The organism is Polyangium sp. y55x31 (assembly GCF_029946505.1).
Taxonomy (GTDB): Bacteria; Myxococcota_A; Polyangia; order Polyangiales; family Polyangiaceae; genus Polyangium.
In genome coordinates this window covers 57,672-173,014 of sequence record NZ_JARZHG010000024.1, presented here as the reverse complement: position 1 = coordinate 173,014, position 115,343 = coordinate 57,672, and the positions used below count along the sequence as shown (strand labels likewise).

The following is a 115,343-nucleotide window of genomic DNA, read 5'->3' as shown; positions in this document are numbered from 1 at the left end:
CCGCCGCACGCAGTCGTCCATCGCGCGCAATGCCTTGCCCTGCGCCCGCGTGAGCGGCCCGAGCTCCTCGTCGAGCAAGAGCTTCACGTAGCCGACGATCGGCGTCATCGGCGTCGCCAGCTCGTGCGAGATGTTCCGGTAGAACTCGGTGCGCGCGGCATCGAGCTCACGCAGGCGCGCGTTCGCGCGGCTCAGCTCGGCGACCTTCTCTTCGAGGTGCTGCACGATGCGCTGGCTCTGCTGGCGCAGCCGCACCGCGCCGGCCGAGACGGGCATGTTTTCGCGCGTGCCTTGCTGGATGTAGCGCTCGATCACGCTCGCGAACGAGCGGGCGTCGATGGGCTTCTGCAAGAAGCCGTCGCAGCCGACGGCGAGGCTCGTCTCGCGATCGCCCTCGGCCGTGATCGCGACGATGGGCACGCCCGCGAGTTGCGGCTCGCCGCGCAGGCGCAGGGTCACCTCGAACCCATCGAGCCCAGGGATGTTGAGGTCGACCAGGATGAGGTCGGGCGCCATGCCGCTGACCGCCAGCCGGACGCCCTCGAGCCCGTCGGCAGCGTCGATCACCTCGTGGCCTGCCTTCTGAAGAAGCTTGCGCACGAGCAGGCGGTTCGCGGGATCGTCCTCGATGTGCAGGATTCGGGGCATTCTCGGGGTCATCGTACCCCGAGCCGGGCGACCTTTCGCAGCAAACGCGCAGGTTGACGGCCGGCCGGACGTCGGCAATACGTGCCGGCCATGCGCCTGCGTCTCCTCCCGAACATCGTGCTCCTCTTCGTAGCCACCGGCTGCTGCAACGCGGGCTCGGATTCGAGCCAGAACGCAGCGTCGACCGAAAGCGCCGCGGCCCCCCTGTCCTCGGCCGCCGCCCCGAGCGCGCCGTCCGCCGCCGAAACGCCCGCGGCCGCGCCCACGCCTGCGCCCACGGCGGAGCGCCAGATCGCCGGCGCCGCGCACATCCTCGTCGCCTGGAAGGGCGCCGAGCGCGCGCCGAAGACGGTGACGCGCTCCAAGGACGAGGCGAAGAAGCGCGCGCAGGAAGTGCACAAGCTCGTGAAGGACGGCAAGCAGACCTTCGAGGAGCTCGTCGCGAAGTACACCGACGACGAGATCTCGAAGGCCGCGAACGGCGCCATCGGCAACTTCGAACGCAACGCGATGCCGCCGGCCTTCGCAGACGCGACCTTCGCCATGGAGGTCGGCACGATCTCGGACGTCGTCGAGACGCCCCAGGGCTTCCACATCATCAAGCGGACCAGGTGACCATGTCTGAAGGGGAGGCGACGCAGGACCCGAGCGCCGAGGACGTCGCGAAAGGTGACGAGGCCGAGGAGGCGAAAGCCCCGGCCGAGGAAGCCAAAGGCGCGACCACGAAGGCGAAGTCCAAGGCGAAGGTGAAGGCGAAGGACGACGCCAAGGCGTGGAACCCCGTGGGCGCGCTGCCGGCGAAGCAGGCGTACGCGCTCGCGACGTTGAGCGGCGTGCTCTACTTCCTCGGCTTCCCGGGCATCGACATCTGGCCGATCTCTCTGGTCGCGCTCGTGCCGCTGATCGTGGCGATGCGCGGACAACCCGTGCGACGCGCCGCGGGGCTCGGGTGGATGGCCGGCTTCACGATGACGATGACCGGCTTCTACTGGCTGCTGGAGATGCTGAAGGTCTTCAGTGGCTTCCCGGTGCCGCTGTGCATGGTCTTCATGGCGATCCTGTGCGCCTACCAGGGCGGGCGCATCGCGCTCGCCGGCTGGCTCTACGGACGCGCCGAGGCGCGCGGCTGGCCCGCGCCGCTCGTCTTCGCGCTCGCCTTCGCCGCGAGCGAGCTCGTCTTCCCGCTGCTCTTCCCCTGGTACTTCGGCGCCTCGGTGCACAACGCACCCGTGCTGATGCAAATCGCCGATCTCGGCGGCCCGATCCTCGTCGGCCTCGTGCTCGTCTGCGCGAACCTCGGCCTCGCCGAGATCATCCTCGCCTGGCGCAGGAAGGAGAAAGCAGACAACCGCGTCGTCGCGATCGGCATCGCTATCCCGCTGCTCGCAGCCGGTTACGGATTCCTACGGGTCCGTACGATCGGCCAGACGATGGCCGAAGCGAAGAAGGTGCGAATCGGCATCGTGCAGGGGAACCTGGGCCTCTTCGATCGGAAGAACGCCTACCAGGTCTACGTGAACCGCACGAAGGAGCTCGCGAAGTCGAAGGAGGTCGACCTCGTCGTGTGGAGCGAGGGCGCCGTCCCCGCCCCGCGCGCCGTGACCGAGGCGAGCTACAAGGACGAGATCCAGAAGAGCCTCACGAAGCAGCTCGGCGTGCCGACGATCGTGGGCTCGGTGCTGCGCACGCCGCCGAACACGCCAGGCGGCCGGATGACGTACTTCAACACGGCGCTCATGGCCGGCGACGAGGGCAAGATCCTCGGCCGCTACGACAAGCAGTACCTGCTCGCATTCGGCGAGTACCTGCCGTTCGGCGACATCTTCCCGGTGCTCTACAAGTGGTCGCCGAACTCGGGCCACTTCACGCCGGGAACGTCGCTCGACGCGCTGCCCTGGGGCGAACACAAGATCGGCGCGCTCATCTGCTACGAGGACATCCTGCCCTCGTTCGTGCAAAAGCTCGTGAAACACGGCGATCCCGATCTGCTCGTGAACCTCACGAACGACGCATGGTTCGGCGACTCGACCGAGCCGTGGATCCACCTCGCGCTTGCAAAGCTGCGCGCCGTCGAGCATCGGCGCTTCCTCGTGCGCGCGACGAACAGCGGCGTGAGCGCGATCGTCGATGCAACGGGCCGCGTGGTCGCACACGGCGGCACGTTCCGCGAGGAGACGATCCTCGGCGAAGGCCGCTTCATGCGGGCATGGACGCTCTACGGCGCCATCGGCGACGTGCCGTGGTACCTCGTGACCGCGGCGATCGTGGCGATGGGGATCTGGAGCCGGCCGAAGCGCTCGGCAACAGCGAAGGCAGCGTAGCGCCGGGGCGCTGCCCCGGGCCCCGCGGGGGCTGTCCGCCCCTCGACCCGGACCAGGGCAAGCCCTGGACCTTTGGTGGAAGAACTGCGCTCCGCGCAGTTCTTCCAACGGCCGGTGGCAAGACCATCAACGTGCGTTTCAAGCTGACGACGGGCACGTTGCCCGTTGAAACGTCAGCGCTGCCGTCTTGATTGGCAGGGTCGTCGCCGTTCTCGACCTGACCCGTTCGATGAACTGCGCGTCGCGCAGTTCATCGACCCCGAGTCCAGCGCTTGCGCTGGTCCGGGTGCAGGGGCGGACAGCCCCTGCTGGGGCCTGGGGCAACGCCCCAGCGAAACGCCTTCCAGGCTAGCCTTTCTTACGCGGAGCCTTCGCAGGCGCAGGCTCGGGTGGCGGCGTGGCCTGGCGGCTCCCGTAGGGGAGCGTCGTTCGTAGGACGTCGCGCGGGATGTGCGGCTCCGGCACGTGGGGCCCCGACACCGCTACTTCCTTCTCGATTGCGTCGATCGTGTCCGAACCGAGCCTGCGCGCGGGCTCGACGGCGATGTCTGGCGACGTGTCCCGCCCGCGCCGCGGCTTCTTGCTCGACGCGGCGGGCGCCGCCTCGCCCGCCCGTCCGACCATCGCTGCTGCGCGGTTGATCATCGGCTCGATCGCGCGGAGGCCGATCCGGAGTGCGTTCGTTACCCGCCGCGCCTCCGTGCCGCCTCGCACGACGAGACAGAGCACGGCCCGGTTTGCTGCGACCCCGACGTGACAGTCGAGTGCCAGCGTGCCGGCGCGGGGCACGAGCTCGCCGTGTGCGAGCCGGACCAGGACGACCCGATCCGTGCCTGCCACGACGTCTGCGGCCGACGAGAGCGTCTTCCGCGCTCCCTCGGGGATCTCCCGCGGCCCACCTTTCGTGACGAGATCGCCACGACGGGAGAGCACGAACGCATAGAGCGCATCCGCGTCGACCCGGACACGCTCCACGACGTCATCGAGTTGAGACATTGCCCCCGAGTCTACCAGGGGCGGGCGCTTCCGCGTCGGACAACCTCAGTACGACTTCGCGAACACCACCCGCTGCCGGCTCGGCTTGCCGGAGACGATGCAGCGCCCTTCTTCCTGAAGGTCCTTCGCGTCGGCCACGCCGTCGATGCCCGTGTGCGGGATGCAGCGGATCGTGACCTTGAACTTGTCCTTCAAATGCGCCTCGACTTCGGGCTCGCCCGACCAGTGCGCGAGCGCGAAGCCGCCGTGGATCTCGGGCTTGTCCTCGTTCTTCGCCGTGAAGAACTTTTCGAAGTCCTTCATGTCGTCGATGCGCTTCGTGTTCGCGGCGCGGTGCTGCTTGGCCTTCGCGAGCAGGCCGCTCTGGATGTCGGCCAGGATCTCGGGGATCTTCGCCACGAGCTCGGCGCGCCCGAGCGTCGCCTTGTCCTTCGGCCCGCGATCGCGGCGCGCCACCATCACCACGTTCCCGTCGACGTCGCGCGGACCGATCTCGATGCGGATCGGCGCGCCCTTCTTGATCCACTCCCACTGCTTGTCGCCGCCGCGGATGTCGCGCTTGTCGACCTCGACCTCGATCGGCCGGCCCCCATAACTCGTGCTCCTGAGCTCCGCCGCGACCGCGTCGACGTACTCCATCACCTTCGCCTTCGTGTCGTCGCCACGCAGCACGGGCAGGATCACCACGTGCGCAGGCGCGAGCCGCGGCGGCAGGATGAGCCCGTCGTCATCCGCGTGCGTCATCACGAGACCGCCGACGAGCCGCGTCGACACGCCCCACGACGTCGTCCACGCGTACTCCTCGGTCTCCTTCGCCGTCTGGAACTTGATGCCGCTCGCCTTCGCGAAGTTCTGCCCGAGGAAGTGCGACGTCCCGGCCTGCAGCGCCTTGCGGTCCTGCATCATCGCCTCGATCGCGTACGTGTCGACCGCGCCGGGGAACCGCTCGCTCGCCGTCTTCGGCCCCTTGATCACGGGCATCGCCATGAACTCTTCGGCGAACGTCGCGTACACGTCGAGCATCTGCTTCGTCTCGGCGCGCGCCTCCTCCTCGGTCGCGTGCGCAGTGTGCCCCTCTTGCCAGAGGAACTCCGCCGTCCGCAGGAAGAGCCGCGTCCGGAGCTCCCAGCGCACCACGTTCGCCCACTGGTTGATGAGCAGCGGCAGATCCCGGTAGCTCTGCACCCAGCTCGCGAACGCCGCGCCGATGATCGTCTCCGACGTCGGCCGCACGATCAGCGGCTCTTCGAGCTTCGCCTCGGGATCCGGCACGAGCCCGCCCTCGGGCCCGGCGACGAGGCGGTGGTGCGTCACGATCGCGCACTCCTTCGCGAACCCCTCGACGTGCTCGGCTTCCTTCTCGAGGAAGGACTTCGGGATGAAGAGCGGGAAGTACGCGTTCTTGTGGCCCGTGGCCTTGAACATCCGGTCGAGCTCGCGCTGGATGTTCTCCCAGAGCGCGTAGCCCCACGGCTTGATCACCATGCAGCCGCGCACGGGCGAGCTCTCGGCGAGATCGGCGGCGCGCACGACCTGCTGGTACCACTCGGCGTAGTCCTCGGCGCGGGTCGGGCTGATGGCAGTCTTCGGGGCGTCGTTCTTGGCCACGGTCTTTCCTCCGCGGCCGCCTCTATCACTTTTCCGGCGAGAGGGCGAACAAGCGAACGCGGGCCGCCCCAAACCCCTCCGCGAAAAACGGGAACCGTGATAACCGTGGCGCGCCTTGGCCCACGACAAGCCCGAAGCGAGCGCGCCCGGCGCGCACGGTAGAGATGGCCATCTCCAGCGCGGACCCCTCATCGCCATCGGCGGTGCAGAGGACAAAGTCGGCGCGCGGAACGTCCTGCGTGAAGTCGTCCGTCACGCGGGCGGCCCGAAGCAGGCCCGGATCGCCGTCTTCCCCACGGCCTCCAGCATCCCCGCCGAGATGGCGGGGACCTACGAGGCGATCTTTCGCGAGCTCGGCGCCGACGTGCACGTCGTCCGGATCGAGACGCGCGCCGACGGCGAGGATCCGCGCACGCTCGCGCTCATCCAGGAGATGACCGGCGTCTTCTTCACGGGCGGCGATCAAGGCCGCATCGTGACGATGCTCGGCGGCACCGAGCTCGCGCGCACCATCCGACGCGCGCACCGGGGCGGCTGCGTCGTCGCCGGCACCTCCGCGGGCGCGAGCGTCCTCTGCGACCACATGATCGCGCAGGGCAAGAAGGGGTACGCCCCGCGCCGTGAGCTCGTCATGCTCGCGCCGGGCCTCGGCCTCACGCGCAAGCTCGTCATCGACCAGCACTTCGCGCAGCGCCATCGCATCGGCCGGCTCTTCTCCGCGGTCGCGATGAACCCCTTCTTGATCGGCGTCGGCATCGACGAGGACACGGCGATCGTCCTGCGCTCCGACAAGAAGATGGACGTCATCGGCCGCGGCACGGTCACCGTCATCGACGGCTCGAAGATCCAGCACACCGACATCCACGAGGTCCCGCGAAACTCGTCCGCGGCGCTGCTCGGTTTGTCCGTCCACGTCCTCACGCAGGGCTGCGGCTACGACATCGACGGCCGCCTGCCCTCGTGGCCATCTCGCAGCAAAGAGGCACCGTGAAACTGCTCGAAACGCGCGTCTACCGCGGCCCCAACCTCTACGGCTACCGCCCCGTCATTCGCCTGACCCTCGACCTCGAGGAGCTCGAGCAATACCCGAGCAACAAGATCCCCGGCTTCGTGGATCGGCTGCTCGCCGACGTGCCGACGCTGCACGAGCACGGCTGCTCTTACGGCGAGCCCGGCGGCTTCATCCGCAGGCTCCACGACGGCACGTGGTTCGGCCACATCACCGAGCACATCGCGCTCGAGCTCCAGTGCCTCGCGGGCACGCCCGTCACGTACGGCAAGACGCGCACGGCGCACCGCGAGGGCGTCTACCACGTCGTCTACAGCTTCGAGGAGGAGTCGGTCGGTCGTAAGGCGGGCGAGCTCGCGCTGCGTTACTTGCAGGGCCTCCTGCCCGCTCACTTCCCCGATCACCTCCCGCCCGTCCCCGACCTCAACGCCGAGATCGAGGACCTCGCGCGGCTCGCGGAGCGCATGGCGCTCGGCCCCTCGACGCGAAGCCTCGTCGACGAAGCGAAGCGCCGCGGCATCCCGACGATGCGCCTCAACAAGCACAGCCTCGTGCAGTTCGGCTGGGGCACGCACCAGAAGCGCATCCAGGCCACGGTCACGAGCGAGACGCGGCACATCGCCGTGGAGATCGCGCAGGACAAGGAGCTCACGAACTCGCTGCTCGAACGCGCGGGCCTGCCCGTGCCGCACCAGGACCGCGTCTACTCCGCCGACGAGGCCGCCCTTGCCGCCGAGCGCATCGGCTACCCCGTCGTCGTCAAGCCCATGGACCTCTCGCACGGACGCGGCGTCGCGTTGAACCTCACGACGCCCGAGGCCGTGCGCGACGCCTACAACAAGGCCTACGACCTCTCGAGCTACGTCCTCGTCGAGACCTACCAGCCCGGCAAGGATCATCGCGTGCTCGTGGTGAACGGCGAGGTCGTCGCCGTCTCCGAGCGCGTGCCCGGCCATGTCGTCGGCGACGGCAAGAGCACGATCAAGGAGCTCGTCGACGTCGTGAACAGCGACCCGCGCCGCGGCGTCGGCCACGAAAAAGTCCTCACGCGGATCGAGATCGACGATCAGGCAAACCGCCTCATGGGCCAGGCCGGCGTCACGCTGGAGACCGTGCTCCCCGAGGGCCAGGTCTTCGCGCTGCGCTCGACGGGCAACCTCTCCACGGGCGGCACCGCGATCGATCGCACCGACGTGATCCATCCGGACAACATCGACGTCAGCGTGCGCGCGGCGAAGGTCGTCGGCCTCGACGTCGCGGGCATCGATCTCATCTGCCCCGACATCTCGAAGAGCGTGCGCGAGCACGGCGGCGTCATCGTCGAGGTCAACGCGGCGCCCGGCTTCCGCATGCACGTCTCGCCGACCGTGGGCACGCCGCGCAATGTCGCCGCGCCCGTGCTCGACATGCTCTTTCCGAACGGCGCGCCGGCGCGCATCCCGCTCGCGGCGATCACCGGCACGAACGGCAAGACCACGACGAGCCGCATGGTCGCGCACATCCTCAAGATGAGCGGCAAGCGCACGGGCCTCACCACGACGGACGGCATCTACATCGACGGCGAGCGCATCCTGAAGGGCGACATGACGGGCCCGTGGAGCGCGCGCGTCGTGCTCACGGATCCGACCGTGGAAGCCGCGGTGCTGGAGACCGCGCGTGGCGGCATTCTTCGCGAAGGTCTCGGCTGGGATCGGTGCGACGTCGGCGCGGTGCTCAACGTCTCGGCCGATCACCTCGGCCTCGCGGGCGTCGAGACGGTCGAGGATCTCGCGTTCGTGAAGCGGCTCGTGGTCGAGGTCGTGCGGGACGGCGGAACGAGCGTGCTCAACGCGGACGACGAGCTCGTGCGCGAGATGGCGGACAAGGCGGGCGGCCGCATCATGTGGTTCTCGCGCTCGCCTTCGAACGAGACCGTCCGCAAGCACGTGCGCGCGGGCGGCCGCGCGGTCGTGATCGAGCAGGGCGTCAACGGCGACATGATCACGATCTACGACGGCGATCGGCATGTCCCGGTCACGTGGACGCACCTCGTCCCTGCGACGTTCGAGGGCAAGGCGAAGTTCAACGTCGAGAACGCGCTCGCGGCCGCGGCGATCGCCTTCTCGATGGGCGTGTCGCTCGAGCACATCCGCCAGGGCCTGCGCACGTTCACGACCTCGTTCTTCCAGGCGCCCGGCCGCTGCAACGTCTTCGACGAGCACCCGTTCCGCGTGATCGTCGACTACGGCCACAACGCGGCGGCGATGGCGAAGATGGCCGAGCTCGTCCTCGGCCTCCGTCGCGAGCGCGCGATCGGCGTGCTCATGGCCGCGGGAGATCGGCGCGACGACGACATCCGGGCGGTCGGCCGCGAGGCGGCGCGCGCGTTCGACGTCGTCATCGCGAAGGAGGACGCGGCGCGCAGGGGTCGCAAGCCTGGCGAGATCGCGTCGCTGCTCGCGGAGGGCGCGCGCGAGGCGGGCAAGAGCGAGGAGCACATCCTGAAGAAGCTCGACGAGAAGGAGGCCGTGGACACGGCGCTCTCGATGGCGCGGCCCGGCGATCTCGTGGTGGTGTTCGCGGACGACGTCACGGCCTGCTGGAAGCAGGTCATTTACTGGGGGAAGGAGCGCACCTCGCACCTGCCTTCCTTGCCGGACGAGGCCTGAACGTGAAATACGCCATTCTGACGCACGGGGGCGCGGCCTCGCCGCATGCATTCTCGGACGGCTGCGTGAAGGCCGCGGAGTCGGCGCGCTCGGTGCTCGAGCGCGGCGGCGACGCGCTCGAAGCGGCGCTCGCGGCGACGGTCATTCTGGAGGACGATCCGCGCTTCAATGCGGGGACGGGCTCGAACCTGCGTTTCGATGGAAGAACCATTGAAATGGACGCATCCGTGATGACGAGCGACGCGAGGTTTGGCGCGGTCGCCTGCATTCAGCGGGTGAAGAATCCGATCCTCGTCGCGGCGAAGGTCATGGAAACGCCGCATTTGCTGCTCGTGGGGGACGGCGCCACGCAGTTCGCCCGTGCGCACAGGTTCCCGGAGTACGATCCGCTCACGGAAAAGGCGCAGGCCAAGCATGCGCGGGCGATGGCGGAGCTCCGGGGCCAGGGCGACGGCGATTATGCGGCGGACGCGGCGCCGTGGCTCACGATCGACTGGAAATCGCTGTGGAACTTCGGCGGAGAGGCGCCCTTCCAGGACACGGTGGGCGCCGTCGTGCGAGACAGCCAGGGCAGATTCGCGGCGACCGCGTCGACGGGCGGGACGGTGTACATGCTGAAGGGCCGCGTGGGCGACTCGCCGCTCATGGGCTGCGGCGTGTACGCGGGCCCGGCGGGCGCGGTGGCCGCGACGGGCGTGGGCGAGGAGATCGTGCGGCGATTCCTCTCGAAGACGGTCTACGACTGGCTCGAAGAAGGCATCCCCGCCGCGCGCGCGGCCCAGCGGGGCATTGCGAAGTTCCCCGAGATCGTCGACGTGGGCCTGCTCGTGGCCTCGCGCGACGGGCAGGCGATTGCTTCCAATCGAAACATGGCGAGCGCGCTGCTCGTTGGATAGACCATGCGCAACCAGCCTCCGTTCTCCTGTCCGCAATGCGGTGACACGGGCCTGGGCGGAGACAAGTGCCTCCGCTGCAAGCTCGAGCTCGTGGACAAGGCCGGCGTCCCGGCCCTCTCTCCGCCCGCGGTGTTCCTGGGCCACCCGACGTTCGCGGGATTCATGGATCCGTGGGCCCGGTGGGCCGCGATCATTGCATTCATCCTGACGTTCTTCACGTCGCACGAGTACGGGGCCGGCACCGTCGAATTGGTCGTGCTCTTGATCGGCGTGCAGGTCGTGCTCTGGGGTGCGATTTACGCGGCCTATCGATCCTTCATCGGCGCGCGCATCAAGAGCCTTCGCGCGCGCCTGCGCGCCCTGCAAGCGCGCATTGCTTCTGCGCCCGCGGCGGCCCCGATCGGGTCGGCGAGCGGGGTCTGTCGAGTGCGCGGCCGGGTGCGCGTGATCACGCCGGTCAAGGGTCCGCTCGGCCAACCGGTGGCGGCATTCCTGGAGCGCCGCAAGCGGCAGACGGTGGGCATGGTCTCGACGGGGCGGACGCCGGTCGAAGCGGTGACGGCCGTGACCGTGGAGGAAATGAGCGCGGCGGGCGTGTTCCTGGTGGAGGACGAGTCCGGCACGGCACTCGTGGACGACGACGCATTCGTGGTCGCGCAGCTCGGCGGGACGGCGAAGGACTGGAACGAACCACTATCCATCGTGGTGAACGACGGCGACGAGATCGAGGTCTTCGGGCCAGCCGAGCGGAAGTCGGCGGCGGAGCTGTCGGTGCCTGCGAGGCAGGGCGGGGGCGGATATCGCGACGCAGGGAACGTGCTCGTGTTCGACGGGAAGCCGACGGAGCGGGTGATGATCCTGGCGAAGAGCGCGGCCGTGTTCTTGAATGGGTGAACGTCCGTAGAAGACCGGGGGGCCCGACCCCCGACGAGTCCACCGCCACCCATCCGACCTGACGGACGCCCCGCCGCCCCTCACTGGCCCCCCGTCCGCGCTGACGGGTGCCTCCCCGACCCACGCGAGCACCACCGTCAGCTTTACCAGTCGATACCCTGCTCTCCGTCGCAACGCTCGCAAACGCCGGATACAGTCTGCTTTCATGGGGTCCACGGACGACGACGCCAGCGGTCGGCGGAGCATCGGGCCGCATCTCGCGTGGGTCGAGCCGCCGGACGTGCTGCACACGCGCATCGATGGGGACATCACACGCGAGCACGTAAAAGAGCTCCTCGACGCGCTCGCCACCTTCCCGCGGGCACGGGGCATCTACATCCTGCGTGATGCGCGGGGGAGCGGGATGCCCACGCGTGAAGCCCGCGAGGCCCTCGTCAAAGGCCTACCCCTCGACCGAATCGCCGCCGTCATCAGCTACGGCGCCTCCTTCCAGGCCCGCACCCTCCTGACGATGCTCGACCACGCCATGCGCGTGCTCCGTCCCCGCGCAGCCCGCTTCGTCTTCGTCGAATCCGAAGCCGAAGCACGCGCCTTCATCGCAGCGGATCGCGCCCGCCGCGCGTGAATCGGAGATTTCAGCAGGCAGCCGTCGCGCCGGGGCGCCGCCCCGGGCCCCGCGGGGGCTGTCCGCCCCTCGACCCGGACCAGCGCAAGCGCTGGACCTTTGGTGGAAGAACTGCGCGATGCGCAGTTCTTCCAACGGCCGGTGGCAAGACCAGGAAGGACGTTGCCCGTTGAAGTGTCAGCGTGGCGGTCTTGGTTGGCAGGGGCATTGCCGGTCTTGACCGGGCCTGTTCGATGAACTGCGCATTGCGCAGTTCATCGTCACGAGTCCGGTAGTGGCCGGTTTTGAGCGATTGTGGCCGGGTTCGATCGCATGACGATCGCGGCGCCGTAGGATGCGGCTTGCCTGAAGAAGGCGAGGCCCCGAAGGGTTTGCCGACCCCCGGAGCCTCTCGACCGCAACCTCTCGAACGGAGGTCACGATCGTGACGCTCACCCTTATTCGTCCCTCGCACGAGGGGCAAGAACGCATCCGTCTACCCAAGCGAACCCGTAAAGCCCACTTCCCGCCCGCCGAGCAGAGCCGCATCCGCGCGGCGCTCCGGAACCTGCGCCGAGCGTTCGGTTCCTGGTCCTGCCTCGGGGCCGTCACCGGATACGCCTCGGAGACCCTCGTCGGCGCCGCGTGCCAACCGAACCGGGCGACGCCGACGCTCGTGTACCGCGTCGCTCGCGCAGTCGGCCTCACGGTCGACGAGCTGCTCCGGCCCGGTCTCCGCGACGCCGACGCCTGCCCGACGTGCGGGCGGAAGGGGGCGGCGTGATGACCGGATCGAAGTACCGCGTCCGCCCGCTCCGCGGCTCAGACCTCATCGAGATCCAGCGGGCGAACCTCCGCGCCTTGCTCCGCCACCTCTTCCGGGAGCACGGGACCTGGATCGCCGTGGCGCACGCCGTGAGCCACCGGCGCTCGGTCGTGCTCGCGTTCCTGGACGGCACCGAGCCGGGCAACATGGCGCTCGCGCGGAGCATCGCGCGCGCCGTTGGGCTCTCGCTCGACGATGCCCTCGCCGGGAAGGCCCCGCCGAAGAAGGCGCCGTCCCTCGTGCTGGTCGCGTCGCCGCGCCGGAAAGGCGGTGCGTCATGAGCGAGCACGACCAGGACCGCGAGCCGCCGAGCATCCCCGCGGTGCTCACAGACGAGCAGGCCGCCCGCGTCCGCGCGAGGCTCGATCGATTCGCCAAGGGGACCAGCGTTCGCGGCTGCGCGAAAGCGCTGGGTTACGCGCGAAAGTACGTGCGTGCGGTGCGCGACGGGGCGATCCGCCCGTCGGTCCACTTCGCTTCCCGCGTCGCGCACGTTGCCGGGATGGATCTGGCCACCCTGCTCGGGATCTCCGGAGGTGCGCTGTGATCCGGTATCGCCACGATCCCGATCGTCCTGGCGAGCCGATCGTCGAGGCCACGCCGCGCGACCTCGACGCCTACCGCGGGTTCGCTCGCTCTTACCTCCACGCGAAATGGCCAGTGCTCGGCGAGGCCGACGTCGACGAGGTGATGCAAGACTCGCTGTTCGTGCTCTGGCGCATGGTGGACGAGGGGCGTGTCCGCGGCACGTACACCGATCCGCCCGACGTTGTGATCCGCTCGCTGCTCGTCACCATCGCGTGGCGCGTGGCCGGCAACCACGCCGCCGGGCTGCGCCGGAGGGACGCCCGTCACGACCCGATCGACGAAGAGCACGATCTTCCCGATCCCTCCGCGCGTCCGGAGGACATCGCGGAAGCCCGGCGCATCCTGCGCACCCTTGTTCGATCGAAGGCTCGGCCGATGCGGGTCCTTCTGCTCGTCGTGCAGGGGGAGAGCGCGGAGGACATCGCCGCGCAGCTCGGGATCGATCTGCACACGGTCTACAACGCGACCGCGACCGCCCGACGGCAGCTCGCCGCGAGATACGGGCGGCCCCGCTGGTCCCGAAAACGGACGCGCTGAAAAGGCAACGGGCGCCGCGAGCCGAAGCTCGCGGCGCCCGTTGCTCCCCTCTACCAGTCCCTACCGCCGTCCTCGCGCTGTCGGCGCCGTGCGCACCTTCGTGGGGGCACGCGGCGGGCGGGTTGCCTTCGGCGGGAACAGCACCTCCACCGGGAACAGAGCGAGTTGCTCCGGTGGCGGGGGATGGTACCGGCGACGCCTCTGGCCGATCGGGATCGGGAAGGGTCGCCCGTGCCTCGGATATACGGTCTGCCCCGTGCGGGGGTGGCGGTAAGACCAGCGAAACGCGAAGCCCGACGAACGGGCCTTATCTTTGCCTGCCAACGGATCTTCTCCTCGGCGAGCGAGGCGAAGAACACACCAACCCCCTTGACGAAGCACCACGTCGTGCTATTCGCCACATATCCGGCAACCCAAACGGATAAGGGCGAGTCGCGGAGGCGGTAACGTCTTCGTTACTCGCCCTACGCTTTTTAGGCGTAGCTAAAGGTTCGTCTTGACGTTTTGATTCGTGTACGTATATCTAGGTCAACTTGCCCAGGGCACGATGCCCCATCGTGCTCGCCGCGTCCTTTTGCTTGGGCGTGGTGACCGCGCCTGTCCGGACCAGTCCGAGACGAACGCGTACAGCTCCATAGCGCACGCTCGCCCGCTCGTCACATAAATCCTGTATGCCGGCTTCGTTCGAAGCGTGACACACTAACCTGTCACGCTGGCTAGTCGAACAAGTCCATTTGCCGCGGCTTCGGGCGCCAATCGAATTCCAACTGCGTTCCACGTGGCGGTAGCTCCTCGCGCGGAGGCTCCCCCGTCGCGACCCTCGCTGGGGGCGCGGCGGGCGGTGTAGGTGCCCGCGGTGCGTCGCTCGGCTTGGCCTTCCCACCGTCGACCACGCGGAGGAACCCGCGCCCGTTCGGAAGCTCGCGCGCCGTCGTCTCTGGCACGCGCGGCGCGAGTAGTTGCTTCTCCGGAGGCGCGCACGGCGCCGCCGCGAGCAGAGCGTCCAGCAGCTCGGGGAGATCCCACACGTGATCCGTGATCCCCGCGGCCATTGCAGGCGTGACGCGCAGCGACGAGACCACGTGGCAGAAGTTGTAGTGGACGTAGGCCAACGCGATCGCCGCGCGATGGTTCGCAAGCTTCTTTGAGAACGCGAGGCAGAGCCGACGCATGCGGCCGATGAAGTGCCGCATCGTGCAGTTCTGTCGCTCGATGTACGCCGTGCTCGCGCGATCGAGGTTCGGTGCGCCGAAGACGGGCTTCTTCGTAATGAAGGGATCACGGGGCGGCTCGTACCGATGATCCGCCGGCCCCTCGCGGCGCCCACGCTTCGTGTAGTTCTTGACCGTCTGCGCGTAGTCGACGCCGGGCCCGAAGCTCGCGCCCACGGCGGCGATGTACGGGGCGAAGCCGTCCGAGGTCATCGCCGGCATCACCACGAGCCGGGCGCGCACGTCGGCCATGAAGGTGCGAGCGCTGTCCTCGTCGCGGCGCCCGACGTGCCACGAGATCGCGAGGCGGCTCGACGTGTCGAGCGCGACGAACGTGTACGCCTCGCCGACGCCGGGCGCGTCCTCCGCGGTCACGCGCGCCTGCTTCTTCCCGACGAACGACCAGATTTCGTCTACCTGCACGAGCGAGCACGAGAGGTCACGCACGAGGCGGTTGTGCAGGTTCGTCGCGCCCTGTCCGAAGGCGAGCGCGAGGCGACCGACCGTCTCTCGGTTGATCCCCGTCATCCGCTCGACCGCGCGCTCGCTGTTGCCGTCGACGAGCGCCGCGAGCACGCGCAAGCGCTTCTCGTCCGGGAGCACGTTCGCCATGGTGCCCTCGTCCCCGCCGCTCGCGTGGGACCGCGCCCGCGCACCCTCGCGCGTTGCTGCGGTCTACCTGTCCAAGCGGCTCAACTTATGAGCACATACTATCACGAACGGCCCTTGTTTTGAGGCCTTTCCGCGACGAACTAGGACATTACGTGTCCTACCGATCGCGAGGATCGGACAGCGCGATCGGGTGTCTCGGGGTGGGGCGTGGGGATGAGGTTCAAAACCGGCCAGTTGGGGACGCCTGGCCGGATCCGGCCACTACCACGAGTCCAGCGCTTGCGCTGGTCCGGGTGCAGGGGCGGACAGCCCCTGCTCGGGTCCGGGGTGAAACCCCGGCGCCACGCTCCCGAGCAACACCCCCGCCGCAGGCCGCACCACCTCCGTCATGGCCCGCGCCGTCGCCTCGGCAAGCGCCGCCCCTGCGAGGCGCCCGTGCGCTGCGAGCCGCGGATCCGCGGCGCTGCCTGCGTCCACCACGGCGCCCTGCCCGAGCCCCGCGAAGACCTCCTCCACCGCTGCCCGCACGCGCTCGCCGCCCACGCGGATTGCCCACGCCACGGTGCGCCAGGCCAGCTCCGCGTGTTGCGCCTCGTCGGCTGCGATCCCGGCGAGCACCTCGGCGACCGCGGGATCCTCGGCCCTCGCGCATTGCTCTGCCGCGATCACGGCTGCGATCGTCTCGCCGATGCATCCTTCTTTTGCGGTGCGCGCTGCGATCGACGCGAGGTCTGCCACGACCTCCGCTGCTCCGCCGAAGGGGAATGCCCCTGGCGCGACGGGCTCGCCTGCGTAAGCGCTCGCCAGGGCAAAGCAGAGACGCGCGTGCCGCACTTCATCGAGCGCCGCCCGGTGCGCCTCTTCCACGAGCTCGGCCGGCGCGCCCACGGCGAGAAGCTCCATTGCGAAACGCCCGAAGGATGCCACGGACGCGTGCTCGAAGAGCGCGTCGCGCGTCCATTCTGCTGCGAGTGCCGCGCGGAGGTCGGGCTCGATTCCCGCCACATCGGGGCCGCTCGAGGTCTCGGCGCCCCAGCCGCCATCCCCGCGGCTGCGGATCGCGGGCGCCGTGCGGGCCACTTCGTCGACGAGGTACGGCCGCCCCTCGCAATAGGGAATGAACTCGGTGGCATAGCAACATTCACCGTTCTTCAGCGTCCCGTCGCTTTTGACCGTGTGAGATGCGAAGAACTGGTCATTGAGCCGCGTCGTCGCTTCCTCTCGCGAGGGGCACACGAGCGGATCGACGCTCCCGCCGCCGGCGCCGCCGGCGCCTGCGTCTTCCGGCGGCCAGGTGAAGCATCGCTCGCCGGCGATGGGCTCGTCATTGTCGGGACAACTCGTGCCGACGAAGCATCCGCCCACGGCCGGGAGCGCGAGCAGGGCGAAAAGACGATGGGCGAGCGAGCGGCGGAATACGTGCGCAGGATTCATCGAGGCCTCCGTGGGGGGTTTCCCGGTGGTGCCGGGGCCGAATGCACGGCGCGTGCCCTCCGCACGGAGGCCCGAATTCGAGGCGCCGCCGCTCGCGGCCCCCTGACAATCACGTCACGGAAAGGCTCACAGCAGCCCGTCCGCGGTCTTCCGTGCCAAACGCAGGTTCTTCTCCCACGCCGCGTCGATATCGTGCTGCCCGATCCTTCCATGGGCGCGCCAGGCCGAAGGCTCCGCCTCCGGCACCTCCTCCCGCGCCGGCCCCTCCGGCGACGCCGCCACGGCCTCGCCCAGCGCCTCCCGCACCGGTCTCCCGCCCTCCGACAGGCACCACGCCACGATCCGCCACCCGAGCTCCGCGTGCCGCGCCTCGTCCTCCGCAATCGCCCCGAGCGCCGCGCCGATGCCCGGCTCTTTCGCTCCCCTCGCCTGCCTTCGCGCCCGCTCCGCCGCGGCGCCCTCGCCGAGGCAGCCGTCTTCCCAGGACTCGACGCACAAGCGCGCGAGCTCCCGCCCTCGATCGAGCCCCGACGGCCGCGGCGACGGCAAACGCTCGGGCACGAGCGTCATCGACGCGAAATCCCCTGCAATCGATGCGCATGACTCCGTGTGCCGCACCTCGTCGGCCGCCGCGGCGAGCGCCCGATCGACGAGGTCCCGCGGCGCGCCCACCGCCGCGAGATCCCGCGCCAGGGCGAGAAATGCCGGAATCGACGCGCATTCCCCGCGCGCGTCGTCCTGAAAGGCCCGCGCGAGCGCGCCCCGCGTGGTCTCGTCGATCCTCGCCCGGCGCGCGCTCCCGCGACGCGGTTTTCCGGCGACGCCTGGCAAGACGTATCGGCCGTTCACGCGCAAAGGCCGCCCGATGACGCACACGCCCGGTTCCCCGTACATGGGCGGAAAATGGGCGCCCAAGGCGACCGTGAATTCCGGCTTCCTCTCGTCGCCTGGCATGGGAATCGTGCCGCGGAAGGCCAGGTCGACGATCTCGGCGCCGATGGCTCCGAGGCCCACGTGGATCCCGTGGCCGCCCGGGTGCTCTCCCGCGAGCGCCGTGCGATAGGTCCAGCCGACCTCGGCATTCGCGCCGATCGGAGTCCGCCGGAGATCCACGCCGCCATGAAGGCCCGCCGCGAACCGGCCCGCGGCCGAGAAGTTCAGCCAGGACGCCTGCGCGAATGCGCCGATGCCGGCGCGGGGGCCGGCGAAGCAGCTGGTATCTCCGAGGAAGACGAGCGAATACCGGGCGTCGAGGCCGAGACCGAAGTTGATCTTGTCGCCGAAGCTCAGCGAGAGCATGAGCCCGGGCGAGAACCAGTGGATGTCATCGTCGGCGCGCGCCTCGCCGGGGGCCATGAGGACGGCGGCCGCGCCGAGCGCGCAAAGCGTGGGACCAAGACGAGAAGGCAAGGATACCATGAAGACCTCCGAGGCCCCATGGTAACCGAGATGGCCCACCTTGCCCAATCGGCGGCGTGCCGTGCACCTTGACACCGCCTTACGCGCAGGATTCCATCACGAGACCCGACGCCGGTTGGAATGCCCCTGCGTCGGGAAAACCCTTGCCTTGGATTGGAATCGACATGCATCGACGAACCCCGCTCACGGGAAAGATCCCTCGTTCGCTTCGTTCCCTCGCCTTCGTGCTCACCCTTGCCGCGCCCGTGGGGTGTGGCGGCGGGTATGCCGCCGGGGGCGATTTCCTCGGGGCCACGCCCGGCGGCGCCCAGGACATCGGGCTCGCGCGCAGCATCATCGAATCCGGCGGCGTCCCCACGCTCGACGATTTCACCCCGGAGGGCCTCTATTCCGAGCACGACCTCGCCCTCGCGGCCCCCGCGCCTTGCGCAAAACCCCTCTGCATCGATACGGCGGCGGGGCTCGACGTCGGCCTCGACGACGACGCGCGCGACATCTTCGTCCAGCTCGGCATGCAATCGAACATCCGCGAGGACGAATTCGTCCGCAAGCCCTTGAACCTCGGCATCGTCATCGACACGAGCGGCTCGATGGAGGGAAACCTCTCGCACGTGCAAGATGCGCTGCACGCGCTCGTCGACCACCTCCGTCCCGACGATCGCGTGGCCATCGTGGAGTTTGCCTCGGACGCGAACACGATCCTGGAATCGACGCCCGTCTCCGACAAGGAATCCTTGCACGAGGCGATCGACGAGATCGAGACCGGCGGCTCGACGTCGATGGAAGAGGGCATGAAACTCGGCTATGCCGTGATCGACGAGCACGTGCGCAGCGACACACTTTCGCGGCTGATGGTGTTCACCGACGCGATGCCGAACGTCGGCGCGACCGACGCCTCGAGCTTCCAGGCCATGGTCAACGCGGCCTCGGCCATCGACATCGGTTTCACGTTCTTCGGCTTCGGCTCGAACTTCGACGCCTCGTTCGTCGACCAGATCGCCCACCTGCGCGGCGGAAATTATCGATTCGTGGGCGCCGAGGACGTGAAGCCGATCTTCGAGGAGGAGCTCGATTTCCTGGTGACGCCCATTGCGTACGACCTCGAGGTGTCCATGGCGGCGGCCGAGGGGACGGAGGTCTCCGCCGTGTACGGCGTGCCGCAGATCGGCGAGCACGGCAGCGGCGAGCTTTTCAGCGTCAGCACGGTGTTCCTGAGCAAACGCAAAGGTGGGATCGTGCTCCGGCTGGATGGGGCGAACCTCGAGCCGCTCGTCTCCGGCGAGGCGATCGAGGCGGGCTCGGTGACGATCGCGTACCAGACGCCCGAGGGCGTCCTCGAAAAGGACACGCTCCCGGTGCGCCTGCCCTTCCAGACGCTGCCGGGGCCGACGGACGCGCTCCTCCCGACCCCGCACATCGCGCGGACGCTCGCCGTGACGAACGAATACCTCGTGCTGAAGCGTCTCTGCGGCGATTACTACGCCAGCAGCCTCGACGCCGAGGACGCGACCACGCGGCTCGAAGGGGCGATCGCGCGGCTCACGAGCGCGGACGCGGCCCTGCCGGACGAGAACCTGAAGCGGGAAATCGCCCTGCTCCAGAAGCTCGGGCAAAACCTCGGACTTGCCGTGGGGACGCCATGAAGACACGCATTTTGCGGGCTCTCTTCGGCGCGCTCGTGCTCGCGTGCGTGGCGATGGCCGGATGCTCCGACGAGGGCCAGAGGGATTGCCCGAGCGATTTCACCTGCGCGGACCTCGTGACGAACACGTGCGGCGAGAGCGGCGCCTGCGCGAGCTCGCAGAGCTGCGTGGCCGCGAAGAAGCTCGAACAGGGCGGCGATCGGGCGTCCTGCGAGGCCGCCTGGTGCTCGCTCGGCGAGTCGTACAAGGAATGCGAGTGATTCACGCCTTTCGCGGGCGGAACGTCGGGATCAGACATACCGCCGAGAACACGGCCAGCACGACGAAGACGTAAAACAGTTTGTCCCACCCGTAGCGCTCGCTCACGCCCCGCGTGACGTACTCCTGAAGGATCGCCCCGATCGAGCCGACGCCATTCACCACGCCCAATGCGGTGCCGGCCGCGTACTTCCCGCCCGCGTCCTGCGCCGCGGCGCCGCTGATCAGCGAATCCGGCCCGAAGAGCAGCGCGCCGACGAGCGCCATCACGACGAAATTGGTGACGGTGCCCGCGGCGCCGAGGCGCGCATACAGGAAAATCGCGCCGGCGAGCAGCACGAGCCACACCGCGGAGAACAACGAGCGCGAGATGTGGCGATATCGATCGGACATCGCCCCCATGGCGATCGTGCCGAGCACGCCCCCGACCTCGAACGAGATCGACATGTACCCGGCGCCCGTCTTCGAATAATGCAGCGCCGTCGTCAGGTAAAACGGTAGCCAGAACAGGATGCTATAGCGGATGAGCTTCATCCCGAAGTACGAGGCGCCGTAAAACCAGACCGTCGGGCTCCGGAGCACGCGGCTCCGCTCCGCCCGCTGGGCCGCCGCGACCGCCTGCGCCTCCGCCTCCGCTTCCGCCCCCCGAGCCGCGCCCGCGACCGGGACCACCACCGCGCCCGGACCCGGCTTCAGGAACAGGAGCACGAGCACGCCGACGAGCGCGACGGCGATCGCCGGGCCCCAAAAGCTCGCGCGCCAGCCGTAGAGGCTCAGCATGAACGTGGCGAACCACGTCGCGACGATGCCGCCCACCTGATAACACGTCGCCCACACGCCCATCACGCGGCCACGATTCTGGGGCGTGGTCCACTCGGCCATCGCCTTCACGTTGCCCGGCCAGCCCGACGATTGCGCAAAGCCGTTCACCAGGAACGCGACGAGAAACGCGACCCCCACGCTCGACGCCCCGAACACGAGGCACGCGCCCGCCGAGACGAGCATGCCGACGCCCACGAGCCGACGCGCGCCCACGCGATCGCCGAGCATGCCGTTCACGTACTGCCCGACCATGTACGCCGCGAGGTACGCCGTCTCGACGTTGCGCAAGACGTCCTTGCCGAGGCTCTCCATCATCGGCGCCTTCGCGACGCTGATCCCTTTGCGCCCCAAGTAATACGTCGCGTACGACACCCACGTGAGCGCCCACGCGGTCCACCGTCCGCGGCGCGTGGCAGCGTCCTCGACGAGGGCAGCAGGCTCACCTCGCTCGATCGGAAGGGACGTGGAGGGCAGAGCAGGGCCTTGGCTCATCGTTTGCCGAGGTTACGCGCGGCGGCGCCCCGGCCGCTAGGGATCACAAGCGGACGAACCCAGGGCCCTTCCTACCGTGCTACACAAAACTCCATGATCACCCCCGACGCGATCGTGATCGGCGCAGGTCCGAACGGACTCGTCGCTGCCAACTACCTCGCCCAGGCCGGGTGGTCCGTGCTCGTGCTGGAGGCCCAGCGCCGGCCCGGCGGCGCCGTCTGGACCGAGGAGAGCACCCTGCCCGGCTTCCTCCACGACGTGGGCGCCGCCTTCTTCCCCTTCGGCCCCACAAGCCCCGCCCTGCTCCCCCTCGACCTGCCCGACGTCGGCCTCGTCTGGCGCCACGCGCCCCTCGACAGCGCCCATCCCGCCAAGGACGGCACCTGCGCCGCCATCGGACGCGACCTCGAAGCGAGCAAGCGGATCCTCGGCGAGGACGGACCCGCATGGGAAAAACTCGCGCGCTGGCACGCGCGAACGCGCGACGAGCTACTCGACGCACTCCTGTCCACGCTGCCAGCCGTCGGGCCCATGCTGCGCTTCGGTCCGGCAAACCTGCTCCGGCTCGCAGCCGTGGCCGCATCGAGCGGCCGAGGCTACGCAGAAAGGACATTTCGGACCGAAGCCGCACGCCGCATCATCCCGGCACTCGCGCTGCACACCGACGTCGGACCGGACGATCCCTTCGGCGCGATCGTGGGCTTCATGCTGGCGATGCTCGCGTCGAGCGGAGGCTTCGCCATCCCGGAGGGCGGCGCAGCCTCGATCACGCGGGCCTTGCTCGAACGGCTCGCAGAGCTCGGCGGCGTGGTGCGGACGGGGACGCGCGTCAAACGCATCGTGGTGCGCGAGGGCCGCGCCGCAGCCGTGGTGACGGAGCAAGGCGAGGAGATCGAGGCCGATCGCGCGATCATCGCCGACACCTCAGCGCCCGCGCTGTACCTGCGCTTGCTCGATCCGGACCTCGTGCCAACGCCCCTCGTGGAGTCGATGCGCAACTTCAAGTACGGCTTCGGCACGTTCAAGATGGACTGGGCCCTCTCGGGCCCCGTGCCATGGTCGAGCGAGGACGCCGCGCGCTCGGCCGTCGTGCACACAGGCGACAGCCTCGACGATCTCGCGCGCTTCACAGCCGAGGTGCGCCGCGGCGAGCTGCCGCAGGATCCATACCTCGTCATCGGGCAGCAATCCGTCGCAGATCCGACACGCGCACCCGCCGGCAAGCACACGCTCTGGGCTTACTCGCGCGTTCCACCGGCAGTGCCAGGCGGCTGGGAGCGAGTGAAGCAATCATTCGCCGATCGAATCGAGACGCGCATCGAGGAGCTCGCGCCAGGCTTCAAGAAGCGCATCCTCGCGCGCGTGATCGTCACGCCGCCGGATCTCGAAGCGATGGACGAGAACCTCGTCGGCGGAGATCTCGGCGGCGGCTCGGCGCAAATCCAGCACCAGCTCTTCTTCCGCCCCGTGTTCCCATACTTCCGCTATCGCACGCCGATCCGCGCCCTCTACCTCGGCTCCTCATACACACACCCAGGCGCCGGCGTGCACGGCGCCTGCGGCAAAAACGCGGCAGAGGCAGCGCTGCGGGACGAGGGGTAGAGCCCTCAGGCCGACGCCGCGCCGGGGCGCTGCCCCGGGCCCCGCGGGGGCTGTTCGCCCCTCGACCCGAACCAGGGCAAGCCCTGGACCTCAGGTGGAAAAACTGCGCTCCGCGCAGTTTTTCCAACGGGCCGGTGGCAAGACCATGAAGGTCGTCGCACGCGGCGGCACGTTGCCGGCTGAAACGTCAGCGCTGCCGTCTGGCAGGGTCGTCGTTGGTCTTGACCTGACCTGTGCGATGAACTGCGCATCGCGCAGTTCATCGTCCTGGGTCCAGCGCTTGCGCTGGTCCGGGTCCAGGGGCGGATAGCCCCGGTGGGGCCTGGGGCAACGCCCCAGCGCAGCGGCCCCCGGATGAGACGCAGGCTCGGCCCTGCCGACGCCAGTACTCGACGAGCGCAGGGAGCACGGTCGATGACATCTGCGCGAGGTGCGCGATGTGGTCGTCTTCCTTGAAGCCGCGATACCCTGCGATGCGTAGATCGCCGCGCTGCGCCTCGCTGCGTTGCTCGAGCCAGCGCTCGGTCGACATGACGGCGCGTGCCAGGGGAAAACTTGGGCGGTCGGGCCAGCCGATTGTGCGGGATCGGTCGAGCCCGAGGGTGCGGAGGATTGCGTCTGAGGTCTCGGTCGTGGTTGCGTACCGGAACTCGCCGACCTCCGAGTGCGTCATCACGAAGAGTTTTTCTCCTCCCGCGGCGCTGCGAGCGAAACGCACGAACGGCGCGATGCGCTCCATGTCGACTTCGCGGCTGCCTTTGTCCGCGAAGTTCGAGTGGAGTGCGTCGCAGAGCAGCACGGCCGACACGCGTGAAAACGCCTCCTCTCGCGCGAGGATCCGCCCGATCGCGCCGTAGCCGGCGCTCCATGCCGAGAGTGCGAGCCGACCGAGGCGTGCTCCGCGGAGCCCTCGTGCGGCCGCTGTCTCGACGACCCGCCCGAGGTCGAAATCGAGCATTCCGGGTGCCGCGTATCGCGTGTCGTATGCGCCCGAACCCACGCCGACGTTCACCACGAGCACGAGCGCCGAGAGCCCTGCTGCGGCCACGCTCTCCGCGACGAGCTCGGCGTTGCCGTGGAAATGGATCACGAGATCGAACGTGCCATCGGCCGACGCGAACGACGACGGCACGAAAAGCGCGCCTGCGGAGACGAGCGTGTAGCCTTCGCGCGAGAGATTGCGATCGGCCCGCTCCTCGGGCTCTGCGGCCGCCGCCGGCGCAGCGTTTGGTGCCTCCGGGGGCCGGACCGAGGAGAGTGCGGGGAGATGCGCGGCGGCTGTGATCGCGGGCCCGCTGAAATCGTGCAGGGCCACGAACGACATTGCCCCGATGGACAGCGCGCCGAACACGGCGAGTGCCCATCGGCCGACGATCGTTTCAGCTCGCTTGCTCAGCCGTCGGGGCTTCACGTAGCGATCGAATGTACTCCGCCGGCGACTTCACGCAGACCAGGATCGCCGTGATGTTGTCGTGCCCGCCCTTCTCGTTGGCGCGGGCGATCAGCTTGTCGATCGCCTGCTGCGGATGCTTGGTCTCGACCAGGATTTGCCGCAGTTCCTCGTCGGGCACCATCTTCGAAAGCCCGTCCGAGCAAAGCAGGTAGGCATCGTCGGGGCGTGGGCGCCCGATGATGAGATCAATCTCCACGGATGGCTGCGTGCCCACGGCGCGGTTCAGGCGATGTGCAAACGCGGGGCCGGTGAAGCCGAGCGCGGCCATCGTGTGATCCGTGGTGATCTGCTCGAGCTTCCCCTCGCGCAGCCGATAGCAGCGGCTGTCACCCACGTGCCCAAGGTAGAGGCGCTGCTTGTTCAGTGAGAAGCGCGCGGCCACCACCGTCGTGCCCATGCCCTTCAGCATCGGATCCCCGGCGGCCTTCTCGAAGACGGCCTTGTTCGCCATCTGGATGCTGCGCGCGAGCTCCTGGCCCCTTCGCGGCACGTTGTCGTAGGCCGGGCCCTCGAATTTCTGCGTCTTGAACGCCTTCTCGATCACCTCGACCGTGAGCGCGCTGGCGATCTCGCCGCCTGCGTACCCGCCCATGCCGTCGGCCACCACGAACAGGCCGTGCTCGTCGACGACGACGTAGCTGTCCTCGTTGTTCTTGCGCTTCTGGCCCTTGTCCGTCTGCCCCGCGGCGCTCACGAGGATGAACGGCGAGGCGCGCGTCGGCTCGTCCGCGGCTGCGTCGTCGTCCACGACGATGGCCTTCGCCGGTGCGTCCGGGTGCTCCTCCACCTCGCGATCGTCGTCCTTCGAGAGGTCCGACAGGCGCGGCATGCTCAACGTGATGACCGTGAGCTCGCTGTCGTCCTCGTCCTCGTTCGGCTCGGCGATCTTCGGCAAGAGTCTCTCCGAGGAGGGCCTGCTCGTGCGCTCCGGCGCGGGCCTGCTCGTGCGCTCCGGCGCGGGCTTGCTCGTGCGCTCCGGCGCGGGCTTGCTCGTGCGCTCCGACGCAGGCTTGCTCGTGCGCTCTGGCGCGGGCTTGCTCGTGCGCTCGGACGCAGGGCTGCTCAGGCGGGCGCCGGCGCTCGGTTCGGGCGCGTCGTCCGCCTTGCCGCCTTCCCCTTTGCCTTCTCCTTTGCCGCCCGAGGGCAAGGCTTTGGGCCGCGCGAGCTGGAAACCGGCGGCTCCGACGAGGACGACACCGAGGGCGAGTGCGATCGCGGTCCAAAGCTGCATGGGCGGAGATCCCCGGGCGGCGCGCGACGTACCGGACGCCCCCTCGGTTTTTCTACTACGAACCGCCCGCGGGTTGTGTGGAAAAACCGGCCCCGACTCCGCGATCACGCGGGGTCAGTCGCGTATCGCCTCGGCGAGGTGCCGCGCCAGCCGCTTGCCGATCACGTTCGGGATCTGCCGCGACAACGCGAGCGCGCGTTCGAGGTGACGCGCCGCTTCGCGCCGCCTCCCACGCCGCAATGCGGAGAGGCCTCGCGCCTCGACCACCTCGATGCGCTCCTGGCCAATCGAGTACCGCTCCGAGCGCGCCTCGAGCGCCTCCCACGCCTCGTCGCCCGCGTCCTCCGCCGCGAGCTCGATCATCGAGCACAGCACGTCGTCCGAGGGCACCACGAGCGGCGCGGACGTCCCGCCGCGGGCCCGAGATGCGAGCGCGCGCGCGGTCTCGATGTCGCCGCGGTAGAGCAGCATCCGCGCCTGGAGCAGGATGCTCGCCGGGGGCCGCTCGTCGATGGCGCACGCCTGCGCCACGTGCGGCTCGGCCGCTTCGAGCTCGGCCATCAGGTAGAGGCATTCGCCCAAATTGAAGTGGCCGGTCCACTCGAGGTAGTCCTGCCCGAGCTCGCGCCCGAGCGAGATGACACGCTCGAGATCGGAGATCATGCCCTGCCGATCGCCCTGGAAGCCATGCAGGACGCCGCGCATGTTGATCGACGCCGCGAGGTGCAGCGCGTCGCCGTGCGTGTCGCACAAGGTCACGGCCTGATCGAGGGCGCGCTCGGCCTCCGCGTGCCGGCCGATGCCTTGCTCGAGGTAGCCGAGCATGAGCAGCGCGATGACCTGCGTCTCGTAGCCCTGTTCGCCGAGCGCTGCCGCCTCGGACGCCGCGCGCGCGAGCGCGGAGAGCGCCTCGCCGTTGAGCGAGAATCGGTAATGGGAGCGGCCGATGCCGAGCAGGAGGCGCGCCGAGAGCAGCGGCGTCGCGCGGCCCGCGACGAGCGCCTCGGCGGCGCGGACCTTCTCGCGTGAGGCGACGTGATCGCCCATCCAGTCGAGCGCCGTGGCCTCGTCGAGCAGGATCTCGACGATCTCCATGTCGTCGCCCGCCGCGCTCGCCGCCGCGCGCGCCTCGGCGAAATCGACGAGGGCGTCGTGATAACGGCTGACGCGGTAACGCATGAGGCCGCGACCGCGGTAGGCGTTTCCGCGCCGCGTCCCCGTGCTCGCCTGCTGCTCGAGGGCCAGCGTGTAGAAGCGTTCGGCATCGACGTACGCGTGCCTCGCGCGCGCCGCCTCGGCGAGCGCCATGTAGGCCGCCTCCGCCACATCGAAGAGCCCCGCGCAGGCCGCGTGGTAGGCGAGCTGCGGCAGCCTCTGCTCCTCGGGCGGGCCCTCCGGCGGCCCCGGCGCGTCGCGGTAATACTCGGCGCACGTGAGGTGAATTTTGCGGCGCAGCGCCTCGGGCACGCCGCGGGCGATCGCCTCGCGGACGAGCGCGTGCCGGAAGCCGACGCGGCCGTGACGCTGCCGGCGAAGCACGCCCGTGTTGAGCAGCCGTTCGATGCCGATCCGCGCGTCGAGCGGGAACTCGCTCGACTCGCCGCTCTGATCGAGGCGGCGCAGGATCCCGCGCAGGATGCCGGAGATCTCCTCCGGCGTGACCTCGGCGCCGACCGTCGCCACGAGCCTCGCGTGCGCCCGCTCCGCCGGTGACAGCGCGTCGATCTCGCGGTGCGCGAGCCACTCGATGAGCGGCAGATCGGGCACCCGATCGAGCTCGTCCGTCGCCACGTAAAACCCGCGGCCGCCCTCGTGCCGCCGCACGATTCCGGCGCCCTTGAGCCCACGCACGAGCTCGACGAGCAAAAGCGGGATGCCCTGCGTCCGCTCCACGAGCCTGCGCACCGCGAGCTCCGGCACGTTCTCCGCGGGCGCGAGCAGCGCGCGCACGAGCGAGGCCGCGCTCTGCGGATCGAGCGGGCCGAGATCGAAGACGTCCCGGTGCGCGGCGCGCTCGGCCCAGGACGGGTGGTTCTCGCGGAACACGGGCCGGCCGAGCGCGCACACGAAGATCGGCGCCCGCGCCTCGGCGAGCGTCGCGTACTCCAGGATGCCGAGCGTCGCTTCGTCCGCGAACTGCGCGTCATCGAGCACCACGCAAAGCGGCGTCCGTTCCGCGCGCCTTCGCAGCGCCTCGCCGCCGGCCACGCGCAAGGTCGCGCCGAGCGCGAAGGGCGCGGCTTCGAGGGCGCGCAGACCCGGGAAGTCCGTGGTCTCGTCGCCGCGCGGCGGACCCACCCAGCCGAGGGCGAGCGCAAGCGCCGCCTCGGCCTCGGGGCTGCTCGCCGGCCCGAGCCGCTCGCGCAGCGCGAGCTTGCGCCCCTCCACGGGCATCGACGCGGGCAGGCCGAGCGCCGCCGACAGCAGGTCGCGCACGCTGTCGCCGCCGCCGACGATCGGCTCGGGCGCGCGAAGATCCACCACCGCCCCGAGCGGGACGAGCGTGCGCAGGCGCTCGACCAACAGCCTTCGCAGATGGCTCTTGCCGTGCCCCGGATCGCCGACGATCACCGCGACCGACGGCACGCCCTCGCGGACCGAACGCAGCGCCGAGAGCGCGAGCGTCTCCAGCAGATCGTCGCGACCCACGAGCGGCGGCCCCACGTGCCCGAGCCGCGTCGTCGGATCCTCCGCGCCCGAGAGCTCGCTCTCCTCGACGGCCTTCGCCCCGAACAGCGACAAGAGCTCCGAGAGATCGGCCTCCGTCAGCACCGCGCGCGCCGCCGGCGAGAGCAGGATCGGCGCCGTCGACGCCGGCAGCGGCGCTTGCCCGATCCGCGCGAGGTGCGGCGAGAGCAGCCGCTTCGACCCGTCGGGCCGCGTGGTCACGGACACGTTCGCGAGATCGATCCACACCCGCTCGCAGATCCCGCGCGCGACGAGATCCTGCGCGGCGCGGATCGCCAGCCGCACCGGGTTTTCGTCCGCCTCGTGCCCGAACGCCACCACGTACCTGCCGCTCGACGCGCGCATCACGTGCCCGCCGATCGGCTCGATGCGCCCCTGCAGCGCGATCGGATCGAGCTGCGACGTGAAGTGCAGCAAGGCCACCGTGCGCCGCTCGGTCGCCGACGCGTCGGACGACCTCGTTCGCGCGTCGGCCGAGGAGCCCCGATCCGGGGGTTGGGACTTACCGATCCCGTTCGTCGCGGGATCCCGGGCGACATCCGGGGTTTTCCGCACCTCGGGCTCCGTCCCGAGGGGGATCGCCGCGAGCGCCTCGTCGAGCGCCGCCGCGTTCGTGTATCGCGCGGCCGGATCCTTCTCCAGGCACCGCAGCACGATGTCCTCGAGCGCCGCCGGGATCGGCGCGCCGGCCGCACGTTCGAGCCGCGCGGGCCTGCGGGAAAGGTGCCCTTCTCGCACCGCCGCCGGCGGCCCCCAGAACGGCGGATGCCCGGCGAGCATTTCGTAGAGGATCACGCCCACTGCGTACACGTCGGCGCGCGCGTCGAGCTCGGCGCGGCCCTCGCATTGCTCGGGCGCCATGTACTCGATCGTGCCGACCATCGCGCCCTCCTCGGGCGGGGTCGCGCGCGCCGGCATCACGCCTTCGCGCCGCGCGAGCCCCAGATCGAGCACGGTCGCCCGGCCCGGCGGCTCCGTGACGAGCACGTTTTCCGGCTTGATGTCGCGGTGAACCAGGCCCTCGTCGTGCACGGCGCGCAGCGATCCGAGCAGCGCGCGGGTGATCACGCACGCCTCCGCCGGCGGCAGAGGCCCGCCGCGGGCGACGAGGATCTCCGCGAGCGTCCTCGCCTCGATGAGCTCCATCACGATGTAGGGCGAACCCGAGGCGAGCACGCCTGCGTCGAGCACCTCGGGCACGTGCGGCGGGCCCACGAGCCGCAGCGCCACGAGCTCGTGCGCGAGGCGTTGCGCGGCGCCGGCCCGATCGTCTCGGGCCAGCTTGATCGCCACGCGCCGCCCTGCGTTTGGCAGCGGCGCCGTCGACACGGCGGCGTACACCATGCCAAACCCGCCGCGGCCGAGCATTCGTTCGGTGCGGTAGCCGCGGAACTCGGGCAGCGGCGCCTCGGGCTCGGACGAGAGCTCGGGCGCCGTGTCCCATTCGAGTGGACGACCATGCTCCGGACACCCGGAGGCCCCCACCCGCCTCCCGCACGAAGCGCAACGCGAACCTTTCCGTCCCTGACGGATGGTTGCGTCGTGCTCCGGCGGCGGCGGTGGCGAGATCATCTCTACGGCAGGAAAACGGTGATCACATACTCCGTTTTCCCTCCGGAAGGAACCCCAGATTCGGGTGCGGCGCAGCCTGGATGGTACAGGCCATCGCCGAGCGGCTCGCATTGGCTCCCGCAGGGCCCCATGATCTCCATGATACCGCAGTCCTCGTCGCCCCCGCCGGCGAGGCCTGCCGCGCAATCACGCCCCGTGCTCCGGGCGAGGTCCACGTTCGCCGGGTTGTAACAGGTGCGCAGATAGGGCTCGGGCAGGAAGACGTTTCCCCAGAACGCCCCCTCCTCGTACGGGTATTCATTGAGTTCGGCGTCGTCCGCCTCCGCAAGCACATCCTCGGACCCATGCATCGAGATCATCACGCGCCGGCCGTAGCGATTCGTGCGCGCGCCGAGGCAGGCCGACACCCACTGCTGGCCCACCGCGTCGAGCGGCGCGTCCTGCCACGACGGAGCGAGGCCCGCGAGACCCCGATACGATTCGTAGCGGATACGGCCGTCCACGTCCGTCCAGGCGAACGAGAGCGACTGCTCCGGCCCGAGAGCGCATCCCACGGCGTACTTCAGGAACAACCGCGTGAGGTGGCCCTGCTTCGACGGCGACTCGATAGCAGCGCGCATGTTCGGAGACATGGCTTTGAGCAAAAGCGGCGCCTTCGCGAGCTCCCCTCCCGCGGTCAGCGCCTCGGGAACGAGCGCGTTGGGAACCGAGATGGCGTCATGCACCTCCCCCACAACTTCGGTGTCGTCCCCCTGTTCTTCTGGCTCCCCCATGCATCCGACCAGCGGCACGACCGTTACGAGCACGAACGGAAAAAACGCGACCATTGATTTCCGAGACATGTACCCCCCCGTCTCAGAGATTCCCCTCACGATAGCGCGAAACACGGAGCCGGCACAGGACACGACGAACTTGGAGTACGGGCGTCCTGCGAACGGGAGACCCTCGACGAGGCCATCGGGAATTACCCTGATGTCGCACTCGGGTACGGGGGATCGGGGGCCGCCCCATCAGGGCCGTGCGTACCCTGATTCCATCGCGCATCGCGGCGATCATTCGGCTCCCGGACAAGCGCGGATAGCGCGGAAATCGGTTGCCGACGCGCCACATTTCGGGTCATACCCGTGGCGTGGGATCGCGATCGCACCGGGGGAGGGCATGATGGGTCGATCTGGGCTGCTTGGCGGAAGCGTGATGAGCGGCGGCGAGGAACACGACGTCCCCCTTGCCGTCGGGACGTCCGTGGGTGGTTACGTGATCGACCGGCTCGTCGCGCGCGGCGGGTGTGGCTCGGTGTATCGCGCGCATCCGGCGGGCCGCGCCGAGCCCGTGGCAATCAAGGTCCTGCATCCGACGCTCGCGCCGCTACCGAAGATGATCGAACGGTTCGTCCGGGAGGTCGAGCTCCTGCGGCGCATCCGCCACCCGAACATCGTCGAGATCAAAGAGGTCGGCGCGCTCTCCTGCGGAACGCCGTTCTTCGTGATGGAGTATCTGCCCGGCGTCACGCTCGACGTGCTGCTCTCGATGCGTGGTCGCCTCGGCCCCGAGGAGGCGCTCGAGATCCTCGAGCCCGTGTGCGCGGCGCTCGGCGCGGCGCACGCGGCGGGCATCGTCCATCGCGACGTGAAGGCGAGCAACGTGATGGCGACGGGCGGGCTCGGCGGCGTGAAGCTCCTCGATTTCGGCATCGCGAAGCTCGTCGATCCGGGCACGTCGAGCGCGGGCCTGACCTCGGTGAACCGGCAGATCGGCACCCTCACGATCATGGCGCCCGAGCAGCTCCTCTGCGCGCCGGTCGACGCGCGCACGGACGTCTACGCGCTCGGCGCGCTCCTGTATCGCCTGCTCACGGGCCGCTTGCCATTCGAGTCCTCGTTCCCCGGCGAGCTCGTGCGCAAGCACCTGGAAGAGCCTGCGCCGCGCCCGAGCGAGCGTGTCCCCGTCTCGCGCGAGATCGACGCGGTGGTCTTGAAGTGCCTCGAAAAGCGGCCCGAGCGCCGTTACGAGTCGGTCCACGCGCTCGTGCGGGCCCTCCGCCATGCGACCTCGGCGGGCACGCTGCGCTCGTCCTCGCACCAGCTCCCGCGCTTCGCGGTGGGCATCTTCATCGAGATCCGGCTGCGCGCCGACGCCGAGGACGCGCCGGATCTTTTCGCGGCCGAGATCGAGCGGATCCTCGCGAGCGCCGAGGATCGGATGCGGGGCGCGGGCTACACGCTTTGCACGAGCACGAGCGCGGAGGTCCTCGGCCTGCGGCTCTTGCAGCGGGATCCTGCGCGCTGGCAGGACGAGCGGCAGGCGGCGCTCGATTTCGCGCTCGACCTGCACGCGGCGCTCGCGTCGCGCTCCGGCTCGGATCCGCGGGTGCACGTGAACGTCTCGGCGCACGCGGGCGAGGTCGTGGTGCGCGAGCGAATCGACGCGGATCCGGAGATCGTCGGCGGGCCGCTCGCGCGCACGGGCGACTGGGCATCGTCGGAGGAGACGCCGAATCTCTGCGCGACGTGGGAGCTGCTCGACGGCCTCGGCGGCTTCGAGGCAGCGCCCGGCCCGGATCCGCTCGTGCTCGTGAGCCGCAGCGCGGCCTGAAAAAGCAATCCGAGGGGCGCCCTGCCCCTCGTTGATTCAATTTCCCCCTACATTTCAGACCTACCTATCGCGACCACGGGGCGCCAGCTCGGCGCAATGGTGGCGCATGCCATTCATTTCACCCGCACACAATTTCCGCGACAAACCTTTTACGCCACACCGTTTCGCGCAAACATGGTTTTACAGGAAACACGTTTTACATGACAATAATATTTGTAATAACACAAAACACGACGCGACGCGTCGCAACCGAGGTCGGTTCATGACGCAAAAACCAACAAAAACCGGCCCAAAAACCCTCGGCAGACCGGAAAAGCCCCGGCGGACCTCCAAGCGCCCCGCGCAGACCCCTCACCGATAAGGAAAAAACGGCCCCAAAGTACTGGTAGCAAGATGTTGGTGCGACAACGTTATGCAAATTCCGTTGTCACCAGAAGCGCACAGCGAAAACATGTGGCTCGAACTACAGTTCATCAAGACAAACTGGCACGAAAGGACTGGTAGCAACATGTACGAGATTCAACACAACATGAGTATTGTTAGATTTCGTACTCATATACAGAATTGTATCCACAACATTAGTTCGTCTGGACAAACCACCCCTCACCCCCCCCACCGTCGTTGCCGGACGCGAGGGCCGGGGGATACGATGGGCGCCGGTCGACATCCCCCGGGAGCCCCTACATGGCCGGACTCGGCTGGCTGCACCTCACCGATCTACACGTCGGGACCACCGGAACCCTGTGGCAACGGCCCCGCTACCGCGAGGAGATGGAGCGAGACCTCGCGTGGCTCCACGAACGGGTGGGGTCGTTCGACCTCATCCTCGTGACCGGCGACCTCGCTTCGACTGGAACCGAGACCGAATACGGACTCGTCACGCAGGGGCTCGCCTCACTCCAGCACTTCTTGGCTCGCTTTGGTTCACGACCCGCCCTGCTCGCGGTCCCCGGTAACAACGACCTAGTCCGCACGCTGGCGAGCGCAGCCCCCGACCCCACCACCTGGGAGTTGGATCCTGACGCCCGCGAGACCTTCTTCAAGAACCCGACCCATCCGTCCCGGCGAGCAGTCGCAGCTGCGTTCGCCCCGTTTGCTCAGTGGATGGCTCGGTGGCGCAAGCTCGAACGACCGACCTCTGTCGACATCGCCCTCGAAAACGGGCTGCTCCCTGGCGACTTCGTGGCAACTGTGACGAAGGAAGGACGCCGCTTCGGAATTGCAGGCCTGAACACGGCGTTCCTGGAGCTCTCCATGGCGGGCGCTTTTGGTGCTCTCGACGTGGATCCGCGACAGATCGAAGCGACGGTGGGGGACCTCGATGCCTGGGCCCGCTCGCACGACGCCTGCCTGCTGCTTACGCACCACCCGCCGTCCGGGCTGTCCCCACGGGCCCTCGTGAGATTCTCGGATGCCCTCGCCCCTCGCGGCCGGTTCGTGCTCCATCTCGTGGGCAGCGTCGACGACGGCGAGCCCCTCGTCGACGACGTACACACGCCGCTGTTTTCGGGACTCCCATTCACACCCGGCATAGGCGGTGATAGACGCCACGGTTATACTGCCGGTCGCCTCGATACCGACACCGGCGAGATTACGTTGTGGCCGCGGATCCTCGGTTTCTCTCCAAGCATGGATCCGCGTTTCGAGGGCCCCGCCTACCCCGCCCCGGGCGAGCCTCTCCGTGTGTTCGTCCGAAAGCCCCCCTCCGAATCGGCGAGAGTCGACGAACTGGCAGACGACGTCCTCGAATTGCCGACCGCCGCCGAATTCGCCCCGGAGCTCGAAGCAAAGCCCATCGTATTGCCCGCGCCCGAGCCACTCGAATCCAAAAAGAAAGCCGCTCCCGCGCCACCCCCGCGCCCGCCGCCGCCCATGGCCGCGCCGGCCGCCTTCGCCGCCTCCCCGGCCCCCGAGCGCGCTCCCGGAGCCACGCGTGGCCTCGCTCTCGGTCCCGCCTCCGCGCCCGCCTCCGCTTCCGCCTCCGCGCGCGCTGCCACTCCCGCGCCGGCTTCCGCGCCCGCCTCCGCGGACGTCCCCTCCGAATTCACCCTCGTCCGCTCCTTGCCGATCGATCGCGGCCCGCTCGCCCGCGTCCGTTTCTCGCCCACCGGCGACACCCTCGCCGCCATTTCATTCTGGGGCAAGATCCACGTCTGGGACGCGGACACGCAATCGAACCGCTGGATCGCGCGCGCCGGCTCCGACGCGATGGACCTCTGCTACGCCCCCGACGGGCGCCGCATCGCCACGCGTTCCGGGACGAACCTATCCATCTGGGATACCTCGAACGGCGAATGCCTCCGCACGCTCCACGAGGTCTCCGGCACGAGCCTCGCCTGGTCACCCGAAAACATCCTCGCCGTGGGCCAGCCCGACGGAAAGATCCTCTTCCTCGACGCCGACGAGCTCTCGGTTCTCGGCCACCTCGATCACGGCTTCTGCCCCGGAGGCATCTTCGGCCTCGCCTTCTCGCCCGACGCCGAGTTCCTCGTCTCCGGCGGCAAGGGCGACGGATTCGTCGCCATTTCCACGATCCCCGCCGGCAGCTTGCCGCAAAATGGCTTCACCCGCGCCGCCCATTTCCACCGCGGCTCTGTCTTCGATTTCGCGTTCCGGCCTCGCACGCCCCACGTCGCCTCCGCCGCCGACGACGGCACCATTGCCGTCTGGAGCCTGGTCGACGGCGCCTTCCTCGCCAAGCTCGAAGGCCATCCCGCCGCCGTCACGAGCCTCTCCTTCTCGCATGACGGCCGCCTCCTCGCCTCCCGCTCCCGCGACGGCCTCGTCCTGCTCTGGCGCACGGATACCTGGGAGCCCGTCGCTCGATTGCGCTCGGCCACCAATTACCTCGCGGGCGCCGCCTTCTCCCCCACCGAACCCTCGCTCGCCATTCCCTCGCCGACCGGCGCCCTCGCCCTCTTCACCGTCGACATCGACGCCCTCCGCGGCCGCGCCCCCTCCTCCACCACGCTCCATACCACCACCGCCAAGGTCGTCCTCCTCGGCGAAGGCCGCGCCGGAAAGAGCTGCCTCGCCCTCCGCCTCGCCGAGGATCGTTACGAGGAGCAACCTTCCACCCATGGAATGCGATTCTGGTCGATCGCGGACACGCGCCTGCCGCGCGAGGCGCCTGTCCCGAAAAACCATCGCCGCGAGCTCGTCGTCTGGGACCTCGGCGGCCAGGACGAATATCGCCTCGTCCATCCGCTCTTTTTGCAGGACACCTCCCTCGCCCTGCTCGTCTTCGAGCCCGGCCGCGGCAAGGCCGCTGAAAATGAAATCGCCTCCTGGAACGATCACCTCGGCGACGGAGGCGAGCACGACGGTGCGCCGCGCCGATTGCTCGTCGGCACGAAGCTCGACGACGCCGAGCGCGCCCCCGAGGATCGCGCCGCGAGCGAGCGCCTCCGCGCCCGCGTCGGCGCCCTCGCGTACGTGCCCACGAGCGCCCGCACGGGCCGCGGCACCTCCGAATTGAAGAGCGCGATCCTCGGCGCCATCGATTGGTCCTCGCTCGGCCCGACGAGCCGCCCCGTCCTCTTCGAGCGCATTCGCGCGCACGTCGAGCGTGCCCGCAGGGCCGGCCGCGCCGTGCTCACGCTCCTCGAGCTCGAAGCGAGCGTCGCGCAAGACGAGACCGACGCCGAGCTCGCGGTCGCGATCCCCGCCGTCGCCTCCCAGCTCGCCCGCCAGGGCCTCGTCGCCGACATACGTTTGTCCGATGGAACCCGCGCCCTCGTCCTCGAAGTCGAGCAGATATCCAGGTATGCCGGCTCCTTGATCCTGCTCGCCCGCGACAACCCCCACGGCGTCCCCGCGCTGGCGATCGCCACGCTGCTCGGCCCCGCCGCGCGATTCCCGCGCATCCCGCCCGGCGAGCGCCTGCGAAAAGACCAGGAGCTCGGCGTCCTCGACGGCGTCATCGCGCTCCTGCTCGAACAAGGCACGTGTTTCCTGCACGAGGGATTGCTCGTCTTCCCCGCCCTCTTCCCGGCCCTCGCGCCCGCCGCCGATCCGGCCGATCCCGCGGCCGCGCCGCTCCCGGCCGCGATCCGTTACGAAATGAGCCGCCCTGCCTCGGAGGTGTATGCCTCGGCCGTCACGGCCCTCGCCCTCGGCCGGCGCTTCGGCCCCGCGCGCCTCGGCCCCGGCCGCGCGGATTTCGGCCTCCCGGGCGAAGGATTGTCGCGGCTATCCATTTCGCAGGCTCCGGGCGGAAAGGCGCGCGGGGGGCTCGAAGTCGCCTTCTCCCCGGACACGCCCGACGAGGTCCGGCGGCTCTTCGCGGGGTTTCTGGAGGATCACCTCCAGCAGCGCGGCGTCCATTTCGTCGAGCGCGCCTCCGTCCGCTGCGCGTGCGGATACGTCTTACCCGAGGACACCGTCAAGAGCCGCCTCGTCGGCGGCCATTCCGACATCGGCTGCCCCGAATGCGACGCCCGCACCCCGCTCGTCCCGCGGACCGAAGGGAAAGACGCGCTCGCCGCCCCCATCTTCGCCCTGCGCCGCGAAGCAGAACGCCGGCGCGAAGAGAGCGTCGAGGCCGCGCGCATGGCCATGGCCGTCGCGCGTGTCACCTCGGACAAACCCCCCGCGCCCATTCGAATCCTCCACCTCAGCGACCTGCACCTCCACGAGGGCGACGATCCCGACGTCCTGCTCCAGCCGTTGCTCACCGATCTACGCGACCGCGTGGAGGGCCTCGCCCTGGAAAAGCTCGATTTCGTGGTCGTGTCGGGCGACCTCTCGAACCGCGCGAGCCCCGGCGAGCTCGAGGCCGCGCGCCATTTCCTCTCGCGCCTCGCCGAGGCGATGGGCCTCACCGCCGATCGCTGCATCGTCGTGCCCGGCAACCACGATCTCGACTGGGACACCGAGGTCTACGATTTCAAGAAGCGGCGCGCCGTCGATCCGAAACGCCTCGCGCCCGGCAGCTTCGTCGAGCAGGAGAGCGGCTACCTCGTGCGCGACGACGCACGTTACCCCGATCGTTTCCGCAATTTTTCGCGCCACCTCTACCACCCGCTTTGCTTGCGCGAGTACCCGCTCACGCCCGAGGAGCAAGGGCTCGCCCTGCTCTTCCCGGCCGAGCGGATCCAGTTCGTCTCCCTGAACTCGGCCTTCGAGATCGACGAATACCACCGCGGTCGCTCGGCCATTCACCCCGGCGCGCTCTCCCGCGCCCTCGCCGAGGCCGAGCGGCAAATCGAGGAGGCCCGCCGTCGCGGTGATCTCGACGCAAACGCCTCCGTCCTGCGGTTCGCCGTCTTCCACCACCCGGTGACGGGCAATGAAAAGATGGCGGACGACGCCTTCCTCGAACGATTGCGCCGCGCCGACGTCCGCGCCGTCCTGCATGGGCACGTCCACGAGGATCGCGCCGATCTCGTGGGATACCTGCACCCCGCGCGTCGGCTCCACGTCGTCGGCGCGGGCAGCTTCGGCGCACCCGCGGATCACCGCCCCGCGTCGGTGCCGCGCCTCTACAACCTGATCACGATTCCGCGGGATCTCGGACGAATGCGTGTGGATACGCGCTCGCTGCGCAAGGACGAGGGCATCTGGGAGCCCTGGTACACGTGGCCAGGCGAAAAACCCGGCGAACGGCGTGCCCATTACGAGGTGCGGTGGGGCTGATCAGAGCTCGTCGGCGCCGATGTCGACGGGGCCGTTCTTCCGATTGTCTCCATCGATGTCCACCGCGCCCACGTCGAGCGCGCCGTTCCCTTTGTCCTTCGCGGGAGAGCTCGGCGTGAGGTGCAGGTCGCCGTTCAATGAATCCGCGAGCTTCGGGTCCAACGTGAGCGAGTTCGCGCCGCCCGAGGTGCCGTCGAGGCCCCCGTTGAAGTAGACGTTGAAATCCAACACGTTCCCCGTGTTGCCGCTGCCTGCGACGACGACTGCGCTCGTGCCCATCGTCGCGACCACGATGTTGTTCTGATACACGTTGCCCTCGTTGCGGTTCTGCAAGAGGATCGCCGCGTCGGCCCAGCCGTCGCGCGAGCAGTTGAACAGCGTGTTGTTCACGATCACGTTGTTCTTCGCGGCCCCGCCCCCGCCGCCATTGCCGCTGCTGTATCCGCCGGTCGCGATGCAGGTGACGTCGTTGTCGTGGAGGAAGTTGTTCCGCACCACGATGGCGCGCGTGGATTTGCCGAACCATTCGCTCGCGAGCTCCACGCCGAGATCACAGTCGTGCGCGGTGTTCCGCTCGATCACGAGATCCGCGCCGCCGTCCACGTAGAAGCAGCCCGCGGCCTTCTCGTTGCCATAGGCGGGGTTGCCGGCGCTCGTGACGTCGTGCGCCAGGTTGCCCACGATGAGGCCTTTGCGGACGCGGTTCACGTCGTCCGCGTCGATCACGTCGTCTTGCGAGCAGGCGCCGCAGACGTCGCCCTCGAACCCGATGAAATCGAAGGCGATGTTGTTCACGTGGTGCACGTGGTTGTCGCGCACCTCGAAATCGCGCACGTTTCCGTTCACCACGAGCGCCTCGCTCCAGCCGAGGACGAGGTCGCGTAGCTCGTTGCCGATGATCGAGATTCGCTCGGCCGGCGTGGTCTCGGTACCGTACACCGCGATGCCGTGCGCGCCTGCGCCGTCGCCGCCGTTTTCGGCCGTGATGTCGTGAATGACGTTGTCGCGGATCACGATGTCGTGCGCGGCGCCGCGCACCCAGATGCCTGCGGGGAAATTGCCATTCACGCCCGCGAGGTTTTGGATCTCGAACCCCTCGACCACGATGTGCGCCTGATCGAAGATGTTGAACATTCCCACCTCGCCCGCGCCAATGAGGTTCATTCCATCGAGGATCGGCCGCGCGCCGCAGGCCGCGCGCACCGTGATCGGCGCCCCGGCCGCGCCCGATCGCGGAAACGTGACGCGCTCGTCGTACGTGCCCTGGCGGACGACCACGATGTCCCCCGGCTGGGCGACCTCCACGGCGCGGGCGATGTGCCGGAACGGTTCGGCCGACGTGCCCGGCCCATCGTCGTCGCCCGTATTCTCGACGAAATAGGTCCCCGCCGCCGGATCACACGCGCCACCGCCGCTCCCGCCGCCGCCGCCGTTCCCGCCTCCGCCGCCGCTCCCGCCACCGCCGCCGCTCCCGCCGCCGCCTCCGCTTCCGCTCGCGCTTGCGCTTCCGCTCGCGCCCGTTTCATTCGACGAGCACGCGAGGAGCCCGATCCCGAGGAGCGCCACCAAAAAACCTCGATGCATCACACCACCCTGCCTTTCCGCATTACGCGGGCCGGAGCATACCCCTTTTTCTGGACGAGCGTCGCGCCCTCGTGGTTCAGTGCATCCCCATACAACAAGCGCGCGGCGCCACGTCCGCGCCACGGAGGCATGCATGTCCGAATCCCGTGCGACGGGCCGAGGAGGGTCCCCCTGCGGCAAGGAGCACTTCCCGCTCGCCTCGCCCATGCTCGACGATCCACGGCCTTTTTATACACGCGCTCGCCGCGACGAGCCCGTCTTCTGGAGTGATTCCCTCGGCCTCTGGGTCGTGACCCGGTACGAGGATGTCTGCGCCGTCGCGAAGGACGCCGCGCGATTCTCGTCCCTCGATTCGATCACGCCCAAGGCCGCCGCCGCGCCTCCCCCGCCGGAGCTCCTCGCCGAGCTCATGAAGGGGTTTCCGCTCCTCCCGAGCCTCGTCGACAGCGATCCGCCCATTCACACGCGCGGGCGCGCCCTCGTCACGAAGGCCCTCTCGCTCCGTCGCCTCACCGCGTTCGAGCCGATCCTCCGCGACATCGCCGACCGACTCGTGGATTCCTTCGTCGCGAAGGGTCACGTCGAGCTCGTGCACGCCTTCGCCATCGCATTGCCGGGCAACTTCATCGTCGACCTGCTCGGGCTGCCGCGCGAGCACCTCGATCAGGTCGATCGCTGGACCACGAACAGCACCGCGATCTTCGCCGGGCAGGACCCGCTCCCGGTCCTCGTCGAGCACGCGCGCGGCTTCGTCGCATTCCAGCATTACCTCGCCGACGCGATCGAGGATCGCCGGCAGAACCCCCGCGACGACGCCCTCTCCGATATCGTCACCGGCGCTGCGGCCCTGGATCCGCCCTTCGGCGTGGCCGAGCTCGTCAACATGCTCCTGCAGATCCTCTTCGCCGGCTACGAGACCACGGCCGGCCTGATCGCGGCCGCGGCGCTCGAGCTCGCCCGAGATCCGGAGCTCTTCGCCGCCGCTCGCAGGGACCCCGGCCTCATTCCCTCAATCGTCGAGGAGGTCCTGCGGACGGCCTCCCCCATTCACGCGATGTACCGCACGGCGCTCGAAGACGTGGAGATCGGCGGCGTGCCCATCAAGAAAGGCGAGCGCCTGCAGATCGCGTACATCTCGGCGAACCACGACGAAGAGCGCTTCGAGCATCCAGCGCGGTTCGACATTCGCCGCACGGCGCCGCACCTCGCCTTCGGGCACGGACCTCATTATTGCATCGGCGCGCCGCTCGCGCGCCTCGAAGGCCGCATCGCGCTCGAGGTCTTGACCCAGCGCCTGCCGGGCTTGCGCCTCGTCCCGGGCCAGAAGCTCACCTATTTCCCGAGCGCCACCGCCCGCCGCCTCGAATCGCTGGAGCTCGCCTGGGATCCGCCGACCTGAGCCCGCTTCTCAGAGTAACCCCTCGCCCTTCAGGATCTCGTAGCTGATCTTCGCGGCCTCGGGGCCGATCTTCTTCTCGTCGTTCGATCGGATACGGCAAGCGAAGACCCACGTGCGGCCTTCCTTCTCCAGCGCGCCCACGAACCAACCGATCGCGTCGAGCGGACCCAGCGGGCCATCATTGGGGAGATAGCTGCCCGTCTTGCCGCTCAAGACCACGTTCGCGGGGATCGCGTCGACGAACGGGAGCCGATCCCGCACGTGCTCCACGGCGTCGCCCCGCAATTCGAGGATTCGCTTGACGATGGCCGTGGCGCGCGGCGAGACGGGCAGCTTGTTTTCGTAGAAAGCGGTGAGGAACCTTCGGTTTTCGCGGGGCGAGATCCGGAGCGTGCTATTGAGCCAGAACATGGTCACGTCGCCCGAAGGGTCGGCGTTGCCGTAACGAAATGCCGAGAGGTACGTGCGATACCGGGGCTCGCCGACCTGCTCGGCGATTCGCTGGAAGTACCAGACCGTGGAGTACCACATCGAGGTGGCCAGCGAATGATCGCGGTTCCACGAGGCCTTCCAGTACTCCTTGCCGTTCCAGCGAAAGACGGTGTTTTCGTCCTGCACGACGCCGGTATCGAGCCCGATGAGCGCGTTCGGGATCTTGAACGTCGAGGCGGGCGAGGTCTGCACGTCGCACTCGTCCCCGCCGTACTCGACCGTCTCCCCCGTTCCGAGCTCGACCATCGTGAAGCAGCCGACGAGCCCGGAAAACTGGGGCGGGGCCGCCTTGGGGGTCCGGGGCACGCCGGGGTCCGGGATCGTGGTCGCGCTCGTCGTGCAGCCCGCGGCAGCGAGGAGGAGCAAAGGCGCGGCGAGGAGGCGCGCGGCGGCGGCGAGGGGGCGCGTGCGTACGGTCATGACGCTCGAACGCCCCTGCCCGCGGGCGCATTTCCGGCCGAGGCAGTTTTCGCGGGCGCATCGATGGTTGACACGAAGCGACCGTCGCGGCTAGGACAAGCCCGATGGTCGATTCCGGACGGCTCGACGTCGCCGTGCTCGGCGCCGGCGTGATGGGGCTCGTCGCCGCCGTCACGCTCGCGCGCGCAGGCTTCCGGGTCGCGGTCCACGAGCGCGCCGCCGATATCACGGCGAGCGCCGCGTGGCGCTCCGGCGGCATGCTCGCGCCCGACTGCGAGGCCGAGATCGCCGAGCCGCTCGTGGTCGCCCTCGGCCGCCGCTCGCTCGCGCTCTGGCCGTCGCTCGTCCCAGGCGTCGAGACGAACGGGACGCTGGTCGTCGCCCCGCCGCGCGAGTCGGGCGTGCTCACCCGATTCGAGCGGCTGACGCAGAACCACCAGAGCCTCGACGAAGAGGCCCTCGGCGCGCTCGAGCCCGCCCTCGCGGGCCGCTACCGGCGCGGGCTCTTCTTCCCGAACGAAGGGCACCTCGACCCGCGATGCACGCTGCGCGCGCTGGAAACGTGGCTGCGCGACGCCGGCGTGCCGATCGAATTCGGTTTTTCCGGGGATCCCGAGTCGGTCCACGCCGATTGTGTCGTCGATGCGCGGGGGCTCGGCGCCCGCGACAGGTTTCCCACGTTGCGCGGCGTCAAAGGGGAAATGGCCCTCGTCCGGAGCCGCGACGTTTTGCTCTCGCGGCCCGTGCGCCTGCTCCACCACCGGCATCCGCTCTACGTGGTGCCGCGCGAGGGCGGCGTCTTCATGATCGGGGCGACGACGATCGAATCGGAGTCGCCCGATCCGAGCGAGGAGACACGCGTCACGTTGCGCTCGGCCGGCGAGCTCCTCACGCAGGCGTACGCGCTGCACCCCGCGTTCGCCGAGGCCGAGATCCTGGAGCTCAATGCGGGGCTCCGGCCCGCCTTCCCCGACAACGCGCCGCGGATCGAGGTCTCGGGGCGCACGATCGCCGTGAATGGATTGTATCGCCACGGCTGGCTCCTCGCGCCGGCGCTCGCCGCGCGGGTCCTCGACGTTCTCCGCGGAAAGGTCCACCCGAACGAGGTCATGCATGCGGATCCGGCTGAATGGTGAACTGATCGATACGACGGCGGAGGATCTCGCCGCGCTGATCGAGGACCGAGGGTTCGACGTCTCGGTGGTCGCGACCGCGCTCAATGGCGAGTTCGTGCCGCGCACGCTCCGGGCCGAGACGAAGCTCGCCGAGGGCGACGCCGTCGAGGTGCTCCGGCCCATGCAGGGAGGATGAGCATGGTCGATTTTTATGGGCGCAGGTTCGAGAGCAGGCTCCTCCTCGGGACGGCGCGGTATCCCTCGCCCGAGGCGCTCGGCCAGTCGGTGAAGCGCTCGGGCGCGCAGATCGTGACCGTGTCGCTGCGGCGCGAATCCGCGTCCGGCGCGAAGGCGGGGCAAGCGTTCTGGGAGCTCGTGAAGGCGCTCGGCGTGGCGGTCTTGCCGAACACGGCCGGCTGCCATTCCGTGCGGGAGGCCGTGACCACGGCGCGGATGGCGCGCGAGGTCTTCGGGACGCCGTGGATCAAGCTCGAAGTCATCGGCGACGACGTGACGCTCCAGCCCGATCCGTTCGCGCTCGTGGACGCGACGCGCGCGCTCGTCGCGGAGGGGTTCGAGGTTTTTCCTTACATGACCGATGATCTCGTGCTCGCCGAGAAGCTCGTCGAGGCGGGCTGCCGCGTGCTCATGCCGTGGGGCGCGCCGATCGGGACGGGCCGGGGGCTCAACAATCCGTACGCGCTCCGGCTTTTGCGAAAACATTTCCCGGGGATCACGCTGGTCGTGGACGCGGGCATCGGCGCGCCGAGCCACGCCGCGGCGGCCATGGAAATGGGCTACGACGCCATCCTGATCAACACGGCCGTCGCGATTGCGGGAGATCCGCCGGCCATGGCAGAGGCGTTCGCCGAGGCCATTCGCGCGGGGCGGAGGGCCCACGAGGCGGGGCTCATGGAGCCGACGGACCTCGCCACGGCGTCGACGCCGACGTTCGGCGCGCCGTTCTCGCCTTTCGCAGGCTGATTCGAGGAGCGTACGATGCTCGTCCTGGATCGTTTTTACCTCATCGTCGACAGCGCCCGGTGGCTCGATCGCCTCCTGCCGCTGGGTTTGAAATTCGTACAGCTCCGCATGAAGGGGCTCGACCCTTCGGCGCGGCGGGCGGAGATCGCCGCGTCGATCGAAAAGTGCCGGGCGCACGGGGCGACGCTCGTGGTGAACGATTTCTGGCAAGACGCGATCGACCTCGGCGCGGAATGGGTGCACCTCGGGCAGGAGGATCTCGCGGGGGCCGACGCCGCGGCGATCCGGCGGGCCGGGCTCAAGCTCGGCGTCTCGACGCACAGCCACGAAGAGCTCGACACGGCGCTCGCGGTCGATCCCGATTACGTGGCCCTCGGCCCGGTGTATCCGACGACGCTCAAGGTGATGCCCTGGGCTCCGCAGGGGCTCGATCGAATCGGCGAATGGAAGCGCATCGCGCGGCGGCCGCTCGTCGCGATCGGCGGAATCACGCTGGAGCGCGCCGAGGCCGTGGCGCGGGCGGGCGCAGACTCGATCGCCGTCATCTCGGACGTGCTCTCGAATCCGGATCCCGAAGCCCGCTGCAAGGCCTGGCTCGACGCGCGTGCGACGTGGACTGGCGTCGAAAGGAGCGGATCATGAAGGAGCTCAGCTACGAGGTCACGGTGAACGAGCCGGGCGAGCTTCCGCTTTCGCGGACCGAGGTATGGCGGGGGCTCGAAATGAAGGCGGAGAACGCGCTGCCGTTCGTGCCGGGAATGACACGATGTGACGTCCTGGAGAAAGGCGACGGCTGGCTTTTGCGCGAGATCGAGTTCGGCGGCCAGCCGATCCGGGAGCGGATCACGTTCGAGCCCGAGACGCTCGTGCATTTCGAGCGGGTCGCGGGGGCGCCAGGGTGGGTCGACAACGTCATCGACGAGCGGCCCGACGGCTCGCTCGTGCTCCGTTTCGTGTTCGGCGTTCCCGACGAGGACGAGGCAAAGGCACGGGAGCTCGAACCCGTGTACCGGAGAGCCGTGGCCGCGACGCTCGCGACCGTGCGGCGAATGGTCTCCGAAGGGACGATCCCGCGGCGCTGACGTCTATCCGCGCTTCTTCGAGGCGACGTACGCGAGCCCCTGCGCATTGAGCGCAAGATCGAGCTCCAGGAGCTCGCGATCACCGGCGTCGAGCGAGATCCCCGCCTCCGCCGCCGCACGCTCCATTTCCTTTTCGAGCGCCCCCCGAATCATCACCTCGGCCTCGGCCGGCGCGAGCGGCACGGCCGCATCCACAAGCGACGCGGAGAGGTCGATCCACCGATGAAGCTGCCCGGCCACGACGTCGAGGTCCTCAACCTCGCCAAAATGCGTGAGCGCCGCGCGCCGCGCCCCCGACGTCCGCACGACCTCGATGCTCGCATGCGCCGCTTCCGCGTCGAAATCGGTCGGGCTCGTGGACGGAAACGCAAGGCGCCCGCCACGCTGGAGCCGCGGATAAACGAGGCCGAACGTATCGCCGGTGAACACGCCCTCCCGAGCCGGATCCAGCACGATGAAATGGTGGTTCGCATGCCCGCGCGTGTGCACGAACGTGAGCGTCGCGCCGCCAAGCGGCGCCGTCTCCCGGTCGTCGAGCGACCGCACACGCGCCGCGTCGATCGGCCGAATCGTCCCGTAAAGCTCAGCGAACCGCGCGGCACCGTAGACAGCCTCGGCGCTCTTGACGAGCTTCGACGGATCGACGAGGTGGCGCGCGGCGCGTGGATGCGCGAGCACGGTCGCGTTCGGCAGCGCGGCGAGCAGCGCCGAGGCACCGCCCGCGTGGTCGAGGTGGACGTGCGTGACGATCACCCACCGCACGGCCTCCCGCCGAATCCCCTCGCGATCGAGCGCCGCGAGCAGCCGAGGAACCGCGTGCGTGGTGTTCGTCTCCACGAATGCCGCTTCGTCGCCCTCCACGCGGAGATACGCGGCGGCGACGCCGGGCCCGAGGTAATCGCAGTCGATCGTGACGAGGCGCGAGGAGCTCATCCCCCGAGCTTAGCACGGCCGCGCGCCCAGGCTTCCGCTCCGTCATGGAGGCTGGCCAACTGGCACAGTGCCAACGAAATGACTCCGACAAACCCCGGGCAAGCAAGCGCTGCTTTTCTCGTTGACGCGTCCCGAGAGGCTCGTGTAAGCCGTAGCCTCGTGCGCGCGGGGGTGGGTCTTCCGTCCTCGAACACGAAAACGTAGGTAGGGAGGAAAGAGACGATGAGCAACGTCGACGGGCACGACGCGGGTACACCCACGTGGTTCGACCTCATGACGCCGGACCTTGCGGGGGCGCAGAAGTTTTACGGGGAGCTCTTCGGCTGGACGTTCATCCAGGGTAGCCCCGAGATGGGCTACTACACGATGTGCCAGAAGAATGGCCGTAATGCCGCGGGCATGGGCAAGCGCCCCGAAGATGCGCCCTACCCCACGTCGTGGAGCGTCTATTTCGACAGCAAGGATGCCGACGCCACCGCCGCCAAGATCCGCGAGTTCGGCGGCACGTTGATGATGGAGCCGATGGACGTGATGGATCAGGGTCGGATGCTCGTCTGCGTCGACCCGACGGGCGCCGTCTTCGGATTCTGGCAGGGCCGCTCGCACAAGGGCGCGCAGATCGTGGACGAGCACGGCGCGATGACCTGGTGCGAGGTGAACACGCGGGACGGCGCGAAGGCCGCGGCATTTTACGAAAAGGTGCTCGACGTCAAGCCGCAGAGCATCCCGATGGAGATGCCGGGCCTCGTGTATTACACGCTGAACAAAGGTGAAAAGGCCGTCGCCGGCGTCATGCAAATGAACGAGCAGTGGCCGGACTCGATCCCGGCGCACTGGATGCCGTACTTCGCGGTCGACAGCGCCGACGACGCGTGTGAGAAGATCAAGGCGCTCGGCGGGAAGGTGATGCACGGGCCGTTCGATTCGCCCTATGGGCGTATCGCCGTGGTCATGGATCCCTACGGCGCGGCCTTCTCCATCATCAAGCTCTCCGCCGCCGCGTTGAGCGCCTGATCCCATTCCCTCACCCCTCGCCCGAAAGGGCTCGGGGGTGAGGGAATCGTCCTACCTATCGCGCCTGCCCCGTTTTCTCATTCGATGCTGGTGCGCTCGCGCCGGCGGCGCATACGCACGTCAGGCACCCGCCGAACGTCACCATGATGAGCCCCAGAATCGCGATGAGCGCGACCGTCGAAGGGTGCATCTTGCCCTTGTTCGGATCCGCCGGCGCCATTGGCTGCATCGGCCGCGCGCCATACGCCGTCCCGTAAGGCTGCTGCGGCATCGCCCCTTGCGGGCCATATCCCTGCGGCTGCGGATGGTACCCCGGCGGCGTCGGGCCCTGCGGGCCATATCCCGGCGGCGGCTGCGCATGGTATCCCGGCGGCGTCGCTCCCTGCGGGCCATATCCCGGCGGCGTCGGCCCTTGCACGCCGTACCCCGAATGCGCAGGCCCCAGCGTCGGGCCCGTCGCATACCCCGTCCCCGCAATCGTCGGCGCGACCCCGCCCTGCGTCACGGCCGGGCCCGGCGGCGCGACCGAAATGCCCGCCCGAGGCGCCGCCGCCCCGGCCGGCGGAACCACGACGCCCGTGATTCGACCAATCCGCTCGGCGGACAAACGCGCCCGCTGCGGCGCGAACGGGACGAGCGCCGCCGCGAGCTCGCCGACGCTCGCGAACCTCCGCGCCGCGTCCTTTTCGAGGCAACGCAGGATCACCGCTTCGAGCGCGGGCGGCGCGTCCGGGCGCAGCGTCCGCAAAGGATCCGGGGGATTCTGCAGAATGGCGAGATAGACCTCCGGCACGGTCGAGCCCTGGAATGCGAGCTTGCCGGTCAAGAGCTCCTGCAGGATGACCCCGAGCGCCCAGATGTCGGTGCGCGGATCGACGTGTTTCGCCGAACGGAGCTGCTCCGGCGCCATGTACCCCGGCGTTCCGAGCACGCTCTGCGTCTGCGTCATCTGCTGCGCCTCGGGCGACGTGCCCACGAGCGCCGCCTTGGAGATGCCGAAATCGAGCACCTTCACGCAAGCCGAGCCGTCCGCCCGCCGCGTCAAATACAGGTTCGCAGGCTTCAGATCCCGATGCACGATCCCCGCGACGTGCGCCTCGGCGAGCGCCTCGCACGCCTGCAGGAGATACTCGACCGCGTCCTCGATCGCGAGCGGCCCCTGGCGCTTGACGAGCTTCGAGAGATCCGACCCCTCGAGATACTCCATCACCATGTACGGCTCGCCCGTGTCGAGCGTGCCGACGTCGAGCACACGCGCCACGTGCTCACTCTGGATGCGGCTCGCGCTCCGCGCCTCGTTGGCGAACCGAGCGACGATCTCCTGGTGCTTCAGCGCCTCGGGCTGCAGGAGCTTGATGGCCACGGTGCGGCCGAGGTGCAGGTGGTGCGCGGCGAGCACGACGCCCATGCCGCCCTCCCCGAGCACCCGCTCGATCCTGAATTTTCCCGAGAGGACATCACCGGGGCTCGGCGTGCTCATCGGGCCTCGGACGAGCGATACAGGCAAACGGTCGCGATCATCGGCGCGCATTCTTCCATGCGAGGGCCTCCGCGCCAAGCGCCTTCGCGCGCGCCTCGGGTCTTGTGCCGCGCCGAGGCCCCATGCGATCCTCGCTTCCATGCTCTTCCAAAGGCCCCTCTCCCGACTTCTCTTGACCCTCCCCACCCTCGCCGCCACGCTCGTCCTCGGCCTCGCCGCATGCGGCGACGACACCGGCGGCACGACACCCCCGCCAAAGTACACGCTCGACAACGTCTGCGCGCAAATCGCGCCCCAGCTCTGCGAGGTGCGCAAGACGTGTTGCGAAAAAGGCGACGGCTACGACGAGGCCGCCTGCATCACGTTCGAGACCAAGGTTTGCGAGCAGAACGTGGCCGACGTCGAAGCAGGCCTCATGACGTTCGACGGAAACAGCATCGACGCCTGTCTCGTGGCCATGAAGCCCTACGCAGACAAGTGTTTCCTGACGATCCCCGACTACTACAAAGCACCCGAGGACCTCGCGCCATGTTCGAAGGTCTTCGCAGGCAAGCTGACGGAGGGCTCGAACTGCGAGCGCGACGCGCAATGCGCATCCTCGGTCGAAAAGCGGGAGATCGTCGCGTGCGACGACGACACGAAGAAATGCTCGGCGACGCGGTTCCTGCCGCTCGACGCAGCCTGCAAGGTCGAGGCAAACGCAAAGGAGCTCTGCGATCAGGGCCTCTACTGCGATTACGACCTCCTGGCCATGGAAGGCCTGTGCAAGCAGGCAAGGAAGCTCGGCGAAGCATGCACGCCGAGCCCGCTCCAGCTCTCGTGCGGCCTCAACGCCTATTGCGACGCGACGACGAAGGTCTGCACCGAAGCAAAGGTCGAGGGCTCAGCCTGCCAGAGCCCCCTCGAATGCCAGTCGCTAAAATGCGAGGCCATGGCCTGCGCGCCGCTCGATCCGCTCTTCGACGGCGATCAATGCAAGGGCGACGCCGCGCCCTGATCCCGCCCCCCCGCTCCCCGAACCGAAAATCCCGCCGATCGGATCGAAAAACACGCCCTGCCAGCGGCCCTCGACCAGAGCTACGGTCAGCCCATGGCAAACGAACCGAACCAAGCCGTCGAAGATCGCTGGGCACAAAGGACCGAGCAGCTCCTCCGCGACGCAGGCATCTCCACGGGCATGCGTGTCCTCGACGTCGGCTGCGGAAGAGGCGACGTCTCCTTCATGGCAGCACGCCTGGTGGGCGAAACCGGCCTCGTCATCGGCCTCGACCGCGACGAACGAGCAACATCGACCGCCACCGAGCGCGCCCACGACCTCGGAATCAAGAACACGCAATTCATCGCAGGAGACCTCCACGCCCCCCCCATCGCGGGCCCGCCCTACGACGCCATCATCGGGCGGCGCGTCCTGATGTACCAGCCCGATCGCGTCGCCGCCCTCCGTTCCCTCGTCGCCGCCCTCCAGCCCGGCGGCATCGTCGCATTCCAAGAAGCGGACGCGACCATGCTGCCCGCATCGCCGAAACCACACCCCCTCCACGAGCAAGTCACGCGCTGGCTCTGGCAAACCGTCGAGCGAGAGGGAGCCACGACCACCATGGGATTCGAGCTCCCCATCGCACTCGAAGCCGCCGGGCTGAAAGTCGAAGGACAACGCGCCGAAGCCATCATCCAAACCAAGCACCATCGTCACGTCACCGCCTGGATCGTACGAGCCGTGATGCCCCGCATCCTCGAGCGCGGCGTCGCATCGGAAGCAGAAATCGACATCGAAACACTGGACGCACGTCTCGCCGAGGAGCTCCACCAAACGAACGGCGCATTCATCGGCGACATGATCTTCAGCGCCTGGGCACGGAAGCCGTTGCGCTCGGAGGCGTAGCGCCGGGGTTTCACCCCGGACCCGACCAGGGGCTCTTCGCCCCTGGACCCGAACCAGGGCGCAGCCCTGGACCAATGGTGCATCGACCGCAATGCGGTCGATGCAAGAGATCAGGGAGGTGGCGCCCCGTCCGCCGCCTCCACCGTCACCGGTACGCCATTCAGAATGGCCGTCCCCGTGAGCGGCTCGACGTAAAGATCGTCTGTGATGGCATTCGCGTTTGCGCCCGGCACGCTGGCGGCGACGCGCAAGGTATCGGCCGCCGCGGCGTGCCCATGCCCATGCGGCAGGCTCACGACGCCCGGCATTACCTCCTCTGTCACGGCCATTCCCACGACGACCTCCCCCACGCGGCTGCGGACGCGCACGCGCGTTCCCGAGGAAAGCCCGAGCCGCGCGGCGTCCGTCGGATGCACGAGCAACATCGAACGATCCGGCCCCTTCACGAGCGAGGGCACGTTGTGCATCCAGGAGTTGTTGTTCCGCATGTGCCGGCGCCCGATGAGCACGAGGCCCCCGGCCGTCGCCTCGTCGAGGAACCGTTCGAGGCGCGGGACGTCGGCGAGAATTTCGGGCGGCGCGAGACGCACCTTTCCGGTCTTCGTGCGCACGCGCTCCCGGAACATGGGCCGGAGTGGGCCGAGATCGATACCGTGCTCGGCCTTCTTGAGCTTTTCGAGGTTGAGCCCCTTGGAGAACGGCAGGAATCGATCGCCGTAGGGCCCGAGCCGGAGCAAGAGGTCGAGGAAGCCGTCCGAGCCGAGCCTGTTGAGCAGCCCGACGAATCGCTCCGCCGCAGCGCCGAGCGGCGACGGCGAGATACGTTTCCCGAGGACACGCCCCGCGAGACCCACGAGGATCTCCGCGTCGTCCTTCGTATCCGGCCCGGCCTCGATCACGGGCCCGGACCATTTCGCCGTGTTCCGGACCGCGAGCGCGTGGAAGAGCAGATCGTAATGGCTGCGCTCGAGCGCGTACCGCGGCGGCAGGACGAGGTGCGCGTGGCGGGTCGTCTCGTTCAGGTAGATGTCGATCGCGACCATGAAATCGAGGTTCGCGAGGGCCTTTCCGATACGCTCGCCGTTCGGGACCGAAAGGACGGGATTACCCGCGACGGTCACGAGGCCGCGGATCTGCCCGGGGCCGGGCGTCTCCATTTCCTCGGCCATCGTGGTCGCCGGGAGGTTTCCGCCGACCTCGGGCAAGCCCCGGACCCGCGAGCGAAAGCGGCCGTGCCCGCCGAGGCCTATCATCCGCGCGACCCGCACGACGTCGGCCGCGGGCGTCGTGAACATGGCGCAGCCCGGGCGATCGAAATGGCCGGTGACGATGTTCAGCGCGTCGACGAGGTAACTCGACAGCGGGCCGAACGCGCTCGTGGACAGGCCCATGCGGCCATACGCGACCGCGCGCGGCGCCCTGGCGAATTCGCGGGCGATGCGGCGAATGACGAGGGCCGGGACGCCCGTCGAGGCGGAGACACGCTCGGGGGAGAATCGCGTGGAAATGGCTCGGAGCTCGGAGACGCCGTCGGCGATGTCGGAGAGGGCGCCGGCGTCGTGGAGGTTTTCCTCGAAGACGACGTGGAGCATGCCGAGGAGGAGGGCCGCGTCGGAGCCGGGGCGAACGAAATGGTGCTCGTCGGCATATGCGGCGGTCTCGGTCTTGCGCGGGTCGAAGAGGATGAACTTCCCGCCGCGCTCGCGGACGCCGGAGAGCCTGCCGCGGACGTCGCCGAGGGTCATGATGCTGCCGCCCGAGGCCGCGGGATTCGCGCCGAAGACGAGGAAATAATCGGTGTTGTCGATGTCGGGGATCGTCAGGCTCGTGGCCTCGCCGAACATCTGGAGGGCCGCGTAGATGCGCGGGTTCGCGTCCTGGGAATTGGAATCGAAGCGGTTCTTCGTGCCGAGGACCATTCCGAGGAGGCTCGCGCCGACAATCGCGCCGTGCCCGTGCGCCGCGGGATTGCCGAGGTACATGGCGACGGAATCGGGCCCGTGCTCGCGCTGGAGGGCGGCGAGGCGCTCGGCCGCCTCGCCGAGCGCCTCGTCCCAGCTCACGCGGACGAAACCCGAGGCGGTGCGGCGCATGGGGAAGCGGAGGCGATCGGGATCCTCCTGGAGCTCCCGCATGGCCGGTCCCTTGGGGCAGATGTGGCCCCGCGAGAAGACGTCGTCACGATCGCCGCGGATATCGACGACGCGGTTGTCCTCGACAGCGACGCGCATGCCGCACATGGCCTCGCAGACGTTGCACGTGCGGAGATGAACCGTCGATGAGCATGTCATGGAAGCCTCCCCGGGGAAGACAACCCCCTTGACAGGGGGATCGAATCCTGCATCACCTCTCGGAGGTCAGCCAGCCGGCGGCGCGGGCGCGTTCGCTTCGTCGTCTGCATCGCTCTCGTTGCGCTCGGGAGCGATCGCCGGAAACCTCTGGAGCGCCGCGGGGTCGTGCCTCGATAGGTAGCGGCCGAGGTGAAAGATCTCGGCGTACGAGCGGTGCCAGGCGGTATACGCGCGGCGGCGGAGATCACGCGGCGAGCCCTTCGGCGGGTCGTCGCCGCCGTCGAGGATCTGGAGCAGCTCGGTCGCCTCGGCTTCGGCGGTCTCGAGCTCTGCCTGGGTGATCGGGGTCTTGCCATTGACGGCGGCCCAATGGCTCCGGAAGAGCGAAACGAGGCGCAGGGTATCATCCGCATCATCGCGGATCCCTCGTCCGCGCTGGATATCGGCGAGGATGGCGCTGGCCTCCTTGTGGGCTCGGAATGCCGGTTTCGCCCAGCCGAACAGGGTCTCGTCGTGGCTCCGCACCTTGGCGACGAGCTCGCTGCGACGAGCCTTCTGGTCGCTGGTCCACGGGGTCTCGACGGCGAGGTCGGCAGCGTAAAAGACGAGCTGGTTCGGTTCGAGCGCAGCAAAATCCGCGGCTCGCTCGGATGCACGCGAAGCCGAGAGCTCGCTCGGGAGGAGCGGGAGGAGCGGCTCGAACTCGCGCCGCAAGATGCCCGTGAGCCGAGCCGCGCGCTCGCGAGAGATACGCGGGCGAAGGAGGATGTCCTCCGGGAGCGAGAGGAGCGCGGGCCTCCGCGTCTCGAAAAGCTCGTTCATCTTGGTGACTTGGGGATCCATAGCGAGGCTCCTATCTAGCAGCAATATCACGCCCACCGTCGTCAGGCCAAGGGACTCTGGCATACCCGCTCAGGGCCACACGACCGCATCCCGGCTCTGGAGGAGATATAGCTGCGTTCCTTTCGTTACTCGAAAATCCACACGCAGGCCGACACTTTTTGCTGTCGAATTAACCTCAACACTATGCATATCTCGACCATCTACCTGAATGCCCTTCACCAGACCGTACCGATCCACACGGCCATCACGCATCCCAAAGACTGGCTGGTCCAAGAATACCCTACATTGAGGCTTGGCTACAACTACCGCGTCCCCGTTCTTTCGAAATGGTCCTTCGAGGATATCACCAAGTTTCACGGACGCGCCGGGCTTCGTGACGTAGCGTCGATTGAGGTACTCACCTACAACAACTGTATGGATGGAGATGCAGTAGGATCTCACGAACGCCAGAAGCTCTCGCATGTCGTCAGGTCCGAGTAGGCTACCAGGACTGGTACCCGTATGCGCGACCTGGTTTCTATACTCCACGAAATCCTCGAGCCTTACCTCGATCGTTGTCAGCGGTACTGGATCTCCAGGCGACACCCCCTGCATGGACGAGTACCAGTTCACTAGCGCATCAGCACATCTGACCGACTCGTTGATCTTCTCGATCCCAAGCGCGCTGAACGAGGCCTGAACAACATTGGCTCGGAAATTATGTTCATGGTAAACAACGGCATCTCGATTCAACTTGTAAGGCGATTGTCCAGACAAGCATAGATGCAGGTTGGCAACGACATTGGCCTCCGTGAGTCCTGCGTATCGTCTGCCCTCTCCAAGACGCCCCCGAGCCAGCAACTCGGCTGATTGCTTAAGATGTTTGAAACGCAGCCCCTCGTGAAGATCAGCATAACTGGTGACGGACGCTTCGAGTTCAGCAAACGCCCAGCTGAGCTCTTCCACGAATTTTTCAAAGGCTGAGTATAAGGCAACAATGAAAGCCGCGCCGTCGAGACGCCTCCGAATGTTGAAATGGTTTCGCACATCCGGATCTGCATGACTAGCCAGTAGGACATTTACCTTGTCGATCGAGTGTACGAACGCTTCTAGATCGCCAAGGACAGCCAGGACCTCATCGAGAGTCGAGCGCATCGTCCAATCTCATGCAGTTAGCTTGGCGAGCGCTGCGTCAAATGCTTCTTTCATTCGTATGTTGCGTTCCTGGGTTTGTGCACTGTTAGTGCTCCGCCCAGCGAACAGTTTCTTGTTTACGGCGTACATGGTCCCCAGTTGTACGAGCAATTCTTGACGACCCTGAACGAGCAACTTGCGCTTGCTCCCCTGAGCATATTGGCTCGCAACAAACATTAGGGGATCGTACACGATCTTGGTCGGCCGTCCCTGGGGCTTGCCACTCGGATCAAGCCTACAAAATGCAGACGCCCCGAGAGTCGAAGATAGGAATTCAACCGTCCGCTCGAACATTGTTCGATATGCATCAAGGAGGCTTGCCGGGAACTTGTTACCAGCGCTCAAGAACCAATCGAGCAACGCTGATATCTTATTGAGGCCGCCCGGAAACGAATCGATCTGACGGTAGGCGAAGAACCGCAAGACGAGTTCAACATCATCCATTCTCTCGAACATCCGGCGGCCGACGTTAGTGGAATCATCGCGCTCCTCTACGTCCTCGTCGTCGCTCCCAGTCGGACTCGATTCACTCGGTATGCCCCACATGGTCCGGAAGGTGGCATTCCTCGAGAGATCGAGACAAAGTTGATTTAATGGACCGGGGTAGACAGCGTTTCGAGCTTCCTGCGAGCTCAGCGCAACTCCCCCAGAGTTGAGCCGCTCGAAGACCATCTTCTTGAGCTGCGCAGCCTGCTCTTCATCGGGGGCCGTTTCTTTGAGTAGGATAATGGCTGAAATGTACCGACGATCGATACCAACACGGACCTTACTGGGCAATGTCGAATACGTCCGCTCGTTCAATTCGGGCCAGTACTGAAGCCCGCAAAGGACGAGCTTATCTGCGTAGAATTCACTAAGAGCAGTCAGCCGCTGCCTACCGTCCATTACCTCGAATCGCGCAAAATCCCGCTCAAAAAGAAAGACGGGAGGTACAGGCACGTTCATCAAGAAGGACTCGATCAACCTCGATTTCCGCTCGTCACTCCAACGGTGTCGCCGTTGGTACTCCGGATCGAGCTTATACCTGAGTTCGCGCTCGGAACCATCTTTAAGATCAACGGTTTCCTCTAGCATCGACAGGATGCCTGCGAGAGGATAACGAGCTGATTCGGTTACTATGCGAACTTCACCTTTAACATAACGACTGTTAAGATCCTCGTCGGAAGTTGCCGACGCATCGTCGATTGGCTTGAACACGATCTTCTCATCCGGCAACAAGCCTGTAAGCGCCCGTGCCCGCTTTTTGGCTTCTTTAGAGCTCATGACGGCTCCTCCAATCGAACATAGAAGTCGAGTTCTTCAATCGGTGTCCGCAAGGTGCGCTTGAATTGATCCGCCTGACGCTTTCCACGCGAGGACAGGCCCGCAGAACGCACAGTTAGGATGCGAAGTTTACAGCGAGTGCCATGCAGCGCATCAAGCATAATGTCCTTCGGCCGCGCCCTGCGGTCGTGAATTCCCCCAAACCGGATCATCATCCGGGCCCCCGGCATGCAAGCCCGTGCCACATTCGTCCATACGGTCGCCAGTTGTTCGGCGAACTCGATCGCCGACCCATGGGATAGCTGGCTGGGCTGCCGATAGGTGGTTGTCGGTGGACCGCCCATGAACCAATATCGAAGCCACTGATCGGGCACATAGGTCCGCATGCCGAAATATGGCGGAGACGTCACCACAACCGAGAACCGAGCTTCAAGGGTGGCCAGCTTGAGCGTCCTACTGTCCTCGCAGTAAACCCGAAACGGGACGCCCGCGGGTGTGGATGCGAAGTAATGGCGTGCCTTCCGGCGAACAAGCGCCAAGAGATCGACATATGTGGGTTTTAGGCCATTCTTGGTCCAGAAGCGAATGGCATAATCTGGCTTCGCCGCATAGGTCCTGGGCATTTGATTCGACAAGTAGCCGGGGGCCCCCTTGTTACGCGGGCCATGCAGAATGCCGAGAATCAGAGCTCGCAATGCCTTACGCTCGGGCGATCGACAATCATTAAGGAGTGCAGAACGCAAACGACAAAGCTCAGCGAGCGTCTTGGGGTGATAACAGAGTGCCCAGAAGTCCCCCTCGGGTATGGTGGCGGCTGTGTCGCCTGCGAGTATTTCCGCGCATGCCGTTTCGACGTCATCAGCCGATACATCCACCAATTTCCCCTCGGCGATCGCGGTTGCAACGGGATTGCTGTCCACGCCGACCGAACGCAGTCCGAGGAGGCGAGCTGCGTAGTTCGTGCTTCCGCGACCACAAAATGGATCCAAGACCCACGCGTCGGAGGCAACCCCTGCGAGCTGTTTCACAGGAACCGACAAGGGAAACATCGTGAAATAAGGGCAGATCGCGTTTAGCCTCTCCTGCTCGGGGGAGGACTCACGAACTCGGACCACCAAAAACCACCTCTTGGGAAGCTAGGAAACGCGAGGTGATCGGTGCTGTCAAGGCGTCAGGCAGGGCAAGCACGTAGTCCAACGGAAGGCGGCTAGCTGACCGGACGTGCCAGTCCCACTCCCCGGACCGATGCCGGTTCACTCACAGCCATTTAACGAGCTGCCATGGGCCACGGCTCGTAGCCGCCCCCATCCGCGGATCCCTTCCCCCACCGTCGCCCGCTGCGCACCCCTCGCGCGGGAACCCCTGGGCCTCGCCCCTCGCTCCCGCCCCCTCCCCCGTTACACCCTCACGAGAACGATCGCTCGCGCCAGCTCCCCCACGAGCCTCCGCGCACCACCGCTCGGCCCCTCCGCCTCCCGCGGAAGGGCCGAGCCACGACGCATCGCTCTCCCAGCCTCTCAGCCCCGCCGCAGCGCCCGGATCTTCCCCGCCACCACGTCCGGCGTGAACCCAAACGCCTTGGCGAGGTCCTTGTCCGGCGCCGACGCGCCGAAGTCGTCGCGGCCGATGACGAGCCCACGCTCGCCCACGAGCGCGCGCCAAGGCAACGTCGAGCCCGCCTCGATGGCCACACGCGGCGTGCCCGGAGGCAGGACCTCCTCGCGATACGCCTGATCCTGTCGCTGGAACTGCTCCAAGCAGGGCATCGAGACGACCCGCACGCGGTCCCCCTCGGCATCGAGGATCTTCTTGGCCTCCATCGCCAAGCCCACCTCGGACCCCGTGGCGATGACCACGACAGCCGGTGGATTCGTCGCCGCGTCGGCAACGACGTAGCCGCCGCGGAGCATGACCTTGGGATCGAAGCCCTCCGGGCGCGGAAGCTCGGGGACCTTCTGCCGCGTGAGCGAGAGCGCCGTGGGACCCGAGCGCCGAAGGAGCGCATGCGCCCAAGCCGCCGCGCACTCGAGGCTGTCCGCAGGCCGGACGACGTCGAGGTTCGGGATGAGCCGGAGCGACCAGAGGGTCTCGATCGGCTGGTGCGTGGGCCCATCCTCGCCAAGGAAGATGCTGTCATGCGTGAAGACGAAGACGCTGTGCAGCTCGGAGAGAGCCGCCATGCGGATCGCCGGGCGCATGTAGTCGGCAAAGACGAGGAACGTGGAGCCGAACGGGATGAAGCCCCCCGCCAGGGCGAGGCCGTTGACGAAGGCACCCATCGCATGCTCGCGGATGCCGAAGTGGATGTTGCGTCCAGCGAAGTCGCCCCGCTGGATGGCCGGCGAGCCCTCGATGTAGGTCTTCGTGGAGGGATTCAGATCGGCCGAGCCGCCGACGAGCGAAGGCACGAGGGCCGCCGCGCGCTGCTCGACGATGCCAGCACTCTGTCGCGTGGCCGCATCCTTGCGAGGCGCCGCCTTGACGAGCTCATCGAAGAGGTTCTCGGGGACCTCGCGGCGAACGAGGCGCTGGTAGAGAGCAGCCGCCGCAGGGTCACTCTGCTCGAGCGCACGCATGGCCGCCTTCCAAGCCTCGTGCGCCTTGCGGCCCTCGTCCGCGCGCGTCGCAAAGAGCGCGCGGACGTCGTCCGGGATGAGGAACGTGGGCTCCGTAGGCCAGCCAATGGCCTTCTTCGTCGCCTCGACCTCCTTGGCGCCAAGAGGCTCACCATGCGCCTTGGAGCTACCCGCCTTGCCAGGCGACCCATACGCGATGGTCGTACGCGCAACGATGAGCGAAGGTCGCGCCGGCTCAGCCACAGCCGCATCGAGGGCCGCGCGGATCTGCGCATGGTCATGGCCGTCAATCGTCTGGACGAACCAGCCATACGCCTCGTACCGCTTGCCGACGTCTTCGCTGAAAGCGAGGTCGGTCTTGCCATCGATCGTGATGTGGTTGTTGTCGTAGAAGAAGACGAGGTTGGAGAGGCCAAGGTGTCCCGCAAGGCTCGAAGCCTCCGCCGAGACGCCCTCCATGAGGTCACCATCCGAAGCGATGCCAAAGACGCGCGCCGTGGCGACGCCCGTCTTCCCCGCGAAGCGAGCCTCCATCATCTTGAGCGCGGCGGCCATGCCGACGGCCGTGGAGATGCCCTGGCCGAGGGGTCCGGTGGTGACCTCGACCCCAGGCGTCATGTGGACCTCGGGATGGCCGGGCGTGCGGGAGCCGAGCTGGCGGAAGTTCTTCAGCTCGTCGAGGGAGAGGTCGTAGCCCGCGAGGTGGAGCAGGCTGTAGAGGAGCATCGACGCGTGGCCGGCGGAGAGGACGAAGCGGTCACGATCGGGCCAGCTCGGGTCCTTGGGGTCGTAGCGCAGGTGGCGCGTGAAGATCTCGAACGCGATCGAAGCAAGCCCCATCGGCGCCCCGGGATGCCCCGAATTCGCCTTCTCGACGGCGTCGACCGCGAGCATCTGGATCGTGTGGACGGCCTTCTTCACTGTCGACTCGTCGATGTGCATCGCATCCTCCGCGCGCGTCTCTAGGCGAGATCGAGCCCGAAGGAAAGCAGACGAGGAGGCAGAGCGTGGTGCCCGCCCAGGGCGTAGCCGCCGGGGTTTCACCCCGGACCCCGACCAGGGGTTGTCCACCCCTGGACCCGGACCAGCGCAAGCGCTGGACTCGGGGGGGAAAAACTGCGCTACGCGCAGTTTTTCCCACAGCCGGTCGACGACGCTGCCAGCCGCGACAGCGGGGCCAACGTGGCCACGCGACGGCGCAGCGCTGCCGGCTTGGCTGGCAACCCCGCGCGTGGTCTTGCCATGGGGCCCGTTCGATGAACTGCGCATCGCGCAGTTCATCGACCCTCGGTCCAGGCCGTGCCTGGTCCGGGGTGCAGGGGGCGGACAGCCCCCGCTGGGGTTTGGGGCAACGCCCCAATCTCCCCCCTCAGGCCGAGGCTGCCTGCGCCGGACGATCCTGGATCGGAGGAGAGGCGAAAATATCCGCCTGGCTCTCGCTTGGCGGCGGCAGTTCCACGTAGCCGCGGAACTGGGCGAGCATGTTGAAGCGGCGGGCCATCCAGCCGGGGATCACGAGGGCGTAGGTGCGGGCGAGACGGCGCGGGTCGTCGAGGGTGCGCAGCATCGCCTGGTAGGTTACTTCGCCGTAGGCGGCTTTGAAGGCGGCGGCTTGTTCGGGGCGGGAGACCCAGTTCATGACGCCGGGGCGGTCGGCTTCGGGGTGGAACTGGACGGCTTCGACGCCGGCGGTCACGTCGAGACCGAGGATGGCGCGGCCTTTGGACATGCCGTCGCGGCTCTCGCGGGCGAGGAGGGAGCCGCCGAGGGATTCGAGCAGGGGCTCGTCGAGGTCGACGGCTTCCCAGCTTCGGTGCTCGAAGGCGAAGAGACGGTCGCCGAAGGGGCGGAGTAGCGGGTGGGCTTGGCCTTCCGGGGTCGTGTAGATGGGCATCACGCCGAACTTTCGTTCGGTGCGGGGCACGACGGCGGCCAGGCGGAAGTGCCGCACGACCATCTCGAACGAGTAACAGATGGCGAAGAGGGCGCTTTGCTCCTCGCCGCCGCGGATGGACGAGTCGACGACGTGGTCGAGGAAGCCTGAGTAGTCTGTGACCCATGGCATCCCGTCGCCGTCGTAGGGGGAGCCGGGTCCGCCGGTCGAGATGTAGAGGTCGTAGTTGCGGGGGACGGGGTTTTGGGTGTCGCGTGGCGAGACTTCGCCGAGCTCGCACTCGAGGGTTGGGTTGTGCCGGCGGACGCGGTCGAAGAAGGTCGACACGATGCCGCGCAGGCATCGCATCGCCTGGTTGACATGTCCGTTGTTCATGTCGACCAGACAGATCCGCAAGGGGAGCAGTCGCGGCTCTCCGCTCACGTGGACCGACCTCCGACCGAGGGAATTGCGAAACGACTCATCACGCGCGTGACCTCTGCATCTTCCCCCTGCGCCGCGATTGTCGTAGCACGAAGCGCGAGCGCCGAAAAGACAGCATTTCTGTCACTTTCCACGCAGGTTCCAAGCGACCGACCGCACGACCGGATCTCCGGATTGCGCTGCAGTTGCGGCGGATTGGCGTGCCTTGGACGGCGCGAAGCGGGCGAGCGAGCGGAGGGCTGCGACGCGCAGATCGGTGCTCGCGGTTTCCTGGGTCGCCAGGGTTTCGGCGAGCTTGGTGGCGCGCGTGCGTTCGTCGCCTTGGGAGACGCGGACGTATGCGCCGAGGGCGCGGGCGCGGATCAGCTCGGAGGCCTTGTCGTCGAGGACGAGCGCGCGGAGCGTGCTGGGGGCGGCGGCGCCGGCGATGCGGATCGCGAGGGCCTCGTAGTCGCCCTTGCCGTGGGCGCACCAGACCGCGCCGAGGACACGTTCGAGGGACGAGGGGTTTGCCGGCAGTGGCTTGTTCGGGCGGCGCGTGGCGACGATCGCGAAGGGGGGCTCGGGCGCGAGGGGTGAGGGCGGCGAGGCGACCTTGGCGCCGGAGGGCGGGAGCGGCGGCGCGGGCTCGGCGCCTTGTTCGAGGATGCCGCGGTAGAGCGCGCTGCCCTGGAGGACACGCTTCTGCGCTTCCGTCAGGTCGAGCGCGCCGTAGGCGATCGGGAACATCGTGTTCGTGATGTCCGGGCAGTTGTCGGGGTTCGACTGGATCACGGACGTCGGGCACTCGTCGGTGTCGCTGAGCGGATCGGTCTCCTCGACGGAGAACTCGGTCGTGTGGAAGAGGCCCGAGAGGTGGCCGACCTCGTGGCGGAGGACGGTCGCGTCGTACTGGGGGTTGCCCGAGGGCATGTACGCGACGCCGCTCATCGTCGTGCCGTGGAGCGCGGGGCTACCAGGGATGCCGCCCGCGACGCCGATGGCCTGGCCGAACTCGGAGCCGAAGCTGCCGATGACGAAGAGGTTCAAGGCCGGGGCGTCGCCGGCGCCGGCCGAGGAGGCGAGCAGGTTTCGGTACTCGTTGTAGTCGTCGACGGTCGTGAAGTTCGCGGCGAGCGGCAGGAAGGTGACCTTGCCGAGGCCGAGGCCCGCGTAGTCGACGAACATGTCCGAGAGGACCTGGTTCACGTAGTTCTGCGTGCTCGCGTTCGGGGCGATGAAGACGTTCACGTCGACGACGCCGCCGTGGAAGAGGCCGTCCTTCGTGCGGCGGATCCACACGTCCACGTGCGCGCTTTTGAGCGAGCCGTCGTCGTCGCCGAGCGCGATGCGCCACTGGCCTTGCTGCATGGGCCAGGCGTTCGCCGCGTCGGACTGCGGGTTCGCGCCGCCCACCCAGCCGTAGTTCGCGAACGCGAGGTTCGTCTTGTCGGGCATCGCGTAGTTGAAGATGACCGGCTCGCCCGAGGGGGGACGCAGGCGGCTGATGCCCACGACGTCGTTCACGTCCGCCGCGCCGACCGCGACCGTGAGGCCGAGCGCGCGGTCGGGGACGTCGAAGGGCTGGAGCGTGTTCAGCGGGATCTCGCCGAGGTCGATGTGCTCGAGCGACTGGAGCCCGCTCGGCCCCGCGCCCGTCCCGCCGGCGCCGCCCGCACCCGCGCCGCCCACGCCGGGGCCTGCGCTCCAGGTCTCGCCGCCTTCGCCGCCGGCGCCGGGGTTCTCGGTGCGGGTGGTCGCGCCGCACGCGGCGAGCGTGACGAGCGCGATCCCGGCGAAAAAGGAGGACCGGACAACGCCGGCAGACGAGGCTCGAAGGCAAGCCGAGAGCCCACGGAAGGCGGTAGGGGCAAGCATCTTGCGATTCTAGCTTGCGCCTCCTTGGGGTAGAAGCGGCCCGTGCAGAGCGTCGATCCGGCTGCGACGGAGACGAAAGGCCGCGAGGAAGCTCCTCCCAAGGCAGGAGGCGGCGCGCGCTCGGCGGCGCTCGTGACCGCGGGGATCGTGCTGTCGCGGCTCGTGGGGCTCGTGCGGCAGCGCGTCATGGCCCACTACTTCGGGACATCGGCCTGGGCGGACATGATCGCGGCCGCGTTCCGCGTCGGGAACATCACGCAGAACCTGATGGGCGAAGGGACGCTCTCCGCGACGTTCATCCCGCTCTACGCGCGGCTGCGCGGCGAAGGCAAAGGCGAGGAGGCGGCGCGGTTCGCGCGGTCGGCGCTCGGGCTCTTGCTCGTGGTGGTGACGGCGGCGTCCGCGCTCGGCGTCTTGTTCGCGCCGTGGCTGTCGTGGCTCGTGGCGGCGGGGTTCGACGAGGAGAAGCTCGCGGGGACGGCGATCATCGTGCGCATCGTCTTCCCGATGACGGGCCTGCTCGTGCTGTCGGCGTGGGGGCTCGGCGTGCTGAACGCGCACCGGCGCTTCTTCTTGCCGTACGCGGCGCCCGTGGTGTGGAGCCTGGCGCAGATCGCAGCGCTCGTCGTGGCGGGGACGTTCCTCGGGCAGCGAGGCGGCGCGCTCGCCACGGCGCTCGCGTGGGGCGCGTTCGCGGGGGCGTTCTTGCAGCTCGTGGTGCTGCTTCCGGCGGCGCGGAGGCTCCTCGGAGGGATCACGCCGCGCTTCGACGCGAAGGATCCACACGTGCGGGAGGCGGCGGCGCGGCTGCCCGGCGCGCTCGTGGGCCGCGGGATCATCCAGATCTCGGGGCTCGTCGACACGCTGCTCGTGAGCTTCCTGGGAACGGGCGCGAACGCGACGTTCGGCTACGCGCAGACGATCTACCTCTTGCCGATGAGCGTGCTCGGGACAGGCGAGGCCGCGGCGGCGTTGCCCGAGTTTTCACGCGACACGGCGGAGGCAGACGTGGCGAAGCGGAACGCAGCGGTGCGCGCGCGGCTCGGCGCGTCGCTCGCGCGTATCGCCGTGCTGACCGTGCCGGCGACGCTCGTGTTCGTGCTGCTCGGCGGGGACCTCGTGGCGCTCTTGCTCCAGACCGGGACGTTCGATCAAGAAGCAACCGCGCGGGTAAAACCGCTCCTCGCAGCGTACGGGTTCGCGCTGCTCGGGAACGCCGCGGGGCGCGTGCTGACGACGACGGCGTACGCGCTCGGCGACACGCACACGCCGGCGAGGTTCGCGGTGCTGCGGGTCGTCGTGAGCACGGCGCTCGCGCTCGTCTTGATGCAGCCGCTCGGCGTGCTCGGCGTGGTGCTCGGCGCGGTGATCGCAGGCTGGGTGGAGACGTGCGCGATGGGAATCCGGCTGTCCCGAGCGATCGGAGGGCTCGGGCTCGGGGCGATTCGCACAGGGCGGATCGCGCTGCTCGGCGCGCTCTCCGTGGGCGCAGGTGTCCTCGTCCGTTCCATTCTGCCCACGTCACTCGCAGGGACGACGATCGGCGCGATGCTGTCGCTCGGTACGTTCGGCGCCGCATTCCTCGTGCTCTGCCCGCTGCTCGGTCTCTTCGACCTGCGCTCGCTCCTCCGGCGAGCGCGGCGCTGACATCCTCCCGCAGAGGCAGATGGCGGAGGGACGCTGGACGCATCAAGAACGCGAGGTGACGCCCGGCAAGACCCTGCACCCCGCGCTGCTGCACCCCTACCGCGCCGCCTTCTACGTCTTTCTCGCCGCGCGCCGGACCCTGGTGGAGCTGTCGCCGGATCGAGGCTGGCGGACATGGATCACACCAGAGATCCTGCTCGGCGGCTTTCTCGTGCCGAGCGACGTGGCCGAGCTCGAGCGGCTCGGCGTGCGCGCCGTGGTGAACGCGACGAGCGAGCTCGTGGAGCCGATCGGGACGCTGCGCGCCGCAGGCATGGACTATCTGCAGATCCCCTGCTGGGACATGAACGCGCCAAGCCCCGAAGACGCCGACCGCGCGATCGAGTTCCTCACCGTGCACATCAAGGCGGGGCACCGGGTCTACGTGCACTGCGCGAGCGGGGTGGGCCGGAGCGTGGCGCTCGTCGTGTGTTACCTGGCGCTGCATCGAGGGATGAGCGTCGAGGAGGCCATCGCCTGGATCCGCGCGCGGAGGCGTGTCGCAATGCGCGAAGGGCAGCTCCGCTTCGTGAACGACTACGTATCCACACGCAGGGGCCGGTGAGCGCGGAGAACGCGTAGTCCGAGGAACGCGTAGACCAGGGAACACGGAGATCGAGGGCGTGAAGAGCGCGAAGCAGCAAGCGCTGGCACGCCCCTTCCAATCGAGGGCCAAAGGAGGCGCGAGCGCCCCCGCCTGGAGCCCTCATGAGAACGATCGCGCACGCCGGCCGCGGTGACGTGTACACGCTGCTCATCGTGCTCCCGCTCGTCTTCTTCGCGATCTCCCTCGGCTTCGACGTCGTCGCGATGCTCTCAGGCGCACACGTCTGGGGCGTCGCAGCCGCCGTAAACCTCGCCGCAGGGCTCGTCAGCGGTTCCTTGTCATCCATGTATTTCGCCCGAGTACACGACACGTATCGCCCGGGATCCCGAGCGCGAGACCTGAGCTTCCTGTTCCTCTGGCTCTCGATCTGCGCACTGCTCCCCTTCGCCGTGAGCCTCGTCCTGCGCGCCGTCCACCCCGAAGGTCCAACGCCACCAGCAAGCGTCGCACTCTCCATCGTGGCCCTCGGCCTCGCCACGCTGGCCGGTTGGCTCGGCGACGAAGCAGCCCGCGAACGCGGGTAGGAAGGGGAGCGCCTCGCTGGGGCTTTGCCCCAGGCCCCAGCAGGGGCTGTCCGCCCCTGCACCCGGACCAGCGCAAGCGCTGGACTCGGGGTCGATGAACTGCGCGATGCGCAGTTCATCGAACAGCCGCAAGCAAGACCGGCGACGGGCTGGCCAGCCACCGGCCCGTCGGAAAAACTGCGCATCGCGCAGTTTTTCCGCCCCGAGTCCAGGGTTTGGCCTGCAAAGGGAGGCGGACAGCTACAAGAAACTTCCCCCGCGACGACTGCGCTCCGCGCAGTCGTCGCCCAGCGGTCCAGGGCTTGCCCTGGTCCGGGTCGAGGGGCGGACAGCCCCCGCGGGGTCCGGGGCAGCGCCCCGGCTCCACGCCCCAGGCGACCCTCCTTCGCGCGAGACTTGGCCCATCGACGCGACCTTTGGCATGCGTCGCCTCGATGCAAGACGATCGCCCTGGCCCGAACCGAACTACGCGCCTTGGGCTCCCGCTCCTCGCGGTGCTCGCGCTCGCGCCTCTTGGCTGCAAGGGAGGTGGCGCGCCTGCGCTTGCGAAGGGCGAGCCGACGGAGGAGCCCCCGCCTGAGGTGCCGTCGCCGCCCGTTGATGGCCCGAAGCTCATCGTCCTGCAGAGCGGCACTGTGGTGTACGACCGGCCCTCGATGAAGGGCCGGCCGCTCGGGGAGCTCCGCGCAGGGGCTGCGATTGCACGCTCCTCGGAGCCGTTCACGCGAAGGGAGTGCCCGGGCGGCTGGTATGTCGTGAGGCCACGCGGCTTCGTGTGCGCGGGTGAGGCTGCGACGACGGATCCGTCCCTCGCTGCGGCGTTGCCGCCCGGCCCGGATCTCGCGCGCCCCCTGCCCTACCGCTACGGCCGCGCTCGCACCGAAGGCGTGCCGCTCTACACGCGCCTGCCGATGCCGGGGGAGCAATCCACGGAAGAGCCGGATCTCAAGCGCTACCTCAACAAGCGTGGCTCCCTCGATGCGGAGGTGCTCGGCGCGGCGGCGAACGATGTGCCCCTCGATCCGCGCGGCGTGCCCGCAGGCCCGCCTGTGCTGATGCCTGGCGTCGATGGCGCGGATGCGGCGGGCAAACGCACGGTGGGCTCGTTCTTCGCTTTCCCGGCGCCGGCCGTGGCGCCGCTCGCGCCGCTTGCTTCACGCGTGGCGGACCTCAAGGGCGGCGTGCTGCGCAAGGGCAGCGGCGTCGCGCTTGCGGGGTCGTTCGTCGCCTCCGTCGCGCCGAATCCCGGCGAGGGCCGGCGCTTCGGCGTCACGCCGTCCGGGCAGGTGGTGCCGATCGACCGGCTCAAGCCTGCGCTCGGGACGACGTGGCACGGGCTCGACGTCGAGAAGATGGGGCTGCCCGTGGCCTTCGTGCACAAGGCTGGCGTGACGGCGTGGAACCTCAAGAAGGGCGAGGCCGAGCCGATCGAGGACGAGGAGCTCGAGCGGCGCACGGCTGTGCCGCTCAGCGGGAAGTTCCGGACGGTGAACGGCGTGCGCTTCGAGCAGTCGCGCGAGGGTTACTGGCTGCGCGCGCAGGACCTCGTGGTGATCGTCCGCCGGACGAAGTTCCCGGATTTCGCGAAGGGCGACCAGAAGTGGCTGGACGTGAGCCTGGCCAACCAGACGCTCACGGCCTACGAGGGGCAGAAGCCGGTCTACGCGACGCTGATCTCGTCGGGACGCGACGTGCTGAAGGAAGCGGCCGAGAGCGCGTCGACGGCGCGCGGGACGTTCCGGGTTCGAAAGAAACTGGTAACTGGACCGCTCGACAGCCGCGAGGTGCACGGCGACTTCGACGTCGCCGACGCGCCCTGGGTCATGGAGTTCGAACCGGGCTACGCGCTCGCGGGCACGTACTGGGGTGATGGGCTCGGGGAGGCGCAGACTTTCCATGCTGTCGCGCTCTCGCCCGTCGACGCGCGCAGGCTCTTTCACTGGACCGGGCCCGAGCTGCCAGAGGGTTGGCACGGTGTGACCGACGCGATGGGCGAAGGGACGATGGTCGTCGTTCGGCCGTAGCGCTCGGAGGTCACGCTCGGACGAGCGGAGCGCGACTGTCCCGCAGCGTGACAGGCCACCGAGCAGGCTGTGCGTTCCCTGCTCGCACAGACTCCACGCCCATCGTCATTGCCCCCGGCCGTGACACCGGAGCGTCCGCGCCGCGCCGCGTCTCGCGTCGCCCCGCGCGGCCTTGCGACGCTCCCGACGAAGCACCCCGCTTGGCTCGATTCTCCCGAACAAGCCGCCGGAAACGCGCATTCCTCCGCGCGAAACCACGTGCGTCACGACGCGCCGGAGCGAGAGCGAGCGTGCTTCGCAGGGCTCGGCACGACCCTTGCCGACGAGCACGCACGTCACCGCGACCTTCGCGAGCAAAAGAGGCGATGGCGGGGGAAACGCGTGGTCCGACGATCGGGTCGCGCCTCGAGACCGCGGTGGCAGAGGGACGAACCATGGCTTCCAAGACGACGACGACGCGCGCGAAGGGCGCTGCCAAGCGTGGAGCGACAACGACGCGCAAGGCTTCCGAGGTGGCGAAGGGCGCGACGAAGAGGGCGAAGAGCGCCGGCAAGCGCGCGGCGACCTCCAAGGCAGGAGCCCGAACGGAAACGGCCGGTCGCGCGACGACGCGCAAGGCCGCCGCCTCGAAGCGCCCGGCCGCAAAGAAGGCGACGCGCAGCGCCACCGGACAGCGCGCGACGGCGTCCAAGGCGGCTCCGGCGCGTTCGTCCCGAAAGAGCGCCTCGACGACGCGCAAGGCGGCGACAGGAAGCCGGACCCGCACGAGCGGCACCCGCGCTGCGGGCGCCCGCTCGGGTGCGGGTCAAGCTCGACGCGGGAGCTCTGCGGCCCCCGTGTCGTCGAGCGGTTGAAACTGGTGCCGAAGGAGGGAGTCGAACCCCCGACCCGGCGCGTATGAAACGCCTGCTCTAGCCGGCTGAGCTACTTCGGCGGGAAGCGGCGCGCACTATGTCGAGGGACGACGGACCTGTCAAGCAGGCAAACCGTCCCCGGGGGTCTTTCTCGCGAGGGCGTGGGCAAACCCACGCGACGGCCGGTGAGGAGGAGGCCGGAGGCGTTGTCCTTCGGCCCGCCGGTCCGCCTCGCGAAGTGTCCCGAAAGCTTTACGTTTTTCCGCGCGTCAGGGGCGCTCGGGATCCGGGGGACGCACCGCGGGGTTCTTCGCGACGAACGGCATCGACCAGGCGAACGTCGGCCCGAGCTCACGCGGGAGCGGCTCGAAGGGAGCGCCGCGCAGGACCGCCTGCCGGCAGTTCTCGTCGAACTCGGGGATGCCGCTCGGCCGCGCCACGCGCGCGCTCGCGACGCTGCCATCGGCGCGGATCACGAACGAAACGACGACCGTGCCGCCGCGCCCCTCCACGATCGCCCAGCGCGGGAACGCGTCCTTCCAGAGCGGATGAATCTTCGCGAGCACGCGACGCACGTAGTCCATGCGGCGCTTGTCGAGCGCATTCGCGTCGAGGCCCGCGCCCTGCCCCGTGCCGAGCGGATCCGCGACGGAGCCACGGCCCGCGCTTCCGCCCGATCCCGGCGCCGTGGGCCCGTTCTGCCCACCGATCCCGGCGCCCGGCGCGCCGCCGGCGGTGCTCGCGTGCACGATCGACTGGAGCGCGAGCGCGACCTCTTGCTCGCTGTCGACCTTGTCCGAAGGTCTCCCTTCTCGATCCGCCGGCACCGACGGCGTCCCCGCCGTGACGAAGGGCCGCGCGAGGGGCACCTCGGCGCTCGCGCGCGCGTCCTTGCCCGGCGCCCCGTCACGCGCGCCGATGCCCTCGGAAGGCGCCGCCACGCCCTCCTCCGCGCCGCCCACGGGCCGCGCCGCCTCGATGCCGTCGGGCGGGAGCGCCGCCGCGCCGAGCGCGCCTCCACGCCGCGTGGCGCGGCCGGCGCGGAGTCCGCCCGAGGACGGATCGTGCACGGCGTACGTGCGTCGCTCGGGACGACTGCCGGAACGACCACTCGCGAGGAAGGTGAGCTCCATCGGCTCACGGCTCGCGCGTCGATCCTCGCGGGATGCGCGTTCTTCGCCCGCGTCGATGCGCTGCACCTGTGTGCGATCGAGCCGCGATGGCACTTCCGTGACGAGCGCGCGATCGTCCTGCCGATCGGCGAGGTTCGTCGCGCGCGCCGCCGCGGTATCCGTACCGCCGCGGCCTTTCGTGCCCGTATCGGGCCGCGGCTCGGCCTCCCCTCCCCCGCGTGGAACGGCGACCGCGGGCAGCTCGACGAGCTCGCCGGCGATCGATCCTTCGCTCAACGTGGGCAGCTCGATCTCGACGACCTCGTCCCCGAGCGGCGTGCGCAATCCTCGCAGCGCGATGCCCGGCTCCGCGCGTGAGGCACGCGCGAGCAGAGCGCCGCCGGTCGCGAGCAGGGCGAGGTGCACCGCGAGCGAGAAAAAACTCGCGGAGACGAGCCTGCGTCCGCCTTCGCCCCGCACGCCTCCAGTATGCCTCGTCTCCGCGCCCTTGTGTGCTCTTCAGGCGAGGCCGAAGCGCCGGCGCGCGTTCTCCGTCGTGCGCGCCGCGAGCGCGTCGAAGCTCTCGCCGCGCAGCTCCGCGACGCGCCGCGCCGTGTGCACCACATACGCGGGCTCGCAGCGCTTGCCGCGCAGCGGGATGGGCGCGAGGTACGGGCTGTCCGTCTCGACGAGGATCCGATCGGGCGGCGCCCACGCGGCGACCTCGTGGATGGCGCGCGCGTTCTTGAACGTCACGATCCCCGAGAACGAGAGATCGAAGCCGAGCGCGAGCGCTCGCTCGGCGAAGGGCCGATCCTCGGAGAAGCAGTGGATGATGCCGCCGACCTCACGCGCGCCTTCCTCTTCGAGCACGGCGATCGTGTCCTCGGCCGCCTCGCGCGTGTGCACGACGATGGGCTTCTGGACGCGCCGCGCGAGCGCGATCATGCGCCGGAAGACCTCCTTCTGCGCCTCACGTGGCGAGTGCATGTAGTGGTAGTCGAGCCCGATCTCGCCCACGGCGCGGACACGCGGCTCGCGGGCGAGTCGCTCGAGCTCGTCTTCCATGGGACCGTCGAGGACACGCGCGTCGTGCGGGTGCAGGCCGACGGAGGCCCACACGTCGGGACGACGCGCGGCAAGCCCCGCGGCGAAGCGCGCCGGGCCGAGGTCCTCGCCGACCCCGATCACGACGAACGCCTCGACGCCGGCCCCGCGCGCTCGCTCGAGGACGGCGTCTTCACCTTCAGGAAAGTAGTTGGGATCGAGGTGGCAGTGGGTGTCGATCAACATCGTTCGTGGACCAACGACATGCTCGTCAGGTGACGAGCTCGGCGAACCGCGCGCGGAGGAGCGCGCTGCCCGCGTCGAGGGCGCAGCTCTCGCAATACCCCATCGCCTTCAGCCGATCGAGCGCGGCGAGCGCGTTCTTGCGTTGCTCGTCGCGCAGGCCGCCGACGAGGGGCTCGTCGCGCACGCCCTGGGCCGCGTGGTTCGCCCGATCGCGCAGCATGGCCACGAGATCCCGGCAGAGCAGCGCCACGGCCTTGCGACGCTCCGTGAACACGGCCTCGCGCAGCTTGCGGATCTGCTGCGGGAAGACGACGGCGTTGACGACCTTCTCGCCGGGGTGATCGATCGCCCATGCCGCGATCATCGCGATGAGCCCGCGGCGGTGATCGTCGTGCTTGCCGCGCACGCCGAGCAGGCCCTCGATCTCGCGCATCATGCGCTCGTCGGCGCCTTCGAAGTCGCCGGTGTGCGGGTTTCTGATCTTCTCGCCCTTCACCCACGCGCCGACGTGCTGCACGTACCGGTCGAAGAGCTCACCGTACCGCGTCTCGTCGACGAGCCCGCTCGCCGAGCGCATCTCCTCTTCGAGCGTGTCGAGCAGCCGCGCGCGCACGACGTCGCGGAAGAGCTTGTGATCATGGTAGCCGCCCGCGAGGGCGCGCTCTTTGAGCCAGTCGTACTCCGAGGTCCGCTTGCAGAGCTCGTCGAGCTCCGTGAGCACGGAGAACGGCGACAGGCAGCCGTGATCCCGGCTCTGCGCTGCATCGAGGAGCAACGAGCGGATCTCGCGCGGCGAGACGCCCGAACGTCCCTCGAAGTCGACGGTGGCGTCCGTCTCCTGATAGAGCGCGCGGATGTTCGCGCGGAGGAGCTTCTGCGAGTCGCCGTCGAGCCGCTCCGGCGGCGTTCCCGTCGCGTACGCTTCCATCTTCTCGGCGGCCGTCAACGACGAGACGATCGGCGCGAGCGCCTCGGGATAACGCTTCGCCTCGGGCTGCCGCATGCGCGTGAGCACGGCGAACTGCGCGGCCACGCGTGTCGCGTGCGGCGCGACGTGCCGCGTGACGAACGGCGCGATCTGCGCGTCGTAGATGCGCTGCTCGTCGAGGTAGCTCCTGAGGTAGGGCGCGCGGAGCAACTCGAAGCGACCGCGGAAGCTCGGGAACTCGGGGTGCTCGCGGAAGGCGTTCAGATGAACGTCGTTCGCGCTGCCGATCATGACCACGTTCGTCTGGATCGTCTGCTGCGGCAGGCTCACCTCCCCGGTTTCGAGCGTGAGCTGCAGGTAGCGGAACGCATCGAGTGGCCTCTTCAGGAGATCGCTGAACTCGAGCACGCCGCCCGAGGCCTCGACGAGATCGCCATGCGCCTCGAAGAGCGTCCGCGCCTGGAGCGCCGTGGGCAGCGCGGCGAGCGAACGATCGGCCGTGATCTGCCGTTCGCCCGCGTCGACGCTGAGCTCGGGACCGATGGTGACCGCGCCCGTGCGGTACCGTCGCGAGATGAACCAGCGCTCGACCTGGACGTGTCGCAACACATCGGCGAGCGAGCCCTCGTACGAGACGAGCAGCGCCTCCATGATCTGCTGGTTCTTGTGCGAGAGCTTGCCGCTCATGAGCCAATCGGGCGGCGCGTCGGCGATGCCGGCTTCGTCGTAGAGCTTCTTCAAGAGCTCGCGCCGCTCCGGCACCGGCAGCAAGAAGAGCGGATGATCCCGGAGCTCGCTCACGAGGCGCGCGTCGATCTGCGTGTCCTCGAGATGCGCGAAGCTCCCGCCGATCGGTGCCGCGGCCCCTTCGCCGCCGAACCCGATCGCGCCGCGTGTCGTCTTGCGGCTCGGGAACACCCAGTGAAACCGGTAGAGCGCGCCCTCGTCGAGCGTCGAGTAATGCTCGAGCGCGCGCAGGACGCAGCCGGCGATCGTGCTCTTGGCCGAGCCGTTCGGGCCGTGCATCAGGACGAGCCGATTCGCGCGGCCCTCCTGCACGAAGTTCGAGAGCGCGCGGTAGATCTCGCCCTGCAGCTCCTCGTGTCCGATGAGCGCCGCGTCGCGGCCGTGGTACGGGGCCCGCCGTCCATTCACGGACGACGCCCGGAGCGGCTCCGGTTCCCAGGGCAGATCGAAGAGGCGGTACCGCGTGCACTCGCCCCACGGGCGCTTGACCGGGTACGTCCCGAAGTGGTCGAACATGTCGCGCACATACCGGGCGGCATCACGCCCGTGGCGCGCGGGATCAGACGCGAAGAGCTCCAGGTACTCCTGGAAAGAGAGCAAGCGCCGCCCCGTCTGGAAGCGACGCTGCATCGAGGTGACCAGGTTGGAAAGCTCGGCCAGCGCGAGCTCGGACCGTCGGCTTGCCCGGGCGTCGGACTCTTTCACCCCGGGAGTTTAGCCCCCGGCTCACTTCACGTCGACGTCGACCTCGAGGTCCAGCTTCTCCATCAAGCAGTTCGCCGCGCTGCACACGCTCATCGAGAGCGTGCCGGCGATCTTCGCTTTGCCCGCCCGGGACGCCACGAACGGCACCTTGAACGATCCCTTCTTCTCGTCGAACGTCCCGTCCTCGCGCTTGAGCACGGGCTTCGGATACGTGAGGCCCTCGGGCGCGGGATCGACGAGCTTGAACTTGTACGGGTACTGATCGTTCATGTGATACGCGCCCTTCGGCACGATCGAGATCTCGAGCGTCCCTTCCTTGCCCGCCGCGTACGGGCCGGTCGCCTTCATTTCGACCGCGTACGAATCGCTCTCGGCCTTGGGGCCCTTCGCGACGACGGTCTTCTCGTCGCCGCGCTGCGTGGCGGCTTCGCTCCGGCCACATCCGGAGGCCAGCACGAACGTCAGGCCCGAGAGGGCCACGAGGCACGCGAGGGTGGAGACAGGGCGGCGCATCGAAGGCTTCTTCATGAGGGCTCGGAATACCACGGCGGTTTGCTCCTGACCACGGGCGGTGGGTCGACGAAAGGGCGTGAGCAGCACGGGTTCGACGGAAGGACCGCCCAAGCCATGCACGAGCCCGGTGTTCAGCGCGCGCCGAACGCCACGATCACCAAGGCGGCGAGCACGACGAACACGATGGCGAGAAAAAGCCAGCGTGGTCGTGTGGTCGGGATGGCGGCGGCGTCGTCCTCCGGGAACACGCCTTGCCCCGCAGCCGCGCCCGCGCCCGCGAAGGCGGCATCCATCGCGCTCAAGTCCCCGGCCGCGCCCTGCTCCTCTTCGAGCCGCGCGAGCACGCCGGGCAAACCCGCGCGGATGCGCTCGCCGAGCTCGGCCTGCGTCATGCGCGCCCACGCCACGTGGCTGCCGTCGAGCCCGTACGCGTGGCCGATCCGATCCGCGAGCGCGCCGACCGTGGGGATGCGCTCGCCGGGCTCCTTCGCGAACGCGTGATCCATCACCGCGTCGAGCGAGCGCGGGACGCCGTGCGCGCGGCCCACTTCGCTCGGCGGACGATGCGGGCGCGTCATGATGCTGAGCAGGATCTGCGGGCCGGATTTGCCCTCGTACGGGACCTTGCCCGTGAGGCACTCGTACGTGATCGCCGCGAGCGACCAGACGTCGGCGCGATGATCGAGCGAGGCGAGCCCCTGCGCTTGCTCGGGCGACATGTAGAACGGCGAGCCGATCGTCGTGCCGACCGCGGTGATCTTCTTCGCGCCCACGGAGTTGTCGCGGACGCTGCCGAAGTCGAGGAGCTTCACCTCGTCGCCGGCGCAGAGGAAGACGTTGTCGGGCTTGAGATCGCGGTGGACGATCTTGCGCTCGTGCGCGCCTTCGAGGCCGAGCGCGACCTGCGAGACGAACCGCACGACGCGCTCGGGCGGCAGCACCTTTTCGCGCCGCATGAGCACGCGGAGCTCCTCGCCTTCAAGGTACTCCATCACGATCACGTAGTTGTTCTCGGCGTCGTGCTCGAACGCGTGCACACGCACGACGTGCTCGTGCGGAAGGACCGCGCTCACCTCGAACTCACGCTTGAACCGCTCGATCGCCACCGGATCCTGCGCGACCTCCTCGTGCAGGATCTTCAGCGCGACCGAGCGCTTCTCCTCGCGGTCGAGCGCCTGGTACACGCGGCCCATGCCGCCCTCGGCGATGACGCGATAGATCTGGTAGCGCCCGCCGCACACCGCGCCGCCGACGCGCGGATCACTGGGATCCGGCTTCGGTGAGACCTCGTCGGTCCCCGCGAGCTTCTGCCCTTCGAGCGGGCAGAAGTCCGCGTCGTCTTCGTAGAGGCGATGGCAGGTGGTGCAGGCTTTCACGCGCCGCGAAGGATCGGACGAGACCGACGAATCGGAGGATCAGGCGCGTGACGACGTCGAGCTGCCCTCGACGGCGGCGTCGCCCTCCGGCGCTCTCACCGGCGCGGGCGTGTAGTAGAGGATGCGTCGGCAGTGCGGGCACTGCTCGAACTCGGCCTGCCGCAGCATCTTCTGGAACATCATCGGCGGGATCGTCAGGTGGCAGCCGAGGCAGGTGCCGTCATGCGTGGCCGCGATCGGATGCGGACGCCGCGTGCGCACGGATTCGTACCGACGGTAGAGCGTCGTCGGCAGCTTCTTCACCGCGAGCTCGCGCTCCTTCACACGCACCGCGCGTTGCGACTCGGCGTCGTCGAGCTGCCGCGTCGTGCCCTCCGCCGTGCCCTCGATCTGCTGCGTGAGGTTCTTGTACTTGGCGTCCGTTGCGTCGATCGACTTCTTCGCCGCCTCGGTCGCGGTGTTCAGGCGCTCGATCTCTTCCTCGCGATCGCGGTGCAGCTTGCGCAGCTCCTCGATCTCGCGCTGCGCGGCGTTGCTCTCGCGCTCGTTCCTCGATCGCGCGAGCTTCTCGCGCGATCGCTCGATCTGCTGCGTCATCTGTCGCAGCTCGACGCTGAGCTCGCTCCGCGTCTTCTCCATCTGCGAGAGCATCTCTCGGTCCGCCCGGAGGCGCTCCTCGAGAACCTTCGCCTCCGCCCGCATCCCCTCCAGGCTCCCCCGCTGCTTGCCGATCTGCTCTTCGAGCCTCCGCAGATCGTCGTCGATGGTCGCGAGCTCTTCGAGGGGTGCGATCTGGTCGCGGATACTCACGTGGATGCTCTGCTCCTTGCGAAAAGGGATAGGCCCACCTGGACTCGAACCAGGAACAGCCCGGTTATGAGCCGGGGGCTCTGACCGATTGAGCTATGGGCCCGTGTTCGCCGGATCGCCCTGGGGCGACCCGGGGGACAAGCTAGTCCAACATCGAGGCCGTTGGAAGGGGAGGTCCACACCATCGTGCACTTTGGGCTTGCTCCCCAGAAAGAGCCGTGCGGGCCCCTCACGCGCCCGGCCGGACCAAACCTCGAAGCATCGAACTTTCAAGGACTTTCCGGCGCAGGCTTGGAACGCTCGGGGACGTTCCGTGGCGGAAGGTTCATCCGGCCGAGCCTCGGCCGCTTGCCCACGGGCGCAGGGCCCGCCCGCCCCCCGTCCTTCGGGTCGGCGCAGCACCGGAAGCCCACCTGGTAGAAGCTGAACCACTCGTTGTGGGTCGAGGTGATCGGCCGGCAACGCGCGCGGATCGGCCCCCAGTAGCCGCCCTTCAAGGAGGAGCGGTACGGCGCTTCGAGGCGCTTGCCCTGGGTGTTGTCGACCCACTCGTCGACGTTGCCCGTCATGTCGTGCACGCCGAAGGGGCTGACGCAGCGGTGCATCTCGCCCGACGCGACGCGGCGATCGAGCCTGTCGACCTCGTCAGAGACGCGCAGGGGATCCGAGAAGGCATCAAAATCCGGTGGCTCGACGGGCCGGTCGATGTTGCAGGCCTCGGCGTCGCGGTCGGCGCCGTACGGGTAGGGCCACATGCCCGGGCCCTCGCAGGCGAACTCCCACTCCTCGACCGTGCAGAGGCGCTTGCCCTCGACCTCGCAGGCGCGCCGCGCCTCGTTCCAGTCGGCCATGACCGCGGGCTTGACCCCTTCCATGTTGGGGTACTCGTAGACGTCGATGCAGTAGCGCCGGCGCTCGAGCCTGCCTTCGCAGAGGACCTCGGGGCCGAAGCGCTCGCACACGTCCTTCACGTCCTCGCGATACTTCAAGCATCGATGCCCGACGAACGGGCAGTAGATGCCGTCGACGAGGACCATGCCCGGTCCACACGCCGTCGCGCTCTCCGGGCTCACTTGCACGTACGAAGGCGGCGGCGGTTTTTCCTTCGGCAAAGGCGCGGGCGGAGGCGGAGGTGGCGGAGGCGCTTCGATCGAGGCAGGCGCGGAGGCAGACGCCTGCGCATCACGTCGCTCGGCCGCGCGCGGCGAGAGGAGCAGCGCCGCGAGCCCGAGCGATCCCGCGAGCACGAGCGGAAACACGACCACCTCGCGAGGCTTCACTCGTCCTCACGCTCGCGATCGATCCACGGCTTCGGCGGCGGAACCTCCACGCCGTCGATCGTGTCCGCGCAGCAGCGGAAGCCCACCTGGTAAAACGCGAACTTCGGGCCGTGCGTCTTCGTCGAGAGCCGACAGGTGTTGCGCACCGGGCCCCAGTAGCCGCCGTTCAGCGTCGAGGGCTGGTTCGTCTCGGGATCGTCGGCGAGGTTGTCCGTCCACTCGTCGACGTTGCCGGACATGTCGTACGCGCCGAACGCGCTCATGCACGCCGGGTGCGAGCCGATCGGATCGGCCTGCCAGAGCCGCGCGATCTCGGCCTCGCGCGTGCGCTCGTCGATGATCGCGTTCACGTCGAAGGGGATGGCGGCGCGATCGACGTTGCACGGGCTCGGCTGGCGCACGAAGCCCCACGGGTACGGCAAACGTTTCGGTCCCTCGCAGGCGAGGGTCCACTCGGAGCGGCGGCACAGCCGTTTGCCCACGGACTGGCAAAGTTCTTTGGCCTCGAACCAATTCACGTAGACGCGCGGGCTCTCGCCGACGCGGTTCGGCCACTCGTGACGATCGATGCAGTACCGGCGTGGATCGGGCTCGCCGCGGCACGGCACCCCGCGGACGTACTCGGCGCAGCCATGGCCGAGCTCGCTCGATCGACGGGCACACCGGTACTCGAGCTTCGGGCAGAAGTCGCCCTCGACGAGCGCCATGTCGGACGGGCAAGCGGCGCGCACGGCCGGATCGGCGGAGAAACGATCGGCCGGCGTGAACGCGGGCGCCGCGGGTTCTGCGGGCGCTTCGGGCGCGCGGGGGGATGGAGCTTCGGGCAACGGCGCCGCGGGCTCGGATGCGGCACGCGGTGCCGAGCGGAACGACACGGCCGAGGTGCGCGCGACCAAAGCAAGACCGCCGACCACGACGCCGACGCCCACCGAGATGATCACGCTCCTCGTCGTCGTACCCACGAGCTCTGCAGGGCTTCTCGATCGCTGCCCGTCATGCAAGTAGAACCGAGGAACCGCGAGGGGGAAAAATTTCGGGCGAGCAGGCGCGGCAAAGCCGGCCCCCGTGCCGTGAAACGCGTGGGGCGCCCAGGGGAGCGGTTGGTCCTCGCGGGACGACGGAGAGCCCGGAAGCCGTGGACAACACGGGAGCCGCAGCACGATGAGCGTGCTAGGTGTCGCGAGTCCATGGATCGCCTGGTCATTCGCGGCGCTCGCCAGCACAACCTCAAGGACGTCAGCCTCTCCCTCCCGCGTGATCGCCTGGTCGTCATCACCGGCCCGAGCGGCTCGGGGAAGTCGTCGCTCGCGTTCGACACGATCTACGCCGAGGGACAACGACGTTACGTAGAGTCCCTTTCGGCGTACGCGCGCCAGTTCCTCGAACAGCTCGCCAAGCCCGACGTGGAGTCGATCGAGGGGCTCTCGCCCGCGATCGCCATCGAGCAACGCGCGCTCGCGAAGAGCCCGCGCTCCACGGTCGGGACCGTCACGGAAATCTCGGACTACCTGCGCCTGCTCTTCGCCCGCGTCGGCACGCCGCACTGCCCGAGCTGCGGCGCGCGTATCGAGGCGCAGACGGTGCAGCAGATCGTCGATCGTATCCTCGGCCTCGGCGAAGGCGCGCGCGTCACCGTGCTCGCCCCGATCGCCCGCGCCCGCCGCGGCGAGCTCAAGCTGGAGCTCGATCGCCTCCGCCGCGAAGGTTTTGTGCGCGCACGGATCGATGGAGAGGTCGTGGACCTCGGCGACGAGATCGTCCTCGATCGGACGAAGGCGCACGACCTCGACGTGGTGATCGACCGCATCGTGGTGAAGGAGGGCGTGAAGGGCCGGGTCACGGACTCGGTCGAGCTCGCGCTGAAGCTCGGCGAAGGCCGGCTGCTCGCGGATCCTTCGACCGAACGATCGCGCGCCGAACCGATCTGGATGAGCGAGCGTTTCGCCTGCATCGCCTGCGGCATCTCGCTGCCGCCGATCGAGCCGCGGATGTTCTCGTTCAACGGCCCGCACGGCGCCTGCCCTGCGTGTGACGGCATCGGGTTCCGCACGCGGATCGATCCGGAGCGCGTCGTGCCGGATCCGAAGCGCACGCTGCGCGAGGGCGCGATCGTCGCATGGGGTCGGCGCGGCTCGCTCGCGCTCTCGACGGAGACCGAGCGGGCGGTGAGCTCGCTCGGCGTGAACCCCGACGTGCCGTTCCGTGATCTCTCGGAGGCCGATCGAAAAGCGCTGCTCTTCGGCGCGGAGGCGACGGCGGCGAAGGGTCGGAAGAAGGCGAAGGAGGGCTACGAGGGGATCGTGCCGCGGCTCGAGCGGCAGCTCGAACAGGGCGACGGCGTGATCTCCGGCGAGGACGACGACGATCTCGACGACGACGTCGCGGGCTCGGAGGACATCGGAAGGTACGCGGTCACGCGCGTCTGCGACGTCTGCAAGGGCAAGCGCCTGCGGGCCGAGGCGCTCGCCGTGAAGATCGCGGACAAGAACATCGCCGACATCGGCACGATGGCGCTGCGCACGGTGCGCGCGTTCCTCGAGACGATCGCGCACAAGGACGGGCCGCTGCAGCCGCGCGAGCGGGCGATCGCGGAGCCGCTCCTCCGCGCGGTGATCGCGCGGCTCGGCTTCCTCATCGACGTGGGCATCGACTACCTCACGCTCGATCGATCGGCGCAGACGCTCTCCGGCGGCGAGGGACAACGCATCCGGCTGGCGACGCAGATCGGCGCGGCGCTCGTGGGCGTGCTGTACGTGCTCGACGAGCCGAGCGTGGGCCTGCACGCGCGGGACAACGCGCGCCTGCTCGAAGCGCTGCGCAGGCTCGTGGATCTCGGCAACAGCGTGGTCGTGGTCGAGCACGACCGGGACGCGATCCTCGCGGCCGATCACGTGGTCGACATGGGCCCCGGGGCCGGCGTGCACGGCGGCAAGGTCGTGGCCGAGGGCACGCCCGCGGAGATCGCGAAGAACCCGCTCTCGGTCACCGGGCCCTGGCTCTCGGGCGACAAACACCTTCCGATCCCGACGAAGCGTCGCAAGGGCGACGGGCGCGTGATCAAGCTCGTGGGCGCGCGCGCGCACAACCTCACCGGCGTGAACGTGGAGATCCCCGTCGGCGTGCTCTGCGCCGTCACGGGTGTCTCGGGCTCGGGCAAGTCGAGCCTCATCGTGGACACGCTCCTGCCCGCCGCGCGCGCCGCGCTCTACCGCACGAGCGCGCCGATCGGCGAGTGCGACGGCATCGAGGGCCTCTCGCACATCGACAAGGTCATCTCCATCGATCAGGCGCCCATCGGGCGCACGCCTCGGTCGAACCCGGCCACGTACACCGGCGTCTTCAGCTTGCTGCGCGAGATCTACGCCGGTTTGCCGGAGTCACGCGCGCGTGGCTACAAGGCCGGGCGCTTCTCGTTCAATGTGAAGGGCGGACGCTGCGAGGCGTGTCAAGGCGATGGCGTCCTCCGCGTCGAGATGCACTTCCTGCCGGACGTGTTCGTCACGTGTGAGACCTGCGGCGGCAAACGGTACAACCGCGAGACGCTGGAGGTGCTCTACCGCGGCATGTCGATCGCCGACGCGCTCGAGCTCACGGTCGATCAGGCGATCGAGCAGTTCGAGGCGATCCCGCGTGTACGCGAGCGGCTCCTCGCCCTCGCGCGTGTCGGGCTCGGCTACATCCGGCTCGGACAACCGGCGACGACGATCTCCGGCGGCGAGGCGCAACGCGTCAAGCTCGCGCGCGAGCTCGCGCGCAAGGCCACGGGGCGCACGCTGTACGTCCTCGACGAACCCACGACGGGCCTGCATTTCTCGGACATCGAGGTGCTCATCGGCGCGCTGTCGAGCTTGCGCGACGCGGGGAACACGGTCGTGGTGATCGAGCACAACCTCGACGTGGTCGCGTGTAGCGACTGGGTGATCGACATGGGGCCGGAGGGAGGCGAGCGCGGCGGCGTGGTCGTGGCGTGCGGGCCGCCGGAGCACGTGGCCGGCGTCCCGGAATCGCATACCGGGCGCTACCTGCGCGAGGTCCTCGAATCCGGGCGCAAGCGGCCGGGAAAGCGCTCGAAGTAGAGACAGCGGCGACGGACCTGGGGTAGCGCCCCGCCCGAGCGGGGCGCGTAGGGGGTTGGGCCGAGCCCAACCCCCTCCACAAAACCCCTCGACCAAAGATCAGCCGTAGTCTTTTTCGGCGCGCTCCTGATCCTCTTTGCAGCGGATGCAGAGGCTCGTCTCGGGGCGGGCTTCGAGGCGCTTCTGCGCGATCTCTTCCTCGCACTCCTCGCACTGACCGAACGTTCCGTCCTCGATCTTGATGAGGGCCTTCTCGATCTTGTCGAGGAACGACTTCTCCCGGCCGCGGAGCCGGAACGTGAAGGATTGCAGATACTCGCTCGACGCGAGGTCCATCTCGTCGGGGAGATCGCTCGCGTCGAGGGCCATGTCCTCACTCAGCGTCTGCTTTGCTTTCTTGACGATCTCGTCCCGCTTCGCCTCGAGCAAAGCCTTGAACTTCTTGAGCTGGGCCTTGTTCATTGTGCAATTCCCTCGACGTGTCGCCCTTCGGGTGCCCCCCGCCTCATGCAATCCGGGCACCTCGACGAAGTACGGCTAGAGACGGACGAATGCCGTCCATTTCCGGCCCTCCCGTGAAGGAGGGCGCGGAAGGCTAGGCGACGGATTCCCTGACGTCAACCACGGTCGAGACCGGCCGAGATGCGTGTTTGACGACTTCCTCTCGACGTGGGACAAAACCTTCCACCTTGCTGGAATTCGACATCAACCGAAAAACGAGTGAACCCCGCGATGCCGCCACCGTCGTCGTCATCCGCGACGGTGCCCAGGGGCTCGAGGTCTTCTGTGTGCGGCGACACGCGAAGTCCGCGTTCATGGGCGGGGCGCTCGTCTTTCCCGGCGGAAAAGTCGATCCGTCGGACCTCGATCCCGCCTGGGAAACCGCGGCGACCGCCGCGGACGCGCGGGTCCTCTCGATGGCCACCGAGCGGGCGAGCGCCCTCGCGCTCTGCATCGCGGCATGCCGGGAGACGCTGGAAGAGGGGCGGATCCTGCCGGTCACGCCCGCGGCCGCCGGCCCGGAGCTCGATGCCCTCGCGGCCGAGCTCGTCGCCGGGAGCCGCCTCTTCGACGCGCTCGTCCGGCGCGGAAAGCGTCTTTTGCTCGATACGCTCGCCCCGTTCGCGCGGTGGGTCACGCCCGAGGCAGAGTCCCGTCGGTTTGATGCTCGCTTCTTCCTGCTCCCTTTGCCCGAGGGACAGGAGGGACGGCACGACGATCACGAGACCACGATGAGCCTCTGGGCCCGGCCGTCGGACGTCCTCGACGCCGCGGCGGAAGGGCGTTTCTTTCTCGCGCCGCCCACGTCGCGCACCCTGGAATTGCTCGCGGGCGAGCGAGACGTGCACGGTGCGCTCGCCCTCGCCGCGCGGCAGTCGCTCCTGCCGATCTGCCCGGTGTTCGTCCCGGGCGAGGGCGACGCTCCGCCTTTCATCGCTTTGCCCGGTGATCCTGCACACTCCGTGAGGGAACAGCGGGTCGCCGGTCCGAGCCGCTACGTCCTGCGTGATGGCCGTTTTGCTGCCGAGGACGCGCCTGAGTTCGGCAAAGGATTCGCTTCTCCCGATGTGCCGGGGGTCGAGACGAGCCTCGACGAGCGGGACGTTGCGACTTCGGTGGACGATGGGGGTTCGGGGACTTAGCTCCCTTTTGTCGGAGCTAGAGCCCCCGAGAGAGTGGACTGGGCCGAGGAGGCCGGAAGTCATGGAAGCCAAAGAAAACACGACGCCGACCACGACCACGACGACGAATCAGCCGGAGCTGTTCACCGCGAGCGACGTGGCGCGGTTTTGCCAGGTGGATCTGAAGACCATCCACAACTGGGCAGACAAGGGGGAAATCCGGCATTTCCGGACGCCGGGCAGGCACCTGCGCTTCCGGAGGCTCGACGTCCTCGATTTTCTGCGGAAGTACGGCTATCCGATCCCCGAGGTGCTCCGCCTCGGCAAACCCAAGGTCGTGGCCGTCGACGACGATCCGGTCGTCCTCGCCTCGCTGCGCAAGGCCCTGAGCAAGCGCTTCGAGCTGACGACGTTCCAGGATCCGTTCGACGCGCTCGTGGCCGTCGGCAGCATCCAGCCCGACGCCATGGTCTTCGACGTCCGGATGCCGGGGCTCGACGGCGTGAAGTGCCTCGAACGGCTGCGGTCGATCGACACGACCTCCCACATCCGCTGCATCGTCTACTCGGACGCCGAGGAGATGAAGAAAAACGCGACGGAGGCCGGGGCCTACGACTTCATCAAGAAGGGCGAGGCCGCGGAGCTGCGCGACTCGCTGGAGCGGCTGATGGGCCTCGAAAGGGAGTGAGGCGGGCGGATCATTTGCCTTCGCGGTAGGCGCGGATCGCGTTCGCCACGGCATCGGCGAGCTTCTGCCGATAGTCGGCCGTGGCGAGGCGGGCCTCGTCGTCCGGGTTCGAGATGAACGACGTCTCGAACAGGACGGCGGGCATGTCCGCGCCGACGAGCACGAAGAAGCCCGCGGTCTTCGTGCCCTGATCCTTCGTGTCCGGCCAGCGTACGCCGAGAGACGCGAGCGCGGAGCGCTGGACCAGATCGGCGACGTGCCGCGACCGGGCCATGAGGTCGCCGACGTCGAGGTTCGACGCGATGAGCGCCATCTCCTCGTCGATGGAGCGCGCGTCGCCCTCCTGGCCGGTCTTGCGCGGGCGGGAGGCGTTTTCCCGCGCAGCCACGCGCATCGCGAGGCCCTCGGGATCACGCACGCGATCGAGCGAGAACGTCATGGGCCCGCGCGCCTGTCCGTTCTCGGACGCGTTGCAGTGGACGGAGACGAAGAGGTCCGCGTGGAACGCATTGGCCCGCGCGGTGCGGAGGTCGAGGGGGACGTACGTGTCGTCGTCGCGCGTGAGCAAGGTCTCGATGCCGAGCTCACGCGAGACGATGGTCGCGGCGCGGTGCGCGATGTCCAGCGTGACGTCCTTTTCCTTGAGGCCCGTGGGCCCGACGGCGCCGGTGTCGTTGCCGCCGTGGCCGGGATCGAGGACGACGCGGCGCACCTCGCGTTTGCCCGAGGCGTCCTGTTCGTCCTTCCGAACCGGTGGGCGCGTGCTCACGTCGACGACGATGCGGAACGGGTCGGGTAGATAAAAGACGCGGCGATAAAGCGAGGCGGCGAGGTCGAGGACGACGCGGGTGCCGCCGCCCTCCTGAGCGCCGAGGCGGACGCGACGCACGACGCCGCCGACCTCGGTCTCGCGCGGGACGCCCTTGGAGCTGGCGCGGGCGATGTCCACGAAGACACGCGCGTCCTTGCCCGCGGCGGCGTCGGCGCCGAGGGTGCCGACCTGGAACGTGGTCGGGCCACTCAGGTGGATGACCACACGTCCGCCCTTCTCGGAGCCGAAGGGTTCGAGCGCGACGATCTTCACCGGCTCCTTGGCCGCGACCGCATCACGCGGGGTCACGACGACCTGCCCCTCGGGCGAAGCCTGGGCTGACGATGCGGGTGACGACGGCGCGGACTCGGGGGTGACGGCGCCGGACGGCGGCGGGGACGCGGCGAAGGCCGAGGGGGACGGCGCGCCACGCGAGGCGGCCTCCGAGGCGAGGTCGCCTTCCCGTTCGAGGGCGCGGAGCGCGTCGGCGCGGGGGCGGTAGGCGGACGACATCGCGAGGGTGCGCTCGAGCGCGGCGTGGCACGGCGTGCGCGGCGCGAGGACGGCCTGGCGGCGCGAGGCGAGGTAGGTCTCGCGGTAGGAGACGGCGGCGTCGCGGGCGAGCTCGCCGGCGAGCAGGGCGCGGCGGCGATCGGCCTCGCAGCCCTGGAGGGTGCCGGCGGCGGCGCTCGCGGCGGCGGCGTAGAGCTCGAGGGCCTCGCGGGCGTCGGCTTCGGCTTGGTCGAGGCGGAAGGAGCGGGCGCGGAGGTCCGCGGCGAGCATGGCCAGGGCGGAGCCGCGTTCGGTGCGTCCGGCGCGGGAGGAGGCGATGGCGACGGCGTCGGCGAGGGCCACGACCTCGGCGCGGGGCGGGAGCGCCGCGGCGGGGTCGAGGAGGGCCTGGGCGCGTTGTTCGTCGCTCGGGGGCGGCGCGGGTGGGCTGGACGCACCCGAGCTGCAGCCGAGGACCGGCGCTCCGCACGCAAAAAGGATCGCCGCGGCGCGGAGGGCGGAGATACCATGACGGTGCTGCACCGCGGTACGCCGGTGGACCGCGAACGACGGGGCAGCGCCCGCGGCGACCCCACGCGTCGCGGGGCCCGAGCACATCTTCCGGAGGATCCCCGTGTCCGACTCCACGCCCACCTCGATCCCTATCTACGCCGACCGGCTCTCCGGCGAGAACTTTGCCGACGCGACTGCGATGGTCAACGCGTATCTCCGTCGCTACGTCGCGAAATACCTCCCGGCGAGCGACGCGGGTCACGAGGGGCACGTGCTCGACGACGGCGGATATGCCCACGTGCAACGCGGGGCGGTCACGATCGGGATCAACGTGCTCGAACGGCAGGGCGTCCTGATGATCTTCGCGCCCATCATGGCGGTACCGACGCGGGGTCGGGAGGGCTTCTACCGGAAGCTGCTCGAGCTGTCTTTCGTGCGCACGAGTGACGCGGCGTTCGCGATCGACGCGGCGCGCGACGACGTGGTGGTGCGGTGCCTGCGGCGCCTGTCCGCGCTCGACTACGAGGAGTTCGAGGACATCGTGACGACCGTGGGGGACGTGGCGGACGAGTGGCAGAACAAGCTCGTCGCCGAGTTCGGGGGGAACGAAAAGCCGGCCTCCGCGTTCGGCGACTGACGCTCTCGGCCCTGCCTCCACGATCGACGCCGCTGCGTTGCCGCTCGCACGCGACGGGTGATACGTTCTCGTCTGGTCATGACTGTCCAAGAACCCCAAGCGAAGCCGCGAGTCCCCACGCCGGACGAGCTGGATCGGCTCGCGCTGCAGTACAAGCCGTCCTGGGAGCAAGACGATCCGAAGGCGGCGCTCGCGCCCGAGATCGCGGCGGGTGCGGTCGTGGCCCCGCCGCAGGTCGCGGCGCGCGCCGAGGCGCCCGCTCCGCCCGCCGACAATGGCGCGGCGAAGACGAACGGGGCACCGCAGCCCCACGTGAACGGCGCCGCGAAGGTCGATGCGCCGAAGGCCGACGCGCCGAAGGTCGACGCGCCGAAGGTCGACGCGCCGAAGGCGGCCGACGCTCCGAAACCCGACGCGCCGAAGGTCGACGAAGCAAAGGTCGACGCGCCGAAAGCCGACGACGCAAAGGCCGACGCGCCAAAAGCCGACGAAGCGAAAGCCGACGCGCCGAAGGTCGACGAAACAAAGGCCGATGCGCCGAAAGCCGACGACGCAAAGGTCGACGCGCCGAACGTAGACGAGGCAAAGGCCGACGCGCCGAACGCAGAAGAGCCGAAGGCGGACGAGGCAAACGCGGACGAGGCGAAGGCCGACGAAGCGCAGCCCGCCGCGGAGAAGGCGGACGAGCCGCCCGCGGCTGCGCCGCCTGCCGTGGACGAAGCGAGCCTCTCGCGCATGGACGCCGCGATGGCCGACGAGCCGCCCGAGATCCCCGTGAGCGGCCCGCCAAAGGGGATCTTCGTCAAGGTCGCCGTCGCGCTCGTGGGCCTCGCCGCCCTCGCGTTTGTCGCGAAAGGCATCCTCGGCGGCTCGGACAAACCCACGCCGCCGCCCGTCACGACGAACGCGACCGAGGCGCCGAAACCCGCGCCGACACCGACCGAGAACGCTGCCCCCGCGCCCACGCCGACGATGGAAGCGCGTCCCATCGAGACCGTCGCCACGCCGCCCACGCCAGAGCCCCCTCCCCCGACGCCGACCGCGACCGCGACGACGACGCCGACCACGGAGCCCGTGGCCGCTGCGACGACGCCGAAGGTCGAGCCGCCGAAGGTCGAACCTCCGAAGGTCGAACCTCCGAAGGTCGAGCCGCCGAAGCCTGTCGAAACGGCTGCAGCCACCACGAAAAAACCCGCTACGTCTGCACCGACGACCGCAAAAACTGCGGCGCCCAAACCTCCCGCTACGACAGCCCCGAAGCCCGGCGGCGGCATCATCCGCGAGACGCCGTTCTGAGCGCTCGCTAATCGCTTGCCCGTGCCCTCCTCGGGGTGCGAAGAATGCCGCAACGAAGATCGCATCGCCCGCCGTCGCGATGCACCGAGGGTTCGATGAAGACACGCGCTTGCGCCACCGCCTTGTTCCTTTCGTTCACGGTCCCTGCCCTCCTCGGAGAGGCCGGGATCGCTCCCGACCTCATGGAAGCACGCGCGTTCGCGCAGCCCGACGCCGTCACCGAGGTCGCTCGTCAACGCTACGAGGACGGCGTGAAGGCGTTCGACGCCGGTCGCTTCGAGGACGCGCGCTCCGCGTTCCTGCAAGCCTACGCGCTGAAGCGTCACCCCGCCGTGCTGCTCAACCTCGGCCAGAGCGAGCTGCGCTCGAACCACCCCGAGGACGCGGGCATGCACCTGCAGCAGTTCCTCCGCGAGATGCCCTCGGCCTCGCCCGACCAGAAAGCCACCGCCGAGAAGGGCATCGCCGAGGCGAAGAAGAAGACCGGTCACATCGTGGTGATCGTCGACGCGAACGGCGCCGACGTGTCCGTCGATGGAACGAGCTACGGCAGGTCGCCGCTGCTCAACGTGATCTTCGTCAAGCCGGGCGCGCACACGGTCACGGCGACGTACGGCGGCAAGACGACGACCACGAAGGTCGACGCGAAGCAAGGCTCGGCCACCGCGGCGAACCTCGTGCTCGGCGTCGCCGGCGCTGCGTCGCCGCCGCCGCCTCCGCCGCCTCCGCCGCCTCCGCCGCCGCCTCCGCCCGCGGCGAACCCGCCCGCGGCGAACCCGCCTGCGACGACGACGCCCGCCGCGAACCCCTACGGAACGCAGGCGAGCACGGGCACGCCGCCCGCGGGCTCGTCGACCGCGAGCTCGGGCCTCCCGCCGGTCGACTCGGGCGTGATCGCGCCGCAGGGGCCGGACGGCAGCGCCGACACGACCACGGGCACGCGTGAGCCGTTCCTGAAGTGGTACACGCACAAGCCCCTCGCGTGGGTCGGCTCGGGCGTCGCGGTGATCGGCCTCGGCCTCGGCATCGGCTTCTCGATCGGCGCGAGCGTCGCGAGCGGGAAGGCCGACGAGCACGCGGCCACGATCCGCTCGCACGCGGCGAACGATCCGAACACGAACTTCGGCAAGAACCCGCCTTGTGGATCGACCGAGTCGTCCGGCAGCGATCTGGTGGGCTACGAGCAGGCCTGCGGCGTGCTGCGCAAGGATCTCTCCGACTACGACACGAACGTCGCCGTGGCCACGACCGGCTGGGTGCTCTTCGGCGTCGGCGCGATCGGCACGGGCGTCTACGCGCTGCTCGACTGGTACCTGCCGAAGAAGAGCTCGACCTCGACGACGGGTTCGAACGAGGGCCCGCGTGTCCTCGCCGTCACGCCGAGCGTCTCGTCGACGTATCAAGGGCTCGGCGTCGTCGGCACGTTCTGAGACGACCTCGCCGTCGTCCCCGCGGCGCGCAGGAGGTCCCGCATCGTCGATCGCGGGACCGCCGCGCGCCGCGCCGCTTCACTCGTATTGCCGCCCGTTTCCTCGAACAACCGTCGCGCGTCGTCGGGACGAAGCTTCACGCGCCGTCCTCCACGCTCCGCGAGCACCGACGTCACGTGCTCGGCCTGGATCACGCCCGGCGCGCGTACGGCCGCCTGCACGATCACGTTTCGGAGCTCGCGCACGTTGCCCGGCCAACTCGAAGCGCGCAGCGCCGCGAGCGCGCCGGGTGAGAGCTCGCGCGGGCCGATCTCCGACGTCGCGAAGAGGTGCATGCAGAGCGCCCCGATGTCCTCCGTGCGCTCGCGAAGCGGCGGCACACGCACGAGGCACACCGCGAGCCGCTCGTACAGGTCCGCGCGGAACCGCCGCGCCGCCACCATCTGCTCGATCGGCTCGCACGTCGCCACCACGAGCCGCACGTCGACGGGCGTGACCGTCTCCGATCCGAGCGGCCGCACGCTCCCCTCCTCCACGACGCGCAGGAGCTTGGCTTGCACGTCGAGCGGCAGCGCCGCGATCTCGTCGAGGAAAAGCGTGCCCTGGTGCGCCTCGCGGAACGCGCCGCGACGATCACGCAGCGCGCCCGTGAACGCGCCCCGCTGATGGCCGAAGAGATCCGACTCCGCGAGCTCGCGCGAGATCGTCGCGGCGTTCAGCGCGACGAACGGTTTGCCCTTGCGCGGGCTCTCATCGTGCAGCGCGCGCGCCACGAGATCCTTGCCCGTCCCCGACTCGCCGCGGATCATCACGGGCAGCTTGAGCGGCGCGAGCCTGCGTACGGCTCCGCCGAGCCTTCGCATCGGCGCGCTCCGCCCCACGAGCAGCGAGAGCGGCGCACCTTGATGCGTCTCCCTCGCGAGCGCGCTTCCCTCGACGCGCACCACGGCGCGGCCGAGCTCGACCGTGCTCCCCGTCCCGAGAAAGGCCCGCGCGACGCGCGTGCCCGCCACGCGCATCCCGTTGCGTGATCCGAGATCGACCGCCTCGATCACGCTGCCTCGATGCACGAGCGTCGCGTGGCGCGCGCTCACCGTCGGATCGACGAGCCGCATGTCCACGCCCTCGCCCGCGCCGAGGACGATCTCCTCGCCGGGCCCGAGCCTGACGACGCGCTCGTTCCCGCCGTCATCCACGCAGATCCACGCAGCGCCGAGCGCCGCCTGGTTTCCGCCGATCTCCACCGTCGTGTCCCGCGAACGTTCGTTCCTCACGAACGCTCCATCGACGCGGAGCCCCGCGCAGTTGCGTGAAAAGTCGCGCGCTCGTTCAGAACGACGTGGCGACCCGGGACGACGCGCGCACCTTGCCGGCGCGCAGCGGGTCGAACGTGACGCGCAACCCCACCTGGAAAAACCCGTACACGCTCGGCGACGTCCCCACATCGGGGCGCAGGCGGTACGAGCCGACCGTCCCCTCCAGGAACGGCCCGAAGCCGAAGACCGGGTGCGGGTAGAACGTGCCGCCGAGCGTGATCCGCGCGAAATCGATGCCCTGCGAGCGGCCGATGCCGAACGCCGGGGCCGTGCCGGTCTCGGGCGCCTCGACGAGCGAAGTGCGGAAGCCCACGCCGTAACTCGCCCAGGGATCGAAGGCGATGCCCTGCGCGAGGTGGTAGACGAGGCGCATCCCCGCGCCGAGGGTGCTCCCCGAGCACCCAGTACAGGTCTCGCCGCCGCCGAGCAGGCCGTAGTTTCCTTCGAGCTCGAAGGACACGTGCCGGCTCAGGCCGAACCCGAGCCCGACCGAGACGCCGGGCCCCCCGGAGACGAGGTCGGCCGCGGTGACGCCCGAGGCGATGCTGCCGAGGGGCACGACGTAGCCGCCCCCCACGGACAGGAGGAAGGCGCCTTTGCGCCAGTCGGGCGCGTAGGCCCGTGGAATCCCGGCGCCCGGCTCCGGCGGCTCCTCGGCCTCGGCGGCGTCCTCCGGGGCCGGAGCGGGCGATTGCGCGAGGGCGGGCAAGGGGGCCGCGACGAGCGCGGCGGCGACGAACGCGCGGAGGGAGCGGGGGAACGTCACGGCAGGGCTCTAGAACGACCACGGCCCGCGCGCAAAGCGCAAAGCGCACGGCCCTCGGGAACCTTGTTCGACCGCCGCGTATGAGCGCGCCCACGACGGAGGGCTGACGGAGGGGGGCATGCGCGGGGAGACCGTACGAGGAACTAGCCGAGGACCAGGGAGCGGCCGCTATAATCGCGTGTCGCATGTCCAAGACCCAGCCGCGCCACATCCTTCGCCTCGTGGCCGCGGGCATGACCGATGTAGGCCGCCAACGCAGGCACAACGAAGACAACGTGCTCGTGGCGCAGAGCCTCGACCTCTTCGTGGTGGCCGACGGCATGGGCGGACATTCCACGGGACACGTCGCCAGCGCCCTCACGGCGACTTCGATGCAGAACTTCTTCGAGGCGACGCAGCAAGGGGAGCTCCCCTTGCCCACGCCGAACGACGAAGTCGATCTGCCACGCCCCGCCGAGCGCCTCGCGCAAGCCGTGCGCAAGGCCAACCGCGACGTCTACGAGATCTCGTCGACGCACAAAGAGCACCGCGGCATGGGCTCGACGATCGTCGCGATCCACTACGACGGCGGCGAGAGCCTGCACATCGCGCACGTCGGCGACAGCCGCTGCTACCGCATCCGCGACGCCGCGATCGAACAGCTCACGCGTGATCACTCGCTCATCAACGACGCGCTCGCGCTCAAGCCCGACCTCACCGAGGAGGAGCTCGCGCGCCTGCCGAAGAACGTGATCACGCGCGCGCTCGGCATGAAGGACGCGGTGAAGGTCGACGTGCAGACCGTGAAGATCGAGCCGGGCGACATGTTCCTGCTCTGCTCCGATGGTCTGAGCGGTATGATCTCCAACGATCAGATCCTCGAGGTCTTCGACCTGACGACCGATCTGTCGGAGGCATGCGAGCTCCTCATCGCGATGGCGAACGAGGCCGGCGGCGTCGACAACATCTCGGCGCTGCTCGTCCGCGCCGACGACGCGCCGCCGCCCTCGGAGGCGCAGATCTCCGCGATGGAGGAAGACGCGCCCGATCTCGCCGTTGAGGAGGTCGCCGCGTCGATCCCGTTCTCGCAGCGGTACCGAGACATCCAGGACAGCGAGGGCGTGCGCTCGTACCGCCCGCCTCCCGGCGATCCCATCGAAGAGATGGTCGTCGGGGCCGAGCTCGACGGGATGCGCGAGGTGATGACCCCGGAAGACCTCGCCATGCTCGCGGCCAGCAGCGACGTCGAGACGGACGGCCCGCGCTCGATCGACGAGATCCGCGTGGCGCGCTGCAAGCGCTGCGATCACGAGCTCTACGTCGGCAACGCCTTCTGCACCGAGTGCGGCTGGAAGATCGAAAGCGACTGATGCCCGAGCGTGGCCCTTCGAGCGCACGCACGCGCGTCCTGCCCATCGCCGATCGTCTCGACGCCGACACACGCTACGCCGGTCGCGGCATCACCATCGCGTTCCTCGACTCGGGTTTTTACGCGCACCCCGATCTTACGACGCCGTACAATCGCATCGCCGCCTACCACGACCTCTTCGCGCCGCACGCGGGGCTCGAGGCGCTCGAGCGCTCGGACGTCTCGTCGTGGCACGGCATGATGACGAGCGTCGTCGCCGCGGGGAACGGCGCGCTCTCGGCGGGGCAGTTCCGCGGCCTCGCGTGGGAAGCGAACGTCGTGCTCGTGAAGGTCGGCTCCGCGCACCGCATCGTGCACGACGACATCCGGCGCGGCCTCGACTGGGTCATCGAGAACCGCGAGCGCTACGGCATCCGCGTGCTCAACATCTCGTGCGGCGGCGACTACGAGGAGTCGTTCCTCACCGATCCCCTCTCTCGCGCGGCCGACGAAGCTTCACGACAAGGCATCGTCGTCGTCGCGGCCGCCGGCAACGCGGGGCACCTCGCCGATCATCAGGTCTTGCCGCCCGCCAGCGCGCCGAGCGTGATCGCCGTGGGTGGGCTCGACGACGGCGGCGCAGGGCAGCAGTCGCAGCACTACCACTCGTCGTACGGCCTCACCATCGACGGCCTGCAGAAGCCCGAGATCATCGCGCCGGCGATCTGGGTCGCGGCGCCGATCCTCCCCGGCACGCCCACCGCGGCCGAGGCGCGCCTCCTCAAGCGGCTCGACGAAGCTCCCGACGACAAACTCTTCGAGCTGCTCGCCGCGCACGCCGGCTCCGACGCCGATCTCGACGCGATCGCGGGCCGCCGCGAGCCGTACCTCGTGCGCCAGATCGTCGCGGCGAAGCTCCGCAATCGCAAGGTCCTCTCGGGCCACTACAAGCACGTCGACGGGACGAGCTTCGCCGCGCCGATCGTGGCGAGCGTGGTCGCGCAGATGCTCGAAGCAAACCCGGCGCTGCGCCCGCATCAGGTGCGGCGCATCCTCATGACGACGGCGCGCGGCACGCCGGGGATCGCGCTCGAACGGCAAGGCTGGGGTGTGGTGGAGCCGCGCGCCGCGGTGGAAGCGGCGCGCGGCATGAGCGCGGGCTAGCTCTCACTGACCGAAGAGGCCGCCGAACGGATTCGGCGCGCCGCCGGTCATGCGCCACGAGTTCGCGGTCTGCTGCACGATCGGCAGGCGCACCAGCGGGTGCGGGTGCGTGCGCTCGAAGTTGAAGACGATCGTCGCCGGCGTGAGCTGATCGAGGTTCGCAAAGAAGTTCAGCGTCAGCACCGCGCCGCCCTCGGTGAGCCGGTAGCCGCCGTTGCGACGCGCGCCCGCGGAGAGCACGTTGTTCGTCCCGGCCACGTCGGCGGCGATCTCGTTCGGCTGGTTGAACACGGGCAGCGTGCGCGAGAGCAGCCTGCCGAGATCGGCGGGGTTCACGCCGCGGCTGCCGCCCTGGTTCGCCGTGCAACCGAGGTGGCCGAGGTGATGATGCCCGAGCTCGTGTCCGAGCACGAAGCCGACCTGCTCGTCGAAGAGCTGGTGCTGGCGCTGGATCTTGCGCCCGTCGATCTGCTGCATCGGATCGACGAAGCCCACGGGCGGCTTCACCATCGCGCCCTTCTGCGCGAGCAGCCGGAGGTACTCGTCGAGCTTGCGCGTGCCGAAGATCTCGTCGTTCGCCTTGTACTGCGCGATGTACGCCTCGATCTCGAGCAGGCCGTCGGTGATGGCCATGAGCGGCAGGCCCTGATCGTCACACGCGGCGAACGCGTTCACCTCGCCGGGCGTGGGATCGGCGACGAACGGGATGTCGCGCACGATGGCCTGCTTGTTCGCGGGCAGCGCGGCGATGAGCTCGCCCATCACGACGCCGGCCTGGCTGCGCAGGAAGTTGAGGTCGACGTTGTTGATCGGATCGTTCAGCGGCGTGGTCGGCAGCCCTCCGGTCGTCGGCGTCCCCGTCGTCGTGCCGGTCGTCGGCGTCCCCGTCGTGGGGAACGGCCAGGGAAAACCGGGGAATGGGCTCGTGGGCTGCTGCGGGGTCGTCTGCTGCGGCTGCTGCGGCTGCTGCGGGTACCCCTGCTGCGGGTACCCCTGCTGCGGATAACCTTGCTGCGGATAACCTTGCTGGGGATAGCCCTGCTGCGGGTACCCCTGCTGCGGGTACCCCTGCTGCGGCGGATATTGTGCCGGCGGGGGCTGCGTCTGGGCGTAGGTCGGCCGAGACTCGCGCTGGCAGCCTGCGACGAGCGCCGAGGACAGAGCGATCGCCGAGGCGCAGAGCGTCAGGAACGGGAGAGGGCCGCGGGGTCGCGGCACGAACGAAGGCATACGCACGAGCATAATCCATGGACGGTCGTGCGCCGTTCATCGCGCAACGGTCCGTTCGCGGAAATGATGCCTCCCCCGAATCGCCTCCTCCCTCGCACCTGCCCTCTCCTCGCCTTGCTCCTATCCCACCTCCAGCTACACTGGTCCCATCGTTCCTCACCGAGGCGTCGCCGGTAGGCGTAGGCGTCCGCGGTTGGGGAAGAGAACCGCGACGCGGCGGACGGTGCTGGCACCGGGGGTGAAGGTGTGCGCCGTCGGGGCGGGCGCCGTCCGCCGTGAAGCAGGGGTTTGGGGGGAGGTCCATCTTGAAGAAGCATTGGAATGTCATCCGGGTGATCTTCGGTGGCTTGGCGGCGATGAGCGCCGGCTGCGGTGCTGACGATCCGCTCGGCGAAGGCGCGCTGCGCAGCTCGGGCGCGGAGGTGGGCGAGACGACCGAGACGAACGTGGCGGAGTCCGCTCTTCCGCTGACGCGATGCGCGTTCAACCAGACCTGCGCGGGCACCTGCGTGTTTCCGGGGGACGGCTGCGCGCCGGGGAACGACGCATCGTGCCTGGGCTATTGCCTGGCGGATACGCAATGCATTCCCGACCTGTCCTGCTGGGGCGGGCAGCGTTGTCTCGATTGTAGTCGCTCGACGTACGCCGTGGCTTGCATCGAGATCTGCGAGCCGGTCGCGGTGCCGCCGCCGCCTCCGCCATTCCAGCCGCCGTTCCAGCCGCCGCCTCCGCCTCCGGGGCCGCCGCAGCAGGGGCCGGTGCAGGGGCCGCCGCAGCAGGGGCCGGTGCAGGGACCGCCGCAGCAGGGGCCGGTGCAAGGGCCGCCTCCGCCGCCCGACGATTGCCCTCTCGACAATCCGCCCGGCGGCGCCCCCCCCATCCCCGGTTGGGACGACGTCGGACAGCAGGGCCAGTTCCCGCCCGCGCCTCCGCCTCCGTTCGTGCCGCAGCGACGGGATCCGACGCGCCAGCGCCCCCGCTGAACCATTGAAATGAAAAAGGGCGCGGGGTTCGTCCCGCGCCCTTTTTTCATGTCTCGCCCTCCCCGCGGATCAGTGCGCGTGGTCCGTGCAGGCCTCGTGCTCGAGCTCCGGCTGCGCCTCGACCGCGTCGATCGGCAGCGGCACGAAGAAGTCCGCGTCGTTCGGGTCACGCGAGAACGACTCGTCCGCGCCGCCGACCTCGCCCTCGTGATCGTCGTACATGATCGCCGAGCCGCACGTCGCGCCCTTCGCGAAGCCGCCCGCGGGCGACTTCTTCATGCGCGCCTCCGTCTGCGGGCCCCACGCGCCGTCGACCGAGATCGTATCGCCCGGGTTGTTGCGATTCCACAGGCGCTGGAACGCCTTCACGTCGAGGCCCTTGTAGCTCACCGCGCCCGAGCCCGCGTAATCGAAATGCACCGCGTCGCTCGAACCGAGCCACTTGAAGCCCTTGTTCGTCAGAATGGTCTTCCACGAGCTGTACTCGCTCACGTCGAGCGCGAGGCCCGTCTCGTGATTGCTGTTCCCGGGCTTCGCGGCGAGGCTGATGCTGCAGCGGCCATTCTGGTACCAGTTGTACAGCATGTATTGCTGCGCAACGGTCCGGAGCGCCGAATTGATCGTCATCGACTTGCCCGGGTTGTCCTTGAGCGCCGCCACGAGCCGGTCGGCCGCGGGCTTCTCCAGGTACGCGAACGTCGCGCTGCCAAACGTCACGTTCGAGGTCTTCGTGATCGGCACGTAAGCGTCGGGGTTCAGGCAACGCGCCTCGGCAATGATCTGGAGCGAAAGCCCCTTCACGCTCGACGTCGAGCAGCTCGACGCGGCGGCCTGCGAGACGGTGCTGCCGGCCACGGCCTCGTCCGTGGTATCGGTCGGTTCGGGGGATTCGACGCCGTCGGCCTCGCCGGCGAGCTCCTCGGGAGGAGCTTCGGCCATACAGCCCGCAAACACGGGCGTGGCAACGAGGGCAGCGGCGAAGGCGAGAACACGAAATTGGGTGGGGCGAGCGTTCATGCCAGCCTCTCCAGCACGCGGCGTGCCGGGCGCGCCCGAGGCCTTTTGTCGTCCAATCATCTCGAATTGCCATCCCAATCGGGTGGATCGACCAAGCCCCAGGTGGAAAAAGGATCCACGCTCGAGCCCCCTCGTCGCGGCGCCGACGCAATCGTGGGAGCGTGGGCGGCGATCGAAAAAAACTTCACACCGGCGGAGCTTCCGCGTAGAGGTGAGCCGGCGGGCAAGGAAGGCCCGCAATGTCGCGATGCGTTCCCTGCCCTTGCCCTTGCTGACGCGCGTAAAAATCTGCTGCATCGCCTCGGAGGAAGAGGCGTGGATGGCCATTCACGCGGGCGCCTCCGCCCTCGGCCTCGTGGGTCCGGTCCCGAGTGGACCGGGCGCGATCACCGAGGAGCAGATCACGGCCATTGCGACCCGCGTCCCGCCCGGCGTCGCCACCTTCCTCCTCACGAGCCACCAGGACGCCGGCGCCATCATCGAGCAGCAGAAGCGCTGCCGCACGAGCGTCGTGCAGATCCTCGATCGGCTGGAGTCCGGCACGTACGAGGAGCTCCGCGCCGCGATGCCCGGCATCGGGATCGTGCAGGTCATCCACGTGATGGGCGAGGAGGCGATCGAGGAGGCGATCGGCCTCGAAGGCAAGGTCGACGCGGTGCTGCTCGACTCGGGCAACCCCAACCTGCCCGTGAAGGAGCTCGGCGGGACGGGGCGCACGCACGACTGGCAGATCAGCGCGCGGCTCTGCGAGCGCGTACGGCTTCCGGTCTACCTCGCGGGCGGGCTCCGTTCGGACAACCTCGCCACCGCGATCCGCACCGTGCGGCCTTTCGGCGTCGACCTCTGCAACGGCGTACGCACGGACGGCAAGCTCGACCCGGCCAAGCTCGAAGGCTTCTTCGCGGCCCTGCATTCGCGCTGACGAGCGGCTACTCGTCGGCGCCCGGATCCTTGATCCGCCGCACGAGCCCGCGCACCGTGTTCATGCCGAGCAGGCGCGTGAACAGGACGAACCCGACGACGGCCGAGAGCACGGTCAGCCACAACGGGACGTGGAAGACGAGCTTGCTCCACGTCGCCCACGCGTTCGCCCCGACGAGGTCGTTCCAGGCGAAATCGAACGAGGGCAGCGTCTCGCGCTCGAAGATCCCGATCACGAGCCCGACCGGCGTGAGGACGAGGGTCAAGAACGCGAGCACCTGGTTCAAGAGATCGGCGCGTTTGTCCGAAAGGTACTCGTCGATCTCGGTGATCTCGCCCTTCACCTCTTCGAAGAGCCCGCCGATGTCGAGCGCGCTCCGCAGGCCGCAATAGAAGCGATCGTGCCGCTCCTCCGAGCTGATGTGGCCGAAGCTGAACTTCGCCGTGTACTGGAGCAGCGCGAGGCGTAGGCGCCCGAAGATACGGCCGTCGGGGCGGTTCGACATGCTCGCGCACGACGAGGACAGCTCCAGCAAGAAGAGCCGCTCGTGCTCGATGAGCACCCACTTGTAGAGGTAACGCTCGAGCATCGTGGACTCGAACTGCGAGAGCAGGCCCTTCGCGTCGATCGGCCAGATCATCCAGGTCACGCCGACGGGCGAGAACACGCAAAGCTCGCGCGCGGAGGGCTCCCACATCGCGGGGTGCCCCTCGATGCGGCAATCGGCTGCGGACGGGTCGATCGGCTGATCACTCCCGTGCGCGAGCCGGAGGCGATGCCGCGCCGCCGCGTCGGGCAAGCCTTCCGTGTAGAGCACGTTCACGCTCATCGGGTTCGGCCAGCTCCCGATCGGCGCGTCGAGCATCACGTCGGGGATGAAGAGCTTGAGCCAGTGCCGGATCGTCGTGTCTTCCAGATGGGCCTCCTCGCCCATCGCGACGAACGGGTGCGCCTTCATCTCGCCCTCCTTGCCCGCCTTCTTGCGCGGCATGCTCTCCGGCAGGAGGTGCGTCATGCCGCGACGCACGACGGCCGCGTAGAGGTCCTGGAACGCCGTCAACGTGTGCGCCGTCGGCTTGATGCCGACCACGACGAACACGTACCCCGTCTCGATCACGAAGAGCCGCGGCGGCGTCGTGATCTTGCACGGCATCCCGCCGTTCTTGTCCTTGCGGGCCTCCTTCGACGCGGGCGTGTTGTCGGGTTTCTCGGGTTTGTCCGCCTCGCCTTTGCCCGCCTCGGCCTCGGGCTTCGCCTTCTTCGGCGCGCGCTCGAAGATCCACGTCGCGCGTGGATCGAAGAGGTTCGCGAGCTTGCCCGTGGGCTCGTAGGCGCGCAGGAGCCGCCCGTCGCGCACGTGGATGTTGAGGTGCGGGAGCAGCGCCGGATCGTCGATCTTCTTCGGCTTGAAGTCGCCGCGCGCGAGGAGCTTCTTCTCGTACTCCTCGAGGTCGAACGCGCCCACGAGCCCGTCCGGGTGCCGGTACGAGACCACGAGGTAGAGCGTCGATTTCGGCCCGATCGGGGGCTCCGCGGCGCGCGGCTTGTCGGGCTCGTCAGCGGATTTCGTACGTCCTCCGCAGGTAGTCCACGATGTCGGCCGACTCGAACATGTCCACGCCCGTGTTCGGATCGTGCAGGAAGGGCACCTGCATCTTGCCGCTCCGCGCGATGAACGCCTGCCGGCTCGGGCTGGCCTTCGCCACGTTGTGCAGCCGGTACGGGATCTCCAGGCAGGACAGCGCCTCGCGCACGATGCGGCAGAACGGCGAGGCCTCGAAGCTCCAGAGCTCGAGCGGCTTTTCGGGCGCGCGCGAGGGGCGCGCGAATGCGCCGAACCCCGGGCGGAAGGCCGACGCCATCATCGCCGACGCGTTCGTCAGCGGGCCGAGGCGCAGGGAGATCGGCACCTCTCCGTCGCCGTAGACGCGGAAAAGATAGGCCACGATGTCGTCCGACTCGTACATCGCGGCGCCCGAGTTCGGGTCGACGAGGTAGGGGAACAGGTGCTTGCCGCCGCGCTCCTTCACGATCGTGCGGAAGCGGCTGCCGCCGCGCGGGCACGGGTAGATCATCGCCTCGAGGTCGAGGATGGTGAGGGCTTCGCGCACCTTGCGGCAGTACGGACAACCTTCGAACTCGTAGAGTTCGAGCAGCTTGTCGGGGCGCTCGCCGAGGTGTCCGGAACGTAAACCTCCGGCGAGGCGCGCCAGGGTGGCGGCGAGCGAGGTCGCGACGTCGAGGGTTCGATTCATGGTCCTCCTGGTTACGTGATCCCGGGGCAGAATTGAAGTGCCGAGGGCGCGCGCGCGGGTAAAGCTCGGTGCGCCGTGCGCTCCGTTCATCGCCCGAAGACCCTCCTCCTCCTGCCCTCCCTGCTCGCGACCATGGCCTGCTCTGCAAACCCCCCTCCGCCCGCCGATTCACACCCGAACCCCTCCGGCGCGCTCGCCCCCGCGGCGAGCGCCGTCGCCGCGCCTCTGCCCGCTCGCCGAGAGCCCCCCGTGCCCACGCGGCGCGAGGACATCGTCGAGACGCTGCACGGCAAGGAGATCCACGACCCTTACCGCTGGCTCGAAGACGGCGAGAGCGACGAGGTGAAGGCCTGGCAAGCTGCGCAGAACGAGCGCACCGAAAAGGCCCTCGCCGCGCTCCCCGGCCGCGCCGCGCTCACGCGCCGCATCGAGTCGCTGCTCCGGATCGGGTCCGTCGGCACGCCGGCCGTGTATGCCTCGAAGAAAGGCAAAGGCCGTTATTTCTCGACGCGCCAGGCGCCGTCCGAGGATCAGCCGGTGCTCTACGTGCGTGATGGAGTCGACGGCGCGGATCGCAAGCTCGTCGACCCGAACACGCGTGGCTTGGACGGGCTCGTCTCGCTCGATTTCTGGGTGCCGTCGCAGGACGGCAAGAAGCTCGCCTACGGGCTCTCCTCGGGCGGCGACGAGCAAAGCACGCTCTACGTGATGGATGTGGAGACCGGGAAAGACCTGCCCGAGACCGAGGTGATCCCGCGCGCGCGCTACGCCTCCGTCGCGTGGCTGCCCGACGGCAAATCGTTCTACTACACGCGCTTCCCGCAGAAGGGCGACGTGCCTGCGGGCGAGGAGCATTATCACCGCAAGGTCTACCTGCACGAGCTCGGTCGATCCTGGGAGAAGGATCCGCTCGTCTTCGGCGCGGGCCGCGCGATGACGGACTCGCCGAGCGTCACGATCTCGCCGAATGGCCGCTGGCTCGTGGCGACCGTGCACATGGGCTGGAGCCGGATCGAGGCACACCTGCTCGATCGAAAGGCCGGGCCCAAGGCCACGTTCGTACCGCTCGCGGTGCCGAAGGAGAACGCGATCTACGACGTCGACGTGTACGACGACTTCCTGCTCGTCCGGACGAACGACGGCGCTCCGACGTACGAGCTTTATCGCGTCGACCCGCAGAAGCCCGCGCGCGAGCACTGGAAGAAGATCCTGCCGGCGACGAAGGACGTGCTCCAGGCGGTGACGTCGATCGGCGGGCAGATCTTCGCGACGTACATCGTCGACGCGCACTCGGTGGTGAAGCGCTTCTCGGCGACGGGCGAGCCCAAGGGCGAGATCACGCTGCCGACGATCGGCACGACGGGCGGCGCGAGCGGCGAGTGGGACGGGCACGAGGCGTTCCTCGGCTTCACCTCGTTCGCGGTGCCGAGCACGGTGCTCCGCTTTGATCTCGCGACGGAGAAGGTGAGCACGTGGGCGGAGATCAAGCCGCCCGTGGACGCGTCCGAGTTCGTGGTGACGCAGGAAAAGGCGCGTTCGAAGGACGGGACGATGGTGCCGTACTTCCTCGTGCACAAGAAGGGCGTGGCCCGGGACGGCAAGGCGCCGGCGGTGCTCACGGGGTATGGCGGGTTCAACATCGCGCAGATGCCGGCGTTCGCGGGCTCGCGGTACGTGATGCTGGAGCAGGGCGGCGTGGTGGCGGTGGCGAACCTGCGCGGCGGCGGCGAATACGGCGAGGCGTGGCACCGCGCGGGGATGCTGGGCGAGAAGCAGAACGTGTTCGACGATCTGTATGCGGTCGCCGAGAAGCTGATTGCGGACAAGGTGACGTCTTCGGAGCGCCTCGCGGTGATGGGCGGCTCGAATGGAGGCTTGCTCGTCGGCGCGGCGATCACGCAGCGGCCGGAGCTCTTCCGCGCGGCCGTGTGCGCGGTGCCGCTGCTCGACATGATCCGCTACCACAAGTTCCTGATTGCGAAGCTCTGGATCCCCGAATACGGCTCGGCCGAGGATCCGACGCAATTCGAATGGCTGCGTGCGTATTCGCCTTATCACAACGTGAAGCCCGGGACGCCCTACCCCGCCGTGCTCTTCGCGACGGCCGAGGGCGACAGCCGCGTGGATCCGCTGCACGCGCGCAAAATGGCGGCGCTGCTCCAGGCCGAGGCGGGTGGGGACAAACCGATTCTGCTGCGCGTCGAGGGCAAGGCCGGGCACGGCGCCGGGAAGCCGATCTCGAAGAAGATCGAGGAGGCGACGGACGTGTATTCGTTCCTGTTCTGGCAGCTCGGCGTGACGCCTCCCGGCTGACGTACGCCTACATCACAGTACAACGTAAGTTCACCTGAAGGCGTGGTCGACGAGGCCCCTCGAGGAGATCGGACCAGCAGCCGGGCCTGGTCGGCGAGGCCTGGAGCAAGTCCGATCAGGGCGGGGGGCTCGTCGGCGAGGCAACGGGCGGAGTCCGATCAGGGCGGGGGGCTCGTCGGCGAGGCAACGGGCGGAGTCGGATCAGGGCGGGGTTTCGACGGCGAGGCAACGGGCGGAGTCGGACCAGGGCGCGGGGCTCGCCGGCGAGGGGTGGGGCGGGATCGGACCTCAAGCACGCCCTGGTGGTCGAGGGAACGAGCTCAATGCGGAACATCCGTCGTCGGCCCGACGTCGTGCGCGAAGAACAATCGTTCATCGCCGTACTTCGAGGCGACGAACGTGCTGTCCAGCCACACCTCGCCCATGGGCTCGGCCGGCTTGTCGATCTTCGACGCCACGCGCAAATCGAAAAGCTTGATCCCCGCGGGCATACGGCCGAGCGAGAGCCGGAAATCCAACGCATCCGGGCAGGCGCGTTTCGCCTCGTCCGTCGGGTGGAACTCGACGCGGTCGGGCACGACGGGGTTTTCCGCGGCCGCGCCATCCGCGCCCATGCCCGCGAGGTGGTGCAGCGGCAAGTACACGCTGTAAAGCCGCGTGCCGCCGAGCGCCTTCGCGGCTTTCTGGAACGCGCCCTGCACGAGCTTCGTATCGAACTCCTTCGCCGGCACGGTGGAGTTGCAATAGACGCTGGAGAAGCAGCGCAGGTCGCCTTTCTCGCGATAATCGTTCGGCAGCGCGAGCAGGTTCAGCGATGGCTTGCCAGTCACGAGGAATTTCAGCGCAATCGAAGGCGCGAAGCTGCCGCCGCCCTTCGCATCCGAGAAGCGGAGCAGCGCAGGTCCGCCCTTCGCCAGGACGCCGGTGTACGGGTGCGGCGCCGTGATCTTCACGGTCACGCGCGCGCACGAGCCATACGTGTGCACGAGCTTCGGCCGATCGGGAGGCAGCTCGTCGCCGGGCAGCTCGAACGAGCCGCGGTTGAACGAGGTGCTGAAGAGCTTGCGCCGCCCCCACGGACCCGGGACGCGGGTTGGCAGCGCGCCTTCCGGGTACGGATCGGAGCTCACGAGGGCCCAGAGCGCATCGAGCTTCTCCTCGGCGCCGAGACGCGAATAACCATCGGGCAAGGACATGATCGCGAGGCTATCGTAGGCCCGTCGCGCTTGCCATTTCCTTCCGCGTCGTGCTTCCTTCCCTCCCCGATGACGCGGACCTCGATGCACCGATTGCCGCTGCTCCTCGCACTCGTCGCCCTCGGCTGCCAGGGCAAGCAAGAGACCCAGGGGAAAGAGCAGGCCCCGGCCGCCGCGTCGACGACCCAACCCCAGGAGAAGAAGCGGGCGCGACCCGTGCCGGAGTACCCGGCGGCCGAGGCCTTCACCCAAAAACCCCTCGCCGTGGGGCAGTGGATCCGGGTCGCCGTAGAGACAAAGGGCGCGCCGCCGTCCCAGGTCTTCGTGCGGATCGTCGACAAGGAAGGCGAGGCGTTCTTGTACGAGATCGAGTCGAACACGCCGAGCGGCACGACGATCTCCCAGTTTCTAGTGGAGAACGCGGCAAGCAAAGGCTTCGACAAGAGCGCAATCCGCAAGATGCGCACGAAGCAAGATACCGGCCCGGTGCAGGAGCAGACCGCGAAGGAGGCGATCGTGAAGGCCGCCGAAGGGGTGGAGGAGTTCGCCACAATCCTGAACCCGCCGGACTTCACGAAGGCCGAGCGCAAGGAGGCGAAGGTGACAGCCGGCCTGTTCCAGGGCTGCTTCGTGTACGAGGCCGAGCACGACCAAGGCGGCGTGAAGATGAAAGAGACAGTCTTCCGCCATCCAGTCGTGCCGATCACCGGGTTCGTCCGTTCCGAGGGCACGCGAGGCAGCGGCGCAGCCGTGACGAAGGAGCTGCTCGAGATGCACGAGACCGGCGCACGGAGCGCGCTCTGACCTGTAAGGTGCGGAGGGCTCGCGCGTTGTCCGGCCGAGGCCGAGCCGTTGAGCCGGATCCTGCGCGCCGAACGTCCAACGTGGAGACTGCATGAAACGCAAGCCCCGCCGCGCCACGCAGATTGTCGCTCTCGCCCTGGCCTCGATCGCCGCACCCATGATCGCCGTCGGCTGCGGCGGCAGCGTGCCCTCCCCCCAGAGCGAAGGCATGACCAGCGCGCCACCCGAAGACCCGGTAGCCGCGCTCGATCAAGCCGAACGCGAGGTGCAAGTCGCACTCGGCCTGTACCCGACGCGGCCCCTGCAAGCGATGGCGCAGGAGCAGTCGACCTACGGCGGAGCGCAGTCACAGCAGTCCCCATACGCCGCGCCGCCGCCCCCCGCGCCTCCAGCCGCGCCCGCGCCCACGACCACAGCCCCCGCGCCAGCCGAGACGAAGGCCGAAACCGAAGCAAAGCGCGCCGAGCGCGTGTCACCCGGCGCCGACGAAGCCTCGCCCGTCTCGCAAGACCCATGCATGACCGCATGTCGCGCCCTGCAGTCGATGGGCCGCGCCGCCACACACCTCTGCGACCTCGCCGGCGAAGGCGACACGCGGTGCGCAAACGCGAAGGATCGCGTGCGCAGGGCCGAAGACCTCGTGCGCCAGCGATGCCCCGGCTGCGCAGGTTGAGCGCGTCGTGATGATTTGAGCCGCAACGGGTTTGCGGGCTTCGGCCGCATCCGCTGTCTTGTCGAAGGCGCTTCGCTGGGGCTTTGCCCCAGGCCCCAGCAGGGGCTGTCCGCCCCTGCACCCGGACCAGCGCAAGCGCTGGACTCGGGGTCGATGAACTGCGCGATGCGCAGTTCATCGAACGCGCCAGGTCAAGACAGGCGACGACGTTGCCAGCCAAGACGGCAGCGCTGACGGTTCAACCGGCAGCGTGCCCGTCGCCAGCTAAAAACCGACCTCCACGGTCTTGCCACCGGCCCGCGGGAAAAACTGCGCATCGCGCAGTTTTTCCCCCTGAGGTCCAGGGCTTGCCCTGGTTCGGGTCGAGGGGCGAACAGCCCCCGCGGGGCCCGGGGCAGCGCCCCGGCTCCACGCTCCCGGGCGTACGAGCCCTACCGCCCCATCATCACCACCGCGAACGCCACGAGCGCCACGAGCACGAGGCCTGCGGCGGCGTAGACGACTCGCCGGCTCTTCGGCGTTGCCTCCGCGAGCGTGGCGTCTTGCGGGAGACCTTCCGATTCGGCGGGCGGCGCGTCTGGGACCTCCTCGGACTTCTTGCGGAGGTACTCGTCCCAGAGCACGACGGGCACTGCGCCCGACGGTGATGCGGCCGCCTCCTCGGCTGCCGCGGCGAGCCCGGCTGGGACTGCGTCTGTGTGCGTCAGGTCCCCGCTGTCTGGCGGCGCCGAGTCGCGACCGAGGATGGGCAGACCGTGCGCGCCTGACGGGGGCATGCTGATCGGCGCTGGGCGCACGGTGTCGCGCATGTCGAGCGGCACTGCGTACTGCGAGGTGTCGTCCATCATTGGCGGCGGCGCGAAATCGGTCGGCGTCACCTCCTCGGTGCTCGTGTCCGGGTCGGTGATGACTGGCAAGGGCGGCGGCAACGGCGCGATCGACGAGCGTTGCGCCTTGACCGCTGCTGCGGGCGGCAAGCCCGGCCGATCGTCGCCGAGGAGTGGCGTGAGGGCTTCGAGCAGCTCGTCGGCGGAGGCGAACCGCTTGTCGACGTCGCGCTGCAGGCAGCGGTCGACGACGGCGGCGATGCGCGGGTCCGCGTCGGGCATGAGGTCCGACAAACCGCGGATCCGCCCGGAGAGGACTTCGGCGGCGGCGCCGTAGGGGGTGAGGCCTTGGAAGACGCGGCGGCCGCTCAGCATCTCGGCGAGCACGACGCCGACGGACCAGAGGTCGGTGCGGTGATCGACGGTCTTGAGGCCGCGCACTTGCTCGGGGCTCATGTACGCGGGCGAGCCCATGGTCTTGCCGGTGGCCGTGAAGTCTGCGCCTTGCTGCAGCGTCTTGCTCACGCCGAAGTCGAGGATCTTGAGCACGGGGGCCTCGCCGCCGGGCTCCTCGTGGAGGAAGAGGTTCGAGGGCTTGAGGTCGCGGTGCATCACGCGCGCGGCGTGCGCGGCCTTGAGGCCACGTGCGGTCTCGGCGGCGATGCGCAGCGCCACCGCGGGTGCGATCTTGCGCTCGCGCTGGAGCTTCTCGCCCACGGTCTCGCCGGCCAGCATCTCCATGACCAGGAACGGATCCCCGGCGTCGGTTTGTCCGACGTCGTAGATCTCGACCACGTTGCGGTGGACGATGCGACCGCAGGCGCGGGCCTCGCGCAGGAGCCGCATGCGCGCGTCTTCGGAGGCGTCGAGGCCGCGGAGCAGCTTCAGCGCGACTTCACGCTCGGTCAGCTCGTTGATCGCAGCCCATACGACGCCCATCCCCCCCTCCCCGAGGGGGCGCACGAGGCGGTATTTTCCACCGATCCTGGTGCCGGCTTTCATGAACGGTCGGGTCTCGCCGGAAGGTTACGCTCACCGCCCCCCGCGAGCCTAGAACAACCCGCCCCGGGCCGCCGTTCGTCGGTGGACGATTCCCTGACCAGGGGGATTTGGCGCGGGTTTTCGGCTCTCCTGCGAGGGGCGGGGGTACGAAGGTCAGAAATCGTCTATAAGCGGAGAGGGTGCAGCCTGGGCCGGCGCACCCGTTCTTGGCTTGGCCCTTCGAGGGGATTCATGAAGGCTTCTTTCTTTCAGTTGGCGTCGCGCCTGAGCTTCTTCGCGCTCGTCGGCGTCGGGTTCGGCGCGCGTGACATGTGCCTGGGCAACGACGGACCGCCGCCGGATCCGCCGGCGCCCGCCGACGCCGGCGAGGACGCGCCCGACGGGGCCATGAGCAAGCGGCCCGCGCCCCCCACCCCGCGCGACGTGCGCCCGATCTGAGGACCCGCCGAGGCGTCGCATGGAAGGGACTGGGCGGCTTCACAGGTTGTTCGGCTCGGTCGCCGCGATCCCGGCGCCGCCGATCGACGCCCCGCTCGCGGGCCTCGATCACCTGCGCCGCCTCGGCCTGCGCCTGCTCGGCCCCTTCCTGTCGCGCTCGCTGCTCGTCAATCGTGAACGCCGCGTCGCCGTCCTCGGCTCGGTGCTCATCGTCGCCGCGTTTTTCCTGACCTCGTTTTGGCCTGTAGTGATGCTCGTCGTGGGGCCGCTCGTCTGGGGCATCCCGCATGTGCTCGCGGACGTGCGTTACCTCGTGGCGCGGCCGGGCCTGCATCGACGGCCGCTCGTGCTCGCGGCGATCGGCGCGGGCATCCTCGCCGCGGGCCTCGGCTTCGGCGTGCGCGGAGGCCTCGTGGGCGCGGCCCTCGCGCTCTGCGTGGCGCGGACGTCCTGGTCGCGCAGGCTCATCGGGCTCTCCGTGGTGGGCGCGTTGTTCCTCCTGGCGCGGCGCGCGGGGTGGCTCGCCGACCTCGCGTTCGCGCACCTGCACAACCTCGTCGCGGTCGTGATCTGGTGGGCGTGGCGGCCGCGCAAGACGCGCCTCCACCTCGTGCCGATCGCGCTGTTCGCGGCGGGCACGGCGGCGCTCTTGCTCGGCTCGGTCGAGCCTTTGCTCGCGTGGAGCGGAGGCGCGGAGGCACCCTGGACCGGGCTCGGAATGCGGTACCTCTCGTGGACCTTGAGCCCGACGCCGACGGGCCCGCTCGCGGTGCGGTTCGTCGTGCTCTACGCGTTCGCGCAGGCGACGCACTACATCGTGTGGCTGCGGCTCATGCCGGAGGACGATCGGCCGAGCAAGACGCCGCGCTCCTACCGGCAGAGCTTCCGGGCGCTCGCGGGGGACATCGGCGGGTGGATCCTCTGGCTCTCGGCGATCGGCGCGATCGCGCTCATCGTCTGGGCGTTCTTCGGTCCGGGCGCCGCGCGTGATGGCTACCTGCGGCTCGCGTTCTTCCACGGCCACCTCGAGCTCGCCGCGGGCGCGCTGCTCTGGGCCGAGGGCCGCCGCGCCTTTTCGCCGCCCGAGGCCTCCGCCTGACGAGCATGCAAGCAGGCGAGGCGATCGCCCGGTACGGCGTGGCGTTCGTCCTGACGCAGGCGATCGAGATCCCGATCTACAGGCGTGCCCTCGGCGTGCGTCCGCTCGTCGCGTTCGGCGCGAGCGCGATCACGCACCCGATCGTGTGGTTCGTCATGCCGAACCTGTGGCGATCCCTGTACGTGGCCGCGATCCATGCCGATCGGCGGTTCGTGCTGGGGCCGGTCGGGTACTACCTCGGGTACGGCGTCCTCGCGGAGGGGTTCGCCGTGGCCGTGGAGGCCGCGTACTTCTGGAAGATGGGGATCACGGCGCGGAGGGCGTTCGGGTGGGCGGTCGCGGCGAACGCGGTGAGCTCGCTGCTGGGGCAAGCGCTGCGTGCGGCGACGGGGTGGCCTTGACGAGGAGCAAGACGATCCCGACCGGGATCATCACCCCGAGGCAAACCCACTGCGCCGCGGTGAGCCCGTGCCACCTCGGGTCCGAAAAACGCCCGTGCTCCGCGCGCAAAAAATCCAGGCCGAAGCGCAAGGATCCGTAAGCGACCGCGAGCAGGCCCGTCACCACGCCCGGGCGCGAGGCGCGGCGCGAGGCGACGACGACGATCCCGACGAGCAGCGGCGTCGCCATCCATTCGAGCAAGCCGAGGTCGAAGCGCGCGCCGCCCGGGTACTGCACGGCGAGCCAGGACGAAGAGAGCCGGCCCGGATGATCATGCGCGAACGCGCACGCCGCGCGCGCAAACATCCATCCGAACGGAAACGCGTACGTCGTCGCGTCGGCCGCAATGAGCACGGGCATCCCGAGCGCCCGCGCGAGCCCCACGAGCCCGACGATCGCACCGAGACAACCGCCCGCCGACGAGAGCGTCCCTCCGCCCCCCACGAGCTTGCCCACGCCGTAGGCGCCGCCGATCGCCGCTGCCATCGTGCCGATCGCGAGCGCCTCGATCGCCCCTTTCGAACCGAGCCCGAGGGCGCGCGCGCGTCGCACGAGGACGAGGTGGTTCACGATCACCGAGAGCGTGAGCAAGAGGCCAAACGCTCGGAGGCCAAACGGCAACGCAGGAAACTCGAGCCAGGGGATCACGCGGGGCTGCTACGATGCCACGGCATGCGCGAGGAAAGCACGAGCTCGCGACCACCATCCATCCCGCGCGCGCTGCTCGTCTTCGCCGCGGCCTGCGCGCTGCTCGCGCTCCTCAGGTTCGAGGGCATGACGATCGGCGGCGTGCTCGTCCGGCCGATCGCGCCGCTGCTCGACCCGCGTTTGCAAAGGCACGCCGGCTGGGTCCTGGCCCACGTGGTGCTGCTCTTCGCCGCGCCGCTCGTGCTCGCCAGGATCGGGCTCCAGCAGAAACCGGAGACCTTCGGGCTCGGGCTCGGCGACGCGCGGCGCTGGGGGACGATCACGCTCGGGCTTTTGCCCCTCGTGGTGATCGGCGCCGCGATCCTCTCCCACGTGCCCGGGGTCGCCGCGCATTACCGAGCCCACACCGCGGGGATCTCCGGGCTCTTCGGGTGGTTCGGGTGGATCACCATGTGGGGCGCCGCGTTTTTCGCCTGGGAGTTCTTCTTCCGCGGCCTGCTCGTCGTGGGCCTCGCGCGGGATCTCGGCGGACCGGCCGCCATCGTGCTGCACCTTTTGCCTTTCACCCTCGTTCACGTGGGCAAGCCCGCTCTGGAGGTCCTCCTGACTGTCCCGGGGGGCCTCGTGTTCGGCGCCCTCGCCTTCCGGGGTCGCTCGATGCTCGGGCCCTTCCTGCTTCACTGGACGCTCGGCGCGAGCCTCGATCTGTTCGTCGCTCGAAGCGTGTCCGCCCTTCCCTCGCTCGCCTCTGGCGGCTAAAACCGTCGAGCGCGTGCCCGAGCCCCAAGCCTCCCAGCCCGATCTCGAGCTGCCCAGGACCATCGGGCGTTACGAGGTCCTCCGTCTCGTCGGCGAAGGCGCGATGGGCCGCGTGCTCTGCGCCCACGATCCGGTGCTCGGGCGCGACGTCGCGGTAAAACTCCTGCGCGGCGATCTCTTGATCCCGCGCGACGTACGGGAGGGCCTGCTCGCCCGCATGCGCCACGAGGCCCGCGCCGCGGCGCGCGTCACGCACCCGAACCTCGTCACGCTGCACGACATGGGCGAAGACGGGCGCTTCGGGCTCTACCTCGTGTTCGAGTACGTCGAAGGGCCGACGCTCAAGCAACGGCTGAAGACCGGCTTGATGCCGGCCGGCGAGGCCGCGCGGCTCGCGCGCGAGCTCGGAAACGCGCTCACGTTCGCGCACGGCGAGGGCATCCTCCACCGCGACATCAAGCCCGAGAACATCATCCTCTCGCGCACCGGCGGGAAGATCGCCGACTTCGGCATCGCGCGGATCCCCGACTCGACGCTCACGCACGCAGGCGGCCTCATGGGCACGCCCGCCTACAGCGCGCCCGAGACGTTCGGCGGGAAGAACTTCTCCCCAGCGAGTGATCAGTTCTCGCTCGCCGCATCGCTGTACGAGGCGATCTGCGGCGAGCGCGCGTTCCCCGGCGACGACGCCGTCGAGGTCGCCGCGCGGATCGCGCGGGATCCGCCGAACCGCTTTGCCGCGCGCCGCGGCCTGCCCGCCGCCGTGGACGACGTCTTCGCCGTGGCGATGGCCAAGGCGCCGCACGATCGCTTCGAGAGCTGCGCGGCGTTCGGCGAGGCCCTCGCCGAGGCGCTCGCGCCCGCCGTGGAGACGCCCGCGCCCCGCGCCACCGCGCCGAGCGCGCCCGGCCGCGTGACGGCCGCGTCCATCCACCACGAGGCCGCGCCCGAGGTCGCCGCGGCGCTGCCGTCCGAGCGCAAGCGCGGGCAAGTGCTGCTCGGCATGGCCGTCGTCGCGGTCACGGCGACGCTGCTCGTGCGGCTCGCGCTGCACGACGACGGCGAGGCGCGCGGCCGGCGCACGCTTCCTTCGGCGAGCGCCTCTACCGACGTCCCGCCGCCCGCCTCGGCCGACAAACCTCGTCCGACGGTGTCCACGCCGCAGCCGCGCACCTCGCGCCCGCGTGTCGAGCCTTCGAGCTCGGCGAACGAGGATCCTCCGGAGGCGGAGGCCGACGCGGGGACCGCGCTCGCGACGGACGCGGGCCTCGACGCGAGCGCGCCTGCGCCGTCCGGATCGGCCGCGCCCTCCGCGTCGCCCTCGAGCGCCCCGTCCGCGAGCCCCACGAGCGCGCCCTCCGCCCTTCCCGCTTCCCCGGCGCCGGCCCCTTCCCAGGCCGCACCCGCGCCGGCCAAACCGTAGAGGCTTTCGCCATGATCATGCGCCCCCGCCGTCCTCTTGCTTCCATCACACGAGCCACACTCCCCGCAGCGCTGCTGCTCTGCGCGGCGAGCGCCGCCGAAGCCGCGCCGTCGCTCACCGTGGAGAACACGGGCCAGCCCGCGACGCTCCCGGGCGACGTCACGAACGACTTCAACATCCTGACCATCAAGAGCGGCGCCGTGCTGCGCGTGCTCGCCAAGGGCTCGGGGCCCTCGACGGGGCGCCTGCACATCCGCGCCAACCGCATCATCATCGAGTCCGACGGCATGATCGACGCCACGGGCTCGGGTCATCCCGGCAAGGCGGGCCTGCCCGGCGAGGGCATGGGCGGCGGGAATGTGAACGGCAACAGCGCGGGCGGCGGCGGCGCCTACTTCGGCGGCGGCGGCGACGGCACGAGCCAGGCGCCCACGTGCGGCGGCCCGTTCGGCCTCGGCGGCTCGGCGTACGGCAACCCCTCGATGCTCGACCTCGGCAGCGCGGGCGGCTCGGGCAGCTCGACGCCCGGCATGGGCGCGAGCGGCGGCAACGGCGGCGGCGGGATCTGGCTGCAAGCGGCGCGCATCGAGATCAACGGGACGATCGCGGCGAACGGCTCGAACGGCAACGTGCTCTCCAACATCGGCGCGGGCGGCGGCGCCGGCGGCCACGTGATCCTCGACGCGTACATCATCGACTGGATGCCGAAGGCGAAGATCACGGCGAAGGGCGGCGCCGGCGGGATCGGCACGGTGGGCGTCGGCGGCTCGGGCGGCGGCGGCATCGTGCGCATCCACGCGAGCACCGTCTCGGCGCCGCCGGTGGGCGTCATCGACGTGAGCGGCGGGCCTCCGCCATCGGGTTGTTCCACGGGCGCGGGTGATCAGGGGACGAACGAGTTCGACGATCAGAACGTCGAGTGCCCCGACTTCGACGGCGACGGCGCGCGCTCGGTCCTCTGCAACGAGACCGACTGCGACGACACGAACGCCACGATCGCGCCGGGCCTGCCCGAGCTCTGCAACGGCGTCGACGACAACTGCAACGGCGAGATCGACGAGATGGCGACGAACTGCGCGCCGGGCCTGATCTGCCAGGCGGGCAACTGTGTCTCCGAGGTGAACCCCGACGCGGGCCCGACGACCGACGGCGGCGCGCCTGCCGCGCCCGAGACGGTCGAGTACCGTGGCGGCTGCTCGCTCGCGCCTGCGGCCCAGGGCGGGTTCGCGCTCGCCGGCCTCGGGCTCGTCGCGGCGCTCGCGGCGCGGTTCGCGCGAAGGGCGAAGAGGTCGCGATGAACTTCGGAACGAGGCGTGTGATGCGCAAAGCGACGTGGCTCTTCTTGGCGACGGCCCTCGTGGCCGCTCTGCCCTACGGCTGCGGCTCCGAGGAGGAAGGCCCGCTCTTCCCCGACGCGGGCGGCGACGGCGGCCAGGGCGGCACAGGCGGTCAGGGCGGCGCGGGCGGCGCAGGCGGCGTAGGCGGCGCAGGCGGTCAGGGCGGCGCGGGCGGCGGTTCGGCGTGTGATCCGGGCACGGGCGCGACCGCGTGTGATGTCTGCGTCTACGACCAGTGCTGCGCGGCGGCGATCGCGTGCGACGAAGGAACGCCTTGCGACGCGCTGTGGGACTGCGCGCGCGCGGCTGGTTGCCTCTCGCCGACCGAGTCGGACTTCGACGGCTGCGCCGTCAAAGCCTGCCCGATGGAGGCGACGGAGGACGCCGTCTCCGCGCTCGAATCCTTGGCCGGCTGTATCCGCACGAGCTGCGGGGGAACGTGCGGATGACGCAGCACGGCGAAAAGCCGGGACTTGACAGAAGGACGCCCACGGAGGACACGCACACGGGCCGGGAGGCCGCGATCACCTCATGACCACGACGCGCCAACATTCCGACGAGCTCCACCTCGCCCTGTATCGAAAAATGTTCCAGATCCGCCGCTTCGAGGAAGAAGCGGCGCGCGCTTACGCGCAGGGCAAGATCGGTGGCTTTCTCCACCTGTACATCGGCCAGGAAGCGGTGGCGGTCGGCGCCGTCGCTTCGCTTCAGCCGACGGATTACGCGATCACCACGTACCGGGATCACGGCCTCGCTCTCGCGCGCGGGATGACGTCACGCGCGGCGATGTCGGAGCTCTTCGGCAAGGTGACGGGCTGCTCGAAGGGACTCGGCGGCTCGATGCACTTCTTCGACGTCGAGCACAACATGCTCGGCGGCTACGGCATCGTGGGCGGTCACGTCCCGCTCGCCGTCGGCACCGCGTTCGCCTCGAAGTACCGCCAGGATGGGCGCGTCGCGATCGTCTTCCTCGGCGAGGGCGCGGTGAGCATCGGCGACTTCCACGAGGGCATGTCGCTCGCGGCGCTCTGGAAGCTGCCGATCGTGATCGTCGTCGAGAACAACGAGTACGCGATGGGCACGTCGCTCGCGCGCACGCTCTCGGTCGAGGACGTCTCGCTCAAGGCCGTGGGTTACGGCATGGCGCGGGATCGGTTCTTCGCGAGCCACGTGCTCGAGGTCCACGACCGCATCGGCGAGGCGATCGAGCGCGCGCGCACGACGAGCGAGCCCACGCTCGTCGAGGTGCGCACCTATCGCTTCCGCGGCCACTCGATGAGCGATCCGGGCAAGTACCGCACGCCGGACGAGCTCGAAGAGCGCAAGCGCAAGGACCCGCTCATGGTCTCGCGCGCGGAGCTCGAAGGGAAAGGCCATCAAGAGGCGCTGCAGAAGATCGAGGCCGAGATCGAGGCCGAGATCGAGGACGCCGTTCGTTTCGCCGACGAGAGCCCCGAGCCGGGGCCCGAGCTGCTCGAGGCGACCACCTACAAGGGAGCATTCGCGCGATGACCGTCTTGCGCTACAGGGAGGCGGTTCGCGCCGCCATGATCGAGGAAATGGAGCGCGACGAGCGCGTCTACCTCATCGGCGAAGAGGTCGGCGCGTACCAGGGCGCGTACAAGGTGAGCGAGGGCATGCTCGAGCGCTTCGGCCCGAAGCGCGTGATCGACGCTCCGATCACCGAGAGCGGCTTCACGGGCATCTCGATCGGCGCGGCGATGGTCGGTCTCCGGCCGATCGTCGAGTACATGACGTGGAACTTCTCCGCCGTCGCGTTCGATCAGATCCTGAACAACGCGGCGAAGATCCGGCAGATGTCGGGCGGCCAGCTCCACGTGCCCATCGTGCTGCGCGCGCCGAACGGCTCGGCGCGGCAGGTGGGCTCGCAGCACTCGCACGCGATGGAGCATTTTTACACCCACGTTCCGGGCCTCAAGGTGCTCGCGCCCGCGACGCCCGCCGACGCGAAGGGCCTGCTCAAGGCGGCGATCCGCGACGACGATCCGGTGCTCTTCATGGAGAGCGAGACGCTCTACAACGTGAAGGGCGAGGTGCCGGACGATCCGGATTTCGTCGTGCCGATGGGCCAGGCCCGCGTCGCGCGCGAGGGCAAGGACGTGTCGATCATCGCGTACGGGCGCCCGGTGCACGTGGCGCTCGAGGCGGCGGCGCTGCTCGAAAAGGAGGGCATCGACGCGGAGGTCGTGGATCTCCGCTCGCTCCGCCCGCTCGACGAGCAAGCGCTCGTGCGGACGGTGCAGAAGACGCACCGCGCAGTGCTCACGTACGAGGGCTGGCCGTACGGCGGTGTGGGCGGCGAGATCGTCGACCGCATCCAGCGGCTCGCTTTCGACGAGCTCGACGCGCCGATCCTGCGCGTCACGTTCCGCGACGTACCCATGCCGTACAACGCGAAGCTCGAGCAGTACG

The 115,343-nt window shown here is 69.0% G+C and carries 93 protein-coding genes and 2 tRNA genes (2 of these 95 cut by a window edge); 51 read left to right on the top strand and 44 right to left on the bottom strand.

Going from position 1 to position 115,343, the window contains the following annotated elements:
- On the bottom strand, positions 1-648 hold the 5' portion of the coding sequence (locus QHF84_RS32935) for a hybrid sensor histidine kinase/response regulator (protein WP_281317458.1). The gene continues 594 nt to the left of window position 1, outside the view; the window shows 648 of its 1,242 coding nt (coding positions 1-648); the start codon lies at positions 646-648; its stop codon lies off the left edge, out of view.
- A 90-nt stretch (positions 649-738) separates the two neighbouring features.
- On the opposite strand from QHF84_RS32935, the gene QHF84_RS32930 reads away from it, so the two are divergent.
- Together QHF84_RS32930 and lnt are read left to right on the top strand one after the other, a co-directional pair.
- A complete protein-coding gene (locus QHF84_RS32930) occupies positions 739-1,263 on the top strand; it encodes a peptidylprolyl isomerase (protein ID WP_281317457.1) in 525 nt (174 codons plus the stop codon).
- Positions 1,264-1,265: 2 nt separating this feature from the next.
- Complete coding sequence (gene lnt / locus QHF84_RS32925; protein WP_281317456.1) at positions 1,266-2,969, top strand: apolipoprotein N-acyltransferase; 1,704 nt, start codon at positions 1,266-1,268, stop codon at positions 2,967-2,969.
- A gap of 348 nt (positions 2,970-3,317) precedes the next feature.
- On the opposite strand, the gene QHF84_RS32920 is transcribed toward lnt, so the two are convergent.
- Both QHF84_RS32920 and proS read right to left on the bottom strand, forming a co-directional pair.
- Complete coding sequence (locus tag QHF84_RS32920) at positions 3,318-3,965, bottom strand: hypothetical protein (RefSeq protein ID WP_281317455.1); 648 nt, start codon at positions 3,963-3,965, stop codon at positions 3,318-3,320.
- 45 nt (positions 3,966-4,010) lie between these two features.
- A complete protein-coding gene (proS, locus tag QHF84_RS32915) occupies positions 4,011-5,573 on the bottom strand; it encodes a proline--tRNA ligase (protein WP_281317454.1) in 1,563 nt (520 codons plus the stop codon).
- A gap of 115 nt (positions 5,574-5,688) precedes the next feature.
- Here proS and QHF84_RS32910 point away from each other — a divergent pair, with 115 nt between their 5' ends.
- The 9 genes from QHF84_RS32910 (at position 5,689) to QHF84_RS32870 (ending at position 13,575) form a co-directional block, all read left to right on the top strand.
- Positions 5,689-6,564, top strand: coding sequence for a cyanophycinase (locus tag QHF84_RS32910; protein WP_281317453.1), 876 nt, complete (start codon positions 5,689-5,691; stop codon positions 6,562-6,564).
- Positions 6,561-9,230 carry a cyanophycin synthetase gene (cphA, locus tag QHF84_RS32905; protein WP_281317452.1) on the top strand — a complete coding sequence of 890 codons (2,670 nt, stop codon included), beginning with the start codon at positions 6,561-6,563 and terminating at the stop codon, positions 9,228-9,230. The genes QHF84_RS32910 and cphA overlap by 4 nt, the downstream gene beginning before the upstream one ends.
- A gap of 2 nt (positions 9,231-9,232) precedes the next feature.
- On the top strand, positions 9,233-10,126 hold the full coding sequence (locus tag QHF84_RS32900; protein WP_281317451.1) for an isoaspartyl peptidase/L-asparaginase: 894 nt from the start codon (positions 9,233-9,235) through the stop codon (positions 10,124-10,126).
- Positions 10,127-10,129: 3 nt separating this feature from the next.
- Positions 10,130-11,020, top strand: coding sequence for a hypothetical protein (locus QHF84_RS32895; RefSeq protein WP_281317450.1), 891 nt, complete (start codon positions 10,130-10,132; stop codon positions 11,018-11,020).
- A 205-nt stretch (positions 11,021-11,225) separates the two neighbouring features.
- A complete protein-coding gene (locus tag QHF84_RS32890; protein WP_281317449.1) occupies positions 11,226-11,645 on the top strand; it encodes a hypothetical protein in 420 nt (139 codons plus the stop codon).
- Between the two features lie 424 nt (positions 11,646-12,069).
- A complete protein-coding gene (locus QHF84_RS32885; protein WP_281317448.1) occupies positions 12,070-12,408 on the top strand; it encodes a transcriptional regulator in 339 nt (112 codons plus the stop codon).
- The gene (locus QHF84_RS32880) at positions 12,408-12,731 is read left to right on the top strand and encodes a hypothetical protein (protein ID WP_281317447.1); all 324 of its coding nucleotides are present in this window, start codon (positions 12,408-12,410) and stop codon (positions 12,729-12,731) included. The genes QHF84_RS32885 and QHF84_RS32880 overlap by 1 nt, the downstream gene beginning before the upstream one ends.
- Entirely contained in the window at positions 12,728-12,997 is a 270-nt protein-coding gene (locus tag QHF84_RS32875; RefSeq protein ID WP_281317446.1) for a hypothetical protein, read from the top strand. The genes QHF84_RS32880 and QHF84_RS32875 overlap by 4 nt, the downstream gene beginning before the upstream one ends.
- Positions 12,994-13,575, top strand: coding sequence for a sigma-70 family RNA polymerase sigma factor (locus QHF84_RS32870; RefSeq protein WP_281317445.1), 582 nt, complete (start codon positions 12,994-12,996; stop codon positions 13,573-13,575). Before QHF84_RS32875 ends, QHF84_RS32870 begins: the two co-directional genes overlap by 4 nt.
- A 716-nt stretch (positions 13,576-14,291) precedes the next feature.
- On the opposite strand, the gene QHF84_RS32865 is transcribed toward QHF84_RS32870, so the two are convergent.
- The 3 genes from QHF84_RS32865 to QHF84_RS32855 form a co-directional block, all read right to left on the bottom strand.
- Positions 14,292-15,398, bottom strand: a complete 1,107-nt coding sequence (locus QHF84_RS32865) for a transposase (protein WP_281317444.1) — start codon at positions 15,396-15,398, stop codon at positions 14,292-14,294.
- A 261-nt stretch (positions 15,399-15,659) separates the two neighbouring features.
- Positions 15,660-16,832, bottom strand: coding sequence for a ferritin-like domain-containing protein (locus QHF84_RS32860; RefSeq protein ID WP_281317443.1), 1,173 nt, complete (start codon positions 16,830-16,832; stop codon positions 15,660-15,662).
- Positions 16,833-16,958: 126 nt separating this feature from the next.
- On the bottom strand, positions 16,959-18,242 hold the full coding sequence (locus QHF84_RS32855; protein WP_281317442.1) for a hypothetical protein: 1,284 nt from the start codon (positions 18,240-18,242) through the stop codon (positions 16,959-16,961).
- A 173-nt stretch (positions 18,243-18,415) separates the two neighbouring features.
- Here QHF84_RS32855 and QHF84_RS32850 point away from each other — a divergent pair, with 173 nt between their 5' ends.
- Together QHF84_RS32850 and QHF84_RS32845 are read left to right on the top strand one after the other, a co-directional pair.
- Entirely contained in the window at positions 18,416-19,894 is a 1,479-nt protein-coding gene (locus QHF84_RS32850; protein WP_281317441.1) for a VWA domain-containing protein, read from the top strand.
- Entirely contained in the window at positions 19,891-20,154 is a 264-nt protein-coding gene (locus tag QHF84_RS32845; protein WP_281317440.1) for a hypothetical protein, read from the top strand. Before QHF84_RS32850 ends, QHF84_RS32845 begins: the two co-directional genes overlap by 4 nt.
- A 1-nt stretch (position 20,155) precedes the next feature.
- On the opposite strand, the gene QHF84_RS32840 is transcribed toward QHF84_RS32845, so the two are convergent.
- A complete protein-coding gene (locus QHF84_RS32840) occupies positions 20,156-21,466 on the bottom strand; it encodes an MFS transporter (RefSeq protein ID WP_281317439.1) in 1,311 nt (436 codons plus the stop codon).
- Between the two features lie 93 nt (positions 21,467-21,559).
- Between QHF84_RS32840 and QHF84_RS32835 the strand changes: the two genes are divergently transcribed.
- Entirely contained in the window at positions 21,560-23,068 is a 1,509-nt protein-coding gene (locus QHF84_RS32835; protein ID WP_281317438.1) for an NAD(P)/FAD-dependent oxidoreductase, read from the top strand.
- Between the two features lie 259 nt (positions 23,069-23,327).
- Here QHF84_RS32835 and QHF84_RS32830 read toward each other — a convergent pair whose 3' ends face one another.
- The 4 genes from QHF84_RS32830 to QHF84_RS32815 form a co-directional block, all read right to left on the bottom strand.
- On the bottom strand, positions 23,328-24,479 hold the full coding sequence (locus QHF84_RS32830) for a hypothetical protein (protein WP_281317437.1): 1,152 nt from the start codon (positions 24,477-24,479) through the stop codon (positions 23,328-23,330).
- Positions 24,448-25,752 (bottom strand): protein phosphatase 2C domain-containing protein, encoded by a 1,305-nt coding sequence (locus tag QHF84_RS32825; protein ID WP_281317436.1) that lies wholly within the window; start codon positions 25,750-25,752, stop codon positions 24,448-24,450. Before QHF84_RS32825 ends, QHF84_RS32830 begins: the two co-directional genes overlap by 32 nt.
- A 114-nt stretch (positions 25,753-25,866) precedes the next feature.
- A complete protein-coding gene (locus tag QHF84_RS32820) occupies positions 25,867-29,925 on the bottom strand; it encodes a serine/threonine-protein kinase (RefSeq protein WP_281317435.1) in 4,059 nt (1,352 codons plus the stop codon).
- Between the two features lie 89 nt (positions 29,926-30,014).
- The gene (locus QHF84_RS32815) at positions 30,015-30,854 is read right to left on the bottom strand and encodes a hypothetical protein (protein ID WP_281317434.1); all 840 of its coding nucleotides are present in this window, start codon (positions 30,852-30,854) and stop codon (positions 30,015-30,017) included.
- Positions 30,855-31,170: 316 nt separating this feature from the next.
- On the opposite strand from QHF84_RS32815, the gene QHF84_RS32810 reads away from it, so the two are divergent.
- Both QHF84_RS32810 and QHF84_RS32805 read left to right on the top strand, forming a co-directional pair.
- A complete protein-coding gene (locus tag QHF84_RS32810) occupies positions 31,171-32,604 on the top strand; it encodes a protein kinase (RefSeq protein ID WP_281317433.1) in 1,434 nt (477 codons plus the stop codon).
- 684 nt (positions 32,605-33,288) lie between these two features.
- The gene (locus QHF84_RS32805; RefSeq protein WP_281317432.1) at positions 33,289-38,241 is read left to right on the top strand and encodes a metallophosphoesterase; all 4,953 of its coding nucleotides are present in this window, start codon (positions 33,289-33,291) and stop codon (positions 38,239-38,241) included.
- Here the strand turns inward: QHF84_RS32805 and QHF84_RS32800 are convergent, their stop codons facing one another.
- Complete coding sequence (locus QHF84_RS32800) at positions 38,242-39,825, bottom strand: DUF1565 domain-containing protein (protein ID WP_281317461.1); 1,584 nt, start codon at positions 39,823-39,825, stop codon at positions 38,242-38,244. It lies immediately after the preceding gene.
- Between the two features lie 133 nt (positions 39,826-39,958).
- Between QHF84_RS32800 and QHF84_RS32795 the strand changes: the two genes are divergently transcribed.
- Complete coding sequence (locus QHF84_RS32795; RefSeq protein WP_281317431.1) at positions 39,959-41,224, top strand: cytochrome P450; 1,266 nt, start codon at positions 39,959-39,961, stop codon at positions 41,222-41,224.
- Between the two features lie 9 nt (positions 41,225-41,233).
- On the opposite strand, the gene QHF84_RS32790 is transcribed toward QHF84_RS32795, so the two are convergent.
- Complete coding sequence (locus QHF84_RS32790) at positions 41,234-42,136, bottom strand: penicillin-binding transpeptidase domain-containing protein (protein WP_281317430.1); 903 nt, start codon at positions 42,134-42,136, stop codon at positions 41,234-41,236.
- Between the two features lie 104 nt (positions 42,137-42,240).
- Between QHF84_RS32790 and thiO the strand changes: the two genes are divergently transcribed.
- From thiO to QHF84_RS32765, 5 genes are read left to right on the top strand one after another with little or no spacing between them, the layout of a single operon-like run.
- Positions 42,241-43,272 (top strand): glycine oxidase ThiO, encoded by a 1,032-nt coding sequence (gene thiO / locus QHF84_RS32785; protein ID WP_281317429.1) that lies wholly within the window; start codon positions 42,241-42,243, stop codon positions 43,270-43,272.
- Positions 43,250-43,447, top strand: coding sequence for a sulfur carrier protein ThiS (thiS, locus tag QHF84_RS32780; protein WP_281317428.1), 198 nt, complete (start codon positions 43,250-43,252; stop codon positions 43,445-43,447). Before thiO ends, thiS begins: the two co-directional genes overlap by 23 nt.
- A 2-nt stretch (positions 43,448-43,449) precedes the next feature.
- Positions 43,450-44,235, top strand: a complete 786-nt coding sequence (locus QHF84_RS32775) for a thiazole synthase (protein WP_281317427.1) — start codon at positions 43,450-43,452, stop codon at positions 44,233-44,235.
- 15 nt (positions 44,236-44,250) lie between these two features.
- Positions 44,251-44,877: a thiamine phosphate synthase gene (locus QHF84_RS32770; protein WP_281317426.1), complete on the top strand. Its 627-nt coding sequence runs from the start codon at positions 44,251-44,253 to the stop codon at positions 44,875-44,877.
- Complete coding sequence (locus tag QHF84_RS32765) at positions 44,874-45,317, top strand: AtaL-like protein (RefSeq protein ID WP_281317425.1); 444 nt, start codon at positions 44,874-44,876, stop codon at positions 45,315-45,317. The genes QHF84_RS32770 and QHF84_RS32765 overlap by 4 nt, the downstream gene beginning before the upstream one ends.
- A gap of 3 nt (positions 45,318-45,320) precedes the next feature.
- Here the strand turns inward: QHF84_RS32765 and QHF84_RS32760 are convergent, their stop codons facing one another.
- Complete coding sequence (locus QHF84_RS32760) at positions 45,321-46,250, bottom strand: MBL fold metallo-hydrolase (RefSeq protein ID WP_281317424.1); 930 nt, start codon at positions 46,248-46,250, stop codon at positions 45,321-45,323.
- 222 nt (positions 46,251-46,472) lie between these two features.
- On the opposite strand from QHF84_RS32760, the gene QHF84_RS32755 reads away from it, so the two are divergent.
- Positions 46,473-47,264 carry a VOC family protein gene (locus QHF84_RS32755; protein WP_281317423.1) on the top strand — a complete coding sequence of 264 codons (792 nt, stop codon included), beginning with the start codon at positions 46,473-46,475 and terminating at the stop codon, positions 47,262-47,264.
- Positions 47,265-47,319: 55 nt separating this feature from the next.
- On the opposite strand, the gene QHF84_RS32750 is transcribed toward QHF84_RS32755, so the two are convergent.
- The gene (locus QHF84_RS32750; protein ID WP_281317422.1) at positions 47,320-48,744 is read right to left on the bottom strand and encodes a serine/threonine-protein kinase; all 1,425 of its coding nucleotides are present in this window, start codon (positions 48,742-48,744) and stop codon (positions 47,320-47,322) included.
- A gap of 172 nt (positions 48,745-48,916) precedes the next feature.
- Here QHF84_RS32750 and QHF84_RS32745 point away from each other — a divergent pair, with 172 nt between their 5' ends.
- Positions 48,917-49,741, top strand: coding sequence for a hypothetical protein (locus QHF84_RS32745; protein WP_281317421.1), 825 nt, complete (start codon positions 48,917-48,919; stop codon positions 49,739-49,741).
- Between the two features lie 93 nt (positions 49,742-49,834).
- Complete coding sequence (locus QHF84_RS32740; RefSeq protein WP_281317420.1) at positions 49,835-50,626, top strand: class I SAM-dependent methyltransferase; 792 nt, start codon at positions 49,835-49,837, stop codon at positions 50,624-50,626.
- 110 nt (positions 50,627-50,736) lie between these two features.
- Here QHF84_RS32740 and QHF84_RS32735 read toward each other — a convergent pair whose 3' ends face one another.
- From QHF84_RS32735 to QHF84_RS32700, 8 genes are all read right to left on the bottom strand, one after another.
- A complete protein-coding gene (locus QHF84_RS32735; protein ID WP_281317419.1) occupies positions 50,737-52,917 on the bottom strand; it encodes a molybdopterin-dependent oxidoreductase in 2,181 nt (726 codons plus the stop codon).
- A gap of 66 nt (positions 52,918-52,983) precedes the next feature.
- Positions 52,984-53,760 carry a hypothetical protein gene (locus QHF84_RS32730; protein WP_281317418.1) on the bottom strand — a complete coding sequence of 259 codons (777 nt, stop codon included), beginning with the start codon at positions 53,758-53,760 and terminating at the stop codon, positions 52,984-52,986.
- Between the two features lie 69 nt (positions 53,761-53,829).
- Complete coding sequence (locus QHF84_RS32725) at positions 53,830-54,894, bottom strand: MAE_28990/MAE_18760 family HEPN-like nuclease (RefSeq protein WP_281317417.1); 1,065 nt, start codon at positions 54,892-54,894, stop codon at positions 53,830-53,832.
- 9 nt (positions 54,895-54,903) lie between these two features.
- Positions 54,904-56,196: a DUF262 domain-containing protein gene (locus QHF84_RS32720; RefSeq protein ID WP_281317416.1), complete on the bottom strand. Its 1,293-nt coding sequence runs from the start codon at positions 56,194-56,196 to the stop codon at positions 54,904-54,906.
- Positions 56,193-57,245 carry a hypothetical protein gene (locus QHF84_RS32715; RefSeq protein WP_281317415.1) on the bottom strand — a complete coding sequence of 351 codons (1,053 nt, stop codon included), beginning with the start codon at positions 57,243-57,245 and terminating at the stop codon, positions 56,193-56,195. Before QHF84_RS32715 ends, QHF84_RS32720 begins: the two co-directional genes overlap by 4 nt.
- 468 nt (positions 57,246-57,713) lie before the next feature.
- Complete coding sequence (gene tkt, locus QHF84_RS32710) at positions 57,714-59,714, bottom strand: transketolase (protein ID WP_281317414.1); 2,001 nt, start codon at positions 59,712-59,714, stop codon at positions 57,714-57,716.
- A gap of 427 nt (positions 59,715-60,141) precedes the next feature.
- Positions 60,142-61,089, bottom strand: coding sequence for a hypothetical protein (locus QHF84_RS32705; protein WP_281317413.1), 948 nt, complete (start codon positions 61,087-61,089; stop codon positions 60,142-60,144).
- 123 nt (positions 61,090-61,212) lie between these two features.
- Positions 61,213-62,946: a hypothetical protein gene (locus QHF84_RS32700; protein ID WP_281317412.1), complete on the bottom strand. Its 1,734-nt coding sequence runs from the start codon at positions 62,944-62,946 to the stop codon at positions 61,213-61,215.
- Positions 62,947-62,988: 42 nt separating this feature from the next.
- Between QHF84_RS32700 and murJ the strand changes: the two genes are divergently transcribed.
- The 4 genes from murJ to QHF84_RS32680 all read left to right on the top strand — a co-directional run bounded on the left by murJ (position 62,989) and on the right by QHF84_RS32680 (position 67,787).
- Entirely contained in the window at positions 62,989-64,593 is a 1,605-nt protein-coding gene (murJ, locus tag QHF84_RS32695) for a murein biosynthesis integral membrane protein MurJ (protein WP_281317411.1), read from the top strand.
- Between the two features lie 19 nt (positions 64,594-64,612).
- Positions 64,613-65,197, top strand: coding sequence for a dual specificity protein phosphatase family protein (locus tag QHF84_RS32690; RefSeq protein WP_281317410.1), 585 nt, complete (start codon positions 64,613-64,615; stop codon positions 65,195-65,197).
- A gap of 143 nt (positions 65,198-65,340) precedes the next feature.
- Positions 65,341-65,763, top strand: a complete 423-nt coding sequence (locus QHF84_RS32685) for a DUF2231 domain-containing protein (protein WP_281317409.1) — start codon at positions 65,341-65,343, stop codon at positions 65,761-65,763.
- 434 nt (positions 65,764-66,197) lie between these two features.
- Positions 66,198-67,787, top strand: coding sequence for a L,D-transpeptidase (locus tag QHF84_RS32680; RefSeq protein ID WP_281317408.1), 1,590 nt, complete (start codon positions 66,198-66,200; stop codon positions 67,785-67,787).
- A gap of 857 nt (positions 67,788-68,644) precedes the next feature.
- On the opposite strand, the gene QHF84_RS32675 is transcribed toward QHF84_RS32680, so the two are convergent.
- The 10 genes from QHF84_RS32675 to QHF84_RS32630 form a co-directional block, all read right to left on the bottom strand.
- A tRNA-Met gene (locus QHF84_RS32675) sits at positions 68,645-68,721 on the bottom strand.
- Positions 68,722-68,910: 189 nt separating this feature from the next.
- Complete coding sequence (locus tag QHF84_RS32670; protein WP_281317407.1) at positions 68,911-70,233, bottom strand: energy transducer TonB; 1,323 nt, start codon at positions 70,231-70,233, stop codon at positions 68,911-68,913.
- A 39-nt stretch (positions 70,234-70,272) separates the two neighbouring features.
- Positions 70,273-71,046 carry a TatD family hydrolase gene (locus tag QHF84_RS32665; protein ID WP_281317406.1) on the bottom strand — a complete coding sequence of 258 codons (774 nt, stop codon included), beginning with the start codon at positions 71,044-71,046 and terminating at the stop codon, positions 70,273-70,275.
- A 25-nt stretch (positions 71,047-71,071) separates the two neighbouring features.
- Positions 71,072-73,426, bottom strand: a complete 2,355-nt coding sequence (locus QHF84_RS32660) for a serine protein kinase PrkA (protein ID WP_281317405.1) — start codon at positions 73,424-73,426, stop codon at positions 71,072-71,074.
- A 21-nt stretch (positions 73,427-73,447) separates the two neighbouring features.
- A complete protein-coding gene (locus QHF84_RS32655; protein ID WP_281317404.1) occupies positions 73,448-73,954 on the bottom strand; it encodes a hypothetical protein in 507 nt (168 codons plus the stop codon).
- A gap of 116 nt (positions 73,955-74,070) precedes the next feature.
- Positions 74,071-75,315, bottom strand: a complete 1,245-nt coding sequence (locus QHF84_RS32650; RefSeq protein WP_281317403.1) for a serine/threonine-protein kinase — start codon at positions 75,313-75,315, stop codon at positions 74,071-74,073.
- Between the two features lie 39 nt (positions 75,316-75,354).
- Positions 75,355-76,125 (bottom strand): C4-type zinc ribbon domain-containing protein, encoded by a 771-nt coding sequence (locus QHF84_RS32645; protein WP_281317402.1) that lies wholly within the window; start codon positions 76,123-76,125, stop codon positions 75,355-75,357.
- 29 nt (positions 76,126-76,154) lie between these two features.
- Positions 76,155-76,228: transfer RNA gene (locus tag QHF84_RS32640), tRNA-Ile, on the bottom strand.
- Positions 76,229-76,394: 166 nt separating this feature from the next.
- Positions 76,395-77,405 (bottom strand): SUMF1/EgtB/PvdO family nonheme iron enzyme, encoded by a 1,011-nt coding sequence (locus tag QHF84_RS32635; protein WP_281317401.1) that lies wholly within the window; start codon positions 77,403-77,405, stop codon positions 76,395-76,397.
- Complete coding sequence (locus QHF84_RS32630; protein ID WP_281317400.1) at positions 77,402-78,367, bottom strand: SUMF1/EgtB/PvdO family nonheme iron enzyme; 966 nt, start codon at positions 78,365-78,367, stop codon at positions 77,402-77,404. Before QHF84_RS32630 ends, QHF84_RS32635 begins: the two co-directional genes overlap by 4 nt.
- 225 nt (positions 78,368-78,592) lie before the next feature.
- On the opposite strand from QHF84_RS32630, the gene uvrA reads away from it, so the two are divergent.
- Positions 78,593-81,481, top strand: coding sequence for an excinuclease ABC subunit UvrA (gene uvrA, locus QHF84_RS32625; RefSeq protein WP_281317399.1), 2,889 nt, complete (start codon positions 78,593-78,595; stop codon positions 81,479-81,481).
- Between the two features lie 99 nt (positions 81,482-81,580).
- On the opposite strand, the gene QHF84_RS32620 is transcribed toward uvrA, so the two are convergent.
- Complete coding sequence (locus QHF84_RS32620) at positions 81,581-81,943, bottom strand: TraR/DksA C4-type zinc finger protein (RefSeq protein ID WP_153817702.1); 363 nt, start codon at positions 81,941-81,943, stop codon at positions 81,581-81,583.
- A gap of 227 nt (positions 81,944-82,170) precedes the next feature.
- Here QHF84_RS32620 and QHF84_RS32615 point away from each other — a divergent pair, with 227 nt between their 5' ends.
- Positions 82,171-83,124: a hypothetical protein gene (locus tag QHF84_RS32615; protein WP_281317398.1), complete on the top strand. Its 954-nt coding sequence runs from the start codon at positions 82,171-82,173 to the stop codon at positions 83,122-83,124.
- A 61-nt stretch (positions 83,125-83,185) separates the two neighbouring features.
- Positions 83,186-83,791, top strand: a complete 606-nt coding sequence (locus QHF84_RS32610) for a response regulator (RefSeq protein WP_281317397.1) — start codon at positions 83,186-83,188, stop codon at positions 83,789-83,791.
- 10 nt (positions 83,792-83,801) lie between these two features.
- On the opposite strand, the gene QHF84_RS32605 is transcribed toward QHF84_RS32610, so the two are convergent.
- Entirely contained in the window at positions 83,802-85,742 is a 1,941-nt protein-coding gene (locus tag QHF84_RS32605; RefSeq protein WP_281317396.1) for an N-acetylmuramoyl-L-alanine amidase, read from the bottom strand.
- Here QHF84_RS32605 and QHF84_RS32600 point away from each other — a divergent pair.
- From QHF84_RS32600 to QHF84_RS32590, 3 genes are all read left to right on the top strand, one after another.
- Positions 85,729-86,244, top strand: coding sequence for a YbjN domain-containing protein (locus QHF84_RS32600; protein ID WP_281317395.1), 516 nt, complete (start codon positions 85,729-85,731; stop codon positions 86,242-86,244). The genes QHF84_RS32605 and QHF84_RS32600 overlap by 14 nt on opposite strands.
- Before the next feature lie 78 nt (positions 86,245-86,322).
- The gene (locus tag QHF84_RS32595) at positions 86,323-87,540 is read left to right on the top strand and encodes a hypothetical protein (protein ID WP_281317394.1); all 1,218 of its coding nucleotides are present in this window, start codon (positions 86,323-86,325) and stop codon (positions 87,538-87,540) included.
- 95 nt (positions 87,541-87,635) lie between these two features.
- Entirely contained in the window at positions 87,636-88,970 is a 1,335-nt protein-coding gene (locus tag QHF84_RS32590) for a PEGA domain-containing protein (protein ID WP_281317393.1), read from the top strand.
- On the opposite strand, the gene QHF84_RS32585 is transcribed toward QHF84_RS32590, so the two are convergent.
- Both QHF84_RS32585 and QHF84_RS32580 read right to left on the bottom strand, forming a co-directional pair.
- Entirely contained in the window at positions 88,940-90,244 is a 1,305-nt protein-coding gene (locus tag QHF84_RS32585) for a sigma 54-interacting transcriptional regulator (RefSeq protein WP_281317392.1), read from the bottom strand. The two genes, QHF84_RS32590 and QHF84_RS32585, sit on opposite strands and share 31 nt — an antisense overlap.
- A gap of 55 nt (positions 90,245-90,299) precedes the next feature.
- Complete coding sequence (locus tag QHF84_RS32580) at positions 90,300-91,052, bottom strand: hypothetical protein (protein ID WP_281317391.1); 753 nt, start codon at positions 91,050-91,052, stop codon at positions 90,300-90,302.
- A gap of 185 nt (positions 91,053-91,237) precedes the next feature.
- On the opposite strand from QHF84_RS32580, the gene QHF84_RS32575 reads away from it, so the two are divergent.
- Together QHF84_RS32575 and QHF84_RS32570 are read left to right on the top strand one after the other, a co-directional pair.
- The gene (locus QHF84_RS32575; protein WP_281317390.1) at positions 91,238-92,401 is read left to right on the top strand and encodes a Stp1/IreP family PP2C-type Ser/Thr phosphatase; all 1,164 of its coding nucleotides are present in this window, start codon (positions 91,238-91,240) and stop codon (positions 92,399-92,401) included.
- Positions 92,401-93,543 (top strand): S8 family serine peptidase, encoded by a 1,143-nt coding sequence (locus QHF84_RS32570; RefSeq protein WP_281317389.1) that lies wholly within the window; start codon positions 92,401-92,403, stop codon positions 93,541-93,543. Before QHF84_RS32575 ends, QHF84_RS32570 begins: the two co-directional genes overlap by 1 nt.
- Before the next feature lie 3 nt (positions 93,544-93,546).
- Here QHF84_RS32570 and QHF84_RS32565 read toward each other — a convergent pair whose 3' ends face one another.
- On the bottom strand, positions 93,547-94,761 hold the full coding sequence (locus QHF84_RS32565; protein ID WP_281317388.1) for a M48 family metalloprotease: 1,215 nt from the start codon (positions 94,759-94,761) through the stop codon (positions 93,547-93,549).
- 317 nt (positions 94,762-95,078) lie between these two features.
- Between QHF84_RS32565 and QHF84_RS32560 the strand changes: the two genes are divergently transcribed.
- On the top strand, positions 95,079-95,756 hold the full coding sequence (locus QHF84_RS32560) for a hypothetical protein (RefSeq protein ID WP_281317387.1): 678 nt from the start codon (positions 95,079-95,081) through the stop codon (positions 95,754-95,756).
- 69 nt (positions 95,757-95,825) lie between these two features.
- Here the strand turns inward: QHF84_RS32560 and QHF84_RS32555 are convergent, their stop codons facing one another.
- The gene (locus QHF84_RS32555; RefSeq protein ID WP_281317386.1) at positions 95,826-96,773 is read right to left on the bottom strand and encodes a M15 family metallopeptidase; all 948 of its coding nucleotides are present in this window, start codon (positions 96,771-96,773) and stop codon (positions 95,826-95,828) included.
- Between the two features lie 247 nt (positions 96,774-97,020).
- Between QHF84_RS32555 and QHF84_RS32550 the strand changes: the two genes are divergently transcribed.
- Positions 97,021-97,695, top strand: a complete 675-nt coding sequence (locus tag QHF84_RS32550; protein ID WP_281317385.1) for a phosphoribosylanthranilate isomerase — start codon at positions 97,021-97,023, stop codon at positions 97,693-97,695.
- Positions 97,696-97,702: 7 nt separating this feature from the next.
- On the opposite strand, the gene QHF84_RS32545 is transcribed toward QHF84_RS32550, so the two are convergent.
- Together QHF84_RS32545 and QHF84_RS32540 are read right to left on the bottom strand one after the other, a co-directional pair.
- Positions 97,703-99,190, bottom strand: a complete 1,488-nt coding sequence (locus tag QHF84_RS32545; protein ID WP_281317384.1) for a hypothetical protein — start codon at positions 99,188-99,190, stop codon at positions 97,703-97,705.
- A gap of 61 nt (positions 99,191-99,251) precedes the next feature.
- Positions 99,252-99,950: a glutathione S-transferase N-terminal domain-containing protein gene (locus QHF84_RS32540; protein WP_281317383.1), complete on the bottom strand. Its 699-nt coding sequence runs from the start codon at positions 99,948-99,950 to the stop codon at positions 99,252-99,254.
- Between the two features lie 75 nt (positions 99,951-100,025).
- Here QHF84_RS32540 and QHF84_RS32535 point away from each other — a divergent pair, with 75 nt between their 5' ends.
- Positions 100,026-102,263, top strand: coding sequence for a prolyl oligopeptidase family serine peptidase (locus QHF84_RS32535; protein ID WP_281317382.1), 2,238 nt, complete (start codon positions 100,026-100,028; stop codon positions 102,261-102,263).
- A gap of 320 nt (positions 102,264-102,583) precedes the next feature.
- Here QHF84_RS32535 and QHF84_RS32530 read toward each other — a convergent pair whose 3' ends face one another.
- Complete coding sequence (locus QHF84_RS32530) at positions 102,584-103,459, bottom strand: hypothetical protein (protein ID WP_281317381.1); 876 nt, start codon at positions 103,457-103,459, stop codon at positions 102,584-102,586.
- A 69-nt stretch (positions 103,460-103,528) separates the two neighbouring features.
- Here QHF84_RS32530 and QHF84_RS32525 point away from each other — a divergent pair, with 69 nt between their 5' ends.
- The gene (locus tag QHF84_RS32525) at positions 103,529-104,263 is read left to right on the top strand and encodes a hypothetical protein (RefSeq protein WP_281317380.1); all 735 of its coding nucleotides are present in this window, start codon (positions 103,529-103,531) and stop codon (positions 104,261-104,263) included.
- Positions 104,264-104,354: 91 nt separating this feature from the next.
- The gene (locus tag QHF84_RS32520; RefSeq protein WP_281317379.1) at positions 104,355-104,936 is read left to right on the top strand and encodes a hypothetical protein; all 582 of its coding nucleotides are present in this window, start codon (positions 104,355-104,357) and stop codon (positions 104,934-104,936) included.
- Between the two features lie 431 nt (positions 104,937-105,367).
- Here QHF84_RS32520 and QHF84_RS32515 read toward each other — a convergent pair whose 3' ends face one another.
- Positions 105,368-106,765, bottom strand: a complete 1,398-nt coding sequence (locus QHF84_RS32515) for a serine/threonine-protein kinase (RefSeq protein WP_281317378.1) — start codon at positions 106,763-106,765, stop codon at positions 105,368-105,370.
- 231 nt (positions 106,766-106,996) lie between these two features.
- On the opposite strand from QHF84_RS32515, the gene QHF84_RS32510 reads away from it, so the two are divergent.
- Genes QHF84_RS32510 through QHF84_RS32500 form a run of 3 tightly spaced genes read left to right on the top strand, consistent with a single transcriptional unit; the run spans position 106,997 to position 108,703 of the window.
- Complete coding sequence (locus QHF84_RS32510) at positions 106,997-107,203, top strand: hypothetical protein (protein WP_281317377.1); 207 nt, start codon at positions 106,997-106,999, stop codon at positions 107,201-107,203.
- A gap of 19 nt (positions 107,204-107,222) precedes the next feature.
- Positions 107,223-108,302 carry a hypothetical protein gene (locus QHF84_RS32505; protein ID WP_281317376.1) on the top strand — a complete coding sequence of 360 codons (1,080 nt, stop codon included), beginning with the start codon at positions 107,223-107,225 and terminating at the stop codon, positions 108,300-108,302.
- 5 nt (positions 108,303-108,307) lie between these two features.
- Positions 108,308-108,703, top strand: a complete 396-nt coding sequence (locus QHF84_RS32500; RefSeq protein WP_281317375.1) for a hypothetical protein — start codon at positions 108,308-108,310, stop codon at positions 108,701-108,703.
- Here QHF84_RS32500 and QHF84_RS32495 read toward each other — a convergent pair.
- Positions 108,609-109,391, bottom strand: coding sequence for a prolipoprotein diacylglyceryl transferase family protein (locus QHF84_RS32495; protein WP_281317374.1), 783 nt, complete (start codon positions 109,389-109,391; stop codon positions 108,609-108,611). The two genes, QHF84_RS32500 and QHF84_RS32495, sit on opposite strands and share 95 nt — an antisense overlap.
- Positions 109,392-109,415: 24 nt before the next feature.
- Here QHF84_RS32495 and QHF84_RS32490 point away from each other — a divergent pair, with 24 nt between their 5' ends.
- The 6 genes from QHF84_RS32490 to QHF84_RS32465 all read left to right on the top strand — a co-directional run.
- Positions 109,416-110,150 carry a CPBP family intramembrane glutamic endopeptidase gene (locus QHF84_RS32490; protein ID WP_281317373.1) on the top strand — a complete coding sequence of 245 codons (735 nt, stop codon included), beginning with the start codon at positions 109,416-109,418 and terminating at the stop codon, positions 110,148-110,150.
- 13 nt (positions 110,151-110,163) lie between these two features.
- The gene (locus QHF84_RS32485; protein WP_281317372.1) at positions 110,164-111,573 is read left to right on the top strand and encodes a serine/threonine-protein kinase; all 1,410 of its coding nucleotides are present in this window, start codon (positions 110,164-110,166) and stop codon (positions 111,571-111,573) included.
- An 11-nt stretch (positions 111,574-111,584) separates the two neighbouring features.
- Positions 111,585-112,871, top strand: a complete 1,287-nt coding sequence (locus QHF84_RS32480; RefSeq protein ID WP_281317371.1) for a putative metal-binding motif-containing protein — start codon at positions 111,585-111,587, stop codon at positions 112,869-112,871.
- 20 nt (positions 112,872-112,891) lie between these two features.
- The gene (locus QHF84_RS32475) at positions 112,892-113,359 is read left to right on the top strand and encodes a hypothetical protein (protein ID WP_281317370.1); all 468 of its coding nucleotides are present in this window, start codon (positions 112,892-112,894) and stop codon (positions 113,357-113,359) included.
- A gap of 82 nt (positions 113,360-113,441) precedes the next feature.
- Positions 113,442-114,422 (top strand): pyruvate dehydrogenase (acetyl-transferring) E1 component subunit alpha, encoded by a 981-nt coding sequence (gene pdhA, locus QHF84_RS32470; RefSeq protein WP_281317369.1) that lies wholly within the window; start codon positions 113,442-113,444, stop codon positions 114,420-114,422.
- Positions 114,419-115,343 carry the 5' portion of a pyruvate dehydrogenase complex E1 component subunit beta gene (locus QHF84_RS32465; protein ID WP_281317368.1) on the top strand. Its footprint extends 62 nt past the window's final position, so the window shows 925 of its 987 coding nt (coding positions 1-925); its start codon is at positions 114,419-114,421; the stop codon falls past the right edge of the window. The genes pdhA and QHF84_RS32465 overlap by 4 nt, the downstream gene beginning before the upstream one ends.

Coding starts and splice junctions, on each gene's coding strand:
- QHF84_RS32875 (WP_281317446.1), top strand. CDS start 12,728: ATGAGCGAGCACGACCAGGACCGCGAGCCGCCGAGCATCCCCGCGGTG.
- pdhA (WP_281317369.1), top strand. CDS start 113,442: ATGACCACGACGCGCCAACATTCCGACGAGCTCCACCTCGCCCTGTAT.
- lnt (WP_281317456.1), top strand. CDS start 1,266: ATGTCTGAAGGGGAGGCGACGCAGGACCCGAGCGCCGAGGACGTCGCG.
- QHF84_RS32790 (WP_281317430.1), bottom strand. CDS start 42,136: ATGACCGTACGCACGCGCCCCCTCGCCGCCGCCGCGCGCCTCCTCGCC.
- QHF84_RS32530 (WP_281317381.1), bottom strand. CDS start 103,459: ATGTCCTTGCCCGATGGTTATTCGCGTCTCGGCGCCGAGGAGAAGCTC.
- QHF84_RS32680 (WP_281317408.1), top strand. CDS start 66,198: ATGCAAGACGATCGCCCTGGCCCGAACCGAACTACGCGCCTTGGGCTC.
- QHF84_RS32815 (WP_281317434.1), bottom strand. CDS start 30,854: ATGTCTCGGAAATCAATGGTCGCGTTTTTTCCGTTCGTGCTCGTAACG.
- QHF84_RS32775 (WP_281317427.1), top strand. CDS start 43,450: ATGGTCGATTTTTATGGGCGCAGGTTCGAGAGCAGGCTCCTCCTCGGG.
- QHF84_RS32770 (WP_281317426.1), top strand. CDS start 44,251: ATGCTCGTCCTGGATCGTTTTTACCTCATCGTCGACAGCGCCCGGTGG.
- QHF84_RS32685 (WP_281317409.1), top strand. CDS start 65,341: ATGAGAACGATCGCGCACGCCGGCCGCGGTGACGTGTACACGCTGCTC.
- QHF84_RS32760 (WP_281317424.1), bottom strand. CDS start 46,250: ATGAGCTCCTCGCGCCTCGTCACGATCGACTGCGATTACCTCGGGCCC.
- QHF84_RS32835 (WP_281317438.1), top strand. CDS start 21,560: ATGATCACCCCCGACGCGATCGTGATCGGCGCAGGTCCGAACGGACTC.
- QHF84_RS32475 (WP_281317370.1), top strand. CDS start 112,892: ATGCGCAAAGCGACGTGGCTCTTCTTGGCGACGGCCCTCGTGGCCGCT.
- QHF84_RS32825 (WP_281317436.1), bottom strand. CDS start 25,752: ATGCAGCTTTGGACCGCGATCGCACTCGCCCTCGGTGTCGTCCTCGTC.
- QHF84_RS32865 (WP_281317444.1), bottom strand. CDS start 15,398: ATGGCGAACGTGCTCCCGGACGAGAAGCGCTTGCGCGTGCTCGCGGCG.
- QHF84_RS32515 (WP_281317378.1), bottom strand. CDS start 106,765: ATGAAAGCCGGCACCAGGATCGGTGGAAAATACCGCCTCGTGCGCCCC.
- QHF84_RS32730 (WP_281317418.1), bottom strand. CDS start 53,760: ATGGATCCCCAAGTCACCAAGATGAACGAGCTTTTCGAGACGCGGAGG.
- QHF84_RS32840 (WP_281317439.1), bottom strand. CDS start 21,466: ATGAGCCAAGGCCCTGCTCTGCCCTCCACGTCCCTTCCGATCGAGCGA.
- QHF84_RS32750 (WP_281317422.1), bottom strand. CDS start 48,744: ATGAGCACGCCGAGCCCCGGTGATGTCCTCTCGGGAAAATTCAGGATC.
- QHF84_RS32690 (WP_281317410.1), top strand. CDS start 64,613: ATGGCGGAGGGACGCTGGACGCATCAAGAACGCGAGGTGACGCCCGGC.
- QHF84_RS32810 (WP_281317433.1), top strand. CDS start 31,171: ATGATGGGTCGATCTGGGCTGCTTGGCGGAAGCGTGATGAGCGGCGGC.
- thiO (WP_281317429.1), top strand. CDS start 42,241: ATGGTCGATTCCGGACGGCTCGACGTCGCCGTGCTCGGCGCCGGCGTG.
- QHF84_RS32755 (WP_281317423.1), top strand. CDS start 46,473: ATGAGCAACGTCGACGGGCACGACGCGGGTACACCCACGTGGTTCGAC.
- QHF84_RS32895 (WP_281317450.1), top strand. CDS start 10,130: ATGCGCAACCAGCCTCCGTTCTCCTGTCCGCAATGCGGTGACACGGGC.
- QHF84_RS32520 (WP_281317379.1), top strand. CDS start 104,355: ATGAAACGCAAGCCCCGCCGCGCCACGCAGATTGTCGCTCTCGCCCTG.
- QHF84_RS32500 (WP_281317375.1), top strand. CDS start 108,308: ATGCAAGCAGGCGAGGCGATCGCCCGGTACGGCGTGGCGTTCGTCCTG.
- QHF84_RS32555 (WP_281317386.1), bottom strand. CDS start 96,773: ATGAACGCTCGCCCCACCCAATTTCGTGTTCTCGCCTTCGCCGCTGCC.
- thiS (WP_281317428.1), top strand. CDS start 43,250: ATGCGGATCCGGCTGAATGGTGAACTGATCGATACGACGGCGGAGGAT.
- QHF84_RS32570 (WP_281317389.1), top strand. CDS start 92,401: ATGCCCGAGCGTGGCCCTTCGAGCGCACGCACGCGCGTCCTGCCCATC.
- uvrA (WP_281317399.1), top strand. CDS start 78,593: ATGGATCGCCTGGTCATTCGCGGCGCTCGCCAGCACAACCTCAAGGAC.
- tkt (WP_281317414.1), bottom strand. CDS start 59,714: ATGCACATCGACGAGTCGACAGTGAAGAAGGCCGTCCACACGATCCAG.
- QHF84_RS32510 (WP_281317377.1), top strand. CDS start 106,997: ATGAAGGCTTCTTTCTTTCAGTTGGCGTCGCGCCTGAGCTTCTTCGCG.
- QHF84_RS32540 (WP_281317383.1), bottom strand. CDS start 99,950: ATGAATCGAACCCTCGACGTCGCGACCTCGCTCGCCGCCACCCTGGCG.
- QHF84_RS32505 (WP_281317376.1), top strand. CDS start 107,223: ATGGAAGGGACTGGGCGGCTTCACAGGTTGTTCGGCTCGGTCGCCGCG.
- QHF84_RS32490 (WP_281317373.1), top strand. CDS start 109,416: ATGCGCGAGGAAAGCACGAGCTCGCGACCACCATCCATCCCGCGCGCG.
- QHF84_RS32740 (WP_281317420.1), top strand. CDS start 49,835: ATGGCAAACGAACCGAACCAAGCCGTCGAAGATCGCTGGGCACAAAGG.
- QHF84_RS32575 (WP_281317390.1), top strand. CDS start 91,238: ATGTCCAAGACCCAGCCGCGCCACATCCTTCGCCTCGTGGCCGCGGGC.
- QHF84_RS32725 (WP_281317417.1), bottom strand. CDS start 54,894: ATGCGCTCGACTCTCGATGAGGTCCTGGCTGTCCTTGGCGATCTAGAA.
- QHF84_RS32620 (WP_153817702.1), bottom strand. CDS start 81,943: ATGAACAAGGCCCAGCTCAAGAAGTTCAAGGCTTTGCTCGAGGCGAAG.
- QHF84_RS32765 (WP_281317425.1), top strand. CDS start 44,874: ATGAAGGAGCTCAGCTACGAGGTCACGGTGAACGAGCCGGGCGAGCTT.
- QHF84_RS32850 (WP_281317441.1), top strand. CDS start 18,416: ATGCATCGACGAACCCCGCTCACGGGAAAGATCCCTCGTTCGCTTCGT.
- QHF84_RS32655 (WP_281317404.1), bottom strand. CDS start 73,954: ATGAAGAAGCCTTCGATGCGCCGCCCTGTCTCCACCCTCGCGTGCCTC.
- QHF84_RS32880 (WP_281317447.1), top strand. CDS start 12,408: ATGACCGGATCGAAGTACCGCGTCCGCCCGCTCCGCGGCTCAGACCTC.
- QHF84_RS32800 (WP_281317461.1), bottom strand. CDS start 39,825: ATGCATCGAGGTTTTTTGGTGGCGCTCCTCGGGATCGGGCTCCTCGCG.
- QHF84_RS32525 (WP_281317380.1), top strand. CDS start 103,529: ATGACGCGGACCTCGATGCACCGATTGCCGCTGCTCCTCGCACTCGTC.
- QHF84_RS32890 (WP_281317449.1), top strand. CDS start 11,226: ATGGGGTCCACGGACGACGACGCCAGCGGTCGGCGGAGCATCGGGCCG.
- QHF84_RS32610 (WP_281317397.1), top strand. CDS start 83,186: ATGGAAGCCAAAGAAAACACGACGCCGACCACGACCACGACGACGAAT.
- QHF84_RS32550 (WP_281317385.1), top strand. CDS start 97,021: ATGCGTTCCCTGCCCTTGCCCTTGCTGACGCGCGTAAAAATCTGCTGC.
- QHF84_RS32665 (WP_281317406.1), bottom strand. CDS start 71,046: ATGTTGATCGACACCCACTGCCACCTCGATCCCAACTACTTTCCTGAA.
- QHF84_RS32795 (WP_281317431.1), top strand. CDS start 39,959: ATGTCCGAATCCCGTGCGACGGGCCGAGGAGGGTCCCCCTGCGGCAAG.
- QHF84_RS32715 (WP_281317415.1), bottom strand. CDS start 57,245: ATGTTTCCCTTGTCGGTTCCTGTGAAACAGCTCGCAGGGGTTGCCTCC.
- QHF84_RS32735 (WP_281317419.1), bottom strand. CDS start 52,917: ATGACATGCTCATCGACGGTTCATCTCCGCACGTGCAACGTCTGCGAG.
- QHF84_RS32720 (WP_281317416.1), bottom strand. CDS start 56,196: ATGAGCTCTAAAGAAGCCAAAAAGCGGGCACGGGCGCTTACAGGCTTG.
- QHF84_RS32595 (WP_281317394.1), top strand. CDS start 86,323: ATGACTGTCCAAGAACCCCAAGCGAAGCCGCGAGTCCCCACGCCGGAC.
- QHF84_RS32845 (WP_281317440.1), top strand. CDS start 19,891: ATGAAGACACGCATTTTGCGGGCTCTCTTCGGCGCGCTCGTGCTCGCG.
- QHF84_RS32930 (WP_281317457.1), top strand. CDS start 739: ATGCGCCTGCGTCTCCTCCCGAACATCGTGCTCCTCTTCGTAGCCACC.
- QHF84_RS32860 (WP_281317443.1), bottom strand. CDS start 16,832: ATGAATCCTGCGCACGTATTCCGCCGCTCGCTCGCCCATCGTCTTTTC.
- QHF84_RS32920 (WP_281317455.1), bottom strand. CDS start 3,965: ATGTCTCAACTCGATGACGTCGTGGAGCGTGTCCGGGTCGACGCGGAT.
- QHF84_RS32700 (WP_281317412.1), bottom strand. CDS start 62,946: ATGCTTGCCCCTACCGCCTTCCGTGGGCTCTCGGCTTGCCTTCGAGCC.
- QHF84_RS32480 (WP_281317371.1), top strand. CDS start 111,585: ATGATCATGCGCCCCCGCCGTCCTCTTGCTTCCATCACACGAGCCACA.
- QHF84_RS32590 (WP_281317393.1), top strand. CDS start 87,636: ATGAAGACACGCGCTTGCGCCACCGCCTTGTTCCTTTCGTTCACGGTC.
- QHF84_RS32805 (WP_281317432.1), top strand. CDS start 33,289: ATGGCCGGACTCGGCTGGCTGCACCTCACCGATCTACACGTCGGGACC.